Here is a 115,343-nt window from a genome sequence, read left to right on the forward strand (position 1 = left end):
GCGCGCCGGGGTGTTTTCCACTTTCGATCTGTTTATGACCAACCTCGGCGTCTGCACCGCCGACGATATCGCGCTTTCTGTTGTCACCACGGTAATTGGCCACAACGCTGAAAAAGGCTGGCTGTTTGTCGATGCAGGCTGGATGGCGATGTCGCGCGACCGTGGCACCGCCTCGCAAAAAACCGACTATGGCTACGGCCTGGTATGTGACAGCGAAGGGCGATCCACCGGACTCCTGCTGTCGACCACCAATCAGGAACACGGCATTATCGCCATTCCGCCCGACAGCGGTCACCAGGTCACGGATTTCTCGCTCGGGACCCGGCTGCGGATTTTGCCCAATCACGCCTGCGCCACTGCCGGAATGCACACCCGGTATCAGGTAATGGACAGCCAGAGCGGGGAACACGAAGTCTGGCATCGCGTCACCGGCTGGTGATGTCCCGCTCCTTTCTTTTTTCAAGAGGCACGTATGACTGATTTCAATCCCGATGACGTTCACCTGTCCAGCGGACACTTTATCGACGGACAATTTGTATCCGCCAGCGGTCAGGCTATGCGCATTAAACGGCCTTCTGACGGTCAGCATTATGCAGAGATCCATGAGGCGGATGCCCGTACCGTCGACGATGCCGTGACCGTGGCCGAAGCACGGCGCATCAGCAGCGGCTGGTCGGGTTGTTCGCCACGAGAACGGGGTGCAGCCCTCTCGCGCTGGGCAGACTTAATCGAAAAAGACAGTGAATACCTGGCGCAGCTGGAAGCCGTCGGATCGACCCGACCCGTCACCGATGCACGCAATATCGAAGTGCCCTTTACCGCGGCGGCCCTGCGTTTTTATGCCGAATGCGCGGACAAATACAGCGGTGACGTGTTTCCAACGCAGCACAGTAGCCTGGGCATGCTGGTGCCTGAGCCCTATGGGGTGATCGGCGCAATCACGCCGTGGAATTTTCCCCTGTCAATGGCTTCCTGGAAATGCGGCCCGGCTCTGGCGGCAGGTAACGCGGTGGTGCTGAAGCCGTCTGAACTGACGCCGTTTTCAACGGCCCGTCTGGCCGAACTGGCGGTGCAGGCGGGGATCCCATCCGGTGTGCTGAATGTGATCCAGGGCAGCGGCAAGGTCACCGGTAATGCGCTGGTAACGCATCCGCTGGTGCGCAAGGTCTCCTTTACCGGCTCCACTGCCACCGGTGCGGCGATTATGAGCCAGGCGGCCCTGCACGGCACTAAACCGGTCACGCTGGAGCTGGGCGGCAAAAGCCCGCAGCTGGTCTTTGATGACGCCGGCGACGCCGACGAGATTGCCGAACGCCTCTTTCTGGGATTCACAGTGAATGCCGGTCAGGCCTGCGTGTCCGGAACACGCTTGATTATTCAGAAAGGCATTGCTGAACGTGTGACAGAAAAGCTGATTGCACGCTGTCAGAAACCCGTGCCCGGCATGACCTGGCACGCGTCAACACGTTATTGTCCGCTGATTGACGCACGCCAGGGTGAAAAAGTGGCCACGATTATTGCGCAGTCCGTCGCTCAGGGTGCGCGGGTGCTGGTGGGTGGAAAACGCTACGACAATACGAAAGAAGGCTGGTTCTGGCAGCCCACACTGCTGGAGAACGTCGGCCCGGATAACGTGGCGTTGCACGAAGAGATTTTTGGACCGGTGCTGACCATTCAGACCTTTACCGATGAGGAAGAAGCCCTGGCGCTGGCGCAGCATGCGGTCTTTGGCCTGTGCGCGGGCGTCCACACCTTGAACATGCCACGGGCGATGCGCTTAATGCGCGCGCTGGACAGCGGAACGGTGTGGGTTAACCGCTATCGCCGCACCTGGGATTTCATTATCCCTACCGGCGGTTTTCAGGGATCCGGCTTTGGTAAAGATCTGGGCCGCCAGGCCTTTGAGGCCTGTCAGCGCTATAAAAGCGTATTAATCGATTTTTAACCTTTCGCTGGAGAGCAGATATTATGCCCGCACCGCTCAGGCTGGTTCAGGACAGTACGCATTTTCCCGACTCGGTGGATGTAGTGATTATTGGGGCAGGCATTGTCGGCGCGGCAACCTGCTGGGCGCTCACCCAAAAAGGCTATAGGGTGGCGGTGATCGAAAAGGGCCTGGTCGGGGCTGAACAGTCAAGCCGTAACTGGGGCTGGTGCCGCCAGCTTAACCGGGATGAACGGGAGATCCCGCTGATCCTGCATGCGCTGCAACGCTGGCATGAACTGAGCAAGGAAATCGGCATGGACGTAGGATTCCGCGCCACCGGGCTGGTCTATGCAACGTGCACGGAAAAGGACATCCGCAACTGGGATAACTGGGGGAAAATGGCGAAGCAGTACGGCATTCGTAGCCAGATTCTCAATGCCGCAGAGGCAAAAGCCATGACGCCCGGTAGCCGCACAGCGTGGAAAGGCGGCGTGCATTCACCCGATGACGGTTATGCCGATCCCGCGCTTGCCGCGCCAGGCCTGATGGAGGCGGCGGTGAAAAAGGGCGCCTTTCTGTTTCAGCGCTGTGCGGTGCGCGGGCTGGATATTTCGGCAGGTCAGGTGAGCGGGGTGATCACGGAAAGAGGTCTGATTAAAACCTCGCGCGTGGTCTGCGCCGCAGGTGCCTGGACATCGCTGTTTTGTCGCCGGCACGGCATCGATTTACCTGCGGGTAATGTCATCGGCAGTGCGTTTCGTACTTATCCCGTCGAACAGGTGATTACCCGGCCTTTCTATACGGATGCGTTTGCCTGTCGGCCACGATCGGACGGCGGTTATACCATCGCACTGTCCGGCACGGGTCGTCTTGAGCCCGGCATTCAGGGGCTGAAATATGCCCGTCAGTTCTTCCCGTTATACAAAGCACGTCGGCTCAATCTGGAAACCAAAATCCGCCTGACCTCCTTTCTACAGGGACCGGAGTCGCTGGCGCGCTGGTCAATGGAGCGCCCGTCCCCCTTTGAAAAAATCCGCATTCTGGACCCGACGGTGTCGGACGGCGTGGTGGAAAAGGGGCTGATGGCCATCGGCCGTGAGTATCCTGCGCTGGCCGGGCTGCGAGTCACGCAGGCCTGGGGCGGCGTCATCGACTGTATGCCTGACGATATACCGGTCATCTCCACCGTGCCACAGCTTCCCGGTCTGGTTCTGTCGGCGGGCTACAGTGGGCATGGCTTTGGCATCGGTCCCGGTGCCGGCCGCCTGACGGCCGATCTGGTGACCGGTGATGATCCCATCGTGGACCCCACGGCGTTCCGTTACAGCCGTTTCCGCGATGGCAGCGCCCTGAAACAACCCGGCATGATGTAAGGAGAAAATATGCTTCAGCGATTGCAGGCGCGAGATATCAATGACCAGCCGCATCCCGGTCATTACTCCCACTATTGTCTGGGGGCAGGAATGATGTTTATTTCGGGTCTGTTACCGGCCACGCCCGCAGGGGAGATGCTCAGCGCCGCGCCCTTTGCCGATCAGGTCCTGCAGGTCTTTGCCAGTCTGGATACCTGCCTGCGCCAGGAGAATCTTACCCGATCACAACTGGTGATGGTCAGAGTCTATCTGGCTGACATCGCATTATGGGATGATTTTAATGCGCTTTACGCGCAGTGGCTGGGGAGCTGGAAACCCGCCCGCGCTGTGGTGCCGGTTTCCGGACTGCATTATGGTGTCCTGTTAGAGATTGAAGCGACGGCGGTGCAGACGCGTTGAACGGCGCGCTTTGCCCGCGGCGCGTCGCCGTAAGGGATGGTAAAATGCGCATATGCTCGTCAGGAGAAGGCCGCCAGGCATGAAGCTCACCGCTGAATTCTTCAGGATACAACTCTGTTTCGCGGCCTGGGTGGCGTCAGGCACAGGCATGCCGCTGGCCAACGCGATTATGGATTACACGAACATTTTTATTCGTCTGGGGTGCGGGCGGCGGTTCGATCCTCAGCTTCCCGCCTGGTCAGACTATATTCGCGGCCTGCGGCACAACCCCGATAAAGATGCTGAGTATACGCTGGCTGTCTGGCAATCCCGGCCGCCTGTTGCCCCACCCGATATGGTGGGGCGTTCGGGCTGTTTCTCATTCAGTCTGGAAACGGATCGGTCCGCACGCATTCATTTTGAGCCCACTGACGGAACGGTTTCGCCCCTGTGTGACAGCGAGGTCGCCGCGCGTCAGCGCGAATTGTGCGGTTTACTGGCGCAGATAGTGACTCTCACGCCCGCGGTAAAAACCCTTCGTGGGCTGTCGTGGCTCTACCATCATCACCGCTATCGTCGGCTGTTTCCGCCCGCGTACCTGCGTTCGGCCATGCCGGTCACGGACCGCTACCGTAATATGCCGCTCTGGGGACAGTTTTTGCGCTGGGACGGTAGCCTCAGAGCAGAACGTGCGTCGCACTTGTATCAGCATATTCAGGGCGAGTTTCATCCTTCCCGCCTGGCGACCGGTTTTCCGCTTCAGCCGCTGGCGGTCAGCGCACCGGTGACTGTTTTTCAAGCGTTTTACGCGCGTCGGTAAAGAGGCTGAGTCAGCATGTCCGACATGACGCGTTCAGCGCTGAAGAGGGAACCGGTGACGGGCTAGTGTGACAGAAGGAGAAGACGTCGCTTTTTACGTGACAGTGTCACCTTTATAAGCGGCTAGCGCCGTGCCATAAAATCTGGAAAGGCCGGAACAGGCAGCACAGATAACACTTTCAGCCGCTGCAACGTGCGAACCTGCGCGCGCTCCAGATGATCCTTCATGCAGGCGGCCGCCAGTTCCCAGTTCCGTTTCAGCAAAAATTCATAGACCAGGCAGTGTTCATCCAGCATGGCACTGTCGACAGGGATACGCAGCAGGTCATAGAAAATGCGCGTGACGATAAAGGGCGACTGGTGTTGTCGCAGTATCTGCATCATCAGCTTGTTACCGGCAGGCTCCAGGCAGCGAATGTGCAGATCTTCTTCCAGGGTTTCCAGTTCAATGGCCGTTAACTGCTTACCCTGCGATTTTTTCGCGTTATCCAGCCGCGACTTCAGCCAGTCGACGTCCAGCCGTTCGCCTGCTTTACGCAGCGCTGCGGGTTCAAGATTGGCCCGGATTTCAAAATGGTCGCCCAGCTCGCGCGCCGTTAACGGACCGGTAAGCCACTGGGAATAGGGTTCTTTTTCCACCAGGCCTTTATCACGCAGGCGCATTAAGCTCTCACGAATCACGCCCCGGCTGGTGGTGTAATAGTGTGCCGCGTCCTGCTCATCCACCTGATAGCAACCAAAGATCATCGCGGTCGACAGCACACCCTGGAGGTGCTCCAGCACTTTTTCACCCGTACTGCGGGTGTCGACCAGTTCCTCATGATGCGCCAGCCCCAACAGTTCGCGCGTCAGGGCAATGCGCACGGGTTCGACGTCTTCGTCGTCACGGGCCACGATAAAGCCCCGGCCTTCAAAGCGGGCAATCCAGCCTTCTTCATGCAGCATACTTAACGCCCGCCTGACCGGCACGCGGCTGGTGCCGAAGAGCTGTGCTAACGGACCTTCCAGCAACACCAGGCCTTTAGGAACGGCGTTTTGCTGCAGCACGTTAAGCAGCACCTGGCGGATGATTTCATAACGCGCAGAACCGGCGTCATCCATGTCTGCTCCATTCATTATGTTTCGCATTGTCTTTTTCCGCTCCCATCCTGCCCGCCAGATTATCACATCTGAGGAAATAACGACGGCTGCCCACGCACAGCACTGCGTTAGTGCACGGCGCTCTAAAATGGATCATAAATAAATTAGTACATTTAATACAAAGACAGGATTTTACTCCGCCTGAACAAATGTCTGTCACTACTCCCAATTTAAGCTTTTGTTATTGCTGATTTAAATTATTTAATGATCGATAAGATCACAAATATGTAACTTAACAGTCCTTTTCCTGGCATTGTTATTGCTATCTTCAAATGTACATTAAATTGCAATATACATTTAAAGGTAAGCGTGTGCAGCCAGAAACCGTCCGTCAGTTATACATTCAGGGTCAGATCGATGCGCTGGGAATCAGTGCGCTTTATGCACAGCACCGCCTTTCACCCCTGGCGTTTACTGAGGCCTGCCTGACCGCCGCAGAAAATGCCCCTTCGGTGTTTATTTCGCTCACCCCGGCGCGCGCCCGTGAAGAGGCCGAAGCCTCAATGCAGCGCTGGCGGCAGGGCCAGCCGTTGAGTCCACTGGATGGAATTCCGGTGGCCTGGAAAGACCTGTTCGACCTTCAGGACTGCCAGACCACCGCCGGTTCGGCCACCCGGCAACACGTTTCGCCCGCCCTACAGGATGCACCCGTCGTTGCCCGGTGCGCGGCGGCGGGCATGGTCACGATCGGCAAAACCAATCTCAGCGAATTTGCGTTTTCCGGACTCGGCCTGAATCCCGCGTTTGGTACACCGGTTATCCGGTCATCAGCGGGCAGCCTGCACGCGCCGGGCGGATCGTCCAGCGGGGCAGGCAGGGCAGTCGCGGAAGGCCTGGCCTGTATCGCGTTTGGCACCGATACCGGCGGATCCATTCGTATTCCGGCCGCATTCAGCGGCATTACGGGCTACCGCGCCAGCCGTGGCCGTTATGCCATGGACGCCGTTTTTCCGCTGGCCCGCTCGCTGGATACCCTCGGCCCGTTATGCCGCAGCGTCCGGGATGCTATCGCTCTTGATGACATCCTGTGCGGTCCGAATACCACCGCCTTTCCTGAACCCCGTTTCCGGGTTGACGACGCGCTCCTCATGACATGCCAGCCCGCCGTTCGCGATAACGGCCTGAGAATGCTGGATCGCCTCGACGCGGCCGGCTTTGCCATTGACCGCCAGCCGCTTACCGCGTTTACGCAGGCGCTTGACTGGATCGCTGAAAAAGGCTGGCCGGGTGGGCGCGAAGCCTGGTTGCTGCATCGCCTCTTATTAGCCTCACCTGACGCAGAACGCATGGATGCCAGAGTGCGCGAACGTCTGCTTGCCGCCAGCGATCAGGACCCGGCCGTGCTCGATACCTTTCTGGCTCAACGTCAGCAGTGGCAACAGGCCCTGGCGGCGGAGCTGGCGGGCGCAATACTGATCACTCCCACGGTGGCCCATACCGCACCGGAACTGGGTCCGCTGATGCAGGACAGCGCGCTGTTCGCCCAGACCAACGTGGCCACGCTGCGCCTGACCATGCCGGGCAGCCTGCTGGATATGCCGGGCATCGCCCTGCCGAGCGGTACCGATGACCGTGGGTTGCATACCAGTCTGCTTTTCTCTCTACCGGCTGGCGAAGATCGCCGGCTCCTTCATGCTGCCAGCCGACTGGCAGGTCTTTTTACCGCAGACGATTCGGTCTGCGCTTAACGCTCCAGAGGAAGAAAAGATGGCGAAAGAAATCTTATGTGCATTTGGTGTGGATGTGGATGCTGTTGCCGGCTGGCTCGGCTCTTACGGCGGGGAAGATTCCCCTGACGATATCTCGCGCGGGCTGTTCGCCGGAGAAGTGGGCGCACCGCGTTTGCTGAAAATGTTTGCTGAACATAATCTGCGCACCACCTGGTTTATTCCCGGCCACTCAATCGAAACCTTCCCGGCGCAGATGAAAGCGGTGGTTGACGCCGGCCACGAGATTGGCGTGCATGGCTACAGCCATGAAAACCCGATTGCCATGACGCCCGCGCAGGAAGAGGCGGTGCTGGATCGCAGTATTGAACTGGTGACGCAGCTTGCGGGTAAACGTCCAACCGGTTACGTCGCGCCCTGGTGGGAATTCAGCAATGTGACCAATGAGCTGCTGCTAAAAAAAGGCATCAAATACGATCACAGCCTGATGCACAACGACTTTCATCCCTACTACGTTCGCGTAGGCGACAGCTGGACCAAAATTGACTACAGCCAGCATCCGGACACCTGGATGAAGCCGCTGATGCGCGGCGAAGAGACCGACCTGGTGGAGATCCCCGCTAACTGGTATCTGGATGATCTGCCACCCATGATGTTTATCAAGAAGTCACCGAACAGCCACGGTTTTGTCAATCCGCGCCATCTGGAGGAGATCTGGCGCGATCAGTTCGACTGGGTATATCGCGAAAACGACTATGCCGTCTTTACCATGACGATTCATCCCGACGTATCAGGCCGTCCGCAGGTGCTGCTGATGCTGGAGCGCCTGATTAAGTACATCCAGAGTCACCAGGGCGTGCGTTTCGTCACTTTCGACGAAATTGCCGACGACTTCTTAGCGCGCCAACCGCGTTAAGCCTTTTTCTCTTGCAGAGTGATCACGACATGAGCATCTACAAAAAAAAATCCGTTAACGGCTGGCAGCCCCAGCAGTTAACCACCAGGGATGTCAAATTCGCTACATGGATCGCCTTCTTCGCCTGGATCTTCGCCGTCTATGACTTCATCCTTTTCGGCACCTTGCTGCCGGAGATCGGCGGTCATTTTGGCTGGAGCGAAGTCGAACAGTCTGAAATTGCTACCTGGGTCGCGTTTGGTGGGGCAGTGATCGCTCTGGCCATTGGCCCGCTGGTGGATCGCCTGGGACGGCGCATGGGCATCGTTATTACCGTGGGAGGCGCGGCCCTGTGTTCGCTGCTGACCGCAATAGGGGGATTATGGGGCAAGGGCGCATTGACCGCCATTCGCTCCGTTGCCGGTCTGGGTTATGCAGAGCAAACGGTTAACGCCACCTATTTATCAGAACTCTATACTGCGCTGGACGATCCCAAACTCAACAAACGGAAGGGATTTGTCTACAGCCTGGTGCAGGGCGGATGGCCGGTCGGTGCGCTGGTGGCCTCGGCGCTGACCGCGATTCTGCTGCCGATTATCGGCTGGCAGGGCAGCTTTATCTTCGCAGCCTTTCCGTCGCTGGTGATCGCGCTACTGGCGCTGAAGCTGAAAGAAACGCCTCAGTTTGAAGTGCAGAAGAAAATCAAAACGCTGCGGGAGCAGGGTAAAGAGAAGGATGCACGCCAGGTCGCGGCCGACTATCAGGTTCCGTATGAAGATCAGCCGAAGTCAGGTTTTGCCTCGGCATTTCGCGGCACGGCGTTGCGCTCAACCGTGGTACTGGGTGTTGCCATTTTGCTGAACTGGTTCGCCATTCAGATCTTCAGCGTGCTGGGCACCACGGTAATTACCAAAACCCACGCGGTCTCGTTCAATAACTCTTTATTGATCCTGATTCTGTCTAACCTGGTGGGCTATTGCGGCTATCTGGCACACGGCTGGCTCGGTGACCGCATCGGTCGTCGCAACACCATCGCGGCCGGCTGGATGCTGGGCGGTATCGCCTTTGCCGCGATGCTGTTCTGCCCGGACAACTTTGCCATCATCGTGGCCCTGTACAGCGTCGGTCTGTTTTTCCTGATTGGTCCGTATGCGGCCGCACTGTTCTTTATCAGTGAAAGTTTCCCGACCGCCATTCGTGCTACTGCGGGCGCATTAATTATGGCGATGGGGCCGGTGGGCGCAATTGTGGCCGGTGTCGGCACCACCTCAGTGCTGAGTCAGGGTGGACACTGGCAGGAGGCGGCACTGTGGTTTGGTGCGGTTCCGTGCTTTGTCTCGGGCATCATTATTCTGTTCGCCCGGCCGGTCACGCAACTGAATACGCACATCGCCGCCGCCTCCACTCAACCTCAGGCCTAAGGAAACCCTATGCAGAATGCAAACACAGCCCCGGTTGCCGCGATCAGCGGAGCCGCAAGTGGGATTGGACTGGCGCTGGCAACGCTGTATGCCCAGAGAGGCGTGCGGGTGATAGCGGGCTATTATCCGCAGGATCCCCACGATCCGGCCGTCGCGGCCGAGCAGATTGAAGCGGAGGGCGGTGACGCGCTCTGGCTGCCGCTTAACGTCGGATCCACCGACTCGGTGGACGCGTTTATTGCGCAAGGCGTACAGCACTTTGGACGGCTTGACGCGGTCGTCGCCAATGCGGGCATTCTGCGTCGGGCAGAGATTGAGGAGATGAGCGACGCACGCTGGGATGAGATGCTCAATGTCGATCTGACCGGCGTGATGCGCCTGTTCCGTGCCGCTGCCGCCCACCTTCAGTCGGGGGCCAGCCTGGTTGCGGTGTCGTCGATTGCGGGCGGTGTATATGGCTGGCAGGCGCATGCGCACTATGCCGCCGCGAAGGCGGCGGTGCCCGGCATTTGCCGCTCGCTGGCCGTCGAACTCGCGCCGCGCGGGGTGCGATGTAATGCCATCATCCCCGGGCTGATTGAAACGCCGCAGTCGCTGGATAAGGACAATTCGCTTGGCCCGGAAGGGCTGGCGAAGGCGGCGAAGGCGATTCCGCTGGGTCGCGTTGGACGCGCCGAGGAAGTGGCGAAAGTCATCGCGTTTCTCACCAGCGACGAGAGCAGTTACCTCACCGGACAGAGTCTGATTGTCGACGGTGGACTCACCGTTCGCTGGCCGGATTAAGGAGAACCCATGCAACTCAGGATGAAACGTTGTGTAATCAGCGGCGCGGCCAGCGGCATCGGGGCGGCCATCGCGATGCTGTTCGCCCGCGAAGGTGCCCATCTGATACTCACTGACCGCGACAGTACAAAGCTCAAGACTGTGGTTGATCAGTGTCGCCAGTCTGGCGTGCCGTGTTTTGGCATTGTGGCCGATGTCGGCGACGTGGAAGGCGCCACGGCGGGCGTGGATGCCTGCCTGGCGCAGTTCGACGGAATCGATATTCTGGTGAATAACGCCGGAATGCTGACCCAGGCGCGCTGTACCGATATCACGCTGCCCATGTGGGAAGAGATGATGGCTGTGGATTTACGCAGTGTCTTCCTGGCGACGCAACGGGCGTTGCCGTCCATGCTGGCGCAGCGCTGGGGCAGAGTGATCAACATCGCGTCGCAGCTCGGTATCAAAGGCGGTGCCGAACTCAGCCATTATGCGGCGGCCAAAGCCGGCGTATTAGGCTTTACCCGATCGCTGGGGCTGGAGGTGTCCGCAGATAATGTGCTGGTGAACGCCATCGCGCCCGGTCCGATTGAAACGCCGCTTATCGATGGCATCAATCAGGCATGGAAAACGGCTAAGGCAGCCGAACTGCCGCTGGGACGTTTTGGCCGGGCGGAAGAGGTCGCGCCGGTAGCGTTACTGCTGGCAAGTGAGCCCGGCGGTAACCTGTTTGTTGGCCAGACGCTTGGCCCAAATTCCGGCGATGTCATGCCCTGAGGAGAAGCAGATATGTGCGGCGTTTGTGGTTTACTGGACAGCGGTCCGCAATGGAGCGATGCGCTACAAAACGATCTGCCCCAGCGCCAGTTGCGGTTAAAGCAGCTGGCGCTGCTCAACCGAACGCTTAAACCCTGGCGGCTCACGCTGACTGAGTTTCATGCCAGTTGGGTGCTCTCCAGCCCAACCGGTCAGCAGGTGATGGTGAATTCACTGGACCTGTTGTGGAAAGAGGTCGAGAAGATCACCAAACGCCCGCTTGATCCACTGGATGAAGCCTGGCTGGCGGCGCTGTAAGGCATACAAGAGGAGCGGCTATGCTGCACGATCAAAAACTGCCGCTGCATATTCTGAGCGGTTTCCTGGGAAGCGGCAAAACCACGCTGCTGAAAGGCTGGCTGGCGCAGCAAGATCTGAACGACGTTGCATTGCTGGTTAATGAATTTGGTGAGGTGGGCATCGACCATCATCTGCTGAATGAAGTCGCGCCCGATACGGTGCTGCTGCCCAGCGGCTGCGTCTGTTGCCAGATTCGCGGCGAACTGAAAACGGCGTTACTGGATCTCTATGAACGGCGCGTGCGCGGCATGCTGCCGCCGTTCAGCCAGGTCATTCTGGAAACCACCGGCCTTGCCGATCCTGCGCCCATCCTGTCAACATTGCTGCACGATCCCCAGCTTAAACATCACTTCAGTCAGGGCACGCTGGTGACGCTGGTCGATGCCGAGCATGCCCGGCAGCAGTCGATGCATCAACCGGAATGGATAGCCCAGGTCAGCGCGGCGGATAAACTGTTGTTCAGCAAATGCGACCGTATCGGACAGACCGAACGCGTGGCGCTTCAGGCCTGGATTGCCGGGCTGAACCCTATGGCGGAACTGAGTGACACCGTGCAGGCGCTGGCCGATCCGGACCCCTTATTTGGCCTGCGCCTGGCAAAAGGCAGCGGGCAACAGCGGTTTCGCTGGCTTGGCGCAGCCGGTGCGTCCGGTTATCGTCTTGCACCCCATGATGAGAATCCGCATCCGCTTACGCAAACCTGCGTGATCACCTTAGAGAACGCCCTGAACTGGCCCGCGTTTGCTATCTGGTTGTCAATGCTGTTACATAGCCATGGTCAGTCTGTATTGAGAATGAAAGGCATCTTACGTTTCAGCGGCAGCAGTTCACCCGTGGTGATTCATGGCGTACAGCATACGTTACATCCGCCCGTTCACCTGAATGACTGGCCCGGCGATGTCGATACCTCAAAACTGGTGTTTATTCTGCGCGGACTGGATCCCGAGCGACTGAAACAGGGATTCAGCCGTTTTCAGCAGGCGGTAAAGGATAAGTAAAACAATGAACGCTGCGGCGAAAGTCAACGATCAACTGACATTGCGCGTACTGGGCACCTCGGTTACGCTGCTTGAAATATTGCGTGTCCGTGCGGAAAGCGATCTGGGCATTCGCATTGAATATCTGCTGCACAGCGTGGAAGATGCCCAGCGCATTGCGGTCATGCATCCGGAAAGTTATGACCTTTACGATCAGTGGTTTCATAATATCGATTTTGTCTGGCCTGCCCGGGCAATCCAGCCGCTGGAAATCAAGCGACTGACATACTGGGACGAGATAACGCCGCTGGCCAAAACCGGCAGGCTAGGTTCCGATCTGCCGTTAGCCGATGGCAGTGTACCTTCGGAGCGACTGTATGTTCAGCGCGATATGCATTTAGGCAGCCACGCGAGTGACCATATCAGCATGTTGCCGCTTACCCATAACGTGGACAGTTTTGCCTATCATGCCGACCGGCTGCCTGCGGTGCTGCAACAGCAGGAAGAGAGCTGGGGCTGGCTGGTACATCCTTCGCTGACGGGGCAGGTGGCACTACAGGAAGATGCGGCCATGGGCGGTATTGATGCGGCGCTGGCCATGCAGGGGGCCGGGCTGGCACGCTTTGCGAATATCGGTAATCTGACGCTTGATGAGATCGACCTGTTAACACAACAGCTGGCGCGCCTTCACCGTAACGGCCATTTTGCGGCCTTCTGGGCATCGCAGGATGAGGCATGCGATCTGATTGCCAATCAGCAGGTTGAAGTACAAAGTCTCTGGGCACCCATCTATTTTCGTCATCATTTCCATCAGCGCGGCTATAAAATGGCGCGACCACGTGAAGGCTACCGTGCGTGGTACGGCGGCATGTCGCTTTCACGCTGTGCGACCGGCAAAATCAAAGAGGCGGCCTACGACTACCTTAACTGGTGGCAGTCTGGCTGGCCCGGTGCGGTCATGGCGCGGCAGGGTTATTACATTTCTAACGCGGAACGCAGCCGGACGCATCTGTCGGCAGCGGAATGGGATTTCTGGTACGGTGGTCAACCCGCACGCGAAATGCTGCTGGATGCCTGGGGCGCACCGCTGATTCCCCAGGGGGAAGTGCGCGATGGCGGAAGTTACGAGCAACGGATGAGCCACATTGCCGTCTGGAACGCCGTGATGGATGAACATAACTATCTGACGCGCCGCTGGCAGGATTTTTTGCGGCCCCGTTGAGAAATCTTTATCCGTGAGCACGCCACCAATAAAAGGAAGAGAATATGCGCACGCGTCGCTCGGCCCGGTTACTGATCCTGAATGCTTCCCATGAGGTGTTGCTGTTTCGTTTTGTGCATTCGCAGGATGCGCTGGCCGGCAGCGCATACTGGGCAACGCCCGGCGGCGGCGTAGAGCAGGGCGAATCTTTTGAGCAGGCGGCGGTCAGGGAACTGTATGAAGAAACCGGCATTCACCGTGCCGATGTGGGTCCGTCTGTCGGTGAGCGATGCTTTGCCATGACGCTGCCTTCGGGCGAGATCGTGCAGGCACATGAGCGGTTCTTTATTGTTACTGCCGCAGGGAACGAAATTAACACACTGGGCTGGAGTGAAAATGAGAAATCAGTCATTGCCAGTTCGCGCTGGTGGACCGTCAAAGCACTCAGTGAAACAACCGAAACGGTTTATCCCGCCAATATTATGAGCCTGTTGCCTCTGCAATATACCTGAATGCATTCTGACCGACTCTGATTAAATCACCCCGTCGGATTTATGTTAAATAGCAGGCTATTATGTGCGCGTGCTTTTGCATCACGGCATAATCTGTTTAATGCTGGTTCTCTTTACGCCTGACCAAAGAGGTGAAAGTGAACTTACTCAAGATCGACCACGTCCATATTTATGTGCATGACCTGAAGAAAGCAGAACACTGGTATAAACGGGTGCTGGGTTTTTCACGCGATAAATCGTTGCTGTTTTGGTTTACGCAGGGCGGTCCACTGGTGCTGAAAAATAATGCTGCCGTAATATCGCTGTTTTTAAGAACCCATCAGCCGCCGGGTAACACCGTGGCATTTAGCCTGGATGCCAAGTGTTTCTCTCAGTTATTACGCATCCTGGTCGCGCAATCCATACCTTATACAGTCAGCGATCATCAGGTGTCGATGTCCGTTTATTTTTGCGATCCTGACGGAAATCAGATTGAACTGACGTCTTATCAGTACGCGGAAGCGAAGGAAAACCTGGCGATATTTGAGAACAGCGTGTATCGGCCTTAAACAGGCACTTGCTTTGTCAGGTAACGTTAATTGAGACTGACCATCACTCTCTATGCTCATTAAACGCAGAATAAAAAAGAAAAGGGCGGTCTTTTTTCGAGGCACGCCATATTTTGATAACGCTCGTTGTGATTACACCGCGACATCGTTATTTTTTTCAAGAAACGTCTTTAGACGCCGATATTAGTTAATTCACATCAGCTATTGCGTTAAGGAGAACCTAAAATGACGTATTTACATATTAAACAGCCATCAGACGACGAAGGATGTGGTATCGCGGTTATGGCCCGATTACATCAAAAAAGTTATGATGAGATGTTGTCAATTGCTATGGAAAATGGCTTCTGCGACAAGAAGAAACGTGTCAATCTCGCGCAAATGAAAAGATTTCTGGGTTATAAGGGATTAGAGAACGTATCGTATAAAAGACACAACGGGGCCAGCGTACCGACGGATTGTGGTATTTTTCATGGTCGCTGGAATAACGTTAAAACCGGGACACGTCACTGGATTGCTTACCACGATGGTATGTTTTTTGATCCGCTTTTGCCGCAACCCGTCTCGCAATTATCCGCGCAGTTTTATGTGACGCAAATTTTCAAACATCCTTAAATATTCATTGCCTGGAAGGCCAATGGAGATGTTAATAGTCAACGTGAGCACCTTGCAAACTGCTAAATTCGGGGCCAGGCCCTGGGTTGGCTTTTAATATCCTTCATCAGGCATCATAGATCTGTGGGTACCGATATCAAACAGCGTTTCGTATTAATCGATATGTGTGAATGTTGTGGGGATTTCGGTACCTCAGTACGCTAATTTTTACGTAGCCGCGTCAGTTCAGGTTGCAGACGTCAGTTCGTGGCTGATCAGCCTCAGCGATGGAACCAGGCAAAACATCACGTCGCCGCTTTTCGGTATTCACTGCCTGTAAGATGTTTTCTCAACATCAGGTGAGTTGTCATCAAGAACGGCTGATGCGCGTTTAGGGTGATAGACATGAGTTGCAGGGGTGACTCGGTTATCACTGGTAACGCGCACGGCATCAGATTTTGATGTGGCCTGAAGACGAGATATGAGAGCACATAATCAGGCGAAGCGAAGACAAAGCGAAAAAGCAGAGAAAATGGTGCAAAACCGGAAAAGACGCGGAACAACCCATATCGGAGCCTGATGTATAAAAGTACGCATAATGTATATTATGTTAAATAAGATATCCGGTTACGCACTCAGCCAGCCCGTTTACGCCTTTCCTGCCTCACCGCTTCTTTTTGTCCGCTTCTGTACCCACAAATCACAACAACGCTACGTAAAAAACTGGCGCTTATCGCTTATCCCTGTGCTGGATTGGCAGATTTCACGTAGCGTTGCCTGGCATAATTCACGTTTAGCTGGCTCTGTTCAGTGTTACCTGCGCCCCGTATTCTCGCGTCAGACGACGCGCCTGGTAATAAACCGATTTCCAGTATGGGTTGTTCAGTGATGAGCGAATCACGCCCTTGCTGGCCGACGCGTGAATAAACTGATTATCCGTATCGTAGAAGCCAACGTGCATGCCGCCACCAATGCGGAAAAACACCAGATCGCCTGGTTGCAGATGTTCCGGTGTGACACGAACGCCCATATGCAGCAGATCGGCTGTGGTGACGCGGTCCATTGGCAGATTAAAACGATCGTGCAAGGTTCGCCAGACGTAGCCCGAGCAATCCACGCCAGACAGCTGTGTGCCGCCCCATTGGTACGGCGTATCATGCCAGGTGTGCATTTGGTCATGCAACGCCGCGACGATAGGAATCAAATCCGGGTTTTGCGATGCGTCAGCGGCGGTGGTGTCCTTGGGTTCATCTGAATGATGATGACTGCAACCAGAAAGCAGGAGCATAAGGCCGGAAAGAAAAAAGAATGAGGTTTTACGCTTCATCGAATAATCCGCACAGTAAAGATAACAAGGTGAGCAACGCTAAGGGCTTTTATAACCCATTCAATCGCTTATAGAAATATCTACGCTCTGCTTTACTTAACCTTACACTCAAACGGCAGGCTCTCTTTATATAGCGTAAAAAAGCGCACCTGGAAACGGATTTTCGCGAATAAATAACAACGCTACGCGAAATCTGACGCATAACTCCCCTGCTCTTTTATCAGAATTCACGTAGCGGCGCCTGTTTTTTGTGCTATCCGTTTTCGCTCGCATCCAGACCGCATACCTGCCAGCGCACCGAACTGACCCCTTTCTCCAGGCTAATGCGGCTTACCAGACTTTCCAGCTGTCCGGTCATGCTGGGTTGGCCCATCACTTCGGCATTCACTTCCATGCGATGTGGCGGATCCAAATCTTCACTGTGGAGCGATTGCAGGCGCAGGCCGCTGTTGCCCAGGCTGTGCAGCATCAAACTGCGCACCTGAACTTCATCCTGCGCCAGACAAACGATCTGCACTTTGTAATGTTGTACTGCCTCGTCGGCCGACACGATGGACTGGCGATTAATGCCCAGCGCCAGTTCACGCAGCAGAATGTTGGCACAGAGAATTACCATGCAACCTATCGCGGCTTCGAGTAACAACCCCATGCTGCACAGGACGCCGACGGCCGCGGTACACCACAAGGTGGCGGCGGTATTCAGGCCGCGAACGTTCAAACCGTCGCGCATAATCACACCGCCACCCAGGAAGCCGATACCGGAAACCACATAGGCGGCAACGCGAGTGGCGTCGGTGGCAATGCCGGGAACACACTGCGTCATCAGAACGAACAGACAGGCGCCGGTGCTGACCAGCGCGTTAGTACGTAAGCCGGTCATGCGTTGACGCAGCTGACGTTCGCTGCCGATGAGCGCACCCAGAATCAGCGCGGCCGATACGCGCAGTAAAAAGATTTTCCAGTCCATGATAAACCTCTCTCCGCCGCGCGGCAGGCGCAGTACGGAAAAACAAAGATGAATAAAATGGATTACAGCGGGCGTTGATGCAAAGCGCATCACGTCAGGGAAGGATGTTGATACAGCCGCCATCTTAACGTGCAGTTAAGACAGCCAAAACTATCTTACTGCAGAAGCCTGGTGTAATCGTTCGGGACTTGTGTCCAATGTAGGTTGCCTCTTGCGTAAAATTCGCGGCGATTGTATAGCCATCTGAGGGCGGATTTCCACTCAGATGGCGCTTCGTTCAGGATTGGTTTAGCTGGACGGACGTTTAACGGCGCGTTGCGGACGCCTCAACTGGCACGTCGGCGCGGGCCCGCTCCATCCTCACCGGTGTGCTTTTATAGGAGGGAATACCGCTTTTTGTGTCGTAACTGTCTAAGGGAATTAACACGTTAGCTTCAGGGTAATAGGCCGCAACCGATCCTTCGGCCATATCATGCACTGCGATGGTCAGATTATCGAGACGGCGATGAGTGGGATTGCCGTCCGGGTCCAGCGCAATGATGTTAACCTGATCGCCCATGCGAACCCCCTTTTTCTCCGCCTCGTTTTCACTGATAAACAGAATGTCGCGGCGGCCTGAAACGCCGCGATAGCGGTCATCCAGCCCGTAGAGCGTGGTGTTGTACTGATCGTGACTGCGCAGTGTCGTCAGAACGAGATCATGACATTTCAACGAGCGCGGATCTTCATTGATGCCCTCCATCACCAGGAATTGTGCTTTGCCCGATGGCGTATGCCAGACACGTTCAGACGCGCCATTCGGTAAACGGAACCCGCCCGGCTGCTGAATACGTTCGTTGAAGTTGTCAAAACCCGGAATCACCGCTTCGATGGCGTCACGAATCAGGCTGTAGTCGCCTGTCAACGTGTCCCAGTCCACGACCGTGTCCGGCAACGTGGCTTTGGCCAGGCCCGCGATGAGCGCGGGTTCGGATTTCAGATGAGGCGACGCCGGATCGAGCGTGCCGCGTGAGGCGTGTACCATCGACATGGAATCTTCAACCGTCACGCTCTGTGCACCAGACTGTTGCTGGTCAATCTCGGTGCGGCCAAGCACCGGGAACAGATAGCTGTGTTTTGCCAGCAGCAAATGCGAGCGGTTCAGTTTGGTGGCCATGTGCACCACCATATCCAGCTTGCGCATCGCAGCAAAGGTTTGCTGTGGATCCGACATGGCTTCGGCCAGATTACCGCCCAGGCACAGCAGCGCGTTTATCTCACCATCGCGAATGGCCTGAACGGCCTTAACGGCACTGTGTCCGTGTTTTGTCGGTGGTGTGAAACCAAAGACCGCTTCGATGCGCTTCAGCAGGCTTTCGGAGGGAACTTCGGTGATGCCAACGGTACGATCGCCCTGCACATTCGAGTGACCGCGTAACGGACAAATGCCCGCGCCCTTCTTGCCCATATTGCCGCGTAACAGCAGCAGATTCGCAATTTGTTGCACGTTCTGCGTGCCGTACTGATGCTGAGTAATTCCCATGCCATAGCAAATGATCGTGCGTTCAGCATTAGCGTAAAGCTGCGCGATATGCTCAATCTGTTCGCGTGACATACCTGAAACGTTAAGAATATGCGCCCAGTCCGTCGCCTCAAGGTCGGCTTTTAAGGCATCCAGGCCCTGCGTATGTTCAGCGATAAACGCGGCGTCAAACACGCCAGGATTGCCGCGGGTTTTGGCCTCTTCATCCATCGCCATCAGGCACTTCATCACGCCTTTAAGCATGGCCGCATCACCGCCAACCCGGATTTTGTAATAGGTTGACGCCAGTTCCGTTGAACTCAGCGTCACCATCTGTACCGGATTTTGCGGGGCGGTAAAACGCTCAAGTCCCCGTTCGCGCAACGGATTGATCGCGACGATTTTCGCACCGCGTTTCGACACCTCCTGCAACGTGGCCAGCATGCGCGGATGGTTTGTACCAGGATTATGACCGATACAGATCACCAGATCGCAATGGTCAAAATCATCCAGCTCTACCGTGCCTTTGCCGATGCCAATCGATTCAGGTAAGCCGACGCTGGTTGGCTCGTGGCACATATTGGAACAGTCGGGAAAGTTATTGGTGCCAAATTCGCGGGCAAACAGCTGCCACAGAAAGGCGGCCTCGTTGGAAGCACGTCCCGAGGTATAAAATTCCACGCTGTCGGGATTGTGATAACTGCGCAGCCGCTCACCAATTTCATTGAAGGCGGTTTGCCACTCGATGGGCTGATAGGTATCCGTTACCGGATCGTATTTCATTGGATGCGTCAGCCTGCCTTCGCCTTCAAGCTCGTAGGCGCTGCGCTGCCACAATTCGCTGACCGGATGGGCCGCGAAAAACTCAGGTGTTGTGCGTTTACTGGTGGCTTCCCATGACACCGCTTTCGCGCCGTTTTCACAGAACTCAAAGGAGGACGTGTGTTTGGGATCGGGCCAGGCACAGCCGGGACAGTCAAAGCCTTCAGGCTGGTTAACTTTAAATAAGGCAATCACGTCCTGTTTCACGGCCATCTGACCACGAATCGCCCCTGCTACCGCTTTCAGGGCACCCCAGCCGCCCGCTGCGCCATCATAGGGTTTCACACCTTCCGTCCTGTTTTGCTCTTTCATTGCTGCTCCAGACTGACTGTTTTTGTTTTTATTAAGCCTGGTACAGTAATCGCAACGGCGCGTGAGAACAGTCGTGTAAAATTCAGGTTAACTTTTGCTAAATGTTTCACCGAGGCGGCAAAGCCAGGCGAAGCGAGAAAATGTTATTCTCCGTCAGCGGTATTTCGACGCTGTCGCCTGCAACGTTCAGAGCAGTACTGTACCTGATCCCAGCATTTTGCCCACTTTTTACGCCAGGTCATGGGTTTATGGCACTGCCTGCAGTAGCGCACCGGTAGCCCCTGTTTATTTCCTTTAAAAGTGTGCATCGTCTGCCCCCTGTCATCAGGTGATAAGTATAGACAGGCCGGGTTAATTGACTTTACGCCAAATAGGATCAGAATACTGTTCCAGTTAAGGACTACGCGACACGGAGTTTACCATCGCCACTTTTCGCGACGTTTATCGCGCCCGTACGGGACGCCGAGCCGGCCTGTTCGCCGCCTCGGCTTTGTTATTAGCCAGCTGTTCGTCGGAACCGCCAAAATCGCTGGTCACGCCCTTTCCGACCGTCAGTAAACCGCCGGTAACCAGCCAACCGGTGCGGGAGAATGTGCCTGTACGCGGCGTCTGGCTGACGACGGTTTCCCGTCTCGACTGGCCACCGATCGCCTCGGTGAATATCCGCGATGAGGCGCTGCGCGTCAGTCAGCAAAAGCGTGCGCTGACCGATAAACTCGACAAGCTGAAAAGCCTGGGAATCAATACGGTGTTCTTTCAGGTCAAACCGGATGGCACTGCGCTGTGGGCATCGAAGATCCTGCCCTGGTCAGACATGATGACAGGCGAAACAGGTCAGAACCCGGGCTTTGATCCGCTGCAGTTTATGCTGGATGAAGCCCATAAGCGCGGTATGCGCGTGCATGCCTGGTTTAATCCCTACCGCGTTTCCGTGAATACCAAACCCTCAACGGTCGCCGAGCTGAACCGCACCCTGTCACAGCAGCCTGCCAGCGTCTTTGTTCTGCATCGTGACTGGATTCGCACGTCGGGGGATCGTTACGTGCTCGATCCCGGCATTCCGGATGTGCGTGACTGGATAACCAGCATCGTGGCTGAAGTTGTAAAACATTACGATATCGATGGCGTGCAGTTTGATGATTACTTCTACGCCGAGTCGCCCGGCTCGCCCCTGAACGACAGTCAGACGTTTATTCGATACGGTCAGGGCTTTGCCTCGAAGGCAGACTGGCGCAGGCATAATACACAGTTGTTGATCGAGCAGGTTTCTCACACGATCAAGCAGCTCAAGCCGCAGGTGGAGTTTGGCGTCAGCCCGGCGGGCGTCTGGCGTAACCGTTCGCACGATGCTGCCGGCTCGGATACGCGCGGCGCGGCGGCCTACGATGAGTCCTATGCGGATACACGCCGCTGGGTACAGGACGGCTTACTGGATTATATTGCGCCCCAGATTTACTGGCCCTTCTCACGCAGTGCCGCCCGTTACGATGTGCTGGCGAACTGGTGGGCTAACGTTGTTAAGCCGACTAAAACGCGTCTGTATATCGGTATCGCCTTATACAAAGTCGGGGTGCCCGCCAAAAACGAGCCGGAATGGACGATTCAGGGCGGCGTGCCGGAACTGAAACGGCAGCTTGACCTTAACGCTTCCCTGCCGCAGGTCAGCGGCACGATTTTGTTCCGGGAAGACTACCTGAATCAGCCACAAACGCAGCCAGCAGTGAATTACCTGCGCAGCCGCTGGGGGCAACAGCCGTGATAACCGTGGCGGTTGTCGAGGCAGCAACCCCGGCGTTACAGGTCCTGACGGCCCGGCTGTCAGCGGAACTGTCTGCCCTTACTGGCGATGCGGGGACACAGCACTTCAGCGCGCCTGAGGCGGCGACCTGGGTGCTGGCCCGAGACAGCCAGGGCAAGGCAATTGGCTGTGGGGCGCTGGTGCATGTCTCCCCTGAGACAGCCGAACTGAAGCGCATGTTTTCCACCCGCGATATCCCCGGTACGGGCGCGGCCGTGCTGGCCGCGCTTGAGCAGATTGCCCGCGCGCGTGGCTATCGCGCGCTGCGGTGTTCAACGCGCCGGGTGAATACCCGGGCAGTGGCGTTTTATCATCGTTGCCATTTTCAGGAAACCGCACCTTACGGCGCTTATGTCGATAAGCCCGCTTCTGTGTGTCTGATTAAAGCCCTCTGACACAAATCATTAACAAATATTTTACTATTCAGCCCAAAATAGCACTTTTGTCAGCACCGCATTCGCTGCGTGGCGTAATATACGTCAATAAACGTAAAGTCCTCCCACACGGAAATGCGCATGTCTCAATACTCAAGTGAAGTGAAAACCAGTCAGCCCGGACTGGCCGCCAACGTTGATGACAGTCAGAAAATTGTGATGTCGATACTGGGCGCAGTGGCCTTTTCCCACTGCTGTAATGACTTTATCCAGGCCATGCTGCCGTCCATTTATCCGCTGCTGAAAACCAACTTCGCGCTCAGCTACGCCCAGATTGGCTTGATCACGCTGATTTATCAGATGACCGCCTCGCTGCTGCAGCCGTGGATTGGCCTTTATACCGACAAACATCCCAAACCCTGGCTGCTGCCGTCCGGTATGGTTGCGACGCTCATCGGCATCGGGCTGCTGGCCATCGCGCCGCATTTCTCAGTGGTGTTGATGGCATCGGCGCTTATCGGCGTAGGTTCAGCCACGTTTCATCCGGAAGCGTCGCGTGTGGCACGGATGGCTTCGGGCGGGCAATTTGGGACGGCACAATCCACCTTCCAGGTCGGCGGCTATGTCGGTACCGCTTTTGCGCCGCTGGTCGCCGCGATGCTGATCATCCCGCACGGACAGCTGGCGGTGGGCTGGCTGATGCTGATCGCGCTGTTTGCGGTCATCATTCTGTCAGGTATCAGCCGCTGGACGGTGAAGCACGGTCATGCCCACATGAAAAAGCACAACCAGCGGTCACTGCGCGCCCTGTCGTCGCGCGATGTGAAGCTGGCGCTGTCCGTTGTGGGCGTGCTGTTACTGGCTAAATTCACCTATATTGCCTCGATCAGCAACTACTACATTTTTTATCTGGTCGAGCGCTTCCAGTTACCGGTGCCGGAAGCCCAGATTTACCTGTTTACCTTTCTGGCCGCGGTGGCGATTGGGACGCTGGTTGGCGGCCCGGTGGGCGATCGTATCGGACGTAAGGCGGTGGTCTGGATCTCTTTTCTGGGCGTCATTCCCTTCTCGCTCCTGATGCCGCACGCCAACCTGTTCTGGACCGCGATGTTAACCGTTTGCATTGGTTTGGTTTTTTCATCGGCGTTTGCCGCGCTGGTCGTCTATGCCCAGGAGGTGCTGCCGGGCCGCACGGGCATGGTGGCCGGGATCATGTTTGGCACGATGTTTGGGATTGGCGGTATCGCCGCGGCCGCACTGGGGAAATTTGCGGACTGGTACGGTATTACCACGGTATACAACGCCTGTGGCTTTTTACCGCTGCTTGGCTTTGTGACCTTACTGATGCCTGACACGCGAAACAAAAAAGCGTAAAACGCCCAGGCAGCACCCGGCTGCCTGTTGCTTTCCCTACACGTACCCCATCATTTTCAGCATCGACTGCGCATGCGTCATCGCTTCCGCCCGATGGGTGATGCCCAGTTTTTGATACAGGTTGCGGATATGGGTTTTGATGGTGGTGGCGGCCACATCCAGCTCGGCCGCGATCTGCTCGTTGCTGTAGCCGGAATAGATTAATCCCAGCACCTGCCATTCACGTTGCGTCAGTGGGCTGGTGCGGATCAGCTCCGGTACGTCCGGATGGTTCAGCAACCGGCTGACAAAGCCTTCATCAAAATGCGCAAACTTGTGGCGGTGATATTTGTTGATCTCGTTCAGGATGCGCCGCGCCCGATGGTGATCCAGCTCATCAAGTGTATTCAGCTGTAACAGCTGACGGAGCTGCTGCGCCATAGTTTCACCCTGCACAACGAAATGGCTGATAAAGCCGGTGCTGCGTGCCAGATTGAGCGCACTGAGTAAAGCCTGCTGGGCCTTTGCGCGCTGATCCGTTTCCCAGTAGATCTGATTCAGCAACAGCAAATTGCGGTTGAGATCGCTCATTAGCTGCAACGCCCGGGCGTTGTCATTCAGCTCGTCCAGAATCACCTCGGCCTCAGTGTACTGCCCCAGCAGAATCTGCGCCCGCGCCACGTTACGCCACTGTCCCTGTAAAAAATGGTTACTGGCACTGGCCGGTTTTGGCGTCTGACGCAGCCAGTCACGCGCGCTTTGCAAATCGCCGGTCATCTGCCAGTACAGTACCCGCACTTTATCTGCATTGGCCAGCCAGTCATGATGCCAGCGGCCGTTGTTCAGCAGGTTCTCCAGGCGATTTAATAAGGTGCGCGCGTTATCAAGGTTGCCACGGGCGATGGCGCTCTGCACCAGTAAACCCAGGCACTGGATCTGCTGCTGCGGCTGAAAACCCTGTAAGACTTTCATGCCGTCGCGCGCGGCCTGCTCCGCCTCATCCAGCCGTCCCCAGGCCCATAACAGTTGGGCGCGGATGCGCAGCAGAAACTCATGCAACGGGAAGTGAGACAAATGCTGTGCCTTTACCAGCGCGAAGGCCCGATCCTGGGTTTCATACGCGGTTTGCAGAAAGCCCTGGGCAAACAGAATCTCGCTTTGCTGAATCAGGCTCCACAGCACATAGTGCCAGGCATCTTCCCGGCGAGCCATATGCTCCGTCTGGCGCATCAGCGCCAGCGAGTTACTGAGTTCGCCTTTACAATGCAGAATTTCGCCGTGCACCGAGGTCGCGACAATCCGGCTGTAGTGGCGGCTTTCAGGCAGCGCGTCCAGCGCCAGCATCGCCAGACGCTCGGCCTCATCCGCATTACCGTCATTGATCGCCACCTGCGCCAGTAGCGCGTTAAACTCGCCGCGCAGGACCGCATCGATTTCGCAACGGCTCTCCTGCTCAAACCGGGCCAACAGGCTGTTCACCTCTGTGAAGCGGTGCTGGCTCTGCATCAGCCAGGCCTGCAATAACACCAGGTTGGGATGCGCCAGCAGCATACTCCAGGGCAGTGCTTTCAACGACGATTCCAGTAACGGCAGCTCGCTCTGGTTAAACAGAGACCAAGCGTGCTCAATGAGCACGTCCCGCAGCATCTCAGCATCGCCTGAGGCGCGCGCATGATGAATGGCTTCACCCGGAAAGCCCTGCGCCATCCAGCTGGTTGCCGCCGCACGATGCAGGGCGGGAAGCTCTGCAGCCAGCTCCCACAGGCAGCGCTGTTGCAGGAAGCTGCCAAATAACGGGTGATAGCTGAACCACTGACCGGAATCATCCATGCGTTGCAGAAACAGCCCCTGGCGCTCAATCTCCTCCAGCCAGCGTTGGCCGTTCTCCTCACCGGTGACTTCGGCGATCAGCGCCGCATTGAGCGAACGTAGCAGCGCGCTTTTTAACAGGAAATGGCGGGTGGGCAACGTCACGTTATCCAGCACTTCCTCGACCAGATAGTCGTTTAAGTGACTGGCATTAATACCCGACAGACGTCGGGCCGAATGCTGCGCCGCGCCTGCGCCCTGCCGGGCCGACAGGGCGATCAGCTGCAGAGCCGTTGCCCAGCCTGCGACGTCATCGCACAGGCGCCCGGTTTCGTCGGACGCCAGCGGTGCGGGCAGCCGGGCAGCAAAAAACGCCTGCGCTTCCTGATGGGTAAAGGCCAGTTGCTGGCTGCTGAGTTCCAGCAGCTGTTCGCGCACGCGCAGATTGGCAATGCCTAACTGCGGCAGATTACGCGATAGCACGACCAGCGTGACGTTTTCAGGTTGATGGCGTAGAAAGAAGCGCATGGCATCATGAATCGCCGGATTGGTGATGTGATGGTAATCATCAATGATCAGCCACAGCGGCTTATGCCATTCCTGCAAATCGTTAAAGAGTTGGGTAAAGAGTGCGTTAAGGTTGACGTACTGCCGCTTCTGCGCCAGCACTTCACTACGGCGGCAGCATCCCTGCGTGGCCTGCTGCAGGGCCGCTACCAGATAATCCGCAAAGCGCTCCGTCTGGTTGTCGCTTTCATCCAGGGAATACCAGCCCAGCTCGGCTTTATCGGCTGCCCAGTGGGAGATCAAGGTGGTTTTACCGTAGCCAGCGGGGCTCGTCACCAGCACCAGGCGATAGTTACCGGCGGCGGATAATTTTCGCATCAGTCGCTCGCGTTTCACCGTGGTTTCATGCCGGACAGGACGGCTGAGTTTTGAGGGAATTAACATAGACGCACGCTTCTCCATTTGCTTCGGCGCATCATTTTTTTACGCTTCGTAATTATTCTTCACACGTTCAGCTATCCCTTCGGATAAAGCAAGCAGACGCTTAAGTGAATCTTCACAAAAGCGAATCTAATCACACTTAAGTAAAACTTTCGGACTTCCCTCAGGCTCTCCACCCTGCGGCTCCGCCTGCGCGAAATTCTGCCGGGAGGAGGCGCGCGCCGAAACGCAAAAGCACACTGTGGGTTATTTCCTTTTCTCCTTAAAACAGGATTTTCGGCTATGACACAGCATCCCTTTGATCAATCGCTTTTTAACGCTGCGCTGGCGCGCCAGTGGCAACAGTTTGGCTTGCAAGAGGCACACGAGATGACGCCGCATCAGTGGTGGCACGCACTGAGTGGTGCGCTGGCTGAAATGCTGCGCGCGCTCCCTGCCCGGCCCGCTTCCGGCGATCAACGCCATGTCAATTATCTGTCGATGGAGTTTCTGACCGGACGACTGACCGGCAATAACCTCCTCAACCTGGGCTGGTATAACGCTGTCGCTGCCGCCTTATCGCAATGGGATGTGTCACTCAGTGACGTACTGGAAAACGAGCGCGATCCGGCGCTGGGTAATGGCGGCTTAGGGCGTCTGGCAGCCTGCTTTCTGGACGCGATGGCCACTGTCGGTCAGCCCGCTACCGGCTATGGCCTGAATTACCAGTACGGTCTGTTTCGTCAGCGTTTTGTCGACGGCGCGCAGGATGAACAACCCGACGACTGGCAGCGCGAGCGTTATCCCTGGTTTACGTACAATGCCCGGCGGGATGTCCAGGTGGGCTTAGGCGGCAGAGTCAGCAACGAAAACGGCACAATCCGCTGGCAGCCCGCGTTTTACCTCAAGGGCGAAGCCTGGGATCTGCCGGTGGTCGGCTTTGAAAACGGTGTGACGCAGCCGCTGCGGCTGTGGCAGGCCACGCATGCGCAGCCATTTGACCTGCAAACCTTCAACAACGGGGCGTTTATGCGGGCTGAAAAACAGGGCATGGATGCGGCGAAGCTGACGAAAGTCCTTTACCCTAACGACCATCATCAGGCCGGCAAAAAACTCCGCCTGATGCAGCAGTACTTTCAGTGCGCCTGTTCGCTGACTGATATCCTTCGCCGCCACCTGCAGGCGGGCCGTTCGCTCGACAGCCTGGCCGATTACGAAGTGATTCAGCTAAACGACACGCATCCCACGCTGGCGATCCCCGAACTGATGCGGCTGCTGATCGATGAGCACCAATTCAGCTGGGACAGCGCCTGGACCCTCACCCAGCGCACATTTGCCTATACCAACCATACTTTGTTGCCTGAAGCGTTGGAGTGCTGGGATACCGGCATCGTCCGCGCCCTGCTGCCGCGCCATATGCTGATCATCCACCGCCTCAATGCCCAGCTAAAGGCAGAAGTGGATGCACGCTGGCCGGGCGATGACGCGGTCTGGGCCCGACTGGCGATCGTACATCATAAGCAACTCCGCATGGCTAACCTGTGTGTAATGAGTTGCTTTGCCGTAAATGGCGTCGCCGCGCTGCACTCCCGACTCGTCAAAGAAGAGCTGTTCCCGGAATACGTCGCACTATGGCCTGATAAGTTTCATAACGTCACTAACGGCATTACGCCACGCCGCTGGATCAACCAGTGCAATCCCCGCCTTGCCCGCCTGATAAGCCACACGCTGAAGCGGCCGTGGATCAACGATCTGGACGCGCTCGCCTCTCTGGAAAACTGGGTGGATGATGCCGGTTTTTGTGCCGACTATCAGCAGATCAAGCAGCAAAACAAGCAGGATTTGGCCGCGTGGATTGCTGAGCGGACCGACATTGTCGTTAATCCCGCGGCGATGTTTGATGTGCAAATCAAGCGACTGCATGAATACAAACGGCAGCATCTGACGCTGCTGCATATCATCGCCCTCTGGCAGATGCTGTATCGCGATCCACAGGCGAACCTGTGTCCGCGCGTGGTGATCTTCGGGGCCAAAGCGGCACCCGGTTATGCGCTGGCCAAAAACATCATTTACGCCATTAATCAGGTTGCTGAGGTCATAAATCACGACCCGCGCGTGGCCGATCGCCTGAAAGTGGTGTTTATTCCGGACTATAACGTTTCTGTTGCTGAACGGCTGATCCCTGCCGCGGACCTGTCAGAGCAGATATCAACGGCGGGCAAAGAAGCGTCCGGCACCGGCAATATGAAGCTGGCCCTGAACGGTGCGCTTACGATAGGTACGCTCGATGGTGCCAACGTCGAAATTGCCGAACAGGTCGGTGAAGACAATATCTTTATCTTTGGCCACACCGTGGAGCAGGTGCAGGCGCTGAAGGCCGGGCATTACGATCCTGTTCAGTGGCGCACCAACGACGTCCAACTCGATCAGGCCTTACAGGCGCTGGAAAACGGCACCTTTAGCGCGGGCGATACGCACGCGTTTGACCTGCTGTTAAACAGTCTCGGTCCTGAGAACGGCGATCCCTGGCGGGTGCTGGCTGACTTCCGTCACTATCTGAATGCTCAGCAACGTGCCGAAGCCTTATGGGCCGATAAGCAGGCGTGGACGCGCGCAGCCATCCTGAATACCGCCCGCTGCGGAATGTTCAGCGCGGACCGTGCGATTCGCCATTACCAGCAGCGCATCTGGCAGCGTAAAGGATAATTACAATGACGCCTTTTCATCCACCTCAGGAGACGGGCCGCATAGCAACGGAATATGTGGATGCGCATGGAACGGTGCAGACGGTTTCTGCCCTCACGCGTCAGCGTTTGCTGACGGCGATGGCGCGCGAGTCGGCCCCATCCACACCATTGCCCCCCGTATGGGTTATCGCGCAGGGTAAACCGATAGTGTTAACGCCTGTGCTGACCGGTCCCACGCGCTGGCAGTTAACAAGCGAATGCGGGCAGCACTGGTCGGGGCAATGTGAGCCGGATAAACCGTTGTGCTTACCGGAACTGCCTGATGGCTACCATCAATTGCGCCTGACGCAAGGCATGCAACGGGTTATCTGCCAGATAATTGTGACACCGTCACGTTGCTATGCGCCGGAGGCGTTGCTTAAAGGGCGCAGGCGCTGGGGAATCTGTGTGCAGCTCTATTCGTTGCGCTCAGCGGGCAACTGGGGCATGGGCGATTTTGCCGATCTGCGGCAACTGGTGAACGAGACCGGTCAGCGAGGCGGCGCCTTTATCGGTCTGAATCCGTTACATGCGCTGTTCCCCGCGCTGCCCGATCAGGCCAGTCCTTACAGTCCCTCTTCCCGGCGCTGGCTGAATGTGTTGTATATCAGCGTGCCCGATGTGGCTGATTTTACGCTGAGCGCCGCCGCACAGGACTGGTGGCTCGCGGCAGAAACGCAGGACGTTCTCAAGCGCGCCCGCGCGGCACAATGGGTGGATTATCCCGCTGTCGCTTCGCTCAAGCTCACCGCACTGCGGTTTGCGTGGGCGCAGTTTTTGCAGCGTGATAACGAGGACAGTGAGGTCGTCGCATTCGAGGCGTTTATCGTTCAGGGGGGTGAAAGCCTGCTGCATCAGGGCATTTTCGATGCCTTACAGGCCTGGTTTGTGGGTCAGGATCCAACCTGTCACGGCTGGGATACCTGGCCCGCTGCGTATCAACAGCCGGACAGCGCCGCCGTGCACGCCTTTCGCATCGAACACGGTGATGAGATCCGTTTTTATCAGTGGTTACAATGGCTTGCCGCCCGACAATTTGCGGCGTGCTGGCAGGACAGCCAGCGGCTACAGATGACGCTGGGGCTTTATCGCGATCTCGCCGTCGGCGTGGCCGCGAATGGGGCTGAAACCTGGAGCCAGCGTGCCTTGTATTGCCTGGCGGCCAGCGTGGGCGCGCCGCCGGATATTCTCGGACCGCTTGGCCAGAACTGGGGATTACCGCCGCTGCATCCCGGGGAATTGTATGACCGGGCATACGAACCCTGGATAACCCTGCTGCGTGCGAATATGCGTGACTGTGGCGCACTGCGTATTGACCATGTGATGGCGTTACTGCGTCTGTGGTGGATTCCGGCGGGTGAAACGGCAGCGGAAGGTGCCTATGTGACCTATCCTGTCGACGATTTGCTGGCCATTCTGGCGCTGGAAAGCCAGCGTCACCGCTGCATGGTGATCGGAGAAGATCTGGGTACAGTACCGGATACCATCGTGGCGAAACTGCGTGATGCCGGCGTTTACTCCTACAAAGTGCTCTACTTTGAACGAACCGCTGAACGCGCCTTTCGTCCGCCTGCCGCATGGCCTGCGCAGGCCATGGCGGTAGCCACCACCCATGATATGCCAACGCTGCGCGGCTGGTGGCAACACGACGATCTGACGCTCGGCAGCCAGTTGGGACTCTATCCTGACAACGCGGTGCTGGCCGGGCTCCATCGCCAGCGCAGGACAGCCCGCGCGGCGCTGTTGCAGAGCCTGCAGCGCCAGGGTTATCTGAAGAACGGCGCACTGGTGCAGGCCAACAGCCCGCGCATGAGTCTGGTGTTGAATACCGCGCTTCATTGCTATCTGGCTGACTGCAACAGCGCCCTGCTGGGCTTGCAGCCCGAAGACTGGCTGGATATGGCTTCTCCGGTCAATGTACCCGGCACGGTGGAGACCTATCCGAACTGGCGACGTAAGCTCAGCCTGCCGCTGGAGGCGATGTTTGCCGATGCGCGGATTAACGGGCTGCTGGCGACCATGACGCAGAAGCGCGGATAAGAAAATAATGCGGTCCATATCAACCAAAATACAATGCCGATATGGACTGCTAAATGAATTTGGGTGTTGGCTACGCTTCATATGTCATTTCTGTGGCCGGGTTCAATTTACCTTTGGACCGAAACTTGCACACTGGCAAAGATATTAATCAGATTTATTAATATATTGAGAGGGTGCGATGATCGGTTGCTGTGCGTGTTGCGGTATTGCTTTAAACAGGGGGCTTCCCAAAGTCAAAAACAACGTTGAATATAAAAGTTGCCCGAAATGCTCTGTGACACACGGACGGCAGCATATTTACTTTCAGACGCCTAATCACTTTGGAACCACACCCGCGCGTGAAACGATAAATAATCCTCAAGGTCTTCAAAGTTATTGTGAAAGTTGCAGGCCCGCCTCAGAAAAAGACAACCCATCGAGAGTATTTCAGCATGGCTTAACATGTCATCATTTCGAATAGTCGTTCAATTTTCCGGCCGACATTCGTATTTACTTCTCTGACTGACAAAAAAAGGTGCGCCTCAGCGCACCAGGTGGAGCAAATCAGCACTGCGGAGTGATTACTCCTTGCCTTTAACACTGCTGATAAATGTTTTTCGTGCGGAAGGTGAACCGAGCCGCTCTGCTTCGTCGAGCAGTTTAAGCGCTTTATCAATATTGCCCTGGGCCACTGCCTGCCTGATGCTCTGGTTAAAGTAGCTTTCGGTATCGGTGACAAGGGGCTGAGATTTTGTGTCAGGCGCAGCAGTGGGTTGCGCGGCCTGCACGGCAGGTTGTGTTTGTCCGACCGTCACGGGCGTTGAACGGGAAGCGCCAAACAACGGCCCGACCAGTATTGAGGAGGCGGAACTGGTGCTGACGTTGATTTTTAGCCTGCCCGAGAGGCTATGGCATGCAACGGGATCGGGAATATCCGGCACCGCGTGGCCGGTTCCCCTGGCATAGGCTTTTGCCGGATCCAACAGCGTGGTGGTTTGTGTCAGATCCTTTTCTGTGGTGAACACTAACAGATAGATTTTCTGCTGCCCCGGCACGGGCGTCAGTTTCATTACGCCTTCAAGCCGGTCAGCGGCCATTACGCCGGGTTGCTGATAGGTAAACCAGCGGCTCGGAAACCAGGCGGCCGGACGGAGATGTTCATCCAGGACAAGCACATTAGGGGCAAAGACCTGGTTATTCTGCACCTCACTGCTCAGGGTAATGGTCAGCTCTCCCAGCGTCGCAGGCAGGCTGTAAGCCGCGACCGGGCCCGTCATCCCCGGGACATTCCATCGTGAATGGCTGCCATCAAGCACTGTCACCTGAGCGCGTGAAGTATCCAGCGGCTGCCAGGTCAGGCTTTGCAGACTGGTTTGTGAAAAGTGTGGTGCGGCAGAGACATCCTGCGGCATCAGATTGATTTCGGCGCGGACAGTAGCGCTGTGCCCTGCCAGCAGCATTGCGCTCAGGCTCAGCGCTAATCCGACTTTATGCATTTTCATTGTGAACCTCGCAGAACCGGCAGCGGCACCGCCAGGCAATAGCAGCCGCTACCAGAAAAAAAGAATGCGGTGAGAGAACGTTAACCGGGGATCGCCTTACCACCAGATTTCCATCTGGGCGCCAAAGGTCCACTCGTCATTGTTGCCACGACTGTTGGTGAACAAGCCGTTGCCACTGCTGTCACGTGCGGCCAGCGTGGTGAGATCGCCCGCCGCATCTTTGCTGTAGCCCCACTTCTCATCCCATTTGGCATAGGTCGCAAACAGACGCAGCGCCGGGCGCGACCAGATGCTGTCACCTGCCTGCCATTGCTGGGCAAGCGTGATTTTGTACTGGCCATTGCGCTCGCCGACCTCCTGAGACTTCACGTTGTCATAGCCCACTTCCAGCAGGGTGCTCATGATCGGTGTCCACTTGTACATTGGCCGCACGCCCACGGTGTACCACTCGTTGCCCCGGTTGTTATCGAGGTCGGTGTTCTGGTACATCGCGACGTACATCATGTCCCAGCGCTCTGCCAGCGAGATCGCGCCGTGATCCAGGATCCGGTACAGCCGGCCGTTGTTATTGATATTGCTGCCCTGCGCTAACCCTTTGCCCTGTGACGTCAGCGCGTCCGTGGCGTACTGGAGCACAAACTTGTTGTAGCCCTTCAGCATGCTCTGGGTATGTTCTGCGGTGAACAGCCAGCCATCTTTTGAGGCGCCCTCGTCCAGGCGATAACCGTCACGGGCATTGGCACGACCATAGTCCACGCCCAGCTCAAGCACGCCATTAGGGTTGGTTTCCAGTCCGGCCAGCCGTACGTCAAAGACATCGTCAGCTGTGCTGGTGGCGTAATTGCGGATTCGATCGCTGGAGAAGGTATACGAACCGCCCGCTTCTGAAGAACGGGTTGCCGCAAAAGAAAGCTTTCCAAATCCCAGATCGACATCTTCCAGGCCCGCCCCCGGTCCCGAAATATCCCAGTAGTAGAAGTCGATCATGTGTACATCGTGGCGTTGATAAAAACGCTTACCGGCCCAGATCGTAGAACCCGGCAGCGCATCAATCAGGTTCTTGCCTTTGACATTGGCCTCACGAAACGCCGGTGAGGTGGATTCCCAGTCATTTTGCTGAGAAACCGAGTACGCCACGTTGGTGTCAAAATAGAAGCTCTTATCGCCCTCTTTCCACACTTCCTGACCCAGCTTCAGTTCCGCGTAGGTTTCGCATTCGTTGCCGAGGCGGTATTTACTTTGTGCACCGGTTGCCTGAAAGCATTGCTGCTCGCCGCCGCTACCGGTCCAGCCGATGCCGGAGCGCGCATAACCGGAAAAATCCACCGCCATAAGCGGCGCAGACAGCGTGCCTGTCGCCACGGCCACGGCGAGGGAAAGCTTGCGCAGAGTTAACATTTTCGATCTCCTGAGGTTATTGCTTTTTGTATTTGGCGGGCTCAACACCGGGTTCCTGATGCAGCCTGCGGCACGCGCTTCCGTCCTCGCGGAACAGGTGACAACGCTCGGGCGGCAAGCCAATACCCATCGTGGTGCCCTCTTTTACCAACACCACGTCCTCCTGGCGGTACACCAGGTTTTGACGGATGGCGGGGATTTGGATGTGGATCTGCGTTTCATGTCCCAGTTGCTCGACAACCTGGACTTCACCTTCCAGCGTAACGTCGGCGATCTCGCTGGATAGAAGGTGTTCGGGACGGATGCCCAGAGACATGTTGCTGCCGACCTGCACACCGGTGCTGTCGACCGGCAGCCATACAAATTGGTTATTGGGCAGGCGCACCTGTACCTGCTCAATGGCGGTCGCCGTGACCTTGACGGGCAGAAAGTTCATTTTGGGCGAGCCGATAAACCCTGCGACAAAGCGGTTGGCCGGATAGTGATACAGCTCCAGCGGTCGGCCAACCTGTGCGACGCGTCCGGCGTCCAGCACGACGATCTTGTCGGCCAGCGTCATCGCTTCGATTTGATCGTGGGTGACATAAATCATCGTGCGTCCGAGGCGCTTATGCAGACGGGCGATCTCGATGCGCATCTGCACCCGCAGCGCGGCATCCAGATTAGAGAGCGGTTCATCCAGCAAAAAGACGCGCGGCTCTGCCACCAGAGTGCGGCCAATGGCCACACGTTGACGTTGCCCGCCGGAGAGCGCTTTGGGGCGGCGGTCAAGCAGATGTGCCAGTTGCAGCACTTCGGCGACCTGCGTCACGCGCTGTTCAATGTCCGCTTTCTTCACGCCCGCAAGCTTCAGTCCGAAAGACATGTTTTCAGCGACAGAGAGATGGGGATAAAGCGCATAGGACTGAAACACCATCCCGATCCCGCGTTCAGCGGGTGGGACATCATTCATTCGCCGATCGCCGATCAACAATTCTCCGCTGGTGATGGTTTCTAGCCCGGCGATCATGCGTAACAGTGTGGATTTGCCGCATCCCGACGGCCCGACAAAGACCACGAACTCCCCTTCAGCCATCTCCAGGTTAATGTTCTTCGACACCACCGTGTCGCCCCAGGCTTTGGTGACATTGCGTAATACGACGCTTGCCATAGTGCTTTCCTCTCACTCACGAATGCGGCCTGCACGGCAGCGGAAAATTCTGGCGTTTACTATGCGCAGAGCCTCACCCCGTCACATCCTCCGCAAACGCGCTTTTGCTGGGGGAGGAGCCGGGAGGAGGAGAACATGGCGAGGCGGACGAACTGCGTGCCGCCGCGCCGTTTTTTGTGATGGATAACGCAGTCTGGTGGGGGCCATTGTGTGAGCTGTACCGTGATAACGCGCTTATTTTGCTACGGCGATCACGGCCCGGCTGGCGCAGGCGTAGACCGCAGGAGGATGAGAAGCCCGACAGAACACCCACAATGTGGCGCAGGTAACAGATGTGTTTCCGCTAACAGGATGGAGTGTTAAAGATGAAAACCGGCGCAAAGATTTTGGCTCTGTCAGCCCTTGCGGCTGTGCTGTTCTCGGCCTCAGCCATGGCAAAAATTGAAGAAGGCAAACTGGTCATCTGGATCAACGGTGACAAAGGCTATAACGGCCTGGCCGAGGTGGGGAAAAAGTTTGAGCAGGAAACCGGTATCCACGTCACCGTCGAACATCCGGATAAGATGGAAGAAAAATTCCCCCAGGTTGCCGCAACGGGTGATGGCCCGGATATTATTTTCTGGGCGCACGATCGCTTTGGCGGCTATGCCCAGTCGGGTTTATTAGCCGAAGTCACGCCGGACGCGACCTTTCAGCAAACGATCTTCCCCTTCACCTGGGATGCGGTTCGCTACAATGGCAAATTGATCGGCTATCCGGTCTCGGTGGAATCACTGTCGCTGATTTATAACAAAGATCTGTTGCCAACGCCGCCGAAAACATGGGAAGAGATGGCCGCGCTGGATAAGCAACTGCGCGCAAAAGGCAAAAGCGCCATCATGTTTAATCTGCAGGAACCCTATTTCACCTGGCCTCTGCTGGCCGCCGGTGGCGCTTATGCCTATCAAGGAAACGCGGGCCGTTACGATGTCAACAACACGGGCGTCGACAGTGCCGGGGCGAAAGCCGGTTTGCAGTTTCTGGTCGATCAGGTCAAGGCAAAGGTCCTGAATGCGGATACCGACTATTCCATTGCCGAAGCCGCCTTTAATAAAGGCCAGACGGCCATGACGATTAACGGCCCCTGGGCCTGGAGCAATATTGATAAAAGCGGTATTCACTACGGCGTTGCGGCATTGCCGACGTTAAACGGTAAACCGTCTAAACCTTTCGTTGGCGTGCTGAGCGCCGGCATCAATGCGGCCAGCCCTAATAAAGAGCTGGCAAAAGAATTTCTGGAAAACTACCTGCTGACGGATGCGGGTCTGGAAACCGTCAACAAAGACAAACCCTTGGGCGCGGTGGCGCTGAAGTCTTTTCAGCAAAAACTGGAAAAAGACACCCGTATCGCCGCTACCATGAACAATGCGCAAAACGGCGAGATTATGCCCAATATTCCGCAGATGGCGGCCTTCTGGTACGCCATGCGCACCGCCACGCTTAACGCCCTCAGCGGTCGGCAAACCGTCGATGCCGCGCTGAAGGATGCGCAGTCACGTCTGAATAAATAAACCTTATAAAGCGGGCCGGTAAAACGGGTCCGCCTCTTGCCGTTGAGGAAATCGGGTCATGTCAGAAAAACCGCAAGCGGGACGGCATCGTTCGTTGTTGAAAGGTCTGGTGTTGGGCATGTGCTGCCTGCTGGTCGGCTACCTGTTAGTGCTGATGTACGCCCAGGGGGAATACCTGTTCGCCCTGCTCACGCTGGTGATCAGCGGACTGGGGATCGGGATTTACAGCCAGCGCCGGGCTTACGCCTGGCGCTATGTTTATCCGGGACTGGCCGGAATGACACTGTTTGTGTTGTTTCCCCTGGTCTGCACAGTGGGCATTGCTTTCACCAACTACAGCAGCACCCATCAGCTGAGTCAGGAACGGGCGGAGCAGGTCTTACTCAGCCGACACTATCAGGACGGCGCAGGTCTGAATTTTTCGCTGTTTGCGATAAACGATCGCTGGCAGCTGGTCCTGACGAACAGCGCAGATAATCAGTCCTGGGTTTCCTCGCCCTTTTCCTTTGCGGCGGTCGGAAACCTGAAGATGGTCAGTGGGCCGATTCCAGAAGGAACGCGCGCGTCGCTCCGTGTCATTACGACGCATCGCCAGGCCCTGGGGAAGATCCGCGCTGAAATGCCGGATGGTCGTGAACTGGTGATGAGTTCGCTGCGTCAGTTTTCCGGCACACGTCCGCTGTATCAGGTGGTGGATGGTGACACGCTGAAAAATCAGCAAAGCGGCCTTCGCTATCGGGCAAACCCGGAAACGGGGTTCTACCAGGCGATCACTGCGCAGGGGCAATGGGGAAATGAACAGTTAAGTCCCGGCTTCACCGTAAGCGCGGGCTGGAAAAACTTTGTGCGGGTGTTTACCGATGAGGGGATTCAAAAGCCCTTCCTGGCGATTTTCGGCTGGACGATGATCTTTTCCTTACTGACGGTGGTGTTGACGGTCGCTGTCGGCATGGTGCTGGCCTGTCTGGTGCAATGGGAGGCGCTGAAAGGCAAAGCGATTTATCGCGTCCTGCTGATTCTGCCGTATGCCGTGCCCGCGTTTATCTCCATCCTGATTTTCAAAGGGCTGTTTAATCAGAGCTTCGGCGAAATCAATGTGCTGCTCAGTACGCTGTTTGGGATCAAACCGGCATGGTTTAGCGATCCCACGCTGGCCCGCACGATGTTGATCATTGTGAATACCTGGCTGGGTTACCCCTACATGATGATCCTGTGCATGGGGCTGCTGAAAGCGATCCCAGAGGATTTGTATGAAGCCTCTGCGATGGACGGTGCGGGCCCGCTGCAAAATTTCTTTTTAATTACGGTGCCGCTGCTGCTGAAGCCGTTAACGCCGCTGATGATTGCCAGTTTTGCCTTTAACTTTAATAACTTTGTACTGGTTCAGTTGCTGACCAATGGCGCACCTGACCGACTCGGCACGACCACACCGGCCGGTTACACCGACCTGCTGGTGAACTACACATGGCGCATCGCGTTTGAAGGCGGCGGCGGGCAGGATTTTGGTCTGGCGGCCGCGATTGCGACGCTGATTTTCCTGTTGGTTGGCGCTCTGGCGGTGCTGAATCTGAAAGCTGCCCGAATGAAATTTGATTAAGGAGACGTTATGGCTATGGTTCAACCCAAATCGCAACGGTTGCGTCTGCTTCTGACGCATCTGCTGCTGCTGACGTTTATCGCGGCAATCGTCTTTCCGCTGCTGATGGTCGTGGCCATCTCGCTGCGCGCCGGTAACTTTGCCACCGGCAGCCTGATCCCCGATCAGATCTCCTGGGAGCACTGGCGGCTGGCGCTGGGGTTCAGCGTCCAGCACGCCGACGGTTCCGTTACGCCGCCGCCCTTTCCGGTGCTGTTGTGGCTCTGGAACTCCGTGAAAATTGCCGCGATCAGCGCACTGGGCATTGTGGCGCTGTCGACCACCTGCGCCTATGCCTTTGCCCGTATGCGCTTTAAAGGCCGCGCCAGCCTGTTGAAAGGCATGCTGATTTTTCAGATGTTCCCGGCGGTACTGTCCCTTGTGGCGCTCTATGCCCTGTTTGATCGCATTGGACAATACGTGCCGTTTATCGGCCTGAATACTCACAGCGGTGTGATTTTCGCCTATCTGGGCGGTATTGCGCTGCATGTCTGGACAATTAAGGGCTATTTCGAAACGATTGACCGCTCGCTGGAGGAGGCCGCTGCCCTTGACGGTGCCACGCCGTGGCAGGCATTTCGTCTGGTGCTGCTGCCGCTGTCCGTGCCCATTTTAGCCGTCGTGTTTATTCTGGCTTTTATTGCCGCCGTGACGGAAGTGCCGGTAGCGTCTTTACTGCTGCGCGACGTGAACAGCTATACGCTGGCCGTCGGGATGCAGCAGTACCTCAATCCGCAAAATTATCTGTGGGGGGATTTTGCTGCCGCTGCCGTGCTCTCTGCCATTCCGATTACCCTGGTGTTTTTGCTTGCGCAACGCTGGCTGGTTAATGGCCTGACCGCCGGTGGCGTTAAAGGCTGACAGCTTCATCATTTGCCACTGCTGTGTTCGTGTTGGCGGCCACTGGCCGCCTTTTTTAGTTGTCGTCTGTCAGATCGTCATAAACGGCACGCAGGCGCATACGCAGATACAGCACGGCTTTGTGCTTGCGCGACAACAGAGTCTGAACGCTTACGCCGGTAGCGTGAGACAGTGCTTTGTAACTTATGCCCTGCAGCTCTGTTTTATCGAACACCTCAAACTGCGCTGGCGGCAGTTCAGACAGTGCCGCTTCCAGGGCTTCCCAAAGCAGCCCCCTGAGATAATCGTCTTCGGGCGTTTGCGGCGTGCCAAACAGGGTTTCCGCCAGTTCGACGTCTACCGCCTCCTCCTCATCATCATCCTGCACGTAAGGAAAAAGCGGCAGTTCTCGTTTCTTACGCGCCCGGTCGGTCATTTCATTACGCGCCGCCCGAAACAACCACGCCGAGATATTCTCTACAGGTTGTTCCACCCCGATCAACTGACAGGTCACTTCCTGCAAAATATCCTCAGCCTCATCGCGAACGGCGATGCGACCCCGGATAAAAGCGTGGAGTTTTGTTTTGCAGCGTTCAAGCGCTTTTACCAGTGATGCGGCTTGTAATGCGCTGGCCTTCATCGTCATTACTCTGACCGGGTGTCAGAATGAGTGTCCGCAGACGGTGGCTGCTCTTCCCGGCATCTGTCCCGACGATGGTGAGCACGATGGCCAAACCCTTCACGCCGTTGCTTCATAAATTCATCCCGTTCTTCCGGTGTCATCTGCATCCAGCGCTCATGCATGCGCCGCCGCGCCTTGCCAAACATCCCCGGTCTGATGCCCAGGCCGCCAAACAGAATCCGGCACAGCAGCAGCAGTCCGGCGGCCTGCCAGAAACCAATTGTTTTAACGCCTGTGATGGCAGGCAGTATGGCATTCCATAGTGTCATGACCAGCAGACACAGCACGACAATTAACACGCCCCCGACAATGAACGCCTTTGGCAGGCGGTGCCTGCCCATGCCGCGAGAAGGGTGAAACGGGTGATTATCGACATTTCTCATAGTTGTATGACCTCAGCAGTGATGAACATGATGAGGTAGACGAATGAGCCCGCAAAATATTGCTGGCTCGTTAAAAAAAATTTGTTGAGTGTGGAAGGTGGCGGTCCGGTCTGGCATAAAACCGCGCTGCCGATCAGCACAGGCCGACCGGCAACGGGCAAGAGGTAAAAACCACGGGACCGAAAATCCCGCTCATGGTGACAACGTCACATCATGATTTACTTACGTGGTCGGGCATCACTTTTTCGACCGCCCTGCCTTCAAGCACCGCCTTCACAACGGTAAAAACGTCGGTGTTATCAATATAGTCGCCCTGGTTGTAGCCCACATGCTTAGCATAGCCCGCATCGTTGCCACGCACGCGCTCCGCAAAGGCATCGGCCCCAACGCCTTTTGCCCACAGCGGCACAAGCGCGTTGGAATGGTTGCCGGTTGGACGGAATGAGATGCCGGGCATCATGCCTTTCCCTTTATTAATGACGGCCTGGAAAGGGATGTTCTGCGCATCGGGTCCCATTGGCATGCCGTTGTCGTGATCGGTCGTCACGATCAATAGCGTCTCGTTCCAGTTACTGTTTTTCTCTACCCATTCAATCACGGAGGCCACAGCGTTGTTGAAGTCTGCACTTTCTTCAATCAGGCGACCATATTCCACGCCGACGCAGTTGGGGTTGTAGGAATTCCCCAGTCGCCTTTTTCGCTACAGGCATTGCTGGTATGCGCGGACCAGTCAGTCGCACCGCCTTCGACCATCATAAAAAAGCCGTCGGGGTTTTTACTCAGGTGCTGAATGGCTCCCCGGGTCATCGTATTCAGGGTCGGTACCGTGGCAATAAACGCATCCCCGGACGGATTCGCCGCATCTTTGCCAACAATGGCGGCCTGACGGCCCTGCTGCAACGTGCCGTTGGGGGCAACGTTCGGCGATCCCAGTAACGGGCCGCTATGCACCAGCGCGCCACTGGCGAGGCGGGCGAACGCCTCAGTACTGCGCACCACTTTCCACGGCTGACCACCCGCAGGGGCCAGCTTGCCAGCATTGAGCAATGTCCAGTCAGCTTCAGACAGGTAACGGTGCGCATCTTCTCCGCACCCCACGGTGGTTTCGTTTGAAGCCAGATGCTGACAGTCGGTGCCGTTGGCGTTTCCAGTTTCCCTGACGTCAGCATTTGTTTCGCAATCGCGTGATAATCGTTACGCGACGCGTTTTGTGCGCCAAAGGCGGCGGGCGTGGCGTGGGAGAACGGCACGCTGGTGACGACGCCTGTCGCTTTGCCCATGGCTTTCGCCGTTAGTGTGACAAAATCAACCGGTTGTCCGTTGTTATCGACGTTGATGGCGTTGTTATAGGTTTTAATTCCTGACGCCAGCGCTGTGCCGGCGGCGGCGCTGTCCGTAGGATTCACCGCCAGATAGTCGTAACCCCTGAACGGCAGATCCTTGTTATCTGTTCGGGTTGTATCCCAGGCTTTCTGCGGATCGTAATTAACCAGAGAGGCATTATTGTGCGTGGCTTTTTTTGAGGCATTCAGGGGATAGGTTGTCATGGCATATTTTGCCGGAAACGCGGCATACGGCGTACTTTCACGGCTGCCATACTGCCAGTAGGCTGTTGCATCCCAGGTGCCCCAGCCTGCCCCGTCATTAATCATGATAATCACATTTTTGGCTTTCACTTCTGCCGCCAGCACGGCGGAGCTGGCGGTCATACCGCCCATTGCCAGCATAAGCAGACTGAGTTTACCCAGAGAAAACGCGGCAGCGGTACGGTAAAGACGTGGTTTGCGTGACATAAAACTCTCCCTATTATTGCGGCAAGCCCCTGACAGACAAGCCAGGTTTCAACCCATGTCAAACAATGTCTGTTTGTAACATTGATGGCTGCGCAGTATTACGGCGACGTGTGACAGTTTTATGAAGAAAATCCCCCTCCTGCTTCCCCCTGTCTGGCCATCGCTTTCAGCGTAACGGATAAAAAGCTTTTATATCAATGTATTGAGGCATCACTTTAAAAAACCTGCTGCAGAAAGCGTGCTGTGTAAAGCTCTGTAAGTGAGCACACGGATGACCCAACGTTAATGCCAGGGCGTGCCGACTTTGTTTGTTAATTTGACGTTGGGATTTTGTGTCTTAATTTCACAACCTGTAAGCAGACACAAAAATCCTGCCAAATTTCAGCTCAAGTGTGGCGGAAGCTTTCATAAGCCTCTGATTAGCAAGAAAAGCCAAATTCATTTACTTGAAAAGGTATTTGATAACTTCTGCCGACAGTATTTAACACGGCAATAAAACGTAAGCACATCGCAAACCCGTAACGATCACTGTCGCGTCGTTTGCCCGTGATAGCGATACATTCCGATATTCAGGAGCATTAAAATGAAAGCACTTGTTCAGGATCTTTTGTCTATCTTCTCTCCTCAGACAGTCAGCCCTGTGTTTATCCGTAGCGGCTTATCTCAGGAAGAAAAAAATGCCATCACCCCGATGGGCGTAACGACGGTGACCTGGGCGACCTCAATGCAGGAAGTGACTGATGCGCTGCTGCGCAAAGCCACTGAGGCCGGTGCTGTGGGTTACCACATTACCCAGGTTGATTCTCACAAACCCGGTAATGACCAGCAGCATATTCTGGAAGCGACCGCGACCCTGTATGCGCTGGATGAGAAGGCATTGCAGAGAGCACACTAGTGACATCTCCATCTTCGCAACGCATTTTTAGCCCTTCCGAACCCTGCTGATTATCCGGATGATAACAGCAGGGTTTTTTGATCCTTTTCCTGCTGCCAACGCCGGCATAGTCTGCATTTTTAAACATTTCACCGCTGTCTCATCGTGCGGTGTAAATCAGAAACTTAACTGTATGATGTAACTAATATCAGTTAAGGGATAAATTGTTTTGCCGCCTGTCGCCCCTGTTTTGCATTCAGCCACTATAGTTTTTCAACGTATTGATTCTCAGACATGAGGTTTTTATGAGCACGCTGTTTTCCACTTTTTCACTCGGTGAATTAACGCTCGATAACAGAATTGTTATTGCGCCAATGTGTCAGTATTCCGCTGAAGAGGGTTGCGCAACCGCCTGGCATCGTATCCATCTGGGGCAGCTCGCCTTTTCAGGGGCTGGACTGTTAATCATTGAAGCGACCGCGGTAGAAGATATTGGTCGTATCACCTACGGCGACCTGGGGTTATGGAATGATGACACCGAAGCCGCACTGGCGGCGGTATTAGCTGACATCCGTCGCTATTCCGATATGCCGATTGGTATTCAGTTGGGTCATGCCGGGCGCAAAGCATCCTGCGACGTGCCGTGGGAAGGCGGCGAACACATCTCGCCTCAGAACGGTGGCTGGCAAACCGTGGCCCCTTCCGCCCTGCCGTTCAGTGAAGGCGATCATCCGCCCAGCGCAATGGACGCCAGCGCGCTGGCGCGTGTCAAAGAGGCGTTTGTCGCTACGGCAAAGCGGGCCGTTCGTCTTGGCCTTAAACTCATTGAGGTGCATGCCGCGCACGGCTATCTGCTGCACCAGTTTCTGTCGCCGCTTTCCAATACCCGCGATGATGAATACGGCGGCTCACTGGAGAACCGAATGCGTTATCCGCTTGAGGTCTTTAAAGCAGTACGTGAGGCCGTCCCGGCCGCCATTCCAGTGGGCGTGCGTATTTCTGCCAGCGACTGGGTTGGAGGCGGCTGGGATGTAAGCCAGTCCATTGCCTTTTCGCAACAGCTGGAAGCGCTGAACTGCGCCTATATCCACGTTTCCAGTGGGGGCCTGTCAGAACAGCAGCAGATCAGCGTTGGCCCGAACTATCAGGTCCCTTTCGCGCGGGATATTCGTCAGCAAATCGGTATCCCGGTGATTGCGGTAGGCTTAATTACCGAGCCGCAGCAAGCCGAAGATATTTTGCAGCAGGGGGAAGCGGATCTGGTCGCGCTGGCACGCGGTATGCTCTATAACCCACGCTGGCCATGGCACGCCGCTGCCGCATTCGATGCAACGGTGAAAGCGCCGCCGCAGTATTTGCGTTCTGAACCTCACGGCGCAAAAGGAACACTGACGCCGGACGAGTAAACCGTTATGGCCGCACGGCGTGCGGCCTTACTGATAGTGTTGAAGACAACGCTGTAGCGCCAGATGCGGGCCGGTCAGGGGCTGACGTGTTGATGCGAAATGCGCCGCCGCCGGTGCCATTGACGTCTGCGCCAGCACAACCTGCTCTGCGCCCTGCTGCCAGGCCGCTTCAACCGCTTCTGTTACACAGGCAAGATAGCCGGTCTGATCCCCCGCTTTAAACTTCTGCCACGCCCCCGGAATCAGAACGACCTCTGCCCGCCCGTTGGCACCGTGAAACAGTGCCCGCGTGGCGCCCAGCGTGGATTCAGCCGCACAAAGCACGACCGTTTGCCTGGGATTTTCGCGGACCGCCTCTGCCAGCATGCTGTCTGTGCGCCAGACCACGCACGGCGAAGATGCGTTTGTAAAGCTTTCAGCCACCGGTCCGAGCGTGGAACAGGTCATCAGAATGGCGTCAAAATGGGGTTGCAGACTCGCCAGCAACGCGCCGATCCGTGCATGAAGTTCCGGCGTCAGTCCGCCACTGGCTTCGGCCTCCGCCAGCAGCTGCGGCATCACCAGATGACTCAGTTGCAGATCTCCCGACGGCAACTGGCTCGCTGCATCGTCAAAGATGGGAATATTGCTGGCCGCAGTATGTAAACAGGCAATGGCGATCATGTGTGGGCTCGGCGTAAAAACGGGTTTTCATCATGCCATGGGCGACGCCAGATTCAAACGTCTCATCTGTAAGAGAGAGCCGCACGCCATAAACCCACCAGTCCGTGTGGTAGCGCCTGCTTATTACTTATGCCGTCAGGCCTGCCATGCGGCATGCTGGATAACGATCCGATAGCCGTCCCTGTCCTGAAAGGTTGCGCCGTTTTTTGCCCAGTACGGGTTAAAAGACGTCACTTCAGTAAACCCGGCACGCGTCATTACCTGACAACGTTGCTGCCAGCACGCCGCGTCCGGCAGATACAGCACCAGCAGATCGTCAACCGTTGTCGCGGGCTGGACAGGATGGTGCTGACAAAACGTAAACTCCAGATGCCAGGGCAAGGTCTTATCACCCAGCATAATGCCGCTGAATCCGTCATGGTCACTGAACTCCCCCAGTTTATGCAATCCAAGGCCAGTGCAGTACAGGTCTGCGCTCGCGGTCAGGTCACTGACCGGGCGCGCAATGCGCAGTTGTTGTATCACCATTGCTTCTCCTGATTCTGTAAAAAGGCTATTAATAGTGGGCGTGGATAACGGCATAACAGTGAGGTTTATAATGTATCTGCAGTCAGCACGTTTGTTGCTCAGAGCTATGCGCCCTTCCGATGACAAGGATCTGTTCCGCATTTATGGCGATCCCGCGACCAACACGTTTAACCCGGCAGGCCCGTATCCGAGCCTGGCGTTCGCGCAGCAGAAGCTGGCCGAGAGGCTGACCGCTTTTGAACGGTACGGGTTTGAAAGCTGGGCGATATCGACGCGAGATGCGCCCGATACGCTGATTGGCTTTGGTGGGTTGAGCGTACGTAAGTTTGCCGGTGAGTTGACCAATAATCTTGGCTATCGCTTTGATACCCAGGCATGGGGTAAAGGTTATGCTACTGAGCTGTCACGTTTTGCCCTGGATTACGGCTTCAACGAGCTGGGGCTGGCGTCCGTGACCGCATCGGTACGACGTCATCATCAGGCTTCAATTCATGTGCTGGAGAAAAGCGGGTTGCGCTACATCAAAGAGATTTATGACGTCGAAAATGCCCCGCCAAGCCTGTGTTATGCGATGACGCGTGAGCAGTGGCAGGCCTCAGCGGAACGTAAATATTAGCAGGGTGAGCTGTTAATTATCCTGCACGCAGCCGGATGAGAACGCACCAGGATGTGTACTTATCGTAACGGTGATCGCCAGAGGATTTGTCAAGACGACTTGCTGAAAGGCGCCCCGCGATGATTGTCGATTCACACGCAGAACCCGTGTAAATGGGATTCTGCATGAGGGTGCATTTGCTGGTTTCTACGTTTTTACTGGACGGGCCGCCTGAGGTGGTGTCCCTGACACAGTAACAGTCGAAGGCATTTACCACTGTCACCGGTATTGCTTTCAGACCACATTTCCGTCCAGGCATGGCGCTGCATCACACAGCAACCCCCGGGCGCGCTGGTTGGAGCGCAGAATGCTATCGCGCACCGGTACGGTGCCGCTCTCAATGCAGGCTGTCCACTGCTGAGTAGTCAGCACGGCCGCAAAGTTTGACTGCAGCACTACACAGCATACCCGATGAATCTCTTCTGCACTCACGCGCCCTGCCTGATTTTGGTAAGGAACTGAACCTGAAGCATCACTGAGGTATTCCACAGCAATGCCGTTATGCCACGCATGATTAATGGTAGAAAGATTGCAGTTGTGAGTCATATAGCCCACTACCGTCAGCGTGTTAATGGCGTGATCGGCTAACCAGTGCGCCAGTCCCGTTCCGGTAAAAGCGCTGGCCCGATTTTTACTCAAAAGAAGCGCTCGGGGACGTGAAGCGACAACGGGATGCAACTGCCAGCCATCGCTGTTAATCGCAAAAAGCGGTGATTCTGCAGGCGCAGTATGCTGTACCACGATTACCGGTATGTTTGCCGCACTCGCCCTGTCCATGGCAATCGCGATGTTTTCCAGTGAATGTTGCGGATGTGGATATTCAATCGGCAACGCGCCGCTGAAATATTCATTCTGTACATCAATGACAATAAGCGCGCATTGAGGTAAAGCGGAAACGGTCATAGCCAAATTCCTCAGATTAGTGGCTCTACAGAGCGTAAAGCCGTAGACACCATCTTCACCCGACGATAATCTCAGCAACAGCGTCCCGAAAGACAACGCACGAAAGTATTGGGCCATCGTTATGGAGAATGATCATGTCGTGCAAAAATATCGCGGTACTGGCTTTTCATGACATCAGTCCTTTTCATCTTTCAGTGCCCTGTCTGGTTTTTGAAAACCGTACCGAACATGGCCTGCCCGCTTTTAACCTGCGGGTTTGCGCAGCCGAGACCGCCAGCGGTGATTTAATCCGTACCTGTGCGGGTTTTATGCTAAAAAGTGAGTTGACGCTCGAAGATGCAACAGACGCGGATGTCTTAATTGTTCCCTCCTGGCGTAGCCCACAGGAGCGTCCGTCGGACGCTATGCTGCATGCGATACGAATGGCACGACAGCGCGGTGCTACGGTCGTGGGGTTGTGCATGGGTGCGTTTGTGTTAGCAGAGGCTGGCGTACTGGACGGATACAAAGCGACTACACACTGGAGCGCAGCACCGTATTTCGCGCAGCATTTTCCCAAAATCAAGCTGATGCCAGATGTGTTGTATCAGGATGCGGATGACGGCAGGCTGGTTACCTCTGCCGGGACAGCCGCCGGTCTTGATTGCTGCCTGCACCTGGTTCGTCGCTGGCACGGCGCCGATATCGCCAATAAGATTGCACGCCGGTTGGTCACGGCCCCGCATCGCCAGGGAGGACAGGCCCAGTACATTGAACAGCCTCTCCATAGCCAGCCGGGAGGCGATCGTCTGTCAGACCTGCTGAACTGGATGGTGGCCAATCTTGCAGAGCAGCACTCTCTGGATTCACTGGCGCAGCGGGTTGCAATGAGCCGACGTAATTTCACCCGCCGTTTTCGCGACCTGACAGGTATGACGGTCAGTCAGTGGTTACAGGGACAAAGGCTGGCCTATGCGCAACGCTTACTCGAAAGCACGCCCCATTCTGTAGAATATGTGGCGCAGTTATCAGGCTTCGGCAGCGCCGTATCACTACGCCAATATTTTAATAAAGCGTTTAATACCTCACCCTCCGCATGGCGGGCACTGTTTGCTCATCGAGGGTAAACGATATTTATCCTTCACTTTTGCTGAGGCGGCACTGTGAGACAGCCTCGTCGGCTCTCTTATCTGTCGCTAATGTCCGGCGGGCATGGCACATTCCTGCGCCACGGGCATCCGTGATAATCAGCCAAGCACATCCTGCACGCAGGCTTTAAACACTTTCACCCCAAGCGCCAGCGCGTCACGGTCAAAATGCATCTCCGGATGATGCAGACCGGGCGTCAGGTTGGCCCCCAGTCCCCAGAAGCCGCCTTTAATCTGTGGACGAAGACGCAGATAGTGAAAGAAGTCTTCACTGCCGGGTGTCGACTTCGGCGCAGTGAGGCCGGTTTCGCCAAATACGCTGCGAATACCGCGTGCGATCACCTCTGTGGCCTCGTCATGGATAATGGCGGCGGGCATCTCTTTCAGAATGCGGATCTCTGCGCGTGCGCCATAGGCGGCGGCGCTGCTCTCAATCGCGCGTACCACCTGTGGTTTGAGGGTAGCCATCGCTTCGTTCTCTGCCGCACGCAGATCCCAGCACACCTGCGCTTTATCAGGGATTGAGTTAGTTACGCCCGCATCACAGAGAAACCGCGTCGCTTTTGCGCTCCATGTCAGCGACGGAGCAAGATGAATGCCATTCACCGCCTGCACCGCGTGCGCAGCGGCATCCAGTGCATTGACGCCCAAATGTGGCCGCGCGGCGTGCGCCGCTTTGCCGTGGAACATCACTTCCACGGTAGCGGACGCTGAGTAGTACATCGCCGGCACGGCCTGGCCCATCGGGCACTCCTCCAGCGGGCGCAGGTGGAAGCCGAGCAACATGTCGACATCATCAAGCACGCCGCCTTCGGTCAGGGCAATCGCCCCGGTGCCCAGCTCTTCCGCAGGCTGGAAGATGAATTTTAACCGGCCCTTTTTCACCAATCCTTCAGCCATCACCTCCTGGGCGGTGGTCAGTACGACGGTGGAGTGGCCATCGTGCCCACAGGTGTGACGCGCCACATGTTGGCCGTCAATGATATGCCCCAGCGCATCCATATCGGCGCGCAGCGCTAACGTCGGGCCAGGCTTACCGCTGTCCAGGACGGCGACAATACCGGTGGTGTTGTTTACCTGGCGAGTGACCCGGTAGCCCGCCGCCTCCAGTACGCCCGCGATATAGGCGGAGGTTTTAAACTCTTCGAACCCCAGTTCCGGGATTTGGTGCAGGTAATTAAAGTGCTCAAGTGTACGCGACACGTCTTACTCCTTAGTGCTCAGGCAATAACGCGCATAATCAGCATGGCGATTACGGCATTGAGAATGCTGACCGCCATCAGTAACGGCCAGTACTTCTTCGGCACATCGGCCACGCCCAGCAGGCGCCCCATGTACTGGAGTTGCGAGCCCATCAAAAAGATGGCGGGCGCGAGAATGGTAATCTGGGCCATATCAAGCTGGCCTTTACTCAGCAGGCTGACGGCAACGCCGGTGCCCGCAGAGGAAGAGAGCCAGGCGGTTAACAGTACGGTGATCGCCTCGCCCGGCAGGCCAAAAAGCCCCATCAGCGGGGCGCAAATGTGCCCAATAATCTGCATCACGCCCAGCAAATTAAGCATTTCTGCGATGACATAGGCCATTAATACATTTGGCATCAGATTATTAATGGCGATATTAAACCCTTTGCGCGCACCAATAACGAAAATATCAAACGGATTACCGGAGACTTTTGCCTGATTATTCATTGTCGAAATCTCGCTTATAAACAGTATTTAATGCCAGGCGAACCACGGCGGCACCGACGAATTTAAGAACAAACATTAAAATCAGCGGAATAATAATGGGGAGCGTTAATGAAGCGAACATCGCCGAGCCGATAGAGAAATAGTTATTAATCAACCCGGCACCCGAGTATTGCCACGAGCCCATAATCACCACATCTTTACGGGTGATTTTTTTGCTGTCATAGAGCTCTTTGGTTAATGCCGCGCCGGCATCGGTGCTTTGCAGATCGGTAATCAACGCAAGACCGGTATAACCCGGAATCCCGAGCAGTGGTTTTAACAGCGGAGTAAGTAATTTATGTGCCGCGCGGATCGCGCCATAATGAGTGAAGATTTCCAGCAGGCCGAGTGCCAGCATTACCGTGGGCACCAGCGAGAGTGCAAAGAGAAAGCCGGCTTTGGCGCTCAGGCCGCCGCTGCCGATAAAGGTATTGGTTTCCGGCGTTTTCATGGTGCCGAACGCGCCACCTAACGTGGTAAAATCGAATGCACCCAGCCAGGCCATACCGTCAACTTTAAAAAAGAAGCCGGAAAAGACCAGCAGCACAATGATCAGTGAAATCCACGCGCCCGGCCCCACTTTCCACTCCTCTGTCGCTTCTTTATCTGGCTGCTTCAGTGTTTTTGATTCGCTCATATCATCTCTCTTTACATCTGTAATGGAAAAGTCCTGATACTAAGCAGGATCCATGCCTGAATAGCCCAGCCGTGAAATAAACCTCTTTTATTAAGATTTTTAGTGCAGTAAAAACCCTTCCCAAAAAAACATGAGAACGTCATATCCCTTTTCGGAGAAGTGTATTTTTCTCTGCCTGCCTAAAGGCGCAGGCAAATAATTTCTCACCGTTTTTGGGCGCGCTTTTGGTGCAGTACGATGTTGTTCGCTTTTTTTCTTTTCTGACCAGCGAAAATTAACGGTTAATTTGATTATCACTATTTAAAGAGCTTGATAAATAGCCGTGGAGTGATGTTATTGTTGCCTTAAGGTCAACAGTAACGAGGAAATGTGGCAGATGTTCCAGGATAAACAGGTGGGCTATCTGTATGAAGTCGGTAATCAGGGCGGCATTCGCCGCGCGGCAGATATCCTCGGGGTTAATGCGTCGGTCGTCAGCCGTCAAATCGCACAACTTGAGCGTGCGCTACAGCTTCCCTTGCTGGAACGGCGTGGGCGTAACGTGGTGTTGACCGAAGCGGGACGCCTGCTGGCAGAGGACTATTTTGTCAGCCGTATGCGGCGCGAAAAGCTGGAGAGCCAGCTTAAAGATCTGCGCCATATGCGCGGCGGAACGCTTTCGGTGCGCATTGGCGGCGGACTGATCACGGCGTTTATCGAAGGGGTTATGCGCGAATTTGCCCAGTCTTACCCGCAGGTGTTTGTCGATATTGTGGTCGGCAGCATGCAGGAGATGATGAACGATATCGTCAGCGGCGAAGCGGATATGGCGCTGGCGTTTGGTCCGATTGGCACACCGGAACTGAAGCGGCACAGTTTTAAGTGGGGGCCGATTTGTGCCGTCGTCGCGCCGCAGCATCCTGTCGCCAGTCTCGCCAGCATCACCATTGAAGCGTTGACTGCTCACCCGCTTATCGCCCTCACAGAAAACTTTGGCCTGCAGCGGCATATGAACGCGATGTTCAAAAGCCAGGGCCTGCAGTTTCATCCGGCTTACCGGTGTAACCTCTTCTCGACCGCCATGAACCTCAGTCAGGCCGGGCTCGGCGTCTCATTTATGACGGCCCACGCCGCCGCCGACCCGATTCGCCAGGGCACACTTGTCGCCGTGCCAATCGATCATCCGATTGCCAGTAGCGCTCAGTGTCACCTGTTACGGAACTCCGACAGGCGCTTTACCCCGGCAGCCCATCATATGTGGCGACTTCTGCATAATGCGTTTCGCGACAGATAAAGGCAGAGACAGCCGTAAGGGATGGATGTCATGCCAAATACAGAAAGAAATGGACAGCGAAGATGGCTAAAGCCAGCGGTGAGCAAGGAGAAGCGATAAACCGTTTCGTCAGACAGTCTGTACTGAGGCAGTAACAGTCAGAGAGGTATCGCTTAAAAGCCCGGCGTGAATGCAGGAATACCTTCCCCATCATGCCGGGCAGATGACTCAGCGAGACGGCGTGAGCAATTCCCGTTCTATCCGCTCGCGGGTCTCAACGGCCTGATATTTCATTTTTTCCGGGTAACCGAACAGCGAAGCGGCCACGACAGGTTCGCCACCCACTTTGAACGTCTGCTCTGCAAACTTCATTTCCCGCAGGGTGCGGAACAGCGTCTCAAAATCCACCTCGCCTTCTCCGATGCCAACATGCTGATGAATGGTCGCATCGACACCGGGTGGATTGACAATGTAGCGGCAATGTTTGGTGTGATTCATCGTATCGGCAATGAGAACATGAGAGAGATCGTGCCCCGCATGACGAAGCATCCTCTCTACGTCCCCTTTTCCTTTATCGTAAAAAAAGGTATGCGGGACGCTGTAAACGTATTTAACGTTATCACTCCTGAATGACCTGACCATATTGACGGTTTCGTCGCTTTCTTCGCAGAAGTCCCATGGATGCGCCTGTATTTCTACACGGATCCCTTCACGTTCGAACAACGGAAGCAGTGTTTCCATCGAGCGGTAAAACATCTCATCGCAGATTTCAGGTTGATTAGGATCGCCCGCCAGTTCGGTATTAATAACCTGAACCCCCATTTCGACGGCGATTTCAACGAGGCGTGTCCAGTTTTTTACCGCCGCCTGTCGGCGCAGTTCATCCGGGCCAGACCATCGGTAAACACAAATGAAAGAGGAAATTTCAACGCCCGTTTCGCGCAGGGCCTTCTTATACTCCGCAATGATTTCGCGGCTTGCGCGGGGATGCTTATAGAACGGATTAATTTCCGGATGCGGAGACTGCTCGATGTACTTGTAGCCCCATTCCGACACCTGACGGACCATTTTGGTGATACCCAGATCTTTGATTACATCTACGTCGAATGCAATTTTCATTGATGCCACCTTTACGTTATCTCATGCTGCCTGAGTCGGGTTTCAGGCAGAGAAAGTCACTTAATCGCAAATCTCATCCTCAACAGACTGATGCGCTCATCCACTACAGTCGATATCAGCATTCCACCCACGTCGAGCCGGATTCGGCTGAACGGACACAGTTTTCCACCCATTTGACGCCCGCCAGCCCCGCATGCACATCGGGATACCAGAAATCCTTAAGGAAGGCGTCGTCACCCCGATCGGTGGCATCCATAGCCAGCGCGAAACGTCTGTAGAGGTTTGACCAGGCCTCGAAAAGACCTTCCGGATGTCCCCCTCCGATACGGTCATCTGCACGCGCGGCCGGGTGAAGATAGTCCATGCCCCTTTCCAGGATGCGTACCGGCTCGCCCTGAATTTCAAACCGGAGCTGGTTCGGCTGTTCATCCCACCACTCGATACTGGCTTTAGCGCCGACGATGCGCACTTTTTGCCCATGCATGGAGCCGCAGTTAACGGCGGAGGCCCACAGACTGCCGACCGCGCCATTCTCATATTCCATCAGGACAAACGCGTTATCTTCGAGGGGAGCGCGGCTTTTAACAAAGCTCTGACGCGAGCACAGCAGTCGCCTGATTTTTAAGGCGGGAGCCATAGTTTCAGCGATGCACAACGGATGGGTTGCCAGGTCCCCCAGCACGTAACTGGGTCCGACAAAGCGCGGGTTAACGCGCCAGCTGGTACTGGCGTTATTTTGTTCAACGGATTCGTTGTGAAAACCGTGTGCAAACTGCATGTTAACAATGCGGATGTCGCCCAAGAGTCCCTCCGCAATCATTTCTCTGGCCTGGAGAATGAGCTGATGACCGGTATAACCATATGTCAAGCCGATGATCTTGTTTTTCTCCCGGCTCAGTTTCGCCAGATGCTCAGCCTCTTCGACCGTAAAGCACAGCGGCTTCTCACATATCACATGAAGTCCGGCTTCAAGCGCGGCGAAGCAGACAGCAAAATGCGTGTTGTTTGGTGTGGCGATGGAGACGGCCTGAATACCGTCCTCGCGTTGTCCTTCTGTAGCAAACAGGGTTTCGTAATCGGCATAGCACCGGTCTGGTGAAAGGCCCAGTGCCTCACCAAAGGCGCGCCCACGTGCGGCATCAAGATCGAACGCGCCGGCGACTAACGTAAAGGTATGATCACGGAGTGCCGATGAGCGGTGAATGTAGCCAATCTGACTGGTCCGGCCACCGCCAACCATGCCCCACCGAAGTGATTTTTCGAGCGGTTTAATGCCGTTAATCATGATTATTCTCCTCAGAAACCGACGGAATGCAGATAATGCAGACTGGCCGTGACATCACGCAGGCTTGTATCCGCATCACGCGGATCTCTTTCCTGTTCAATGGTTATCCAGCCCTTGTAACGACGCTGGCGCAGAAATGCATGAACGTCCGGATAGTTGATGGCACCGCTGCCAAGAGGACACATGACGCCCTGGGCGCAGGCGGTGAAAAAATCCAGCCCTTCTTTAACTGCCCGGCGCCAGACAGCCTCGTTAACATCCTTGAAGTGCAGGTAATCAATCCTGTCCCAGTAACGTTCCAGCGCGGCCACCGGCGCCATGCCAGCGTAATACAGGTGGCCGGTATCCAGGCAAAGCCCGGCTACGGTATGGGGAATATCGTGGACCAGCTTTTCCAGTTCATCGGCAAACTCAATGCAGCCACCAGCATGGGGATGAATGACCGGCCTGACACCGTACACTTTCCAGGCAATCTCACTCAGAATGGTGATATGTCTTATCATCGTCTGCCAGTCACTGGGATTAAGCCGCGGGGCCTTTTCTGACTGACCGGCTGTGGCGGCACGTTCAGGATCACCAAAGTCGATGATGACAAGATAAGGTGGCGATAACCCCTCATTGACAGCGTCAGCCTGCCGGGTAACGGCGCTCAGGTTGTGGCAGATCTTATGGGTCAGATCGATCATTGCCGGGAAGTTTTCTTCACTGACTAAATCGTCGAAAAGGGTGCCGGCAATAACAGACAGCTGATGTTCCTGAAGTGCAGACGTCAGGGCTTCGGGCTCAACAGGCAAGTATCCCCATGGTCCCAGCTCCAGACTTTTGTATCCGGCGAGCGCGGCCTCTTTTAGCACGCTCTGCCAGGGGGGAAGAAACGGGTTTTTCGGGTCGTCCACTCCCCAGCTACAGGGTGCAGTCGCTATGGAAATGGTCATGGTTTTTCTCCGGATGCGGCAACACAGGTAAGCACTGACATGCAGGCGACAAATGCCTGACTCAGTGCGCGCAGTATTGCGCCGGTTTTTTGATACCAGCAACCCTCCGTCGTGGATTATTTGATAGAGATCATGATTTTTTTAAATCATATTATTGATAGTTTTACATCAAATCCAGACAGCGCAACCCTCTGCGTGATACGTCGTGAGACGTCAGATATTTTCCCGGGTAACCAGATCGAAGGGAACGGTAACAGAGAGAGGATTGCGGTCGGTTTCCTGATATCTGCGGATAAAAACAGAGACGATCGTCTCAGCCACAACATCGATACGGTGGCGTATCATCACATCGACATGCCCCGCGATAAGCGCCATTTCATCGCCGATGAACGGGCCATGGCAGAGAATTTTTATATCATGTCGCGCACTTTCACAGACCGCCTTGATTACGCCCTCTATGCCACCGCACGGCGCATAAATCATGGCCACACTGGGATGGTTTTTGAGCAGTTGGCTGGCAGCCAGATAGCCCCCACTGATGCTTTCCCGCGTCTGTAACGGCTCAAGCACCACCGCATCTTGTCTGTTCTCGCGCAGGTACGAACGAAAACTTATTTCACAGCTTTCCTGGCAGTTGAAACGGTGATCGCCGAGCAGCACACCAATAACACTGTCTTTTTCCATCATGCGCTCAGCAAACCATCCCGCTGTACGCCCTGCTTTGAGATTATCGAGACCGATATAGCCCGCCTGACCACAGGGAGAAAGATCGGAAAACAAAGTGAAAATTTGCACGCCTGATGCGGATATTTGCTTAATGGTGTGCCGTATAAGAGGATGATCGAGCGCAACTACTCCAATGATATCGACGCGTTTTGCCAGAGCTTCAAGAGACGACACAACTTTCTCCACATCATGTATATCAGCCCACACAAAGGCCGGCTCTGTCGCCAGTTTTCCGTCTGCATACCGGCGGATTTCCTCTGACAGCACCTGATAAAACGAATAATCACTGGGCAGCAGAATAAACCCGGTGCGCACCGCGCTCTTAACCGCCGTGGCTTCTGGCGTCATCACCTTACGCAGATCTTCCCGGTAACCGAGCGCTTCCGCTGCGCGCAGAACGCGGTCCCGGGTTTCCTGCTTCACTGACGCTCTGTTATTTAGAACACGATCAACGGTAGCCACCCCGACACCCGCCGCTCTGGCAACCGCTGACATGGATATTTTTTTCATTACACAGCCCGAGATGATAGATTTCTATCATCTTAAACACAAAAAGTGTGCAGCAGCAAAATACTTCTGCTGCTTTACGGTGTTTTTTACAGGATGACGCATTGGCAGAAAGTGACCGCCGCATGACAGTAGGCAGAGAAAACGTGGATGTAGGTTATTCAACAGAATGTGTGATTAACATTCCAGTCCGTGCGGTTTCATACACCAGTCCCGGCAGGCAGCGTGAGAACGCCTTCAGTAAACAAGCCGTCATAAGGTAAGAGCGGCATTTTTCCGCTTCCCTTGCATCAGGCTGGCATATCGGCGGTAAATGACCGCACACGGAATATCCGCACACATAGTCAGGGGCAGAGCCCGCGATAAACGGCGTGTTTACTGCGGTTACGTTACGTAATTGCATATATCGGGGGCCACGATTCGTGCAGCCGCTATCAACAGAAGCGCGATGCGATTATTACCCCAGAAAAACACCCTAAGGTTTCCCCTGTGTATTAGTGGCTGTCCTGTGTTTTAGCCGGGAAATGTGTGAAAAGTTTCAAACACCACAAAGCTCGTGAGCACGTAATTTCCATTCCTCAACCTGAGTGGGGTGGTCAAAAGAGTAATAGACGTTAGCGTTCTCAGGCAGGATATTATGCAGTGCCTGCATGCAGTTGGCCTCACAGGGTCGCAATTCAATATAGGCAGCCGTGATGGGTATGACATCATCGCTGGAAAAGCGCTCAATGCGTTCTATCGCAGCAACGAGTGCAGCCATTTCGCCATGCAGCCTTACCCAGTTATTAGTATAGATTCCTGGTGGCACGCTTACCTGCATCCGACTGTTTCCGAACGCATAACGAATATTACCCCGTAGCCGGTACTCGACTACTGCACAGCAGGACTCAGGACCGAAACCAGGCTGTTTCACTAAATTCTTTTTGTTCTCCAGCGTGCGCCTGACAATCGGATAACCGGATCTAAGGGTGTATTCAGTTTTTATCAGTTGCATCAGCGCTTCCTTTACTTGACCATTGTTAATCAATGATATGGGGTTCCGGCGCAAAACTCCATAAGAACAGGACTCTCAGGGGCTGGAAAATTAAGGTCTGCTTAATCATAACCAGAGGGACTGAGTGATGACAGCCGAGCCCTGCGTTTGCCTTACGGCTTCACCAGCTAGCCGCTGCTCTGCATCTGGTTCATATCTGTGGTTCAGATTCAGCCAGTTCTTTATCGTTCGGCTCTGTAAGTATTACGTCTGTAAGGGAAAACCTAATGATGATTTACCATTATGATCAGGAAAATCCATGGCTGTGTCTGAAGAGGTATGTTTCGGCCTGAAATCCTGCACAGGCCAGTCCAGTTAAATCGTAAGGTCCGGTTTGCGCTGTGAGTTCAACGGGTCGATGAAACGCGCTCCTTTATCAGGGGGGCGTTGTGTAAACATCCGCCTTATAACTGATCGCGCTAAATACCAGGTTCATGAACGACGTAGGGCACAAGGTAAAACTGTTCTATTGCTTTATAAGTCATGCCTGATCTTTGCATCACTCGCTGAGAGGAAGCATTTTCAGGAGCGGCAACAGTCACTAAACACGTTACCTCAGCAGCAAAACACTACCAGTCAGCGTCAACCATTGCCTCAGGAGCGTCCTGTCATACCTGTTTCTGAAAACTGTTCCCTGACCCAGTCCGCAAATAATCGTATACGGGGAGCCAGTTGGCGGTTCTCCGGCCAGGCAATATGAACCGGGAGTTCATCAACCAGCCATTCATCAAACAGCCTGATAAGGTCCCCCTTTCTCAGCGCGTCTGCCACCAGAAACTCATAGGTCGTTACGATGCCCAGGCCCGCGCGCGCCGCACTGAATGCCGCGTAAGCGTCGTTGACGGATATCTGAAACGGACCGCTAAGCGGAAACGATTCGCTGGCTTTCATCAGTTGATGCTCAAAACGTCTGCCGCTCTGTGGGGAACGCACCTGAATATGATGAAAGTGCACTAACTGCGTGGGATGGGAGGGTTTACCCTGTCTTTTAAGGTATGCGGGCGCGGCGCATACCACCATGGGCAGTGCTCCCAGAGAGCGGGCAACAAGCGAGTCATCGTGAAGTCGTCCTATGCGTATCACGCAGTCAAACTGATTTTCAATGAGATCGCTGGTTCGGTTGCCCACGCTTGTGATGATCTGTAAATCCGGATAGCGGTCTATGAAATCCCCCAACCTCGGAATAATCAGGCAGTATGCCAGCGCGCCCGGCATGTCTACCCTGAGCTGGCCACGCCACGTTCCAGCCGCTCCCGAAACGCTGCTGTCCAGTTTTTCCGCCTGGATAAGTAATGCCTGCGCGCCCTTGTGGTAAACCTCACCCTGTTCCGTGAGGCTTAGCCGTCGTGAAGAACGATGTAAGAGTTTTACACCCAGCTCATTTTCGAGGGCCTGAATCTGCCGTGTCACCGTTGACTTGGGTAACCCGAGACTTTCCGCAGCACGGGTGAAGGCTCCGGTTTCAACGACCTGTAGAAAGCTGCGTATCGCAGAAAATTTATCCATGCCCCGCCTTATTGTTGCTGTATCTGCAATTTAAGTTTGCCCGGCGCCCGATTGTTCATTACGCCCACAACCCTGAATATACGGCCATCCAGTCCATTCCCCCAACGGAAAAGCACATGAGCAAGCTGTTAACCTGGCACGTCGCCGGTGCAAAAATCACAAAGATTCCAGAGCAACAGAGCAACGGCATTCCCGTGTTGTCTCTGTTTCCACAGTGGGATCGTCAGTCAGCCTTGCGTTTTGCTGAACACATTCAACGTCATGATCTGGATTTTACAGACGAGACCGTGTCGCTCAGCACACACAGCTGGCTGATTGAAAAAGACGGTAGGGTCATCATCCTTGACACCGCATCGGGTAACGGCAAAAAACGCCCCGGCAATGCAAAGTTTCATGAAATGAACAGCCACTGGCTGCATGCGCTGCGAGCGGCCGGCGTTGAGCCTGAGCAGGTGGATGCGGTCGTTTTAACGCACCTTCATGTCGATCACGTCGGCTGGAATACTGTTTTGAAGAAAGGTCAGTGGCGCACCACGTTTCCGAACGCCCGCTACTACTTCTCCGCAGATGAATACCATTTTTATCAGAACCCACTTAATGTCATGCCGGAAAGCACAGGTGCAATGGATGACAGTGTGTATCCGGTCGTCGCTTCAGGGCAGGCCGTGTTTCTGGACAGCGCCGAGACAGAGGTCGTTGCCGGGCTGCAGATTCACAGAACACCGGGGCACAGCGTTGATCACCTGGCATTCAGTTTCTCAGACGGCGGTGAGACGGCCCTGTTCTGGGGTGACGTCGTGCACAGCCCGCTTCAGATATGCCTCCCCGAGTGGAACAGCCGCTACTGCGAATTTCCCGACACGGCAAAAAAATCCCGGACAGTGATGATGAATTTTGCTGCTCAGACCCGGGCGCTGGTTTTTACCTCTCACTTTCCGGACAGCTCGGCTGGACGGGTTCTCAATACAAACGGCCAGTTAACCTGGCAGCACGCCTGACAGGAGAATATCATGACAAACACACCACCGCTGTTCAGCGAAGCTTTCGCCATACCCTCCGATACCAGAGACATTTCATTGTGGCTGCGTCACAGGCGGCGCGCTGATACTACGGACTTTGATGCGGCACAGACGGTTCTGCTGATGCACGGCGCCACTTTCTCATCGGGAAGTCTGTTTGATACACCGCTTGAGGGGGAATCTTTCCTTGATTACCTTGCCGCAGCCGGTCTGGATGTCTGGGCAGTGGATGTGCGTGGATACGGCCGCGCATCAAGACTACCTTCTTTCTCTTTGCCTGCGCGGGAAAATCCGCCGTCAGCGCGTGCTGAAACCGCAGTAAGGGACTTAGGAAGTGCGGTTGATTACGTTCTTGCACATCATGGACTGACGCAGTTGAACCTCATCGGGATGTCATGGGGAGGAACGGTGGCGTCGCTTTACACCACACGGAATACCGCTAACGTGCGGCGTCTGACGCTTATTGCGCCACAGTGGATTCAGGACGGTAAATACGCGCTGGATCCCGGCGGCGAAATAGGCGCATGGCGCGATATTGACATTGATGCAGTGGAATCACGCTGGCTTCAGGCCGTGCCAGACAATAAAAAGAACAGCCTTATTTGTCCCGGCGGATTTATGCACTGGGCCCGGCAAACAGTGGATGAGGAACCCGATCCGGTTTTGAGAGCCCAGCGCAAAATCCGGGTTAGCACCGGTCCGATTCAGGATACACGGTGTTACTGGGCAAAAAATAAAGGCGTCTACGATCCCGCCGACATCCGCGTCCCCGTATTGCTTTTACATGGTGAATGGGATCGTGATGTACCTGTGAATGCAATCCAGGACTGGTTCCTGCGAGCGACAGGCACCCCCTGGAAGCGCTGGACAGAAATCGGTGAAGCCACACACATGATGGTGCTGGAGAAAAACCGACGTCAGGTGTTTGAGCTTACCCGGTATTTTATCAGTCAGGTTCTGGATATTTAATGAGGCATGTATCACTCAAGCCTCATGTTCAGAAAAGTATCGTGCCAGACAACATCCGCTTCAGGTACAAAGCAACCTCTGAAACAGATTAAGGTCCGTCAGGTGCGAAAAGGAGAATTTCGCCCTGCCCGCTGTTGAACGTCACGCTCAAAATTTTATCAAACCGGGACTGGCGCGCGCCCTCAGTGCATTGAGCAGATGCGCAAAGTCGGCGCGCTTTGTCTTCCCCTTATAGCGCCCATCACTGAGCGCGCCCCCGGGCCTGCGTTTTGCACAGCACCCGCTTTCTCACCTGACCACGACGCGGGTACAAACCCTGACAGAAGCCTTCCGCTGACCAGCCCAGTGAATGTTGGTAAAACACAGGACCAAAGGTTTCATCACGGTGACAACCGGATTCAGTTTGTCATTCAATGCAGTACTGTTGCGCAGCATGTTGCCGATCCAGTGTAAAAACCTGCAATGTCGTTTTCTCGCTTTCCAGCGTGAAAATGGCTGTCGCAAGCGTGTTTTCTTCATCCGGGTCATGCGGCGACAGGCGATAAACAGGCAACACAGGATCATGCTGATCCGAGAGGATAGCTTTAGCCGACGCGCCATCAAGTTGCGTCTGTGTGTCCAGCCAGTCGTTCAGGCGCTGCTGACGTGAAGCGGAGCTCTCGGTAATCACTTGCTCAGTGGTATCAAGTTTCGCATGAATCAGGTGGTTGGCATGGGCGAAGACATGACGCAATGGCGTGACAGAACAACCGGAACCGGTTGCTTCCACGCTAAACAGGCGGCTGTCGCCCCGCTGCCCTAATGTATGGTGGAATGCCCCCGCACGCGGTCCTGTTGTCAGAATCGCGATAGCCTCATCCAGAGTTGTCGCATCCAGCGCTGCACGGGCCAGAACCTGACGAGGAACCCCCGCCGGGCGATCCACTGCGCGGATGTTATTCACCGTGTTGACAATCCCTTTTTCATTCACAGCGAATGTATGGCCGCAAATCGACCCTGGATAGGCGAAGCTGATAAATTTCAGACCCTGTTCCGGCACCACTGAGACGATCGCACAGTCATCCCGTAACTGCGGAAAACCGTCTTCGTTATGCGCAATAATCCGCTCACCGTTCGCATTGCTTCCCGCCACGGTGGTACAACCATCCGACGTAGACCGCACCAGATCGCCACGGCAGTTCCATGCGAAAACCTCATCAAGCGGTGCCTGCAATCCATCAGCAAGTCCCTCTAGTTCCTGCCAGATAAGCGGGAACTGCTGCTGAACACGCTGACGCATAGCCTGGGTGGGTTCAGCCTCTTTCATTGCCGTTACGGTTTGCCACAGCGCCGTTACGGTGAGCTTTTTGTGCCAGGCCTCACGGCCAAATTCACCAAGCTGCTGACCGATTGCAAAAGCGGAACCCGTGATTGTAAGTGCTTTCATTGTGTATTTATTCACTTCTGTTCAGGAGACATGCTGCAAAAATTCTTTAAGACGCGGGTTGCTGCTGGCGTTAAGCAAACTGTCAGGTGAACCATCTTCGGCAATCGTGCCACCATCAATAAAGATCAGGCGCGAGGCCACATCGCGGGCAAAGCCAATCTCATGCGTCACAATGATCATTGTCATCCCTTCTTCAGCCAGCGAGCGCATGACTTTTAATACTTCATGGCGCAGTTCAGGATCCAGTGCCGATGTCGGTTCGTCAAACAGCATCATTTTAGGCTTAACGGCCAGCGCCCGGGCAATGGCTACGCGCTGCTGTTGACCACCTGAGAGTTCAGAAGGATAGTGATCGGCACGTTCGCGTAACCCGACACGCTCCAGTAACGCCATTGCCTGTTCACGGGCGGCCGCTTTGCTCTGCTTGCGTACGCGAATCGGACCGAACATCACATTTTCCAGCGCGGTCAGATGCGGGAACAGATGAAACTGCTGAAACACCATGCCGGCTTCGCGGCGGATGTCACACTCGTTGGCATGCGGATCCGTAATGTGTTTTCCCGCAACCAGCAACGTTCCGCCAGATATCTCTTCAAGTTTATTGATACAGCGCAAAAGTGTGGATTTGCCGGAACCTGACGGGCCAATAATCACCACCACTTCACCGGTTTCAATCTTTAAGTTGATATCGTGAAGGACCTGCGTTGTGCCAAAGTTTTTGGATACCGCGTTAAATTCAACGATGCTCATAGAATATGCATCCTTTTCTCCAGTTGCTTAAGCAGGAAACTCAGGCACAACGTGACGGCCAGATAAATCATCGCCACGGCGGTCCATACCTCAAGTGCCCGAAAATTACCGGCAATAATTTCCTGGCCCTGACGCGTTAATTCGGCCACGCCAATGACAATAAACAGTGAGGTATCTTTGATACTGATAATCCATTGATTGCCTAAGGCAGGGATCATACGGCGCAGCGCTAACGGCATGATGACATGCCACAATGTACTTCGCTGCGATAGTCCCATTGCCAGACTGGCTTCTTTGAAGCCTTTATTAATAGAAAGAATCGCTCCGCGCGTGATTTCCGCGATATAGGCACCCGAGTTAATCACAATCGTTACGATGGCTGCCGTGACCGGCTCAATGCGAATGGGCAGCACCATCGGCAGCGCGAAATAAATAAACATCACCTGTACCATAATCGGTGTGCCACGAATCACTTCGACAAAAATCAGCGAAAGTGTTTTGGCTATTTTGCCACCTAAGGCACGGCAGGTTCCGGCCAGTAATCCAATAATAAAACCGCCTAACAATCCTGACAGTGAAATAATCAGCGTCAGTTGCAATCCCTGTAAAAGAATCGGCAACGATTCCCAAATATATTTACTTTCAAAATTCATAATTCGACCCATGGAGCGAAACGAGGCCAGCTCACGCCGGCCTGGCGGGATTATTTCGGTTCTTTAGCAAACCATTTCACATAGATTTTGTTGTACGTACCGTCAGCACGCAGTGCCTTAAGGGCGGCATTGACTTTGGGTGTCAGAGGGCTGTTTTTCTGCATCGCAAAGCCGTACTGCTGAGGCAGAATGCTGTCGTTTTCACCGACGGCTTTAATCTTGCCATCGCCGGCAGTTTTTACGTAGTAGAGGACGTTCGGCGAGTCGTGCACAACCGCATCCAGGTTTCCGGCCTGTAAATCGAGATAAGCATTATCGATATTGGGAAATTCAACGTAGTCGGCTTTGTATTTGCCTTTCATAAACGTGGCGGCAGCCGTACCCTGTTTCAGGCCGACTTTTTTGCCCACTAAATCGCCGAACTTCGTGATTGACGTGTTGTTGCTTTTGACGGCGATTAATAAATCGGCGTTGTAGTAGCCATCACTGAAATCGACGACCTGCTTGCGAGGTTCAGTGATTGTAATGCCCGCCATGGCAACGTCCAGGTTGCGCGACTGCAGGCCAGGAATTAATCCGCCAAAATCCATCGGCCGTAATTCATAGCTGACATTCATTTTTTTCGCGATGGCATTCCATAAATCAATATCGAAGCCAACATATTTATCGCCTTGTTTAAATTCAAAAGGCACAAAAGCCGTATCAACGCCGACCACTAATTTATCCTGCGCTGCCACAGCAAAGGTGGCGGAACAGGCGACCAGCGCGAATGCAATTTTTAACTTAGTAAATAATCCAGACATAATAACCCTCAGCGTCAGTGAAATAGCGTGCAGTACATGTCACCCGATGGCGTCCATCGGGATATAAAAAAGAGAATATTGATTATTCAGGACAGGTCAGGACGTGCCCTGATTAAACCCAAAGTTTACGCAGGAATAATGTGATCCTGCGTGTCGGGCACCGGCGTCTGTGCGCCGTTCATTACCATCGAAAGAAAACTGTAATAGCCATTAATACCTATCAGATCGACCACGCCTTTTTCGCCCCATAACTCGATGGCCTGCTGCCAGGTGATATCACTGACGTTTTGCTGCTGATATAACTGCTGGCAGAAAGCGTAAATGATCGCTTCATCCGGCTTTAAATCCGTGGGCGGGCGTTTTTCATTGATGGCCTTCACAGCCGCCGCTGAAATCCCCTTTTCACGCGCTATGGGTGCGTGAATAGCCCACTCAACAGGCTGCGACCAGTGCCGTGCCGTGATCAAAATCGCCAGCTCAGATAAGCGCTGACCCAGCGCACTACGATAGCGAAGATATTCCCCCATGCGTTGTGCATGCGCCATCAGCTCGGGGCTGCGTAACAGCGGCTCAAAAGGCGGGAGCAGTGCGCCGCGCGGACCGTTGATAATCTCTTGCGCCAGTACGCGCTGCTCATCGTCCCACTCATCCGCTTTTAGCGGGGGTAAACGGTTCATCATAATTTTGCCGTCTCTTCACGGATGACGATATTCAGTGTGTCCACAACAAAATCCAGCTGGCTGGTCGTCACGATAAACGGCGGCGCAATTAATATATGGTCGCCATACTGACCGTCCAGGGTGCCGCCCATGGGATAGACCATCAGTCCGCGCGCCATACAGTTTGCTTTGACAGCCGCATGGAGCTTAAGGCCCGGATCGAACGGCGTTTTAGCTGCTTTATCAGAGACCAGCTCAACGCCGGCAAACAGACCACGCCCGCGTGTATCACCCACGTGCGGTAATTCGCCCAGCACGTCACGCAGGGCATTGTGCAGATAAGCCCCTTGCTGTTTTACCGCGTCCAGCAGGTTATCGCGCTCAATCACGTGCTGAACCGCCAGTGCGGCCGACGCCGCGGTCGCATGACAGATATAGGTATGGCCGTGCTGGAACAGCCCGCTACCGGCCTGAAGTGCTGACACAATTTTCTCACTCGCCAGCACGGCACCAATGGGTTGATAACCGCCGCCCAGGCCTTTGGCGATGGTCACCAAATCGGGAACCACGTCATCCTGTTCAACGGCATACAGCGTGCCGGTGCGGCCCATTCCACACATCACTTCATCAGCGATATAGAGAATGCCGTATTTATCACACAGGCGACGCACGCCTTTCAGATAGCCGGGCGTTGGCGGTGTGGCGCCGGTGGTGGCACCGACGACCGTTTCCGCACAAAAACCGATAATAGTTTCCGGGCCAGCCTCAATGATCGCCTGCTCAAGCTCGTTAAGCAGGCGATCGGTGTATTGCTGCTGGGTTTCATGTTCAAGGCGATCGCGATACTCATTACAGGCAGAAACCCGGATCACGTCGATGAGCAGCGGCGCGAACTGGCGGCGACGCCATTCATTACCGCCGACAGCCAGCGCCCCCAGCGTGTTGCCATGATAGCTTTGCTTACGGGCAATAAACTTCGTGCGTGACGTCTGACCGATTTCAACAAAATACTGACGGGCCAGCTTGAGGGCGGTTTCCACCGCTTCCGAACCGCCGGAGACAAAATAGGCATAGTTAAGATCGCCCGGCGCGTTACGCGTCAGGTGGTCGGCGAGCTGTTCGACCGTATCGCTGGTGAAAAAACTGGTGTGCGCATAAGCCAGCTGATCGATCTGGCGATGCATCGCGGCCAGAACATCCGGATGGGCGTGTCCTAAACAGGAAACGGCCGCACCCCCGCAGGCGTCGAGATACTGTTTACCCTTCGTATCATAAATGTACGCGCCTTGTGCGCGCGCCGCCACGATGGGTGTGCTACGCAAGCTACGGTGGATGATATGACTCATGCTGGATCCTGCTCCTGAATACGCTGTATAGACTCAGCGCATCTTGCAGGATTCATTTGAATCACGTCAATGGAATTATGATTCAAATGCATTCCGTTTTCTTATGACCGATCCCTTTGCCTCATGCTGTCAGGGTTTACCCTGTACCACATAAGCGCCCGACTCCATCAAATAGCGCTCAGCATTTTCGATTTTACTCACCGCATCGCGGCCATGACGGGCAACCAGCATCGCGAGCAGGCACTCTGCCAGCCCCATGCCAGAAACGACGGAAGGGAAAAAGGACGGACTGTCGATGGAAAACAACATTTTACAGTCGGCGGCCTGGGCTAACGGTGACACCAGCGAATCGGTAATCGCAATGATCTTCGCGCCCGCCCGTTGTGCGGCCTGCAATACCGCCAGAGACTCGCGAGAATACGGAGCAAAGCTGATAAGTAAGACACAATCGTCTGAACTGAATTCTCGTGTAAAGACTTCGATATTACTCGCCAGGCCATCGATCAAGGATACGTTGCGATGAAACAAGCGATAAATGTAGAACAGCGACCAGGCAATAGGGAAACTGGCACGGAAACCGCAGATATAGACATTCTCAGCCGCATCCAGCAGGGACACGGACTGCTCCATCATCGGACGGTTTTCATTATGTGTGAATTCGAGATTACTTTGATGCGCCTGGAACATCTCACTGTAAAGTTGAGACTGCGGACCCGACGCAACGAGCTTTTCAGCCCTGGATACATATGTATCATTACGCAGCCCAATATCATCGATGAACGCGTCTTTTAGCTCACCCCAACCGCTGTACCCCAGCCGTTTTGCCAGACGGAGCAGAGTGGCAGGTTTAACTCCAGCCTGAAAGGCAAAGGTGCGCATCGATTGCACGACCAGTTGGTTGGTATTCTGCAGGGAGTATTCCGCAGCGCGTTGCAGTTCCGCAGACAACGTACTGAACTCACTGAGAATGTTTTCTCTTGGATTCATAGCCACTCTTCACGGGCGTTAAGGTTCAGGTATCTAAACACATTTGCTTAAGAGACTCTATAAACGGCAAACATCCCCTGGTGTTACGGCTTCATTATACTTTTCACAGCAGGGTCAACGTTTGTTTGTCGCTCATCGCTGTCTTGCAAAGCACTTTCTGAATTTTGCTGATTTCCCTTTTCTTATTAATAATTTGAAACTCCGGGGAATACCGGCTGCCTCGTACCGATGACCTGCCGTTCACTCATCTTTTCGTTAAGCCGTAGTTGGTCCAGAACGGACAGGGGAAAGGTAGTGTTTGCTGTGAGTGAGGAACGGCCGTTTGGGGTGTTCACAGCAGGTGGAAATTTTACTTACACAGCCGTGTTGGGTTTAACGGGAACCGATCAAGACATAAAATCGCCCGTTCGTTCCTTACACTACCTGAACAGGTAATCGGTAAGCAGCCCGGTAGCGGTGTCGATTTTAGAGAGAAAAGGCATTGGCTAATTTTTCAGCAAGCAGATATCAGAAGCTGACCGGCATTTTTCCAGCTGATTCTGAATACCGGGGCATGATCTGATGAAGGCATATCGGATAATGTTCTCTCCACAATGGTGCCCCCGAGGCGCTGATAAAAAGCTGTTGCCTGGGTGTTATCTTCAAACACCCACAAATAGAGCGGTGACTCATCATCCCTGCTCTTGACCCATTCGGCTGCGCGCCAGAGAAGTTGTTTTCCTACACCGTGACCACGTAGTGAAGAGCTTACATGCAGGCTGTCTATATAACAGCCCCACTGCGCGTCATAGTGGAGCTTAATACATATGAAGCCTTCAACCTTTCCATCATATTCAGCTACAAACACTGTTTCGCTTTCATTGCTCTGATTCAGTGCTGAGCGCCAGTGTGAAAGACGATCTTCCTGCGCCTGATTTTCAAGGAAATCCGCAGACATCACTTTCGTGTAGGTATCTCTCCATCCGGCGGTGTGCAGATGTGCTATTGCATCGGCATCACTGCGCTGAGCCTGTCTTAAGTGAATCACTGTTACCTCTCACAAACGCAATGGCGTTTCATGCTAGCAAAATCACATTCAGTCGAAAATCAGCTTACCCGGTTCAAACCATACATCACATCTTACGCAAGGATGAAAATGAATCTGGAAAACTCATGGTGACAGAGTGCTTACCTCATACGTAAATGTTCGCTTCTGATACAAAGCGGACATCCACATAAAGCATTGTCAGGAAACGTGGGGCTTCATTAATCAACATTTTCGATGCTGGCCTGTAAAACTGAGCGCGCATCGCAACAGGATTCAACATTACGACTCTTCAGCAAATCTCTTCCGCCTGTCTGGTATCATACATCAACTGAGCCCGTTCCATTTCCGCTCCATGTTTTAGCGCCCATCCATACAGCGCACTGAATGGCTCCTGAAGCGTCTGTGCCAGTGGTGTAAGGCTGTACTCCACGCTCACTGGTGAAGTAGGCAGTACCTTTCGGAGCACCAATCCATTGCGCTCAAGCCGCTTCAGCGCATCAGACAATGCTTTATGCGTAATACCCTCCAGCCGGCGACGGAGTTCGTTGAAGCGCACAGGTTCATTACAAAGCACAGTGAGAATTAAAATTGACCATTTATTGGTTATGTTCTCCAGAACCGGCCGCGTTTTCCCTATTTCTTTCAGGTCATTACAATCAGTTTGAGACATGGCGATATATTCCCCGATACCTGATATAAATAAAGTGCGTAATTGTTATTAAGTTTACAAATTATATCATCTGTTTTCCACCCTTACAGGAGAGAGCAGATGAGTAGATTAGAGAATAAAGTTGCCCTGATACTCGGCGGTGCAAAAGGCATTGGTCTGGCTATCAGCCAGCGATTTGCCAGTGAAGGTGCCACAACCTGGCTGACCTCACGCCGTAATGAGGAGTTAGAAGCAGCCAGTCAGACCATAAAGGGCACTGCCAGGCCAGTCCGTGCTGACGTCAGCCAGATAAGTGAACTGACGCGAATAGTCGATTTAATCAAGACAGAATCCAGCCAGATAGATGTGCTGGTCATCAACGCCGGCATGGCAGAATACTCGACGATTGATGATGTCACGCCGACACATTTTGATTCTGTTTTTGGCCTGAATGTGCGCTCACCGCTTTTTGCTCTGCAGGCAGCCCTTCCTCTGATGAAGGAGGGAGCGAGCGTCGTTTTGATAGGTTCGGTTGCCGATGTGATTGGCACGCCGGGATATGGCGTATATGGTGCCAGTAAAGCAGCACTCCGTTCTTTTGCCCGCACATGGACACGTGAACTCTCCGCCCGTGGCATCCGCGTTAATGTTGTCGCCCCCGGCCCTGTCGATACGGAGATGATGCGTGCAGCCTCTGAAGAGCTACGAAATGAGATAATCCGCACCATTCCCTTATCAAGAATGGGCAAACCTGAAGAAATTGCCAGTGCCGTCCTGTTCCTTGCAAGTGATGAAAGCAGCTATATAGCCGGAGCAGAAATCTGTGTGGATGGTGGCATGACACAGGTATGAGGCATGGCGTTCAGTTTCACTAAGATCAGAGAAAAGCTGTACGAGAAACGAACCGGGCGACGACCCGGTTTTTCTTTAGCCAGAATGGCTGTGCTCAAATTCCCGTTTATTTGTATCGGTGTCCGGCAGGCGGTATGCTGCGGCTTATTGCGGCATTGGCGCGCTCGCCGTTAATGAATCCGACATCATTTCAGCAAGGCCCGCTTCTGGCACAAAGCGGACAGGCTGACTGAGCTGAAGATCCGCTATGCGCGAAAAGTGGTCTTTTGCTAATTTCTCAGAAATAGAATAGGTATGCTTTGACTTTGTTCTGTATGAAAGCCTTAACAGCAGGATTGAAAATATGAAACAGGTCAGAATTTATACACTCAAAGACAAACAGTCAGCAGAAATTTATTTTCACCGACACTGGCCCAGACATATGGCCTCTCTCCCAGCCTTTGGTATATATGTAAATCATGTTTATCTCGGGAAAGAATGTCAGGTCATTGCAACCGTTACCTATCAGGAAAATACCGAAATACAAGCTATAAATCAGAAATATATGGCCAGCAAGGCGTTCATGTCAGACATGGAAGGTTTCGATATGTCTTCAATCCTCCGGGTGGATGAAATCATTTTTAAGGAAACACTTTTCTGACTTGCGACTTTCTCAGCCAGCAGGAACATTCCTGTCGCAGTCACTTAAATTGATACACAGCAATTAACCGGCCGTTAAGGCGGGGTCATACAAAGCGCATTTGGCCTGTCCGCTTCTGGCACAAAGCGGACGCTAAAATCTCTTCCTTTGTCCGCTATAAGCGAGAAGCGGACATTTAAACCCCTGTTACCTGGTGCTACCCAGGTCCCGGTCACTTTCCAGACCTTTAAGCATAAGTGTGGCTTCTTCAATACGAACAAATAGCCCTGAATCATCTGTTTCAGCAAACATATAAACTTCCATCTCAACCTCTTCCCCATTGCGCTTAGTACACAATACACGATGTCTGGTAGCATAGAGATTGCCTTCACGAAGTTCGTCATGCACATCAATTTTGCCGAAAGAAATTATTTCGCGAAGTTTACGAGCATGATGAGCAAAGCTATCTAAACTTCCCCACTCATTATCAGTGCGCTGCCGATAACCGGGACTAAAGTGGCGATTAAGTATCTCTTCCAGGGGGATTTCCTGTTGGTTAATAATCTCATCCAATACGTTAGCAATAGAAATCATTTTCATGGTCAGTCCTCATCATAAGTTATCAGTACTCTACAATCGACCTGATGGCTTCGGTACGGTATAAAAGACAATAAATACCTCAAATAAGCCAATATGACCGACCCGTTAATTCCATTCTCCCGGGCTTTTTCTTCTGATGGACCCACTTTGATTGTCGCGGCCCGCCAGTCGGATGCAATAAGGGAAACACCACGTCACCATCACATTCGTGGACAGTTACTCGGCGCTGAGCATGGGCTGCTTACGATCGATGCGGAAGAGTGTCGCTGGGTCGTACCAGCAACGCATGCCGTGTGGATACCTCCAAATATTCCGCATGGTCTGCGCTCGCACGGCCCATATTCAGGATGGAGTGTTTATATATCTGCTGCGGCCTGTGGCGCATTATCTGATAAGCCTGCTGTGCTCTCAGTTACAAATCTGCTACGCGAAGCGATAACACGAGCAGCCTCCTGGAAGGTTGCAGAGCTTAATGCGCCTCAAAAACGTTTATCTGACGTTATCCTTGATGAAATCGGTTCGCTTCCCAGCGTTAATCTTGGGTTGCCAATGCCGCAGGATATACGGCTCTTAAAAGTTGCTCAGGTGCTGTCTGAGAGTCCAGATGACGGTCGCACACTTGAAGAATGGGCATTCTGGGCGGGAGTATCGTCACGCACACTGACACGGCGTTTCAGATCCGAAACCGGTTTTAGCTTTAATGAATGGCGACAGCGCATACGGTTACTCAAAGCTCTTGAGCTTCTTGCCGCAGGCAAGCAAGTGACGACAGTTGCACTGGAACTTGGATATGACAACGTGAGTGCCTTTATCGCCATGTTTCGCAGGGTATTTGGCACCACTCCTGCACGATTCAGAATTTAAATATGCAGGCCCGCATTAAGCATCGGCTTCTGGCTCAAAGCAGACGGTGCTTCTGATAAAACTCACTAATAAACAGATTCAGGCTTTTATGCTGAAAAAGTTCTCTGCATAAAAAAGTAAAAGGGCCGGTGTCAGCCCTTAATTAAATGAAACGCTGTTAACGTAAAGATCAGAAACTCTGCCAGTTGTTTTCATCTGCTGCTGCAACGGCAGGACCTGAACGAAAAGACGATGGCGCGTGTGAAGAAGGTACCACCTTGCTGCGGACCACCGCAGGGACGTGTGAAACCGGTTTAAGGGTAAAGTTATTGACCAACTGGTTCAGTGATGCGGCCTGCCCCATCAGCGAATTTGAGGCAGCCGAGGCTTCTTCAACCAGCGCGGCGTTCTGCTGAGTGACATCATCCATCTGGTTAACGGCCTGATGCACCTGGCTGATCCCCTGTGACTGCTCACTGGCGGCCACAGAGATTTCATCCACAAGATCGGTAACCTGCCTGACGGCATCATTCATGCGTGACATATTACTGCCAACGCCCTCAGCCTGTTCGGAGCCTGCCTGGACAAAACTTATAGACGATTCGATCAGCTCTTTAATTTCACGGGCTGAAGAGGATGACCGCTGTGCAAGATTACGCACTTCACCTGCCACCACGGCAAATCCACGCCCCTGCTCCCCTGCCCGAGCCGCTTCGACAGCGGCGTTGAGGGCAAGAATATTGGTCTGGAAGGCAATACCTTCAATCAGCGCAATGATGTCAGTAATTTTTGCGGAACTGCCTTTGATATCGCCCATCGTCGACAGCAGTGTGCGGACACGGCCTGCGCTGTCTTCTGAAATGTCCTGTGCATTTTTGGCTAGTTGGCTGGCAAGCCGTGTGTTTTCTGCGGTCTGACGAACGGTTTCACTGAGTTCAGACATGCTTGCTGCTGTCTGCTCAAGCGACGCGGCCTGCTCCTCCGTGCGCGAAGACAGATCTTCGTTGCCGGCCGAAATCTGCGCCGATGCTGAACTGACAGACTGAGCCGACGCTTCAACCTTAGAAAGTGAGTCTGACACATTCTCAATCAGATGGTTAAAGGCGCTGGCGGTCAGGCCAATTTCATCCCGGCGACTCACATCTGCACGCAGCGTCAGGTCAAGGCGTTCACTGGCGGTTTCCATTACATGACGCATGCCGTTCAACTGACGTTTGATGCCAAAAATGGTTCTGAGGGCGAAGAATGCGAGAATGATAATGGCTATGGCAGAACCGCCGATGAGGCTCCACACTGTTACGTTATAAGTGTGATCATTTTGTTTGCGCAGCGCATTACCAATGTCTACGTTGAGTTTCAGCTGTTTCTGAAAACCGGCATTGAGCTGACGCGCAGCGGCACCAATACCGTCGTTACCCTGAAGGGAGCCAAGTGAAGCCGCATCATTTTGTGCACGAGAGGCGGCCAGAAAAGCCGGTAAAGTTTCCTCAACTTTTTTGATAGCGGCAAACGAACTTTCCGTTAACTGACGGTCCTCATCGCTTGAAATATCATTCTTCAGATAATACTGGTTGAGCGACTTAATCTGGCTAATCGCCCCCTCGATTTCCTTTTCCAGCACAGCCTGACGGCGCGGGTCTGTTGCACTCTGGTGGCGGTAAAGTGAGATGACAAGCGCATTACTGCTGTCGACCATTTTGCCGATGTCCAGAATGGACGGAACCGTATTTTCCTGAACATAGTTAAAGCGGGACTGAAAGCCGCCCGCCACCAGCACTGCAACGATAACCATTGTCACCAGGGCAGCAGAAAGGAGTGAAAAGGTAAAGAGTAAACGCTGTGTAATGGTCATGTTATTTCCTGCCATAAAGGGATTCTGATGACTGATGAATATCAGTACTAACTCAAACATTCAGACGATTTATCGGCGGGAGAAAAATATCATTTAATAAAAATGATCAGAGAATGACCTATTACTGTGACAGGTGATGAAAACAAAGTTGGGCCGGGGACATAAACAGCACGTTCAACATGGTTCAGATTCGGTGAGTAAAAGCCTGAGGCAGACATGACAAACGGCACTTTTCACACTACGCGAAGTATAAATTATACGACGCATATGTCTTTATGTTCGCTCCAGTTGTTGCGACAGGTTTAACCTTACATCGGCAGGATGGCGTCCTTATTTACAGTAGAAACTGTTGTATTTGCATCCACTTCTGGCAGGCAGCGGAACAGCGCTGTAAGGCCGCAGTTTTCGGCTGACGCGATCAGCCCTGAGCGCGACGGTCTGATGCGCAGGGACATGTTTACGTTGCCTGTATGCCCATGATCGTCCTGTGACGCACCTGCGGGTCACGGCTGTACGTTCATTTCGACTTTCCTGTACGATGCGAGTGGCCTGGTGGGTTCGACAGGCTCTTCCCCCGCTCGACATCGATGCGGGCCCGGTATGTCAGCGCAACACGGCGTCGTTGAGAGGACAGGAATGAAAAGCCCGCACTGTCGCTTCAGGTTTTCAGTTCACACGCTCTGTAGACAGGCTGTTTTCCGCCCTTTTTACGGATTGTTCACGATGTTCCTCCTTGCGGTTCTTTGCCTGACGTCCGCGTTATCGCGCGCTGCCGATCTGCCGGACGGCTTTGCCAAAGGCGTGACGGGCGGTAGCGGTGGCGCGGTTGTTCATCCCATCCGCACTGATGATCTGGTGAAGGCGTTGTGCGCCACCTATGACCGACACGGAAACTGTACGGATGATCGTCCCCGGATCATCGCTCTGGATCATACCGTCGATTTTCGTGGAACGGTCATGGTCAACGGCAAAGCCACGACCACGGAAAGGGGTTGCATGGCAAATGCCTGCCCAGGAGGCGGTGGCCAATTGGCGCGCAACGGTGCCAACCAGTTTTGTCAGGGCAAAGCGCCGGTTTCGGTGACCTATGATAATGCCGGTTTAGACCGTCTTATGGTGGGATCAAACAAGACGCTGATTGGTGTAGGGGCACATGCGGGGATTCAGGGCATCGGACTTTACGTCGGTGGCGGCGTTCACAACGTGATTATCCGCAATCTGACACTGTCAGATATCAATCCGCAGCTGGTCTGGGGAGGGGATGCCCTTACCGTTGATAATGCGGAGGGTGTGTGGATTGATCACAATACTTTCGCCCGCATTGGCCGACAGATGATTGTCACGGGCTGGGGCTCCGCGTCCCATGTCACGCTTTCCGATAACGAATTTGACGGCAGAACACCCTATTCCGCAACCTGCGACGGTCACCATTACTGGGTCTGGCTGTTTCTGGGGCAGCATGACACATTAACGGTCGCGCGCAATTATGTTCATGATACCTCCGGGCGTGCCCCGCATGCCGGTGGGATGGGCAATGCCAGTGTCCTGGCGCAGCTGGTTAACAATGTCTTTGTCAATCTGACGTATCAGGGCGCGATAATGTCCAGAACACCCTCTTCGCGTCTGCTGGTGGAAGGTAACGCCTTTGAGAATGTGGCTCATCCGCTGTTTAACGACATCCGGCAGCCCGGTAATGCCTTCTCGCTTTTTGATACGAACGCCGCCGCTGGGGAAAACGCCTGTCTGAAAAATCTGGGCAGGCGCTGTGTCAGTAATCTGCAAACCCAGAGCGGCACCGACTATCGCCCACAAGATATCACGGTCCTGGAGGCTTTCAGATACGATCGTGCCTGGCTCATCTCGCCTGTTTCCGCAGAGGTGGCCAGCGTCCAGGTGCCCCGTGAAGCTGGCGTGGGCCATATTCACAGTCCGGTGCGGTAAGTTTTTAATGTGAGGGTTTCCCCGATGGCACGTTTATTGTTGCGCATTTTTGTCTTCTGTCTGTTCAGCAGGCTGGGCGTTGCCAGTGCCTTCGGCATGACACACTCCGGCAACACTCTGGTGGTGGATACCGGTGCCGATCTGGTGTTTAGCATCGATGACCGCAACGGTGATCTGACATCAATGCGGTTTCATGGCAGTGAGCTGGCATCACCAGAGCACAAGGCCTCACAAGTCGCCTCCGGACTGGGGCACGCGCAGGTTGCAGTGAAAACGGCAGGCGATGTCATTGTCATCAGTGCGCAGGCGGGGGAACTTATCCACTACTACCTCGCCAAAAAAGGCCGTAATGCCCTGTATATGGCGACCTACGCGCCCGCGCTTCTGCCGGTCGGGGAACTGCGTTTCGTGACGCGTCTGGATGTCAAAAAATTCCCAAAGGCCGACTGGGGCAACGATTCAAACGTCGGAAAAGCGATTGAAGGCAACGACGTCTTTTTGTTGCCTGACGGACGGACCAGTTCCAAGTTTTACTCTGCCCGTCCCATGATTGATGACGATCTGCACGGCGTCCACGGTCCGGGCGTAGCGGTCTTTATGCTGACGGGCAATCATGAGCTCAGTTCAGGTGGCCCGTTCTTTAAGGACATCGCGACGCAAAAAACGCAGATGACACACGAGCTGTACAACTATATGTATTCCAGTCATACCCAGACAGAACCGTTTCGACCGGGGTTGCATGGTATCTATGGGCTGTTGTTTACGACCGGAGAGAAGCCCTCCGCCACGTTAACCGATGTGGGATTTATTCATGCGTCACTGGGGCTGAAAGGGTTTGTCGATCAGACTGAACGCGGCACGCTGTCAGGTGTGGTGACAGGAATGAGCGATCGCCCTGCCGCCGTTGTCGGCCTGCGAAACGCCAGCGCCGAATACTGGACGCGCGTGGACAGTCAGGGGCGTTTTACACTGACGGGCGTGCGTCAGGGGCACTATCAGATAACGCTGTACGATAAGGAACGGGAAGTCGCGCAACGTACAGCAGAAATCCAGGCCGGCAGACAAACTCAGATTGCATTAGCCGCACAGACCTTACCGGGTCAGGTTATTTGGCAGACGGGTTCACCGGATGGGACTCCGTAGGGGTTTCGTAACGCCCGTTTGCTGATGTCCGCTCACCCGTCCGATCGGCGTATGTCGCCCTGGACAGCCGCTGATTACCTTGTGGGAACCGCATCAGAAAGCGACTTTCCTGCCGCGCAGTGGCGGGATATTAACTCGCCAACCCGCATCCGTTTCATGCTGTCCCGTCACGATGTGCATGATTTAACCTTACGGATTTTTATTACTCTGGCGCAGTCTGGAGGACGCCCTCAGGTCAGCGTCAATCAACGCTGGACCGCGCCGATTCCGCCGGCTTCTGGCCAGCCTGCGAGTCGGGGGATCACCCGCGGCACTTTCCGGGGCAATAATGCGCTTTTTACTTTTGTCCTGCCGGCTTCCGCCCTGCAGGCAGGAATTAACACACTGGATATCAATGTGGCCTCGGGGCAAAAAGGCACAGGATTTCTGAGCCCAGGCTTCGTCTATGACAGTATTCAGTTAGTGCGATGAGCGGCGCGTTATCAGACCTGAAAAGGCGGAGAAAACGCTGTCTCCATCGCGGTCAGGTTCCCCAGTGACGGCGCACAACAGCCTTGATGACAGGATGTGTTTCTGCCTCTTCCAGCGAAGCACAGAAAGCGGGTCTGGTGCGGCTGAGATGCGCACGCGCATTGCTCCAGCGGCTCACGACACAGGCCAGCATTTCAAGCGCGCCGGGGTTAGCAGGCTGCCATGCGCGCGTGTCAAAAAAGAGATCGCTGAACATGTCCCACTGCTCATAGAGTTTTTTGACCGCCCCCTCGGCCAGCTGCTTACGCTGATCCGGCGAGCCTGTGTCCAGCCATCTTTCCGGGTAATCAATGATGCCGATGGCGGCATAACAGTTTGCACTTATATACACCAGCCCTCGTAATTGCTGAGCACGAACGTTGGCGTCAGTTGAAAGGATGCCGGCATCAGGACAGGCCATACCAAGATAAATCATGATGGCTGCACTTTCAGTCAGCACGGCCCCGTCAGGCAGGATGAGCGTGGGGATCTGGACCAGCGGATTCAACCGCTTTAAGGTTTCAAACCCACTGTCTTTGTGCCATGAACTCGCCTCAACCGTTGTGTATTCCGCCCCGGCCAATCTGAGCGCCATCTCAATCGCGGCGGCGCCCGAACGTGCGCTTCCGTAAAGTGTGTACATATAAGATACCCTGTATGCGTTAATCCCGCGCTCTGAGGCGAGCCTGCATACATATTACCAGCAGTGATGACGTTCATCAGGGTGGCACCAGAAGTAGCATGACTCCCTGCTACAGATGAGAATAAAGGCGGTATTGAGTAATCGCGTAATAAGCATCGGACAAAATCAGGCACGTTATCGACGCGAAAAGAATTACATCATGTCTTAAACAGGTTTCTTTTTGAAATAACAGCGCGTGTTTTGATGTTGCTCAGCGTCTTCATATACGCCATTGATGACGAAACACGGTCATATTTATCACTCTTCTCGTGGCGTTATCAGTCACTTCCTTAATAAAAAGAAAGTGACAGCGAATTCCCCGCTCCTCGTTACAGACAGGATCAGGGACTTCCGTAACAGAATTCCCCTTCTGCTTGCGCCAGGACGTTGTATGCAGGAGTCAGCATTAATGGGCATAATGTCCAAAAAACTGAATCAGTGCCCTGGCCGTCGCTTCAGGTTGCTCCTCCGGCTGAAAATGGCCGCAATCCGCCAGCCGCTGGCTGTGAATATCGTCCCCATACGCTTTCAGGGTGGCGGCCATATCCGCAATAGAGCCCTGATCGGCTGACAGCCCCAGTACCGGCATCGTCAGGCGTGTTTGCTGTGCAAGCGCAGCATTCTGTGCCGCTGACTGTGACAGGGCGCGGTAAAACGCCAGTCCTGCGCGCAATCCACCAGGGGCTTTGAGCAAGCGTTCATATTCGTTAATTTCCGTCTCGCCGTAACAACGGTGGTCGGCCGCTTTCTCCCGAAAGAACCATTCCAGATAAATGCGCTCACGCCCCGTCAGTAAGGCTTCGGGAAGATCCGCGACGGCATTGAAGGCGAAGTGCCAGGTCTTCCAGGATTGACGGGAATCAGTAGGCAACGTATCCGGCAGCGATATGCCGGGAATACCGGCGTCCATCAGGGTCAGCGCCCGGATCTCCTCGCCGTAAAGCATCGCATAAGTAAAGGCGACCCAGGCACCGACGTCGTGTCCAGCCAGAAAATACCGGCCTAATGCTAACGATGCGACGAAGGCGTGCAGTCGGCTGGCAACCGTTTGAGTATCGTAGCCCGCAAGCGGTTTATCGGTATCGCCCTGGCCGGGTAAATCGACGGCCACAATGCGAAAGTGCGCCATCAGACTGGGCATAACCTTTCGCAAGGCAAACCAGCTTTCAGGGAAACCGGCCAGCAACACCAGCGGAAAGCCATCTGGTCGGCCACCGGTGACATAATGAAAACGCAACCCTTCCACACGTGCAAAGCAGTGACGAAAACCGTCGGGCGCATCAGGGATCACAGAAGCAGACATAACCTGTTCCTCTTGTCATACGATCACTCGTCGGCAACCGACAGGTGCATGAATGAAAACAAACCCGACGGGCGGACTTGTGCCATTTTTTGGTGAACCAACCTGACCGGCAGTCGCCCGCACAATCGTGATAACCGCCCCGTTTTCGTACGCAGCTTCCTGAGCGGCCAGCATTATCGACCTGTTCATTTCGTGTGACCTGAACACGTTCATTAACCCGGTCAGCAACGGACTCAACGTCGGGAAACGGCTCGGCAGTACGCTGTCAGGTCCGCAGAATACGGGATCGAAGCCGGCTTCCAGTCGGAAGAACACCTCGTCGCGAGCGTTGGATGTACGCCAGTATTTTCAGCGTCCGGCCGATAGATCGGTATCGTGCGTATTGATGCTTTACCTACTCCTCGCATTCCCTGGTGAAGCGCCAGAAAGCTCTCTGCCGCAGCGGTTTCATTCGCCGTTGCCGCCACAGAGCCGTCCTGTTCGCCCGCTTCTGTCAGTGCCTAGAGTTAGGAAATGATCATTTCCTATATAAATCTGTAGCGGTTATCATGTCAAGCTCAATGCTTCACTTCATAACACGCTAGCTGAGATACCTGGCGACAACGCGAGGCGGGCTGAATACGAGCCGTAACAGGGATGTCAGGATGGCGCATTCCGTCGTTCCAAGGCCATCCCGTTATTCTGCCCCCCTTATCTGAGATCTGTTTAGGAACGGTATAACCAGGAAACATACGAAATTGTCAAGGCGAATTATAATTTAATCGCTTTGACAGGCATCATTAAATGTTGCCGGGGAAAGATACACAGCAAAATTCACTTTTATAACGAGAACAAAATGAAAATTTCAACCCGTCTGACTGCAGGTTTCGGCCTGCTTATCCTTCTGTTTATTATCTGCACAGGCACGGCGCTCAATGCCCTTCATAAAGCCCGGGCAAGCATGGATATCGTCGTGAATATCAAGATGAAAAAATATCAGCTTGCGCAGGATATGCTGGGGGAATTAAGGGAGATGGCTATTGATGTCAGAACGCTTGGCCTGCTTAGCGATCCGGTTGCTATGAAACCCGTCGCTGCGCAGATGGAAAAAAATAAAGCTGACTTCATTGCCAATCGTCAGGCGCTGGGCGATCTGTTGCAGATTGACTCGCTTCCGCCGGGTCGCGCGGCCTTTAAAAGACTGACCGACACCGAGAGCGAGTTCTTCAGCATCTTCGCCAAAGCCAGTCAGCTTGGGCTGGCCAACCGTGATAAAGAATTTTTCGAGTGCCTGACAAAAGAGGTACAACCTGTCCAGGATAAAATGCTGAAAGATCTGCTGATCGTCACTAACATTCAGCAGAAAACCAGTCTGGCCGAGGTGCAGCAAAACAGCGCGGCTACCGCCCGTGATACCCTTTTTCTTTTGCTGCTCGCCGGGGCTTCGGTGCTGGTGGGCGTGGGTGCCTGCGTCGTGGTGATCCGCATCCTCATGCGTCAACTGGGCGGTGAGCCCGCCCAGGCCCAGGCACTGGCTGCGACCATTGCGGCTGGCGACCTGACCTCGCCTGTCGTGCTTCGTCGTAATGATACCACCAGCCTGCTGGCCTCGCTCGACAGTATGCAGGCTAACCTGCGCGGGCTGGTCTCGCAGATCAAGGATGCATCGGCTTCCGTTTCTCTGGCGGCTGATGAGATTGACCAGGGTAACACCGAACTCTCATCCCGCACCGAGCAACAGGCCGCCGCCCTGCAGGAAACCGCCGCCAGCATGGAGCAACTCACCGCAACGGTGAAGAGCAACTCGGCGGGTGCGCAGCAGACAGCCGACGCGGCACGGGGGACGGCGAAACTGGCGCGCGAGGGGGAATCTGATATGCAACGCATGACACATACCATGCATGACATTTCGGTCAGCGCCACCAAAGTGCGTGATATTACCTCGGTGATCGAGAGCATCGCCTTTCAAACTAATATCCTGGCCCTCAATGCCGCAGTAGAAGCGGCGCGCGCGGGTGAGGAAGGGCGCGGTTTCGCGGTAGTTGCAGGCGAAGTACGCACGCTGGCACAGCGCAGCGCCACGGCCGCGCGGGATATTAAAATCCTGATTGAACAGGCCGTAACACAGGTAGAAAGCGGCGTGAACGTGGCCTCTTCCACCGGACAAAGCATTTTGAAAATTGTGGGAATGGTCGGCGAACTCGCGGAGGCGATGGATAACATCTCTCTGGCCTCTTCAGAGCAGATGCAGGGTATTTCGCAGATCAGCGTGGCGGTGAGCCAGATGGACGGTGTGACGCAGAGCAACGCCGCGCTGGTTGAAGAGTCTTCTACGGCCTCGCGTTCGCTTTCTGAACAGGCGCATGCCCTGCGCGGCATGGTGGAGGCGTTCCGTGTCTGAGCCCCATCCGCAGCCTGATGCGCCAGAGAACGATCCGCTTAACATCGCGAAGATAAGTGCGCTGAAGGCCGATATTGATGTCATTTTTATTCAGCTCAGGCACGGTGGCTACGCCAGTATGGACACCTTTGCCAATAACTGGGCGCATCTGATACGTCGGGTTCAGGACATAAAGCCCCTGCTGAGTCGGCCCGGCGTCACCGAAACGTTGCTGCGCACGGATGTGCGGCTGACGGCAGATCTGATGGCGATCAGTTATGCCGTAGAAATCATTGAAAATTTCATGGCCTGCGCCGCACAGCAGGCGAAAGACGGGAAAGACCGACAGGGATAAACGATGGCGCGGACGCTCAGGGGTGCCGCGCGATTGCCTTCAGCCTGCATGCAACAGGGCATGGCCCGCCGCGTTTTTCAGGCGGGCTTTTTTTGCCTGAATCAGGTGCTGATTTCGGCTGTGAATCCCCTTTTCAACGGCACTTTCGTGTTGGTCGGGCGAAGAGCCTGTCAACTGAATATTCCTTTACGCCATATGCTGACCCTCCTCCGCCAGGCAGGCATTGTGATGCAGACGAGCCAGCCCGGCTTTTGGGGCTATGCTGCCCTGTTTTTTAAGTCTCCCGACTGAGTTTATTAAGCTCAGACATCGCCTGACGAACCAGCCAGAAGCCAGGGGAATAAAACGCCCGACCGAGTTTTTCAGCCACGGCTGGCGTAACAGTCAGCGTGCCGCGCAGGAGGAACCGGGCCTCATGCATCTGCAGCCCGGAACGGCGGCAGAGCTGTTCTACGCTCATATTGTATTCGGCTAACAAAGACGCCAGAAAGCGTCCGACTGAATGCTCGTCCATAAAGCCTCACTTCTTCCATGGTTTCCCCCGAGCATAAAACACTCATCAGCCCTGTTCAATACGCATGCAATATCTTATTGGGATAAGCGAAACGCTAAACGAGGGCGCGTAAACGGGCAGATTCCCCTGCTCCGCAGGCTTCACACCGCCTGATAAAAAGCGGCAGGATTTAGCCAGATAAAGGCGTGTGCTTTATAAAGACGGGCTCATTGTGGCCCCGCCCCCTCAGCGGCAGAACACAGACCAATACATATGTCGGCGTTATGCTAAATAAAGACGCTGAACGCATCGGCTTCTGTATGGGCCAGCTGCGAAGCCCGACGTTCCGGCCTGGCAGCAAGATAGCTGGCCACCAGATTAAAACCCAGGGTATAGCCCAGCCAGCGCGGCATATCGCCGGCGCCATAAAACCACTTGCTGTGATCGTAATCGGTGCACAGCCAGTCCTGATGCAGTTGTGGCAGATAAGCGTGAATCAGTTCGGCGTTGATGCATTCCCACAGTTCAGGTTCTCCGCCAAAAAGCTCAAGCACGAAATGCCCGGCCAGCCCTTCAGAAACACACGCTTCGCCCAAGGTGGTGCCATAGCCGGGACCTGCCCACCGCGCGGCATGATGAAGTTCATGCGCGAACATCCGTTCAAGCGATTGTGCCGCATTTTGGCAGAATGCAGGATTGTCAGGATCAACCGTCACATACACGATCCCGGGTTCGGGGCAAAATCCGCTATGCCCTTTTTCCGGAACAACTCTGTTTCCCGTTTTAACCACCACATCCAGCGCCGGGAGAGACATAAGGCTATCCGCACGTCTGTGCGTCGCCGTCAGGCAGTCCTTAATCCAGTCACTGTGTGCGGTGAGTGTCTTTTGCGCATCCAGAAAGTGCAGCATCATATAAGACATCGTCTTACCCCCCCAGCCCGTCAGGAAATGACACTATTCTGTCAGATCTTATTGTGCTGAAAAAACTGTCGCCCCGCGCCTGCATCGCGCACAGGGTGGGTTTTCATTTGTGTGCCTGCCGCTGGCTTAATGGGCCCCGCTCACACCGGGTTTACGGTCACAACCAGAGGCGGGATTTGATTCTATTCTCCCCATGCGGGAACGTGTTTTTGACGTTGATAAGCTGCTGACCGGCTTTAAATGCATCCTGAGTCTGGAGGACAGCAGCCTGTGCCCTTCCCGTAGAAAGGTGCTGACTTTATCGCCTCTTTCCTTTACGGGGTCAACGCGAAAACAGGCTGACTCCTGGAGGTTTTATCGTTTCCCGTTAAGAACGGGCAGCACACAATCAGCATCACGTCCCGCTTACCGCGCTGCCGCTTTTAACGCTTTATGGCAAAAATGCAGCCGGCGAGAAAACATCACCGGGGCGTTTCCCAGCTAAAAAAACTTTAATTAAATTTATATTAACCACTTCGCCTTCCAGGTCACCAGGATGTCACCATGCTGTACAAAGGGGGCTTAATCCAACGTCTCGCTTGGCTTAAATACACAACAAAAAGAAAAAAGATATCAGCTCCGCTTCTCTGCAACCGCCTAAAACATAAAAAAAATTGCTGGATAAATCCGAAACTCCACTATACTGACCAGTGCACTTGTTATCTCCCTACATGGCTGTACACAGAAAATTCCCTGTCGTCAGCCTCCCTGTAAGCTTCAGGAGAACGAAATGAAAAAGAGTAAGATGTTAACTGGCCTGCTGGCCGTTTCAGCTGCCGTCGCGATGTTCAGCAGCGTGAGCGTGCAGGCGCAGACGCCAACGAGCGCGGCGCAGAGCACCACAGCTGGACAAACAGGGACAAAGCTTAGTTCCGGTGACGAAAAAGCAATCAAAGACATGGCGCAGGCAAATATCAATGAAATCGCTGCCGCTAAAATCGCGCTGAGTAAGGCTGAAAGCAGCGAAACCAAAGCCTTCGCGCAGAAGATGATCGATGATCACACCAGTGCCTTGACCAAAGTGCAGACCGTCGCTCAGCAAAAAGGGGTTACGCTGCCGACCGCGCCTGATGCTAAACATAAAGCCATGGCAACTAAACTGGAAAAACAGAGCGGCAAGGCTTTTGACAAGATGTATATGGAAAATGCCGGCGTCAAAGACCACAAGATGGTGTTGTCGACGCTGGAAAGTGACGCGAAAAAGATAAAAGATCCCGATGTGAAGGCGCTGGCAGACGCCCATACTCCGGTTGTCGAGCAGCACCTGAAGTCCGCCCAGGACGCGTCAATGTAAGGCTCTGTGCCAGCCATCAACTAAACAGGTTGTCCGGTGAACCTTTGTCATGCCGCCCGGGCAACCTCTTATTCAGCTTTTCAGGACGGTAACGCGTTTACGTCTGGATCCAGTACGGTCCCGGCCTGCCAAAAAGATACCCTTGCATTAAAGGACATTCATATGTCCTGAGCCAGGCCGCCTGAGCCAACGTTTCCACACCCTCTGCAGTGACTTCTACGTTCAGTTGACGGCACAGTGAAAGAACAGCACTGACGATGGCTGCCGCCCCGGCATCCTGGTGCAGATCGCTGATGAATGACCTGTCTATCTTAATTCTGCTGAAAAGCCCGGAACTGAGGTGGCTCAGTGAAGAAAACCCCGTGCCAAAATCATCCAGAACGACATTAATGCCTGTCTCCCGAAACTTCCGTATCACTTCGTAACTGAAATCCGGGTTGTCGAACAAGGCCGATTCGGTAATTTCCAGTTCGAGCCTGTTGGGATGTAGCCCACTATGGATGAGAACGTTTTTCACCCTGTCAGACAGTTGCGGGTCCCTGAACTGTCGGGGGGAAATGTTTACGGCTATCCGCTCCTGTCCTGACCAGCCCGCCATATCCGTACAGGCGCGCGCAAGCGCGAAGGCACCGATATCATGGATAAGTCCGGTTTTTTCAGCAAGAGGAATGAAAATATCTGGCGGCACACTTCCTCTCACAGGATGATGCCAGCGCAGCAGGGCTTCATAAGCCACAATCTCTTCACTGACGCTGCAGACAACAGGCTGATAAAATAGCTGTAGCTCACCGTTTTCCAGTGCCCCACGCAGGTCGTTTTCCAGGCTGAAGCGCTCTGCCGCAGAGCGGGCAAGCTCATCGGTAAAGATGACCCAGCCGTTACGTCCGGCTGACTTGGCCGCATACAGGGCAATATCCGCCGCCGATAACATACTTTCAGCATCCCGTGCATAGCCGGGAAAGAGGCAGACGCCGAAGCTGCAACCCGACGTAACTTTCCGGCCCTTCAGCATGAACGGCTCCTGCAATACGGCCGTAAGGCGTGATGCCGTTTCGCTGGCTTCAGAGGCTGAGTTGATACCTGGCAGGACGGCAACAAACTCGTCGCCGCCTGTACGGGCCAGTATATCTTCAGGGCGCAGGACGGATTGCAGCCGCGCGGAAACCTCAATAAGCAGTGCATCTCCGGTAGGATGTCCCAGCACGTCATTGATACTTTTGAAACGATCGATGTCGGACACCATGACGGCAAAGGGGCTGTCACCGCTAAGAAGCGTCTCCAGCTCGGGCATCAGGCCCCGCCGGTTAAGGAGCCCTGTCAGTGGGTCATGAAGGGCAAGGTGATTCGCCCTTGCCGCAGCCTGAAACTCCGCAGTGACGTCCAGAATGGTATACAGGAGATAGTCTTCTCCCCCGCCCGAATTAAGCCTTTCAGCCGTGATGCGGAGTGAAAAGGCCGGCTCTGTCGCCGTCGACGAGACCGTTTCGCTGAAACCTTCATCGGGAAGAAGCGTAAAGGCTTGCCTGAACACACCCGCCAGATCGTCTGGCAGATCCGCGTGAAGCGAGGTTTGCGTGTTACCGCTCAGCACCAGTTCCTGCAAACAGGGCAAATTTCTGGCAGTCGGGTTGGCGCGTATAATGTCGCCGGATTTTGCGTCACACAGGATAAGCGCACAGGGCGTGTGACAGAAAACCGCGTCAAGCACCTTATTGGCGTCTGACAACTCCGTTTCTCTTTTCAGGATAACCTGTTGAGCGATGCGTAATGCCGCCCTTTCCTGATAATCATGCGTGACGTCGCGCACGATTTTAATAAATGCCGCATGTTCCTGATCGGAGGGATTAAGGAATTCAATTTCTACGGATGCACGAAATGCGCTGCCGTTTTTCCGCAGCCGCCAGCCTTCGCCTGTAAACTTGCCATGCTCGCGGGCCTCTCTCAGGTTTGCCTCAGGTATGTTCCTGGCCTGTTCATCTTCATCATAGAAAACCGAAATATGTTGCCCTCTGATATCACGGCTGTCCCAGCCCTTAATCTCGCGGCACCCCAGATTCCAGCTCATGACTTCTCCGGTTGAAGACAGCAGGTATATTGCGCAAAGAGACGTTCTGGCCACGGCGGCCCCCAGTTGGTCATTGGTTACGGATTTCATGCGGCTGTCCTTGAAAAGTTCACCGACCTGTTCGGAGATGATCCTGCTTTACAGATGAGTATCGGCGCCGGTGGCCTAAAACAGTGACACAATTTTGTAAAAATTTAGTCAGAGAAAAAAGAGCGACAGGTATTTCTACCTGTCACAAAATAATGCATGCAAGACGGTCGCAACGTTATCCGCTTCTGGCTCAAATCAGCCCCCTCAAATCCGGGGGCGGTTTCAGAATGTTGTCCAGTTTTCTTCCGCATCTTTCCCGGCTGGTCGGCTGGAGTGAGGCGTTGTCGTTGAGGCGGAAACCGTGACCGGCGCTTCAACCAGTGCGGTTTGAGCGACGGGCGATAACGGCTCTGACAGCGTAAAAACAGAGACGGACTGCAGCAATATATCGGCCTGTTCGCGCAGACTTGCTGCCGCTGAAGCGGACTCTTCCACCAGGGAAGCATTCTGCTGCGTCACATCATCAATTTCCGTCACGGCAATGCTGACCTGTTCAATTCCGCGAGCCTGTTCTGCGGTGGCGGCGGTGATTTCCTCCACCCTGTCAGTCAGCTGACCGACCGACGAAACCACGGCAGACATGGTGTCAGCAGAACGCGCCACCAGTGAAGTCCCTTCGCTGACGCGCTGTGCGTTGGCTTCGATGAGCTGACGAATCTCCCCTGCCGCTGTTGCACTGCGTTGCGCCAGCGAACGGACCTCACCTGCCACCACGGCAAAGCCACGCCCTTGCTCGCCTGCCCGCGCGGCTTCGACAGCGGCATTAAGCGCCAGAATATTGGTCTGGAAAGCAATGCTGTCAATCACTGACGTGATATCCGCAATGCGTCCTGAGCTCTCACCAATTCCCTTCATGGTACCGGTGATATCTGTGGTGATGTCATTACCCTGGCGGGCAACGTCACGCACCGTTACCGCCAGCATCGCGGCCTGGCTGGCATTGTCTGCGTTATTCCTGACCGTGACGCCCAGTTCACCCATTGTGGCGGCGGTCTGTTCCAGCGCGCTGGCCTGTTCTTCAGTGCGCTGTGACAGATCGGTGTTTCCCTGAGCTATCTGCAGGCTCGCGGCGGCAACACTCTCCGCGTTCGCCCGGACAGCGCTGACGGTTTGCACCAGTGAATGCTGCATCCCACGAATCGCTATAAGGAGTTTTCCGGTTTCGTCACGTCCTTTGACCGGCACTTCTGCGGTCAGGTCGCCGTCAGCAATGCGCTCTGCGGCCTGCAGCGCGATGTTCACGGGCCTGACAATGCTGCGGGTAATAAACCAGGCCAGGGTTGCTGCCAGCACAATAGCCGCCACGCTGAGGGAGACAAGAACAACCTGAGCGCTGCGCTGCTCTGCCGCTGCTTTGGCACCGGCGGTCTTCATCTGCTGGCCCTGAAAGGTCGCAAGGTCTGTGATAGCCTTTGTGTATTCGTCCTGCGCCTCATAAGCGGGTCCGGTGAGCAGCCGCGTTACCTCATCCCGCTTACCTTCCATGCCCAGTTTTACCGCCTGTTCAGAGTAGGCAAGATACTGCGTACCGGCCCGTTTCATCACGGCGATGAGCTCACGGCTTCTGGGCGCATGAAGTATCTGATCGACTTTATTAAACGCCGTTTCAAGCCGGGCGCGGGACTGCTCATAGTTTTGTTTCAGTCTTTCTTTTTGAGCCGGGTCATCGACCAGTGCGATACTGCGGACCATACGACTCATATCCGTAACGTAAAAGCGCAGGTTACTGGCAGCGGTCGCTTTATCAAAACGATCGCCAGCCAGTTTATCCACGGTGTCGCCCAGGGAGTCGATACGAATTAAACCGGCCAGCGCAATACCGATAAGAAGAAGCAGAATAAAGCCAAAAGCGGCACCCAGTCGAATGCCGATGCGTATGTTGTTCATTACCTTTCCTCGGTTAAAATATAAAAATTAAAATTATTCAGAGCCAGGGTTCAGACCTGACGAGCCTAATCCCGCGCGCGCGTTTTACCGCTCTCTTTCAGCAAACAGCGATCAGGATGATTAAGCTGTTCGGGAACAAGCTGCGCACAATTTATAATCAGGTGCCGTTTTAACACCCTGTTTAACGGGACTGGCCGCACAGAGAAATACGTGTTTGTGGCCCCCTCATGACGTAAGCATGTGAGGAACGGCATCAGACGGCATCGCAGGCTGTCCCTCCGCTTTGATTAACGCAGTAGTGACAGCATGGCCTGCGCCAGCACAGAAGACAGGCGCGCAATCGCCCTACGCAGTGAAGACGGTGAAAGCGTGAGGTTAGTCTGGGTAACCCATGACAGCCCGGTTATGTGGCTAACGGTCATGTTAAATCCTTCTGGTAAAAGCGCGTTTATCCCGTTTTAAAGTTATCGTCACTGTAGTTACTTTCTTTAACTGTGACATACATCAATTATTTTAACCCGTTATTACACGCATCTTAATTCGCTCTTAATGTACGGCGATGGAGAGAAACACAGCCAGGCCGGGCGCGTAACGGTTCCGCTACGCGCAAAAAGCGACCGTTCGCGCCAGCCTCCGTCAGGCGCCGAGTTCTGACCATGACGTAAAGCCGGACCGTTAAGACGTTGACGGATAACAAATGCGTGATGACCGGGGGGCGTGATGGAATATCAATGCGGAAGTTTTTGCCGCTTACGCTTGCAGGGAGGTGCCTGCAGAACCAGGCTGATTGAGGCTATCCCTCCAGGGAAAGATCTTGTTGCATGGATGATGACTTAACCGCCTACGGGCGGTTTTTTTTATCCGGATAAAACAGTGAAGAATCAACATTATCTGGGGTGATGAGACGTTCAGGCGCTTTTCGCGTATCCTCACTGAAAATCATAAGTCCGCCCTGAAGAACAGGGCCAACAGCGTATAAGACTTGTTAACAAGACGGCCCGGCAGGCTGACCGGGCCACTGATTTACAACCCTTTCGTCTTGTTAATCCAGTCCTGCTAAGGTCCTCTTTAAAACAGGCGTTGAAAGCCGCAAGCACGCAAGTCGCAAAGGCGGCGACTCAACCAGGCCGGGAAGCGGTTTCCTGTGCGCTGCCCCGGCGACTTGCCTTACCCCCTTTTCGTCCGGCCTCAACCGCTCTTTCCGGGTTATTTTTAAAATTACCGCTACTGGCGGCTCCGCCTTTCCTTCCGGCTTCCGCCGCACGCTGGGGATTTTCCGCGAAATTTCCCGCGCCACCACGTCTGTTGCTCATATCTGTTACCTTTTGATTATGTAAAATGTTGATGAGAATATAAGCATGGCTGTAATTTTGGATAAAAACAGGAATAAACATAGATTTACGTCGGAAGAATAAAGGGTTTTAGATTCACCGCTTCGCTTTCTACAGATTTTTTATCTATTTAAAGCAGCGTTAACAAAATAAAAATTGTACACCATGAGTGGGTCGTGTACAGTTTCCACAGCCGGCTTTTTAAGAAGATTCTGACCACCATCCCGAGCAGGTTTGCTGCTTGTCTCCTTCTTTGCGAGACAGCGCTTGCCGGAGTCAGCCTGCGGGACCTGACGCAGCGTATGCTTATTAACGATCCTGGCCCCCGGGCGGACAAGGCATGTTCTGATTTTACAGTTTCGGGTGGCCGGGACTACACTCAAAAAACATACAAAAATGATGCTTTAGCGCAATACCGCTTGTCTGCCGCAACGGACTTTTACTGCCAGCAACAAGAAGGTTGATATGTTCAGGAGTGAAGAAGAAAAGGTAAACATTGTTATCGGCTAAGCCCTGCTGTCGCTGCTTAAAGATGATGCAGACATGAGTTCTGAGGCGCTGCGCGTGCAGCTGAACAGGATGCTCAAAACGGAAACTGATGATGCCCGGCGTCAGCTTATCGATCATGCTTTGCGCCAGACCCGCAGACTTTTAAGCGGTGCAGTCAGTGAAGAAAGCAATTTTTTCGGAGAAAGACATCTCCAGTTATGGGCGGGAAATGACCACTAACTTCCTGACAGCATCGGCTGATACACGTGGCAGAGCATGTCGCAGATGTCAGTGAACTCTGCGTTTCATTATCAGCACGGCCTTCTCACAGCCTGCCCCAGGCGGTGTAGCGCGCAGATAATCTCTTCTTTCTTTACACTGGCTTTTTCGCTAAGCAACGGCGAGATAACCTTACCCGCCAGTTCAGGCGCTTTTTCTTCGGTATCTTCTCTGGCTCCCATGAAGCCTCCGTGAAGCAAACGTCCTTACAGTATAGCATTCTGACCGAAGCGGCCCGGCAGCGCCTGATGGACCGCTTCCTGCAGGTCGCAAAAAACGGCCCGGTTAACAGGATGATTTCCGTTTTCGATGGCCGTCCGGCCCCTTCCCGCCGGCAACGTATTCATCACCGCAACCGAACCCAGCGGCAAGCAAAACCTCCCCTTGGAGAAGGCGATCTGTCGCGCCTCAACAGGCCTTGAGACGGGGTTCAGATGAAGCAGATGATAAGAAACGTTGAAGTCGTGATTGACGGGAAGCTGCCCAATCACGTTATGGCCTGTCATACAGCATAAAAAATTGTTCACCCTCGCAGTCGCACGTCCTGACCGCAGGCAGCCCCTCTGCCCGGTGCCGCACGTCAACACAGCACTGGGATGGGCCGGGCTTAACGCCCGGCCCATATGGCGAAGTTTGCTGGCGAAAGCGGAAGTGAATGGGTTATTCCCCACCTCCACTGATTCTCCCTGACCTCCCACGCCGTCCTTCAGAGGGATACATCTGAGCCGTTACGCGGCGTCTGATTTACCGGGTGTCATACCTTAAAGGTTTCTACCATAGTGCGCAGGGCATGCGCCTGCTCAGAAAGCGACTGTGAGGCGGAGGAGGATTCCTCCACCAGCGCCGCGTTGTTTTGCGTCACACCGTCCATCTGGCTGACGGCGATACTTACCTGCGAGATGCCCTGCATCTGTTCAGATGATGCCAGGGAAAGCTCGTCCATGGATTCAGCCAGTTCGCCGACCATGCCGACGATTTTCAGGATGCTTTGACCAGTTGAGAAGGCCACCGTGACACCGCTCTCCACCTGCGTAACGGCCTGCTCGATCAGCGTTTTAATGTCTTTTGCGGCCGTGGCACTGCGCTGTGCCAGCGTTCTGACTTCGCCCGCCACCACGGCGAACCCGCGTCCGTCCTCGCCTGCCCGCGCCGCTTCGACAGCGGCGTTTAGGGCAAGGATGTTGGTCTGGAACGCGATGCTCTCAATAACGGAGGTGATGTCACGCACTTTGGTGGCGCTGACGGAGATGTCGTGCATCGTGTCTGACATACGCTTCACATCCGTTTCGCCGCTACGGGCCAGTTGCGCGGTCTCACGGGCGGACTCGGCTGTCTGCCGGGCACCCGCCGCGTTACTTTTCACAGTGGCGGAAAGCTGCTCCATGCTGGCCGCGGTTTCCTGCAGCGCCGCGGCCTGTTGCTCGGTGCGGGATGACAGTTCCGTATTGCCTTGTGAAATCTCATCGGCGGCCAGCGCAACGGAGGCGGACGAATCCTTAATTTTTGACACCAGGCCACGCAGGTTCGCCTGCATCCCATCCAGTGAGGCCAGCAGGCTGGTTGTGTCATTGCGGCGCAGCACGACCGGTCCCGTCAGGTCTCCGGCGGCGATGGCGGCGGCGAGCGCCTGAGCCTGAGCCGGTTCGCCACCCAGCTGGCGCATCAGGCTGCGGCTGACAATCATGCAGCCCGCCACGGCAGTCAGCACTGACAGCAGGGTCAGCACGATCAGCATTGCTCTTGTGCGGGAAACGGTCTCGCTGGTCTCGCCAACCGTAAGAACGGTCTGCGCCTTCTGAATCTCTGTCAGTTGGTTGAGCAGTTTCAGAAGCTTTTGCTGAGCCGGTCGCGCAGTCTTCATCAGGTAGACAGTCGCGTCCTGCTGACGGTTTTCCAGCCCCATTTTGGCCGCGGTCATCAGGGTTTGCATGGCGTCATCTTCAGCTGCCAGTATTTCATCCAGCACGGTTTTACCCTGTGCACTGACGCTGTGTGTCATGCTTTCAACCAGTTGCTCCCGCTCGTGGATATATTTTTCCCGCTGTGTCGTCATACGGTCCCATTCGGGCCTGGATTCCTTCTCATCCGTCAGCAACGCCAGATTGCGTGCGGCGATGGCCATATCACGGATATCACCACGCATATCCAGAACGATCGCAAACCGTTTCATTTTGTTGTTTATCGCGTCATTCATGCCGCGCTGTGCATCGGTCAGCGCATGTAACGCAGTGCCCGTACAGATAATTAAAAGCAGAACAAGTAAACCAAAGCCTGTCGCAAGACGCGTCGAAACCTTCATTATATTTTCCCGAATGTTATGTCACTGTCAGGTTCTATCGGCCGCAGACGCGTCAACTGCACAGACTTTACAAAATAAATTGAACACAACTTAATTGACGTCGATATGATTGCGGTCACGTTCAGTTTGGCCGCGGTTTAAAGCATCCATGACGTGTCCGTGATATCTTGTGTTTCCGGCTTCCTGACGTCTGTCGCCTCACACGATTCACCGAACGCTTGCCGGCCTCCCCCTTATCTGGAGCCCCGGCATGAAAGAGATTAATGACGCCAGCGCGAGTAAAGACACCCAACCTCAGTGCCTGGAGGAGTTTCTCTGCTTTGCGCTTTACTCGGCCTCGCTGGCTATGACAAAGCTTTATCAGCCTCACCTGAAACCGCTGGGGCTGACCTATCCACAGTATCTGGCGCTGCTGGTCTTGTGGGAAAAGGATGGCATCACGGTCTCTGAGGTAGGTCAGCGCGTGCAGCTGGACTCCGGCACGCTCAGCCACCTCCTCAAGCGACTTGAGCAGGCAGGCTTTATCAGTCGCCTGCGCGATACCGGTCATGATGAACGCAGAGTGATTATTCGCCTGACTGAAGCAGGCCGTGAACTTGAAAAACGCGCCACAGGCGTACCTGCAGCGATGATTTGTGAAATGGGCATCCCGTTTGAAACCCTGGCCAGCCTGCGCGACAGGGTAAGACAGGTTCAGGAAAAAATTATCCAGGCATTGCCGGAACAGCGGAACCCTGACGCCTGATGTTTTGTCATTATCTCAGACGAAATGACAGGCTGGGGCTGGCAGCAGAGTGCCCCATCTTATCCACTGAAGCACAATCGCACTGATTATGGCCAACCGGACAGACCGGTTTTAATTTGAGAGCAACTTGCTGACCGATTTCGTTTGAAAGTTTAAGAGGGACGATAATGAAAAACGTTGTACTTAGCATGCTGGCTAAAATATCGCATATCGACGCAGGGATGAAGCAGTTAACAGCCCGTGTTGAGGCGCAGTCTCTGCTCATCAGCGCACTTGTGCTGGCGGTGAGTAAAGAAGGCGGTGTGACTGAAATGATTGAAAGTGCTAACAAGGCCATTAACACCGTCATCGACTCTGCTGAATGTGATGATCTGCTGAAGTCTGACGCCGCGCTCCTGCTCAGTGAATTTCAGAGCCTGCTCACCATTTCGAGGGCTGTCGATGGCGCGGATGACGAAATTAATCATGAAGGAATGACTAAACTTAAAGGATTATCCCCCTCTGTGGAATAAGCCGGCTTGGTTAAGCGCCAGGCCACACCTTACCGCCCGTCATCCTTTACCCAACGGGCCAGCAACCGGACGTTATTTATGTTGCGTGGCCCAGCTGACCGTATTTAAAGGTGGAGAGCCAGCTTTTTAGTGCCTGCGGAAGCAAGGGATGAGAAATGTAAAAACCCTGTGCCTGATCGCATCCCCATGAAGCGAGCATATCCAGAGCCTCTGGTATTTCAACGCCTTCAGCCACAACAACATAGTTCAGAGATTTCAGCATACCTATCACGCTCGATGCGATAATGCGGCTTGCTTCATTCGAGGTCAAATCGGCTATCAGCGCCCTGTCAAGCTTGATAACGTCCACCGGCATCCTGCGCAGATAACCAATATTACTGTAACCGGCACCAAAATCGTCCAGCGAAAGACGATATCCTCGTTGTCTTAACTGCGCCATCATTGCCAGGGCGGCAGGATTTTCCGTGGCCAGCTCCGTTTCAAGACATTCGAACTCCAGCAGAGCGGGTGGCAGTTGGGCCTGCGCCATCTTCGCGTCAAGGTGGTCAATAAAGCCACTTCGTGCAAGGTCGCTGACACTGACGTTAACGGATACCGGCAGACTGATGCCCTCGGATAACCAGACGCGCAGCTGACGGATCACCTCCGTAATCACCCAGTCAGTGATATCGCTCATCAGGCTGGTTAACTGCGCTGCGGGCAGAAATTCGGCGGGCGAAAGCTCGCCCCGCTCGGGATGACACCAGCGTATCAGCGCCTCAAACCCCGCCGGTTGCACATCAGATAAGGAAAGCCGGGGCTGATAAACCAGATAAAGCCCGCCTGTACCGGTTTTAAGGGCTGTCGACAGATCGTTCATCAACATGAAATCGCCATTGCGCCTGCTGTCACTCACCTCACTAAACGAACGAGCGCCACCATTGATGCTGATGGCTTCGTGGAGTGCGCTGACCGCGCGCCGCAGGGCTTCCTGGGCCGGTAGCGCCGCTGGCGTAAAGCAGACATCGCCCGCGTACAATGTCAGGTCCATAGCAAGACCTTCGGGCGCGAGAGGCCGCGCGTCGCGCATTGCTTCAAGAACAGCATCGGCCGAAAACGGCTCATCTGAGCGGGACAGGAAGGCAAAGCGCCCAGTGGCTACCGTGTAAAAAATTTTTTCAGGCCCCAGCGCCAGCTTGTTTTGCAGCAGACGCCCGCTGTCCCGCAGGAGCGCTTCCACTGGCGGCATGCCCAGTGCCCGGGCCAGCTCATAGGCACGGGGCATATCGATGCAGTCGATAACGGTGAGCCTGAGGACGTCGGAATGCCCCGCCTCAGACAGTTGATCCAGATGGCGGATGAGTTGCTGACGGTTAGGCAAGCCTGTTACCGCATCCGTTAATCCTGCGACCTGCCAGGCCTTCAGAAAGACCGTCACCATCGCGGCAAGTCGGCTGAGCAACCTGACCTTTTCAGCCGGAAAAGCGTGTGGCTGACTGTCTGTGACGCATAGCGTCCCCATAACCTTTCCTTGCGTGTTGATCAACGGCACGCCCGCGTAGAAGCGGAGGTAAGGCTCCCCTGTGACAAGCAGATTCGTGGCGAAACGTGCGTCCAGCAAGGTATCTGGCACAATGACCGGAATCGCGCTCTCCACGACGAAGCGGCAGAATGCATCTTTGCGATCAGTCTGACACAGCGTCGTGTTGTACTTTGCGCGAAACGTCTGGTGCTGCTCATCAAGAACGGATATAAAGCTGGTCGGTATGCCCAGCAACGTGCTGGTCAGGGCGGCGAAGTGGTTGAGTACCTCATCACGCTCCTGATCGGGCAATCGCAGAATGTCTGCGGAGCGTGGCGAAGACTGCGCTCCGTGACGAATGTTTATCAACATGGCGTATCCTTTCCCTGAAAGGCAAAAGTTAAAAAAGCAAGGCGCTGCACTGAAGGACATCCCTGTGCTCAGAAAGCAGGATAATGCTGAATGATAAAACGGCTAAAGCGGATTCGTTACTCAGTTTCAACCGTATGCGTAAACTCCCTGACCGCCCCTTCCACGCGTTCCGAGTTTTTCTTAATGATGGCGATGACCTCGCCGGCCTCGCGCATCAGTATGACGCCCTGCTCCGTATTTTTCTGGTTGAGTTCCATACCTTTCAGCACTTCCCGGGCCAGCTGATTATTATTTGATACCACCTGTTCTATTTCTTCTGTGGCCCCGCTGACGCTTGCCGCCAGCGCGCGCACTTCGGCGGCCACAACCGCAAAGCTCCTGCCGGACGCCCCTGCTCTGGCAGCTTCAATCGCGGCGTTAAGGGCAATAAGCCGTGTTTGTGTCGCAAACCGTCTGATGGTCTCTACCATGCCGTCAATGCTTCCTGACTGGCTGTTGAGGCGCGCGATGTCAGCGGAGATCGCGTTCATGTCCTGCGCGATCCGGTCCACAACTTCAATACTACTCTCAATTACATTCGCCCCATTCTGCGCATTACCCAGCGTCTGTACAGCCATTTCCCAGGCCTGTACGGCGGCATCGTGCTCTTTTTGGTTATTCAAAACCTGTTCGGTCACATCCGTGGCAAACTTGACGATTTTATATAACTCGCCATTGCTGTTAAAAACAGGATTATACGTCGCGCGCAGCCAGAGTGGCTTCCCGTGATGATTGAGTCTGGGAAACTGCCCCGAAAAAAATTCGCCCTGATTAAGCCTTTTCCAGAACTGCCGGTACGCGTCGCTTGCAGAAAGCTGTTCTGAACAGAACATCCGATGATGTTGACCCACAACCTGCTCACGTTTGTAACCGGTCGTTTTCAGGAAATTGTCATTAGCATCCAGGACACGACCGTCAGGACTGAACTCAATCACAGCCATTGACCGGTTGATGGCGTTGATCACAGATTCCTGTTCCAGCCCTGCCTCTATGCGTTCTGAGATGTCCGCCGCTATCTTAATGATTTTGCACACCCTGCCACGGCGGTTCCTGACCGGGATATAACTGGCTTCCAGCCAGACAGGACGGTTTCCTTTAGCCAGCCGCAGATGTTTACCACTGCGAACGTCACCGGCGGCAAGGCGCTGCCAGAAATGGCGGTATTCAGGTGAATCCGTCAGGGAAGTCGGGCAGAACAAGCTATGATGTTGGCCAATTATTTCGTGCGCCTCGTAGCCCATTGCGGCCAGGAAAAGCGGGCTGGCTTTCTGAATCGTTCCGTCAGGGCTGAATTCAATAACCGGCATCGCGCTGTTCAGCGCCCTGAACGGCGCCGATCTACGCCCGCTGCGAAGATCGTTAAGAAAGGAAAACACATTTTTCAATACATTAGAGCGCATAACCACGACCGTAATCTGAGTTGACTAATCTGGTTATCGGCTGTTAACACCCTGGCATTATGTATTGTTGTGATAGTTTCCGTTGATTATTACCGAATGAAATTAACTGGCTGATGAAAAATAAATTTTTTGTATGACCTTCATCAGGATGCGCAAACGACTCCGCTGCAAAAGGCATGCTGCTGCGCAAACTGCGTCATGCAGGCAACCTCGGCAGCCTGACTGACCGCTCGGGCCTGCTCGTCTGAGGATAATGACGGGACACGGCATTAAGACCGCTGTAAGAACAATCCCCTATTTGCTCAGCGCCCAGGCGGCTGGAACCGGCTTTCCTCCTGCCCGCACTGGCCCGACCGATCCCCGCACCACCATCCAGCTGTCGAATGCCGGTAACGCGCCGGCGGGCTGCTGCCGGATATGGCAGATTAACCGGCGTGCGGCTTCGCGGCCCATCTCATAAACCGGCTGGGCCACGACCGTAAGCGCGGGCGTCATCAGTTCGGTCCAGGGAAAATCATCGTACATAACAAACGAAATATCCTCGGGCACACGCAACCCACGTCTGGCCAGTCCACGTAGAATTCCCATTGCAATCAAATTGTCGGACGCAATCAGCGCACTGGGCGGTTCGGGAAGCGAGAGAAGCTCCGTCAGAATCTGTTCGATGCACGCTTCGTTAAGGGCATTCAGGCGCACCAGATTCGGGTCGAGTGCCATACCGGCATCGTGGTGGGCATCAATCATTCCTTTCACCCGCTGCGCCACCGGCGTGGGTCCTAAGCTCATCGCGTGAGTGTAAGGCGCGGCAATGCGCATACTGGAAAGGTATGCGATACGGTGATGACCGGCGTTAAGCAACAGCTGCGTCGCATCCCTCGCCACGTTAAGAAAGTCAGCCTGAATGGTTTCCACGTCCAGCCCTTCGACGGAACGGTCAAAGGTCATCAGCGCGCGGCCTTCCGTCAGCACCTGTTTAAGATGGTCGTTATCACACGCCAGCGAGCTGCAGGGGGCCACGATGATGCCATCAACGCGCTTGTCCAGCATGACGCGCACGGCTTCCCGTTCCTCTTCCACGGTTTCATCGCTGTTGCTGAGCAGCAAATGAAACCCCGCCTGGCGCGCCACATCCGCCATGCCACGCAGCGCAAGGCCGAAATGCGGGTTTTCAATATCGCCAACGATCACGCCAATCGTGTTCGAACGCCCCGTATTCATGCTGCGCGCCAGCTCATTGGGCCGGTAACCCAGGGTTTCTGCCGCCTGGGTGACGCGGATTTGTACCTCTTCACTTACGGCGCCATAGCCGCCCAATGCTCTGGCCGCCTGGGCTTTTGACACGCCCGCCTGACGTGCCACATCGGCTACTGTGGGTCCGCGTACTTGCTGTTTTTTGCTGGTCATAATTATTTTGAATCACAAGTTGATAACATCGTAATTGACGCTGCTGAAAGCGTGTGCTTAATATCATTGTATCCACTTGAGACCGGTCTCACAACAACTACCGGTTTCATTTTGACCCGCATTGAGACCGGTCTCAATCAGACAGTACTGGCTCAGTGACCTTCGACGTTTCACCTGCAAAATGGAAGAGCTTTATGACATCGCATAAACGTTTAACCAAAATAACCGCCGTTGTCTTCGGCCTCGCGGTAATGCTCTCAACCAGCGTCAGTGCACGGGCAGCCAGCGACAACAATCCCTATGGGCTGATTGAACCGGGCCATCTGCGTGTCGCCAGCCTGGGCGACGCGAAACCCTATACCTTTACGGACAAAGACGGAAATTTCACCGGCTTTGACGTCGAATTTTTCAAAAATGTCGCCCATCGTATGGGCATTGATAAGGTGGATTTTGTCGGACAGGATTTTTCCGCCATCCTGCCCGCCGTCGCCAACGGACAATATGATGCAGGCGTGGCCGCGATCGGAATCACACCGGCCCGTGAAAAAACCGTTGATTTCTCCACGGGCTATCTGGCGGGTTACCTGACGGTGCTCACCCGCAGCGATTCCGGCGTGAAAAACGTGGCAACGCTGGCGCACAAGCGACTGGGCGTCATTCAGGGCACGCTGCAGGAAAGCTATGCGCTGGCCAACTTCAAACAGACCGATCTGGTGCGCTTTCCCGATAACAACGCGGCCGTTTCTGCGCTGAACAACGGCACTATTGATGCCATGTTCCTCGATTACGAAGCCGCCAAAGATTATGCCACCCGCTTCAAACTGGTGACGGCAGCCAACATCCCCTCTTTCGACGCCCCGGCGGGCGTGGCGATAGCGAAAAACAAACCGGCCTTTAAAGCGGCGCTGGACAAAGCCATCAAAGCGGCGATGCAGGATGGGACGTGGAAACAGCTTTATGAGAAGTGGTTTCCGGGCTCGCCTATGCCTGAACAGTATCTGCCTCAGCACAATTAGTCCCCGCGCAACCGGTGTGCGAGTGAATACATTCGGTGACGGGCGTTGTCCGTCACCCGCAACAGAGAATCGGCTATGGATCTGATCACTATTCTTTCCCGTACCTTCTTTGATTTTTCTGCAATGAAGGACGTCCTGCCGCAGCTGCTGGCAACGGGCCTGGTCAACACGTTGATCATCTCGTTGGCCGCCACGCTGCTGGGCACCTTTTTCGGCCTGATTCTGGCGCTGATGGGGATTTCGCCTTCCCGCTGGCTGCGTGTACCGGCCCGGCTGTATACCGATCTGTTTCGCGGCCTGCCCTCTATCCTGACCATTTTGCTGATTGGTCAGGGGCTGGCGCGCTTCAGCTATCAGCTGTTTGGCCCCTCACCTTATCCGCTGGGCATTTTTGCCCTGAGTCTGATTGCCAGCGCCTATATGGGCGAAATCTTTCGCTCAGGGATCCAGAGCATTGAGCAAGGCCAGATGGAAGCCTGCCGGGCGCTGGGCATGAGCTATGGTCGGGCGATGCGGCTGGTGATCATTCCTCAGGGCATCCGCCGCGTCTTGCCTGCCATCGTGAATCAGTTCATCGCGATTATTAAAGACTCTTCGCTGGTTTATCTGCTGGGGCTGATGTCCAGCCAGCGCGAACTGTTCCGGGTTGGCCAGGATGCCGCGGTGCTGAGCGGCAATCTGTCACCGCTGATGCTGGCGGGGCTGTTCTACCTGATGATTACCGTGCCCTTAACCCATGCGGTGAACCATATTGACGTCCGTTACCGCACCGGACGCCGCCGGGCAACGGCGCCGCAGAGCGGACTGAAAGAAATTGATGAGGTGGCGGTAAAACGCGCCGTCACGCCCACGGCCTCCCTGACCAGCGAACGAGGACACTGAGATGGCAACGTCCACTGCATTTCACGGCGCAAGCCTGGAGCTGCGTAATCTGACCCTGGCGTACGGCCCGATTGAGGTGCTGCGCAATGTGTCACTGACCATCGCGCCCGGCACCACTACCTGCATCATCGGCCCTTCCGGATCGGGAAAATCGACCCTGCTGCGCGGTATCAATCGCCTGCATGAACCCAAAAGCGGCGACGTTTTGCTGGCCGGGCGTTCGGTACTGAAGGACAAACCCGATGCGCTGCGGTTGCGCATTGGCATGGTCTTTCAGCACTTCAATCTGTTCCCCGATCACAGTGCGCTGGAAAACGTCGCGCTGGCCCCCTGGAAAGTCAAAGGCCGCTCGAAAACGGAGGCAGAGACAATTGCCCGGCAACGTCTGGCTGAGGTCGGCTTAGCACAGCGCGCCGACCATCGTCCGCGCGATCTCTCCGGCGGGCAGCAACAACGTGTCGCGATCGCCCGGGCGCTGGCGATGGAGCCCGAGGTGATGCTGTTTGACGAGGCCACGTCGGCGCTCGATCCCGAACTGGTGAAAGGCGTGCTGACGCTGATGGCTGAACTCTGTCAGCGCGGCATGACGATGGTGGTGGTCACGCATGAGATGGGATTTGCCCGCCGCGTGGCCGACCAGGTGGTGTTTATGGATGAAGGCGAGATTGTCGAAGCAGGGCCACCCGATCAGTTATTTGAACGTCCACAGTCTGCCCGTTTACAACGTTTTTTATCGGAGGTGCTCTGATGGCACAGCATAAGGTGACAGGTCCCATCCGCACGGCGCTGGTGGGATTTGGCATTGCCGGCAAGGTCTTTCATGCCCCACTCATTTCACACGATGCCGCTTACCGTCTTGAGGTGATCGTGACCGGTAATGCGCAACGCGTCGCCGCGGCAAAAACGCATTATCCCCAGGCGCGAATTGTGCCGGACTGGCCGTCACTGCTGCAGTTGATCGACAACGGCGACATCGCGGTGGATCTTATTGTGCTGGCGACGCCGCCCGCTCAGCACCGTGAGCAGGCTGTCCAGGCCAGCCTGCGCGGTATTCATCTGGTGGTGGATAAACCTTTTGCGCCTGACGTCAACGCGGCGGAAGCGATGATTGACGCCGCCCGAGAGGCTGGCACCCTGTTAACGGTCTTTCACAATCGCCGCTGGGACGGCGATTTTCTGACGCTGCAACGTCTGGTGCAGGACGAGGCATTTGGCACCGTCAGAAGCTTTGAGTCGCGCTTTGAGTGGTGGCGACCTGACGGATTTGGTAACTGGCGCGACAGCGTTTCGCTTGCGCAAGGGGGCGGCCTGCTGCTGGATCTGGGCAGCCACCTGATCGATCAGGCGATACAGCTGTTTGGTCCGGTGCAGGAGGCCAGCGCCGAGCTGGCACGCTATTCCGGCAGTCAGTCCGACAGCGATGAGGATTGCTTCGTTTCTTTACTGCATACCTGTGGCGTGCGTTCGCGGCTGTGGATGAATGGCCAGGCCGCGCTTAATGCTCCCCGCTTCCATCTGCTGGGCAGCCAGCGAGCTTTTACGCACTGGGGCCTGGATAACCAGGAGCCGCAACTGGCCGCGGGCATGTCCCCGACTGACAGCGCCTACGGCGTAACGCCGCCTGAACGCGCAGCCCGGCTGGGCACCGTGGAGCAAAGTGAGGCGGTGGCGCTGCAGCGCGGCAATTACCCTGAATTTTATCACCGTCTTGCCCGTGCTCTGGTACACGGCGGTCCGCCGCCAGTGGACGCCAGCGAGGCGCTGGGCGTGCTGAAACTTATTGAGCAACTCCATCGGCAAAGTCGCGTACGCCTTGCCTGAATGGGGTATTTTCTGACAGAAGGAATCCATGATGACTGACAACTCTGTGGCCAAAACCGTTGTTGTACTGGGTGGCGGCATTTTAGGCGTTTCCACGGCATGCCAGCTGGCACAGGCTGGCGCGAAAGTGACGCTGGTCACCGAAGCCGAACTCTGTTCTGGCGCATCAGGACGTTCACTTTCCTGGCTTAACTCTGCCGGGGAGCGTTCTGCGCCTTACCATGCGCTGAGAATGGCGGGCATTGACCGCTACCGCACCCTGTTTGCCCGCCATCCCGATCTCAGCTGGCTGCGCTTTGACGGCGCGCTGTTCTGGGCGGCGGATGACGAGGCGGGCACCAAAGCGCGTCATGATTATGAAAACGCCCTTGGCTATGCTTCCCGGCTGGTTAATCCGCGCACGGTGCATGAGGTGGATCCGCAGGTTAACCCCAGCGCGCTGGCCAGCGTCGCTATTGCCAACCCTGGTGAGGGCTGGGTAAGCCTGCCGCATCTGGCCGCAAAACTGGTTGAGGATTTCAAAGCCGCAGGCGGCGAAGTGATTGAACAGGCAGGCAAAGCCAGTGTGCTGACCGCAGGTGGACGGGCCACAGGCATTCGCAGCGCGAAACGGGGCGACATCATGGCCGATCGGGTGCTTGTCGCCTGTGGTCCCTGGACGCCCGATGTCGTTGCGCCGCTTGGTGTACGCATTCCCAACGGGTCGCCGGTGTCCATGCTGGTTACCACTACCGCACAGGAACGCGATCTTAACGTGGTATTAAATACGCCCCGCGCGGCGATACGTCCCAACCCTGGCCGTACGCTGGCGGTCGATCATGACTGGTATGAAGAGGATATCGTTGCGCATGCTGATGGTCAGTACAGCATCGATCATGCCGTTATTCGCCAGTTAATGGCGGATGCGGGTCACCTGCTTGGCGACGGCGCACCACTGGAAGCAGACAGCTGGAAAATTGGCCTGAAACCCGTGCCGGGGGATGGTGAACCGGTTGTCGGGGAGCTGAAAAAAGTCCCCGGTTGCTTTGTGGCCTTTACCCATTCGGGCGCGACGCTGGCACTGATTCTGGGCGAATTGCTGACGGAGGAGATCCTCAACGATATCCGGCATCCCATGCTCGCGACCTTCCGGCCGGAACGATTTAACTAAGCCCGCCCCCGCGCCGTCGCCCGACGGCGCGGGAACCGTCTGCGACATGGTTATGCGCTGGGGCATCTTTGCCCCCTTTCTCCCGCCACCTGACGCGGCTTTCAGCGTCACCACACCCTTCAGACGCCGTGACGACCGGTATAACGTTGTTCCCCGTGTGACACCGTCACGACGCGCTGGATTCGGAGCAATCTGAACGGGCCACGTGGCGCGCGCTGTGCGTAGCGGTACGCCGGGCGAGTCCTGTTTGCCCTGCCCGTTGACCGCCAGCACGGTTAAGCATGCTTTGTTCTGTCATCTACACTTAGCCATTCATTCCCGGCAACCCTGAGCGGTTTGCCCATGCAAAGGACGACTTTATGACTGAACAATCGACAACAAATCACGCCTGGCTTTTGGCTTCACGCCCCAAGGGTGAACCAACGGAAGACAACTTCCGTTATGTTGCGCAGCCGACACCTGAAATCAAAGATGGCGAGATCTTACTGCGTACGATTTATCTGTCACTCGACCCTTATATGCGCGGACGTATGGATGAAGGGAAATCTTACGCGCCACCGGCAGAGCTGGATAAGCCGATGGTTGGCGGCACGGTTTGTCAGGTCGCCGAATCCAAAAACAGTGAATTTAAAGCGGGTGACTGGGTGCTTTGCCAGAGCGGCTGGCAGGAATATGCCGTGTCTGATGGTAAAGACGTTGCCCGTCTGAATAGCGACCTCCCGCATCCCTCCTGGGCGCTGGGAATTCTCGGCATGCCCGGATTTACGGCCTATATGGGATTAATGGATATCGGTCAGCCGAAAGAAGGCGAAACCCTGGTTGTCGCGGCGGCAACCGGTCCGGTGGGCGCGACCGTGGGCCAGTTAGGAAAAATGAAAGGCTGTCGCGTGGTAGGTGTCGCGGGTGGTGAAGAAAAATGCCGTCATGCGGTGGAAAATCTGGGCTTTGATGCCTGTATCGATCACCACAGCCAGGACTTTGAAGAGCAGCTCAAAAATGCCTGCCCGGATGGCATTGATATCTATTTTGAAAACGTGGGCGGTAAGGTGTTCGATGCGGTCTTCCCGCTGCTGAACCCGGCGGCGCGGGTGCCGGTTTGCGGACTGGTTTCTGCCTACAGCCAAAAAGAGCTGCCGCCAGGCCCTGACCGTACCTCACGCATCATGGCCGGTATTCTGACCCGGCGCATTCGCATGCAGGGCTTTATCATTTTCCAGGATTATGACCACCGCTATCCTGAGTTTTTGAAAGCCATGACGCCGCTGGTGGAAAGCAAGAAAATTCAGTATCGCGAGCACGTGATTGACGGGCTGGAAAATGCGCCTAAGGCATTTATTGATATGCTGAACGGTAAAAACTTCGGTAAGACTGTGGTGAAAGTAGCCTCGTAATCCCACGCATCACGTAATAATGCAACGTCACTGACGTTGCATTTTTTTTAGCGGATGGGCTGCGAAACATGCGTAGCGGCTGCATCATTGGCCTTCGCGACGGCCAGCGCCAGCGCCTCACCGTCTGCCAGCGCCTGACACAATACGCCCATGAAACAGTCACCCGCGCCATGCGTACTGACCAGCGTCACCTTTCGGGCTGGCAACGTTTGCGTATTCCCGGCTTCGCTGAACGCCACACCGTGTTCACCGGCGGTCACCACTACGCACGGAAAGCGAGCAGCCAGTTGGGTTGCCGCCTGCTGTGCCGACGACAGATCGGTGACCACAATGCCACTCATGTCTCGCGCTTCAACCGCATTGACCACCAGCACATCAATGCTGCGTTCAAATTCAGCAGAGAGCGGGCGCGCCGGTGCCGCATTGATGCAGACCGGAATATGCTGCTGCCGTGCTGCCTGCGCCGCCGCCAGATTCACCGCTTCCGGCACCTCATTTTGCAGTACCAGCATCGAAACGCCCTGCCAGAAATCTGCCTGCGCAAACGGCAGGCAGGAAATATGCTGGTTGGCATTGGAGACGACCACTGCGCCGTAATCCCCTTCCGCATCGGTAATCGCCACGCTCATACCAGAGGGCATGTCGTTAAGAACCGCAACGTGTTGTGTTTCTACACCCGCCTGTTGCAGGCGATTCAGTAAGAACCGGCCCTGTTCATCCGCGCCTACGGCCCCGATAAAACACACCGCCGCGCCCGCACTGGCCGCTGCGATTGCCTGGTTGCCGCCTTTGCCACCAAACTTATAGCGGCACGCGGTACCCATGACCGTTTCGCCTTTTTCAGGGCGATGGTGGGCATCCAGCATAATGTCGTAATGAAGACTGCCGGTGACTGCAATTTTGCTCATGCTCAGAATTCCCGCAGATCCTGAACCGCATGCTGGGTTTTCATCAGGTTTTTCTCCGCCCGCTTCAAATCCTTTTTCGCGATAGCCACAAAAAGCGCATCCAGTATATTCAGTTGGGCGATTCGTGACGCGGCGTTTTCCCCTAACAGATGCGATCCCTGAGAAGTTGAATTAAGAACCACATGCGCATGACGCGCAATAGGCGACTCCGCGTAATTAGTAATGACAATCACTCTGGCGCCGTTGCGACCGGCTAATTTCACCGGATCGTTCACGGCACGCGTTGCGCCTGAGTGACTAATGGCAATCACCACATCGTCATCAGATAATACGGCGGCAGACATTAGCATAATATGGGCATCATCATAGGCGCTGGATTTAATCCCTATTTTTAGCATCTTGTGGGATAAATCACGGGCGACCGTTGCCGAACCGCCGACAGCATAAAGATCAATATGACGTGCTTTAAAAATAATATCTGCCGCGCGATTAAATTCGGACACATCTAAAACCGACAGGGTTTCTTCAATAGCCTGAATAGACGTGCGGAAAACTTTTGCCAGTAATTGTTCCGAAGAATCATCAGGCTCAATTTCTGCATGCAAACCGGCCACTTCAGACGCGTTATAATAAATTAAACTGCTCCTGAAATTTCTGAATCCCGTGAAGTTAAGCTTTTTTGTTATCTTCACTATCATCGCTTCCGATACACCGTTCTCCTGCGCAATCTCTTTTAATGAGGTTTGTTCAGTGATGTCGGTTCGGGCCGTGATCGCCTCAACCACGCGCCGTTCTAACGGGGTCAGTTGGGGTAATCGCATACGAATTTGAGCGCCAATGGCTCGCGGATCTTGCTTCATTACTTGCCTCGGGTCGCTCGGTCAATCAACATCGCTATGATAATAATAAGACCGGTAGCGAGCAATTGATAAAACGCCTGAATATTAAGCAGTGTCAATCCATTACGCAGCGCCCCCAGAATAATGACGCCGATCAGGGTGCCAAAAATACTGCCTTTCCCTCCCATCAGTGACGCCCCGCCGATGGCGGCGGCGGCAATCGCATCCAGCTCCCACAGATTGCCAATGGTGGGTTCCGCCGCGCCCAGGCGACCAATCAGAATCAACGAGGCCAGTGACGCCAGCATGCCGGAGATCACGTACACCGTCACCTTGGTGCGCTTCACCGGCACACCCGCTACCCGGGCAGCCTCTTCATTACCGCCAATCGCCAGAATGTATTCGCCCAGCGGCGTCTTATTCATAACGACCCATAAGCACAAAGCAATGACCGCCACCACCACGATGGGCGTGGGCACGCCAAATAGCGTGCTGTTAATCAGGCTACGGAACGACATCGGAATGCCAAAGACCGGATTGCCACCGGTATAAATCAGGGCAACGGCGCGAAACAGCGACAGACCGCCCAGCGTCACAATAAACGGTTGTAGCCCGGCATAAGCAATCAGTGAACCGCTAAACATGCCGCTAATGACCCCGATGCCCAGCGTCGCCATGATTGCCAGGGGGACCGGTACGCCAGAAACCATCAGCGTAGCCCCTAATACGGCGGACAGCGCCGCCGTGGGCCCGACCGATAAGTCAATGCCGCCCGAAATGATTACCAGGGTCATGCCCAGCGCAATTAAGGCATTTATTGACGACTGCTGCATAATATTCAGCAGATTGGGAACGGTTAAAAAGACCGGTGACAAAAATGAGAATGTCACCACAATAATGACCAAACCGATTAAGGTTCCGGCATCGCGCAGGTTGAATTTAAGCAGCGACGAAGAACGCCCTGGCTGCTGCATATTAGTTTGCGTTGTCATGTTTATCGCCTTTATCTTTAAAGGTGTTCGATCAGGCCATTTCTGTTTCTTTAATGGCAAAGCGGGCTATATTCTCTTCGGTAATCGCATCACCGGTTAATGTCTGGGTAATCTTCCCTTCCCGCATGACCAGAACACGATCGCAAATACGAATAATTTCTGTCATCTCTGACGAGACAACAATAATCGCTTTACCTGCCTGTGCCAGGCGCTCAATAAGATTGTAAATTTCGGACTTGGCACCAATATCAATTCCCCGGGTTGGCTCATCAAATAAGAAAACTTTGGTATCAGCTGCTACCCAGCGACCAATAATCACTTTCTGTTGATTACCGCCGCTAAGCGTGCCGATGGTTTTTTCGATATCCAGCGGGCGAAGTTTCAGGTCGCTCATCACATCGTGCGCCACGCGATTTAACCGGAGTTTATTGATTACCCCGGCCAGGGTGAACTGGCGCATAGACGACAGCGCCATATTCATCTTCACGGCGCGCGCTTTGATGATGCCCTCTTTTTTACGATCTTCCGGTACCAGGCCGATGCCTGCCCGGATCGCCGCGCTGATATTGTGGTTGGGGACCAACCGGCCATTGACCTGCACCGTGCCGCTGGTGCGCCTGTCAATACCGGCGATCAGTTTGAGAAGTTCGGTACGTCCTGCACCCACCAGTCCTGCAATGCCCAACACTTCCCCGGCGTTGACGCTAAAATTTGCAGGCGATATGACGTTGCTCCGTCCCAGGTTCTCTACCCGTAATACTTCCTGCGACGTCACGAAGGCATTGTGGTCGAGCTTTTCGATCTTGCGGCCCACCATTTTGGCCACAATGCTCTCTTCAGTTTCATCACAGATATTAACGACCCCGACCTGTTTGCCATCACGCATGATGGTTGCCCGGTCGCACACGCTGAAGATCTCGTTCATCTTATGTGACACGTAGATCAGTGAAACGCCCAGAGACTTCAGGTCGGCAATCAGTTCAGCCAGACGGTCAAACTCTTGCGGTGTCAGGCTGGACGTCGGCTCATCCATGGCGATGATTTTTGCGTCATCCAGTAAGGCACGCGCAATTTCCACCACCTGCTGTTGCGAAACCTTTAGCGCCTTAATCGGCATATCAGGATCGATCGTCGGATCCAGGCGCTTCAGGATTAACGTGGCACGCGCTAACTGTGCCGCTTTATCGACCCACAACCCCTTCGCTTTGGTTAACGGGCGGCCCAGAAACATGTTCTGCGCAACGGAGAGTTCGGGAACATGCTGCAGCTCCTGATGGATCATCGCAATGCCTGCATGACGCGCACTGAGCGGGTTTTTCATGTGTACCGTCTGGCCGTTCACGCTGATTTCACCGCTGTCCGCATCGCGCACGCCGGAAAGAATGTTTAACAGGGTGGATTTTCCCGCACCATTCTCGCCAATCAGGGCATGCACTTCACCCGGCTTCACAAAAAAGTCGACATTTTGTAAAGCTGCAGCGCTGCCGTAGGTTTTGCTGATGCCGCGCATCATTAAGCGATACTGTTCCATACACTCTCCGCCTGGCTTACTGCTGCGCTAACAGCTGACGCAGCTTATCCATGTCTTTGGTAGAAAAGGCATCGGCATTCTCTTTGGTGATGAGCGCCTGCGGTGTTGAGACGACACGTGAAATTTTCTGGCCGTCGATGAGACGCAGCATCACATCCATCGCCACTTCGCCAGTCAGCATCGGGAAGCTGTCTACTGTGCCGGTCAACTCACCGCGCTTGATCGAGGCATAGGCATCTGAAATACCGTCAGTCCCAAATACCGCAACCTGTTTTGCCTTGTCCATTGCGCGCACCGCTTCCACCACGCCAAGGGCCATGGTGTCATTGTTGGCGTAGAAACCAATCAGATCGGGATGCTGTTGCAGAATGGTGCTGGCCGCATTGTAAGCCTGCTCACGGCTCCAGTTCGCTGGCACGCTGGCCACCACATTGAACTTGCCGTTCGCTTTCAGCGTTTCTTTAAAACCACTGGTGCGCTGGCCAGCCGCGTAAACGCCAGGTTGCCCTTCAATGACCGCAACCTTGCCGCCCTGGGGATGGTGCTCAATAAACCACTTCGCCACCCGAACCCCGTTGTCTTTCTGGACGTTGCCAACGTAGTGTTCCGCGTTTGGCATGACGGCATCGTTGACGTTCACGACCGGAATTTTTTTGCTGTTGGCGCTTTCCAGTGCGGGTTCGAGGTTGATATCGGTTTGAGGTGAAACCAACAGGCCGTTAAACCCTTGAGAGATTAGCGTTTCGGCAATCGAGAGTTGTCCCAGCTGGTCGTCTTCATTTGCCGCGGCCTGATAAGCCACGGTGATACCATATTTTTTGGCCGCGTTCTGGTAGCCTTCACCAAGTAAACGCCAGTATTCGTTGGTCAGCGTTTTGGATACGCCGCCAATTTTCAGCGACTTATCGACCTTGGGCATCGCACCGTATTGACTGTCAAGCTGTGACCAGTCAGTACGGTCCGTTTCGGTATCGGATTTGAGGGGTGCCAGATCGGCTGCGTAAACGCTGGAACCGAGCAGCAACGAGGCCAGCACAGCGAGGAGACGTTTTTTCATATTGTTAGCCTTCTAATTATGCATTTGTAAGGTACATCTGGATGGTTTCACACCGACGCGATGACTAACGCGCCAGCATAATGTCGTTGACGATCTGCTGCGACGCCACGGCATCCTGATGACGGATAGCCTCGGCCAGCGCCGCGTTATCATTAAATTGCTCGCACAGTTTCAGGAGGCGTTTCACGGTGGCGATGTTGGTTTCGGCTTCACGCACTGGATCCAGCCCGCTGGCGTCCGGGAACGTGTCGAAGTAATATGCGCCCTGATAGCCATCGCGCTGCATCTGCCACAGGAATTCCAGCGTGGCACGCGGATTCACCGCTCCGACCATTAACCCGTCATCACGTTTACCCCAGCCATCATTCAGATCCAGCCCCAGCAGCCGGGAGCGGCGTGCGACCATGGCGGCAGCCCAGGCCGGAATTTCATTGGCGAACAGGACGTGAGCGAAATCCAGGGTGATCCCCAGGTTCGGGCAGCCCGCTTCTTCCACCGCCAGCAGGCAGGTTGTGACGTTAGGAAAGATGCTGTAGGCGCGGGGTTCGTTAGGTTTGTACTCAATACTCACGTCGACATCCGGGGCATATTCTGCAATTTCGCGCACTGCGCTGACCGCGTCTTCCCAGATTTTTTTGTAATTGACCTGAAAACAGTAATCAAAGCCATCCTGCCCCATCCACAACGTCATCAGTGTTGAGCCGAATTCCCGTCCGGCATCAATGCCGCGCTTGGTGAGCTCGATAGCTTCGCGACGAATGTTGGCATCAGGATGGGTAAAGGCGCCAATCTTGAACTGCGGTGCATCCCAACGCATCTGCATGCCGTTCACTGCCAGTCCCGCGTCCTCAATGGCCTGACGCAGCGTTTTGATATCTGCCGTAAGGTGTTGGGGATAGTTGAGATCCAGGTGGGTCAGGCCATTAACGGTACCCGCACGCGCCACCATTTGCATAACGGAGGGCTTCCCCTGTAACGCTGGCCAGTAGCGATGTGCCCCCGATGCAAACGAGTTAAGACGTGTGGCAAATTTTAAATCAGACATGTGGCGCAATCCTTCATCACAGGGTTGTAATGTACTTTTCTTTTTCACACTTAATTGTGAAGTTATAAGACAATTTACGCCTTGCCGCGCCACACGCAAGCACCAAAACAGACAGGATCGTTGAAATGCGATAACCGTCACGGATAGCTCGTCAGTGGAAAGCCGGGTTCAGAGTGCGAAAAGTCCCAACGGGATGGGCCTGGCGCGATAAAGGTCACGTGTGTGTGAGAGAAAACGGCTATTGGGATGCAATCTGCCGTTGCGCTTCTGCGTTTTACGCTACGCTTATTCCATGCAATACCCGTATAAACATGGAGACTAATTGAATGAGTCACGATGCGCGTAAACCCACCACCACCGACGCAGGCATTCCGGTTGCCAGCTATGAGCACTCGTTGTCGGTAGGACCGGACGGCCCGCTGGTACTGCACGATCACTATCTGATTGAGCAGATGGCGAACTTTAACCGTGAACGTATTCCTGAACGGCAGCCACATGCAAAAGGGAGCGGTGCCTTTGGCTTTTTTGAGGTGACTGAAGATGTCAGTCGCTACACCAAAGCCAACGTTTTTCAGCCCGGCACGAAAACGGATGTGCTGATGCGCTTCTCAACCGTAGCCGGTGAGCGCGGCAGCCCGGATACATGGCGCGATCCACGCGGTTTTTCCATCAAGTTTTATACCCGCGAAGGCAATTACGACCTGGTGGGCAACAATACGCCGGTGTTTTTTATTCGCGACCCGATGAAGTTTCAGCATTTTATTCGCTCGCAAAAACGCCGTGCGGACAACAATCTGCGTGACAACGATATGCAGTGGGATTTCTGGACGCTGTCACCGGAATCGTCGCACCAGGTCACGTGGCTGATGGGCGATCGCGGTATTCCCAAAAGCTGGCGTCATATGAACGGCTACTCCAGTCACACCTATATGTGGGTAAACGCACAGGGCGAGAAGTTCTGGGTGAAATACCACTTCCATACCGATCAGGGCATTGAAAACCTGACGCAGCAGGAAGCCGATAAGCTGGCAGGTGAGGACGGCGATTACCATACGCGCGATCTGTTTATGTCTATTAAAAACGGCCACTTTCCGAGCTGGACGCTCTATATGCAGATCATGCCCTTTGCGGAGGCAGATGAATACCGCTACAACCCGTTCGATCTCACCAAGGTCTGGCCGCACAGCGATTACCCGTTGATCAAGGTTGGAAAACTTACGCTGAACCGCAATCCTACCGACAACCATGCGCAGATTGAACAGGCTGCCTTTGAGCCTAACAATCTGGTGCCCGGTATTGGTCTGAGCCCGGATAAGATGCTGCTCGGGCGCGTCTTTGCCTATGCGGATGCCCACCGCGCCCGACTCGGGGTAAATTACAAGCAGATTCCGGTTAACGCCCCGCAGTCGCCGGTCAACAGCTACAGCAAAGACGGCGCGATGCGTATTAACCCGGTATCCGACCCGGTTTATGCGCCCAACAGCAAAGGCGGCCCGGTTGCCGATGGTGAACGTTATCCAACCGACTCGGTCTGGTCTGTCAGCGGCGATATGGTACGGGCACCCTATTCTCTGCGCCGTGACGACGACGACGTAGGCCAGGCGAATACGTTGATCAATAAGGTGATGGATGACGCCGCGCGTGACCGGCTGGTCAACAACGTTACGGGTCATCTGTTAAACGGCGTGGAAGAGCCAGTGCTGTCGCGGGCTTTTGCGTACTGGCGCAATATCGACAAAACCATTGGCGACCGCATCGCCACGGCCGTGCTGGACGCGCGGGCTAAACGCTAAACCGCCCTGCCAAACGGTGGCATCCGCCACCGTTTTATCCCCGTCGCATTCAGCCATGCTTTGCACAAAACTGCTCAATATCCTCTGACTGAAAATCGGCAAGGTTTGCCATGATCTTTTCCCGTGGCCAGTTCCACCAGGCGATGTGTTGTAAGCGCGTGGCAATCGCCGGATGGAAGCGAACCCGAATCGGTTTGGCGGGCACGCCACCGACCACGGTATAGGCTGCAACGTCTTTCGTCACCACCGCGCCCGCCGCCAGCACCGCCCCGTCGCCCACCGTGACGCCGGGCAATACGATCACGCCATGACCGATCCAGACGTCATTGCCAATGATCACTCTGTCTTCTCGCCGGGCGGTGAAAAAACCGTGGTCGCGCGTGGCGGTCGCGTCGTAATACTCCGGACAATAGGTAAAGCGGTGTTGTGACGCGCGATTCATCGGGTGATTCGGCGCGCCAATCCGGACCTGATTAGCGATCGCGGTGAAACGGCCAATCTCACTGTCGGCAATGCAACAATGTTCACCTACATAGGAGAAATCGCCCAGGGTGCTGTATTCCAGATAGCTGTGAGCCAGAATTTCACACTGCGCGCCAATCTGCGTTTCACGCATGCGTACGCTGGCATCGATTTCGGTTTGTTGAAGTTTGGCGGGTTTTACCGCGGCAAGTGACATGGAAACGCTCCCGGCTCTGGTCTGAGGTCTGGATAAGTGATGCCCGTAAGGCGCCTGACTGCCGCGCCACTGTAGCCGGATAACATGACAGACAATTGACAACGAAAAAGGCGGAGTGGTTAGCTCCGCCTTGGTCAAAGTTCCGGTTATTTTGCATGACCGGTCAGTTGCAAAAGGGCAACGATGATCTGCAAGATGACCCGGATAATCTCCAGAATCAGCTTAGTCAGTTCCATCACTTTCCTTCTCCTGCTTAGGGAGCGCGCTGTTCAGCAGCCAGGACTCTGACATTACCCGCCGACTGCCTGAGCACAACGTTGTGGAGAGGGCTGAGCGGCACTCATGGTTTAAGTCACAGGCCAGCACCACCTGGGACCTGCCGGGATTTACATAACCGTGCTCCCCTGGAAGCAATCAGTTAACCACGGTGCGATGCCCGACGCTCAACACATGTATAAATATACAGTATTTTGGCCAAACTTGAAGTCTTCGCTGTCACTCTTTACACTCAACCTGTGGAGAGTGCTGAGCACCTCGTTTGTCCTCCGGTTACCCGCCGCAGGACGAACAAAAGAAAAAAGGATTTGGCATTATGCCAAATCCTTTTTTTATGCCTGCGCAGTCGCAATTACTTCGCTGAACTGACGCGCC

The 115,343-nt window shown here is 54.8% G+C and carries 109 protein-coding genes and 2 pseudogenes (2 of these 111 cut by a window edge); 51 read left to right on the forward strand and 60 right to left on the reverse strand.

From position 1 onward, the window contains the following. The 5 genes from C1N59_RS10140 to C1N59_RS10160 all read left to right on the forward strand — a co-directional run. Window positions 1-439: the 3' portion of an alanine racemase gene (locus tag C1N59_RS10140; protein ID WP_394550817.1), read on the forward strand. It extends 692 nt beyond the left edge of the window; only the last 439 of its 1,131 coding nucleotides appear in the window; the start codon falls outside the window, past its left edge; its stop codon occupies window positions 437-439. Between the two features lie 33 nt (window positions 440-472). Continuing rightward, the gene (locus C1N59_RS10145; protein WP_394550754.1) at window positions 473-1,945 is read left to right on the forward strand and encodes an aldehyde dehydrogenase family protein; all 1,473 of its coding nucleotides are present in this window, start codon (window positions 473-475) and stop codon (window positions 1,943-1,945) included. 23 nt (window positions 1,946-1,968) lie between these two features. Then, complete coding sequence (locus C1N59_RS10150; protein ID WP_054633748.1) at window positions 1,969-3,300, forward strand: NAD(P)/FAD-dependent oxidoreductase; 1,332 nt, start codon at window positions 1,969-1,971, stop codon at window positions 3,298-3,300. 9 nt (window positions 3,301-3,309) lie between these two features. Further along, window positions 3,310-3,699 carry a RidA family protein gene (locus C1N59_RS10155; protein WP_006119165.1) on the forward strand — a complete coding sequence of 130 codons (390 nt, stop codon included), beginning with the start codon at window positions 3,310-3,312 and terminating at the stop codon, window positions 3,697-3,699. Window positions 3,700-3,778: 79 nt separating this feature from the next. Continuing rightward, window positions 3,779-4,498 (forward strand): hypothetical protein, encoded by a 720-nt coding sequence (locus C1N59_RS10160; protein WP_394549401.1) that lies wholly within the window; start codon window positions 3,779-3,781, stop codon window positions 4,496-4,498. Window positions 4,499-4,620: 122 nt separating this feature from the next. Here C1N59_RS10160 and C1N59_RS10165 read toward each other — a convergent pair whose 3' ends face one another. Beyond that, window positions 4,621-5,664, reverse strand: a complete 1,044-nt coding sequence (locus C1N59_RS10165; protein WP_039340319.1) for a GntR family transcriptional regulator — start codon at window positions 5,662-5,664, stop codon at window positions 4,621-4,623. A 284-nt stretch (window positions 5,665-5,948) separates the two neighbouring features. Here C1N59_RS10165 and C1N59_RS10170 point away from each other — a divergent pair, with 284 nt between their 5' ends. The 11 genes from C1N59_RS10170 to C1N59_RS10220 all read left to right on the forward strand — a co-directional run bounded on the left by C1N59_RS10170 (window position 5,949) and on the right by C1N59_RS10220 (window position 15,348). Then, a complete protein-coding gene (locus C1N59_RS10170; RefSeq protein ID WP_394549402.1) occupies window positions 5,949-7,325 on the forward strand; it encodes an amidase family protein in 1,377 nt (458 codons plus the stop codon). 19 nt (window positions 7,326-7,344) lie between these two features. Further along, window positions 7,345-8,220 carry a polysaccharide deacetylase family protein gene (locus C1N59_RS10175; protein WP_033741691.1) on the forward strand — a complete coding sequence of 292 codons (876 nt, stop codon included), beginning with the start codon at window positions 7,345-7,347 and terminating at the stop codon, window positions 8,218-8,220. A gap of 29 nt (window positions 8,221-8,249) precedes the next feature. Continuing rightward, entirely contained in the window at window positions 8,250-9,620 is a 1,371-nt protein-coding gene (locus tag C1N59_RS10180; RefSeq protein ID WP_162285735.1) for an MFS transporter, read from the forward strand. Between the two features lie 9 nt (window positions 9,621-9,629). Continuing rightward, window positions 9,630-10,403, forward strand: a complete 774-nt coding sequence (locus C1N59_RS10185) for an SDR family NAD(P)-dependent oxidoreductase (RefSeq protein WP_394549404.1) — start codon at window positions 9,630-9,632, stop codon at window positions 10,401-10,403. A 9-nt stretch (window positions 10,404-10,412) separates the two neighbouring features. Further along, window positions 10,413-11,159, forward strand: a complete 747-nt coding sequence (locus C1N59_RS10190) for an SDR family NAD(P)-dependent oxidoreductase (protein WP_054633751.1) — start codon at window positions 10,413-10,415, stop codon at window positions 11,157-11,159. Between the two features lie 12 nt (window positions 11,160-11,171). Beyond that, entirely contained in the window at window positions 11,172-11,456 is a 285-nt protein-coding gene (locus tag C1N59_RS10195; protein ID WP_006119159.1) for a hypothetical protein, read from the forward strand. Between the two features lie 20 nt (window positions 11,457-11,476). Then, a complete protein-coding gene (locus C1N59_RS10200) occupies window positions 11,477-12,496 on the forward strand; it encodes a CobW family GTP-binding protein (protein ID WP_283786659.1) in 1,020 nt (339 codons plus the stop codon). A gap of 4 nt (window positions 12,497-12,500) precedes the next feature. Next, on the forward strand, window positions 12,501-13,697 hold the full coding sequence (locus tag C1N59_RS10205) for an ABC transporter substrate-binding protein (RefSeq protein WP_394549405.1): 1,197 nt from the start codon (window positions 12,501-12,503) through the stop codon (window positions 13,695-13,697). 44 nt (window positions 13,698-13,741) lie between these two features. Continuing rightward, entirely contained in the window at window positions 13,742-14,188 is a 447-nt protein-coding gene (locus tag C1N59_RS10210) for an NUDIX hydrolase (protein WP_033741683.1), read from the forward strand. A gap of 137 nt (window positions 14,189-14,325) precedes the next feature. Further along, a complete protein-coding gene (locus tag C1N59_RS10215; protein WP_054633754.1) occupies window positions 14,326-14,736 on the forward strand; it encodes a VOC family protein in 411 nt (136 codons plus the stop codon). A 225-nt stretch (window positions 14,737-14,961) separates the two neighbouring features. Next, the gene (locus C1N59_RS10220) at window positions 14,962-15,348 is read left to right on the forward strand and encodes a hypothetical protein (RefSeq protein ID WP_054687732.1); all 387 of its coding nucleotides are present in this window, start codon (window positions 14,962-14,964) and stop codon (window positions 15,346-15,348) included. A 772-nt stretch (window positions 15,349-16,120) separates the two neighbouring features. Here C1N59_RS10220 and C1N59_RS10225 read toward each other — a convergent pair. The 4 genes from C1N59_RS10225 to C1N59_RS10240 form a co-directional block, all read right to left on the reverse strand. After that, window positions 16,121-16,654 (reverse strand): C40 family peptidase, encoded by a 534-nt coding sequence (locus C1N59_RS10225; RefSeq protein WP_058708142.1) that lies wholly within the window; start codon window positions 16,652-16,654, stop codon window positions 16,121-16,123. A gap of 253 nt (window positions 16,655-16,907) precedes the next feature. Beyond that, the gene (locus C1N59_RS10230) at window positions 16,908-17,621 is read right to left on the reverse strand and encodes an MgtC/SapB family protein (protein ID WP_033741675.1); all 714 of its coding nucleotides are present in this window, start codon (window positions 17,619-17,621) and stop codon (window positions 16,908-16,910) included. A 304-nt stretch (window positions 17,622-17,925) separates the two neighbouring features. Further along, window positions 17,926-20,256: an FdhF/YdeP family oxidoreductase gene (locus C1N59_RS10235; protein ID WP_394549407.1), complete on the reverse strand. Its 2,331-nt coding sequence runs from the start codon at window positions 20,254-20,256 to the stop codon at window positions 17,926-17,928. A gap of 143 nt (window positions 20,257-20,399) precedes the next feature. After that, complete coding sequence (locus tag C1N59_RS10240) at window positions 20,400-20,564, reverse strand: DUF2256 domain-containing protein (protein ID WP_172912509.1); 165 nt, start codon at window positions 20,562-20,564, stop codon at window positions 20,400-20,402. Between the two features lie 113 nt (window positions 20,565-20,677). On the opposite strand from C1N59_RS10240, the gene C1N59_RS10245 reads away from it, so the two are divergent. The 3 genes from C1N59_RS10245 (at window position 20,678) to C1N59_RS10255 (ending at window position 23,802) form a co-directional block, all read left to right on the forward strand. Further along, window positions 20,678-22,015: a glycoside hydrolase family 10 protein gene (locus C1N59_RS10245; protein WP_110267494.1), complete on the forward strand. Its 1,338-nt coding sequence runs from the start codon at window positions 20,678-20,680 to the stop codon at window positions 22,013-22,015. Beyond that, window positions 22,012-22,449, forward strand: coding sequence for a GNAT family N-acetyltransferase (locus tag C1N59_RS10250; protein ID WP_033741672.1), 438 nt, complete (start codon window positions 22,012-22,014; stop codon window positions 22,447-22,449). Before C1N59_RS10245 ends, C1N59_RS10250 begins: the two co-directional genes overlap by 4 nt. Before the next feature lie 120 nt (window positions 22,450-22,569). Next, window positions 22,570-23,802: an MFS transporter gene (locus C1N59_RS10255; protein WP_394549408.1), complete on the forward strand. Its 1,233-nt coding sequence runs from the start codon at window positions 22,570-22,572 to the stop codon at window positions 23,800-23,802. 36 nt (window positions 23,803-23,838) lie between these two features. Here the strand turns inward: C1N59_RS10255 and malT are convergent, their stop codons facing one another. Then, on the reverse strand, window positions 23,839-26,541 hold the full coding sequence (gene malT / locus C1N59_RS10260) for an HTH-type transcriptional regulator MalT (RefSeq protein WP_394549409.1): 2,703 nt from the start codon (window positions 26,539-26,541) through the stop codon (window positions 23,839-23,841). 279 nt (window positions 26,542-26,820) lie between these two features. On the opposite strand from malT, the gene malP reads away from it, so the two are divergent. Then, on the forward strand, window positions 26,821-29,223 hold the full coding sequence (gene malP / locus C1N59_RS10265; protein WP_054633760.1) for a maltodextrin phosphorylase: 2,403 nt from the start codon (window positions 26,821-26,823) through the stop codon (window positions 29,221-29,223). A gap of 5 nt (window positions 29,224-29,228) precedes the next feature. Beyond that, window positions 29,229-31,283, forward strand: coding sequence for a 4-alpha-glucanotransferase (gene malQ / locus C1N59_RS10270; RefSeq protein WP_054633761.1), 2,055 nt, complete (start codon window positions 29,229-29,231; stop codon window positions 31,281-31,283). Between the two features lie 560 nt (window positions 31,284-31,843). On the opposite strand, the gene malM is transcribed toward malQ, so the two are convergent. The 3 genes from malM to malK form a co-directional block, all read right to left on the reverse strand. After that, window positions 31,844-32,764, reverse strand: a complete 921-nt coding sequence (gene malM, locus C1N59_RS10275) for a maltose operon protein MalM (protein ID WP_394549411.1) — start codon at window positions 32,762-32,764, stop codon at window positions 31,844-31,846. A gap of 96 nt (window positions 32,765-32,860) precedes the next feature. Then, window positions 32,861-34,162, reverse strand: a complete 1,302-nt coding sequence (locus tag C1N59_RS10280) for a maltoporin (protein WP_039340341.1) — start codon at window positions 34,160-34,162, stop codon at window positions 32,861-32,863. Window positions 34,163-34,178: 16 nt separating this feature from the next. Further along, window positions 34,179-35,312, reverse strand: coding sequence for a maltose/maltodextrin ABC transporter ATP-binding protein MalK (gene malK / locus C1N59_RS10285; RefSeq protein WP_039340343.1), 1,134 nt, complete (start codon window positions 35,310-35,312; stop codon window positions 34,179-34,181). Window positions 35,313-35,677: 365 nt separating this feature from the next. Here malK and malE point away from each other — a divergent pair, with 365 nt between their 5' ends. Genes malE through malG form a run of 3 tightly spaced genes read left to right on the forward strand, consistent with a single transcriptional unit; the run spans window position 35,678 to window position 39,359 of the window. Next, entirely contained in the window at window positions 35,678-36,862 is a 1,185-nt protein-coding gene (gene malE / locus C1N59_RS10290) for a maltose/maltodextrin ABC transporter substrate-binding protein MalE (RefSeq protein ID WP_394549413.1), read from the forward strand. Between the two features lie 58 nt (window positions 36,863-36,920). Next, entirely contained in the window at window positions 36,921-38,459 is a 1,539-nt protein-coding gene (malF, locus tag C1N59_RS10295; protein ID WP_394549415.1) for a maltose ABC transporter permease MalF, read from the forward strand. A gap of 9 nt (window positions 38,460-38,468) precedes the next feature. Then, window positions 38,469-39,359, forward strand: coding sequence for a maltose ABC transporter permease MalG (malG, locus tag C1N59_RS10300; RefSeq protein WP_394549416.1), 891 nt, complete (start codon window positions 38,469-38,471; stop codon window positions 39,357-39,359). A 55-nt stretch (window positions 39,360-39,414) separates the two neighbouring features. Here the strand turns inward: malG and C1N59_RS10305 are convergent, their stop codons facing one another. From C1N59_RS10305 to C1N59_RS10325, 5 genes and pseudogenes are all read right to left on the reverse strand, one after another. After that, a complete protein-coding gene (locus tag C1N59_RS10305) occupies window positions 39,415-39,978 on the reverse strand; it encodes an RNA polymerase sigma factor (RefSeq protein WP_277284232.1) in 564 nt (187 codons plus the stop codon). Between the two features lie 5 nt (window positions 39,979-39,983). Then, window positions 39,984-40,403, reverse strand: coding sequence for a hypothetical protein (locus C1N59_RS10310; RefSeq protein WP_394549418.1), 420 nt, complete (start codon window positions 40,401-40,403; stop codon window positions 39,984-39,986). A gap of 211 nt (window positions 40,404-40,614) precedes the next feature. After that, window positions 40,615-41,058 (reverse strand): hypothetical protein, encoded by a 444-nt coding sequence (locus C1N59_RS10315; protein WP_394549419.1) that lies wholly within the window; start codon window positions 41,056-41,058, stop codon window positions 40,615-40,617. 104 nt (window positions 41,059-41,162) lie between these two features. Next, window positions 41,163-41,210: pseudogene (locus tag C1N59_RS10320) on the reverse strand (hypothetical protein); the annotation flags it as partial. Between the two features lie 5 nt (window positions 41,211-41,215). Beyond that, entirely contained in the window at window positions 41,216-42,196 is a 981-nt protein-coding gene (locus C1N59_RS10325; protein ID WP_394549420.1) for an alkaline phosphatase, read from the reverse strand. A 583-nt stretch (window positions 42,197-42,779) separates the two neighbouring features. On the opposite strand from C1N59_RS10325, the gene C1N59_RS10330 reads away from it, so the two are divergent. After that, window positions 42,780-43,091, forward strand: a complete 312-nt coding sequence (locus C1N59_RS10330) for a YdgH/BhsA/McbA family protein (protein WP_033741649.1) — start codon at window positions 42,780-42,782, stop codon at window positions 43,089-43,091. 284 nt (window positions 43,092-43,375) lie between these two features. Next, window positions 43,376-44,476, forward strand: coding sequence for an NADH:flavin oxidoreductase/NADH oxidase (locus tag C1N59_RS10335; RefSeq protein WP_394549421.1), 1,101 nt, complete (start codon window positions 43,376-43,378; stop codon window positions 44,474-44,476). Window positions 44,477-44,503: 27 nt separating this feature from the next. Here the strand turns inward: C1N59_RS10335 and C1N59_RS10340 are convergent, their stop codons facing one another. Beyond that, complete coding sequence (locus C1N59_RS10340) at window positions 44,504-45,139, reverse strand: aspartate/glutamate racemase family protein (protein ID WP_394549423.1); 636 nt, start codon at window positions 45,137-45,139, stop codon at window positions 44,504-44,506. Window positions 45,140-45,274: 135 nt separating this feature from the next. After that, window positions 45,275-45,667 carry a VOC family protein gene (locus C1N59_RS10345; RefSeq protein WP_394549425.1) on the reverse strand — a complete coding sequence of 131 codons (393 nt, stop codon included), beginning with the start codon at window positions 45,665-45,667 and terminating at the stop codon, window positions 45,275-45,277. 70 nt (window positions 45,668-45,737) lie between these two features. On the opposite strand from C1N59_RS10345, the gene C1N59_RS10350 reads away from it, so the two are divergent. Further along, window positions 45,738-46,283 carry a GNAT family N-acetyltransferase gene (locus C1N59_RS10350; protein WP_058701909.1) on the forward strand — a complete coding sequence of 182 codons (546 nt, stop codon included), beginning with the start codon at window positions 45,738-45,740 and terminating at the stop codon, window positions 46,281-46,283. Between the two features lie 273 nt (window positions 46,284-46,556). On the opposite strand, the gene C1N59_RS10355 is transcribed toward C1N59_RS10350, so the two are convergent. After that, window positions 46,557-47,225: a cysteine hydrolase family protein gene (locus C1N59_RS10355; protein WP_394549426.1), complete on the reverse strand. Its 669-nt coding sequence runs from the start codon at window positions 47,223-47,225 to the stop codon at window positions 46,557-46,559. Between the two features lie 134 nt (window positions 47,226-47,359). On the opposite strand from C1N59_RS10355, the gene C1N59_RS10360 reads away from it, so the two are divergent. After that, complete coding sequence (locus tag C1N59_RS10360; RefSeq protein WP_394549427.1) at window positions 47,360-48,331, forward strand: GlxA family transcriptional regulator; 972 nt, start codon at window positions 47,360-47,362, stop codon at window positions 48,329-48,331. Window positions 48,332-48,451: 120 nt separating this feature from the next. Here C1N59_RS10360 and C1N59_RS10365 read toward each other — a convergent pair whose 3' ends face one another. The 3 genes from C1N59_RS10365 to C1N59_RS10375 are packed head-to-tail and all read right to left on the reverse strand — an operon-like array spanning window position 48,452 to window position 50,716. Next, window positions 48,452-49,555 carry a M20 peptidase aminoacylase family protein gene (locus tag C1N59_RS10365; protein ID WP_054633774.1) on the reverse strand — a complete coding sequence of 368 codons (1,104 nt, stop codon included), beginning with the start codon at window positions 49,553-49,555 and terminating at the stop codon, window positions 48,452-48,454. Between the two features lie 17 nt (window positions 49,556-49,572). Then, window positions 49,573-50,040, reverse strand: coding sequence for a YjiG family protein (locus C1N59_RS10370; protein WP_033741638.1), 468 nt, complete (start codon window positions 50,038-50,040; stop codon window positions 49,573-49,575). Continuing rightward, complete coding sequence (locus C1N59_RS10375; protein WP_033741636.1) at window positions 50,033-50,716, reverse strand: nucleoside recognition domain-containing protein; 684 nt, start codon at window positions 50,714-50,716, stop codon at window positions 50,033-50,035. Before C1N59_RS10375 ends, C1N59_RS10370 begins: the two co-directional genes overlap by 8 nt. 376 nt (window positions 50,717-51,092) lie before the next feature. Here C1N59_RS10375 and C1N59_RS10380 point away from each other — a divergent pair, with 376 nt between their 5' ends. Further along, the gene (locus tag C1N59_RS10380) at window positions 51,093-51,989 is read left to right on the forward strand and encodes a LysR family transcriptional regulator (protein WP_033742190.1); all 897 of its coding nucleotides are present in this window, start codon (window positions 51,093-51,095) and stop codon (window positions 51,987-51,989) included. Window positions 51,990-52,196: 207 nt separating this feature from the next. Here the strand turns inward: C1N59_RS10380 and C1N59_RS10385 are convergent, their stop codons facing one another. The 6 genes from C1N59_RS10385 to C1N59_RS10410 all read right to left on the reverse strand — a co-directional run bounded on the left by C1N59_RS10385 (window position 52,197) and on the right by C1N59_RS10410 (window position 59,079). After that, window positions 52,197-53,087 carry a sugar phosphate isomerase/epimerase family protein gene (locus C1N59_RS10385; RefSeq protein ID WP_058701914.1) on the reverse strand — a complete coding sequence of 297 codons (891 nt, stop codon included), beginning with the start codon at window positions 53,085-53,087 and terminating at the stop codon, window positions 52,197-52,199. 115 nt (window positions 53,088-53,202) lie between these two features. After that, a complete protein-coding gene (locus C1N59_RS10390) occupies window positions 53,203-54,372 on the reverse strand; it encodes a Gfo/Idh/MocA family protein (protein WP_394549428.1) in 1,170 nt (389 codons plus the stop codon). An 11-nt stretch (window positions 54,373-54,383) separates the two neighbouring features. Further along, window positions 54,384-55,307 carry a TIM barrel protein gene (locus C1N59_RS10395; protein WP_394549430.1) on the reverse strand — a complete coding sequence of 308 codons (924 nt, stop codon included), beginning with the start codon at window positions 55,305-55,307 and terminating at the stop codon, window positions 54,384-54,386. Window positions 55,308-55,520: 213 nt separating this feature from the next. Beyond that, window positions 55,521-56,543 carry a LacI family DNA-binding transcriptional regulator gene (locus tag C1N59_RS10400; RefSeq protein WP_054633779.1) on the reverse strand — a complete coding sequence of 341 codons (1,023 nt, stop codon included), beginning with the start codon at window positions 56,541-56,543 and terminating at the stop codon, window positions 55,521-55,523. Between the two features lie 535 nt (window positions 56,544-57,078). Further along, window positions 57,079-57,534, reverse strand: a complete 456-nt coding sequence (locus C1N59_RS10405) for a hypothetical protein (RefSeq protein WP_039340368.1) — start codon at window positions 57,532-57,534, stop codon at window positions 57,079-57,081. Window positions 57,535-58,167: 633 nt separating this feature from the next. Then, window positions 58,168-59,079, reverse strand: a complete 912-nt coding sequence (locus tag C1N59_RS10410; protein ID WP_054633780.1) for a LysR family transcriptional regulator — start codon at window positions 59,077-59,079, stop codon at window positions 58,168-58,170. A gap of 116 nt (window positions 59,080-59,195) precedes the next feature. Between C1N59_RS10410 and C1N59_RS10415 the strand changes: the two genes are divergently transcribed. Beyond that, the gene (locus C1N59_RS10415; protein ID WP_394549431.1) at window positions 59,196-60,077 is read left to right on the forward strand and encodes an MBL fold metallo-hydrolase; all 882 of its coding nucleotides are present in this window, start codon (window positions 59,196-59,198) and stop codon (window positions 60,075-60,077) included. 12 nt (window positions 60,078-60,089) lie between these two features. Beyond that, complete coding sequence (locus C1N59_RS10420) at window positions 60,090-61,067, forward strand: alpha/beta hydrolase (protein ID WP_394549432.1); 978 nt, start codon at window positions 60,090-60,092, stop codon at window positions 61,065-61,067. Between the two features lie 406 nt (window positions 61,068-61,473). Here C1N59_RS10420 and C1N59_RS10425 read toward each other — a convergent pair whose 3' ends face one another. The 9 genes from C1N59_RS10425 to C1N59_RS10465 form a co-directional block, all read right to left on the reverse strand. Further along, window positions 61,474-62,493 (reverse strand): C45 family autoproteolytic acyltransferase/hydolase, encoded by a 1,020-nt coding sequence (locus C1N59_RS10425; protein WP_394549434.1) that lies wholly within the window; start codon window positions 62,491-62,493, stop codon window positions 61,474-61,476. A gap of 21 nt (window positions 62,494-62,514) precedes the next feature. Continuing rightward, the gene (glnQ, locus tag C1N59_RS10430) at window positions 62,515-63,237 is read right to left on the reverse strand and encodes a glutamine ABC transporter ATP-binding protein GlnQ (protein ID WP_394550819.1); all 723 of its coding nucleotides are present in this window, start codon (window positions 63,235-63,237) and stop codon (window positions 62,515-62,517) included. Between the two features lie 2 nt (window positions 63,238-63,239). After that, on the reverse strand, window positions 63,240-63,896 hold the full coding sequence (gene glnP, locus C1N59_RS10435) for a glutamine ABC transporter permease GlnP (RefSeq protein WP_039340375.1): 657 nt from the start codon (window positions 63,894-63,896) through the stop codon (window positions 63,240-63,242). Between the two features lie 50 nt (window positions 63,897-63,946). Then, window positions 63,947-64,699, reverse strand: coding sequence for a glutamine ABC transporter substrate-binding protein GlnH (gene glnH, locus C1N59_RS10440; protein ID WP_394549436.1), 753 nt, complete (start codon window positions 64,697-64,699; stop codon window positions 63,947-63,949). Window positions 64,700-64,824: 125 nt separating this feature from the next. Next, a complete protein-coding gene (locus C1N59_RS10445; RefSeq protein WP_394550821.1) occupies window positions 64,825-65,376 on the reverse strand; it encodes a carboxymuconolactone decarboxylase family protein in 552 nt (183 codons plus the stop codon). After that, entirely contained in the window at window positions 65,376-66,704 is a 1,329-nt protein-coding gene (locus tag C1N59_RS10450; protein ID WP_394549438.1) for an aspartate aminotransferase family protein, read from the reverse strand. The genes C1N59_RS10445 and C1N59_RS10450 overlap by 1 nt, the downstream gene beginning before the upstream one ends. Before the next feature lie 129 nt (window positions 66,705-66,833). After that, window positions 66,834-67,691, reverse strand: coding sequence for a MurR/RpiR family transcriptional regulator (locus C1N59_RS10455; protein ID WP_039340377.1), 858 nt, complete (start codon window positions 67,689-67,691; stop codon window positions 66,834-66,836). Window positions 67,692-68,184: 493 nt separating this feature from the next. Continuing rightward, entirely contained in the window at window positions 68,185-68,718 is a 534-nt protein-coding gene (locus C1N59_RS10460) for a GNAT family N-acetyltransferase (protein WP_054633783.1), read from the reverse strand. A gap of 289 nt (window positions 68,719-69,007) precedes the next feature. After that, entirely contained in the window at window positions 69,008-69,388 is a 381-nt protein-coding gene (locus tag C1N59_RS10465) for a winged helix-turn-helix transcriptional regulator (protein ID WP_033741436.1), read from the reverse strand. 99 nt (window positions 69,389-69,487) lie between these two features. Between C1N59_RS10465 and C1N59_RS10470 the strand changes: the two genes are divergently transcribed. Together C1N59_RS10470 and C1N59_RS10475 are read left to right on the forward strand one after the other, a co-directional pair. Continuing rightward, on the forward strand, window positions 69,488-70,219 hold the full coding sequence (locus C1N59_RS10470) for an SDR family NAD(P)-dependent oxidoreductase (RefSeq protein ID WP_058708155.1): 732 nt from the start codon (window positions 69,488-69,490) through the stop codon (window positions 70,217-70,219). A 343-nt stretch (window positions 70,220-70,562) separates the two neighbouring features. Continuing rightward, entirely contained in the window at window positions 70,563-70,859 is a 297-nt protein-coding gene (locus C1N59_RS10475) for a hypothetical protein (RefSeq protein ID WP_394549440.1), read from the forward strand. Window positions 70,860-71,045: 186 nt separating this feature from the next. Here C1N59_RS10475 and C1N59_RS10480 read toward each other — a convergent pair whose 3' ends face one another. Next, window positions 71,046-71,432: a hypothetical protein gene (locus C1N59_RS10480; protein WP_033741484.1), complete on the reverse strand. Its 387-nt coding sequence runs from the start codon at window positions 71,430-71,432 to the stop codon at window positions 71,046-71,048. A gap of 99 nt (window positions 71,433-71,531) precedes the next feature. On the opposite strand from C1N59_RS10480, the pseudogene C1N59_RS10485 reads away from it, so the two are divergent. Next, window positions 71,532-71,765 (forward strand): annotated as a pseudogene (locus tag C1N59_RS10485) (AraC family transcriptional regulator); the annotation flags it as partial. A gap of 75 nt (window positions 71,766-71,840) precedes the next feature. After that, window positions 71,841-72,302 carry a helix-turn-helix domain-containing protein gene (locus C1N59_RS10490; RefSeq protein ID WP_233255757.1) on the forward strand — a complete coding sequence of 154 codons (462 nt, stop codon included), beginning with the start codon at window positions 71,841-71,843 and terminating at the stop codon, window positions 72,300-72,302. A 169-nt stretch (window positions 72,303-72,471) separates the two neighbouring features. Here the strand turns inward: C1N59_RS10490 and C1N59_RS10495 are convergent, their stop codons facing one another. Next, the gene (locus tag C1N59_RS10495) at window positions 72,472-74,133 is read right to left on the reverse strand and encodes a methyl-accepting chemotaxis protein (RefSeq protein ID WP_394549442.1); all 1,662 of its coding nucleotides are present in this window, start codon (window positions 74,131-74,133) and stop codon (window positions 72,472-72,474) included. Between the two features lie 723 nt (window positions 74,134-74,856). Here C1N59_RS10495 and C1N59_RS10500 point away from each other — a divergent pair. From C1N59_RS10500 to C1N59_RS10510, 3 genes are read left to right on the forward strand one after another with little or no spacing between them, the layout of a single operon-like run. Beyond that, complete coding sequence (locus C1N59_RS10500) at window positions 74,857-76,074, forward strand: pectate lyase family protein (protein WP_394549443.1); 1,218 nt, start codon at window positions 74,857-74,859, stop codon at window positions 76,072-76,074. A 24-nt stretch (window positions 76,075-76,098) separates the two neighbouring features. Then, window positions 76,099-77,217 carry a rhamnogalacturonan lyase B N-terminal domain-containing protein gene (locus C1N59_RS10505; RefSeq protein WP_394549444.1) on the forward strand — a complete coding sequence of 373 codons (1,119 nt, stop codon included), beginning with the start codon at window positions 76,099-76,101 and terminating at the stop codon, window positions 77,215-77,217. Between the two features lie 51 nt (window positions 77,218-77,268). Then, window positions 77,269-77,688, forward strand: coding sequence for a polysaccharide lyase family protein (locus tag C1N59_RS10510; RefSeq protein ID WP_394549445.1), 420 nt, complete (start codon window positions 77,269-77,271; stop codon window positions 77,686-77,688). Between the two features lie 52 nt (window positions 77,689-77,740). On the opposite strand, the gene C1N59_RS10515 is transcribed toward C1N59_RS10510, so the two are convergent. After that, window positions 77,741-78,370: a glutathione S-transferase family protein gene (locus tag C1N59_RS10515; protein WP_394549446.1), complete on the reverse strand. Its 630-nt coding sequence runs from the start codon at window positions 78,368-78,370 to the stop codon at window positions 77,741-77,743. Between the two features lie 445 nt (window positions 78,371-78,815). Beyond that, window positions 78,816-79,712, reverse strand: a complete 897-nt coding sequence (locus C1N59_RS10520; protein ID WP_394549448.1) for an alpha/beta fold hydrolase — start codon at window positions 79,710-79,712, stop codon at window positions 78,816-78,818. A gap of 835 nt (window positions 79,713-80,547) precedes the next feature. Between C1N59_RS10520 and C1N59_RS10525 the strand changes: the two genes are divergently transcribed. Genes C1N59_RS10525 through C1N59_RS10535 form a run of 3 tightly spaced genes read left to right on the forward strand, consistent with a single transcriptional unit; the run spans window position 80,548 to window position 82,717 of the window. Further along, the gene (locus tag C1N59_RS10525) at window positions 80,548-82,092 is read left to right on the forward strand and encodes a methyl-accepting chemotaxis protein (protein ID WP_394549449.1); all 1,545 of its coding nucleotides are present in this window, start codon (window positions 80,548-80,550) and stop codon (window positions 82,090-82,092) included. Further along, a complete protein-coding gene (locus C1N59_RS10530; protein ID WP_235318765.1) occupies window positions 82,085-82,426 on the forward strand; it encodes a hypothetical protein in 342 nt (113 codons plus the stop codon). The genes C1N59_RS10525 and C1N59_RS10530 overlap by 8 nt, the downstream gene beginning before the upstream one ends. A gap of 3 nt (window positions 82,427-82,429) precedes the next feature. Continuing rightward, window positions 82,430-82,717, forward strand: coding sequence for a hypothetical protein (locus tag C1N59_RS10535; protein WP_394549451.1), 288 nt, complete (start codon window positions 82,430-82,432; stop codon window positions 82,715-82,717). Here the strand turns inward: C1N59_RS10535 and C1N59_RS10540 are convergent. Both C1N59_RS10540 and C1N59_RS10545 read right to left on the reverse strand, forming a co-directional pair. Beyond that, the gene (locus tag C1N59_RS10540) at window positions 82,701-82,940 is read right to left on the reverse strand and encodes an XRE family transcriptional regulator (protein WP_033741417.1); all 240 of its coding nucleotides are present in this window, start codon (window positions 82,938-82,940) and stop codon (window positions 82,701-82,703) included. The two genes, C1N59_RS10535 and C1N59_RS10540, sit on opposite strands and share 17 nt — an antisense overlap. A 266-nt stretch (window positions 82,941-83,206) precedes the next feature. After that, window positions 83,207-83,842: a DUF2268 domain-containing putative Zn-dependent protease gene (locus C1N59_RS10545; protein WP_054633792.1), complete on the reverse strand. Its 636-nt coding sequence runs from the start codon at window positions 83,840-83,842 to the stop codon at window positions 83,207-83,209. A 769-nt stretch (window positions 83,843-84,611) separates the two neighbouring features. Here C1N59_RS10545 and C1N59_RS10550 point away from each other — a divergent pair. Then, window positions 84,612-85,175 carry a DUF4142 domain-containing protein gene (locus C1N59_RS10550; RefSeq protein ID WP_033741414.1) on the forward strand — a complete coding sequence of 188 codons (564 nt, stop codon included), beginning with the start codon at window positions 84,612-84,614 and terminating at the stop codon, window positions 85,173-85,175. A gap of 97 nt (window positions 85,176-85,272) precedes the next feature. Here the strand turns inward: C1N59_RS10550 and C1N59_RS10555 are convergent, their stop codons facing one another. The 8 genes from C1N59_RS10555 to C1N59_RS10590 all read right to left on the reverse strand — a co-directional run bounded on the left by C1N59_RS10555 (window position 85,273) and on the right by C1N59_RS10590 (window position 93,615). After that, window positions 85,273-87,330 carry a putative bifunctional diguanylate cyclase/phosphodiesterase gene (locus C1N59_RS10555; RefSeq protein ID WP_394549453.1) on the reverse strand — a complete coding sequence of 686 codons (2,058 nt, stop codon included), beginning with the start codon at window positions 87,328-87,330 and terminating at the stop codon, window positions 85,273-85,275. Window positions 87,331-87,552: 222 nt separating this feature from the next. Then, window positions 87,553-89,217: a methyl-accepting chemotaxis protein gene (locus tag C1N59_RS10560; RefSeq protein ID WP_033741411.1), complete on the reverse strand. Its 1,665-nt coding sequence runs from the start codon at window positions 89,215-89,217 to the stop codon at window positions 87,553-87,555. A 287-nt stretch (window positions 89,218-89,504) separates the two neighbouring features. Next, entirely contained in the window at window positions 89,505-89,639 is a 135-nt protein-coding gene (locus C1N59_RS10565) for a hypothetical protein (protein ID WP_283786736.1), read from the reverse strand. A 696-nt stretch (window positions 89,640-90,335) separates the two neighbouring features. Continuing rightward, window positions 90,336-90,530, reverse strand: a complete 195-nt coding sequence (locus C1N59_RS10570) for a con-10 family general stress protein (RefSeq protein ID WP_033741481.1) — start codon at window positions 90,528-90,530, stop codon at window positions 90,336-90,338. A 369-nt stretch (window positions 90,531-90,899) separates the two neighbouring features. Then, window positions 90,900-91,175: a hypothetical protein gene (locus C1N59_RS10575; protein WP_283786738.1), complete on the reverse strand. Its 276-nt coding sequence runs from the start codon at window positions 91,173-91,175 to the stop codon at window positions 90,900-90,902. A gap of 173 nt (window positions 91,176-91,348) precedes the next feature. Beyond that, entirely contained in the window at window positions 91,349-91,498 is a 150-nt protein-coding gene (locus C1N59_RS10580) for a hypothetical protein (protein ID WP_283786740.1), read from the reverse strand. A 24-nt stretch (window positions 91,499-91,522) separates the two neighbouring features. Further along, window positions 91,523-91,807, reverse strand: a complete 285-nt coding sequence (locus C1N59_RS10585; protein ID WP_394549455.1) for a hypothetical protein — start codon at window positions 91,805-91,807, stop codon at window positions 91,523-91,525. A 263-nt stretch (window positions 91,808-92,070) separates the two neighbouring features. Beyond that, window positions 92,071-93,615: a methyl-accepting chemotaxis protein gene (locus C1N59_RS10590; RefSeq protein WP_054633797.1), complete on the reverse strand. Its 1,545-nt coding sequence runs from the start codon at window positions 93,613-93,615 to the stop codon at window positions 92,071-92,073. Window positions 93,616-93,865: 250 nt separating this feature from the next. Here C1N59_RS10590 and C1N59_RS10595 point away from each other — a divergent pair, with 250 nt between their 5' ends. Beyond that, on the forward strand, window positions 93,866-94,360 hold the full coding sequence (locus C1N59_RS10595; RefSeq protein ID WP_394549456.1) for a MarR family winged helix-turn-helix transcriptional regulator: 495 nt from the start codon (window positions 93,866-93,868) through the stop codon (window positions 94,358-94,360). Window positions 94,361-94,527: 167 nt separating this feature from the next. Further along, window positions 94,528-94,872 (forward strand): anti-adapter protein IraP, encoded by a 345-nt coding sequence (gene iraP, locus C1N59_RS10600; protein WP_033741400.1) that lies wholly within the window; start codon window positions 94,528-94,530, stop codon window positions 94,870-94,872. 76 nt (window positions 94,873-94,948) lie between these two features. Here the strand turns inward: iraP and C1N59_RS10605 are convergent, their stop codons facing one another. From C1N59_RS10605 to C1N59_RS10615, 3 genes are all read right to left on the reverse strand, one after another. Then, a complete protein-coding gene (locus C1N59_RS10605; RefSeq protein WP_054633799.1) occupies window positions 94,949-96,745 on the reverse strand; it encodes a sensor domain-containing diguanylate cyclase in 1,797 nt (598 codons plus the stop codon). A 116-nt stretch (window positions 96,746-96,861) separates the two neighbouring features. Further along, a complete protein-coding gene (locus tag C1N59_RS10610; RefSeq protein ID WP_394549457.1) occupies window positions 96,862-98,184 on the reverse strand; it encodes a methyl-accepting chemotaxis protein in 1,323 nt (440 codons plus the stop codon). Between the two features lie 294 nt (window positions 98,185-98,478). Beyond that, entirely contained in the window at window positions 98,479-99,588 is a 1,110-nt protein-coding gene (locus C1N59_RS10615) for a LacI family DNA-binding transcriptional regulator (protein ID WP_050504965.1), read from the reverse strand. A gap of 194 nt (window positions 99,589-99,782) precedes the next feature. Here C1N59_RS10615 and C1N59_RS10620 point away from each other — a divergent pair, with 194 nt between their 5' ends. The 6 genes from C1N59_RS10620 (at window position 99,783) to C1N59_RS10645 (ending at window position 105,848) form a co-directional block, all read left to right on the forward strand. After that, window positions 99,783-100,604, forward strand: a complete 822-nt coding sequence (locus C1N59_RS10620; RefSeq protein WP_039340405.1) for an ABC transporter substrate-binding protein — start codon at window positions 99,783-99,785, stop codon at window positions 100,602-100,604. A 75-nt stretch (window positions 100,605-100,679) separates the two neighbouring features. Then, window positions 100,680-101,486, forward strand: coding sequence for an amino acid ABC transporter permease (locus tag C1N59_RS10625; RefSeq protein WP_033741390.1), 807 nt, complete (start codon window positions 100,680-100,682; stop codon window positions 101,484-101,486). A gap of 1 nt (window position 101,487) precedes the next feature. Further along, window positions 101,488-102,234 (forward strand): amino acid ABC transporter ATP-binding protein, encoded by a 747-nt coding sequence (locus C1N59_RS10630; RefSeq protein WP_394549459.1) that lies wholly within the window; start codon window positions 101,488-101,490, stop codon window positions 102,232-102,234. Continuing rightward, the gene (locus C1N59_RS10635) at window positions 102,234-103,307 is read left to right on the forward strand and encodes a Gfo/Idh/MocA family protein (RefSeq protein WP_033741388.1); all 1,074 of its coding nucleotides are present in this window, start codon (window positions 102,234-102,236) and stop codon (window positions 103,305-103,307) included. Before C1N59_RS10630 ends, C1N59_RS10635 begins: the two co-directional genes overlap by 1 nt. A 28-nt stretch (window positions 103,308-103,335) precedes the next feature. Further along, window positions 103,336-104,457, forward strand: a complete 1,122-nt coding sequence (locus C1N59_RS10640; RefSeq protein ID WP_394549461.1) for an NAD(P)/FAD-dependent oxidoreductase — start codon at window positions 103,336-103,338, stop codon at window positions 104,455-104,457. 359 nt (window positions 104,458-104,816) lie between these two features. Next, window positions 104,817-105,848, forward strand: a complete 1,032-nt coding sequence (locus tag C1N59_RS10645; protein ID WP_283786753.1) for an NADP-dependent oxidoreductase — start codon at window positions 104,817-104,819, stop codon at window positions 105,846-105,848. Between the two features lie 47 nt (window positions 105,849-105,895). Here the strand turns inward: C1N59_RS10645 and C1N59_RS10650 are convergent, their stop codons facing one another. From C1N59_RS10650 to C1N59_RS10675, 6 genes are all read right to left on the reverse strand, one after another. Further along, window positions 105,896-106,756 (reverse strand): PfkB family carbohydrate kinase, encoded by an 861-nt coding sequence (locus C1N59_RS10650; RefSeq protein WP_058708172.1) that lies wholly within the window; start codon window positions 106,754-106,756, stop codon window positions 105,896-105,898. Window positions 106,757-106,758: 2 nt separating this feature from the next. Further along, on the reverse strand, window positions 106,759-107,616 hold the full coding sequence (locus C1N59_RS10655) for a MurR/RpiR family transcriptional regulator (RefSeq protein ID WP_054633805.1): 858 nt from the start codon (window positions 107,614-107,616) through the stop codon (window positions 106,759-106,761). Next, window positions 107,616-108,587, reverse strand: a complete 972-nt coding sequence (locus tag C1N59_RS10660) for an ABC transporter permease (RefSeq protein ID WP_054633806.1) — start codon at window positions 108,585-108,587, stop codon at window positions 107,616-107,618. The genes C1N59_RS10655 and C1N59_RS10660 overlap by 1 nt, the downstream gene beginning before the upstream one ends. A gap of 31 nt (window positions 108,588-108,618) precedes the next feature. Then, a complete protein-coding gene (locus C1N59_RS10665; protein ID WP_054633807.1) occupies window positions 108,619-110,118 on the reverse strand; it encodes a sugar ABC transporter ATP-binding protein in 1,500 nt (499 codons plus the stop codon). A gap of 16 nt (window positions 110,119-110,134) precedes the next feature. Further along, window positions 110,135-111,175, reverse strand: a complete 1,041-nt coding sequence (locus C1N59_RS10670; RefSeq protein ID WP_054633808.1) for a sugar ABC transporter substrate-binding protein — start codon at window positions 111,173-111,175, stop codon at window positions 110,135-110,137. A gap of 64 nt (window positions 111,176-111,239) precedes the next feature. Further along, complete coding sequence (locus tag C1N59_RS10675) at window positions 111,240-112,220, reverse strand: TIM barrel protein (protein WP_054633809.1); 981 nt, start codon at window positions 112,218-112,220, stop codon at window positions 111,240-111,242. Window positions 112,221-112,546: 326 nt separating this feature from the next. Between C1N59_RS10675 and C1N59_RS10680 the strand changes: the two genes are divergently transcribed. Beyond that, window positions 112,547-114,013, forward strand: coding sequence for a catalase (locus C1N59_RS10680; protein ID WP_394549463.1), 1,467 nt, complete (start codon window positions 112,547-112,549; stop codon window positions 114,011-114,013). Window positions 114,014-114,062: 49 nt separating this feature from the next. On the opposite strand, the gene C1N59_RS10685 is transcribed toward C1N59_RS10680, so the two are convergent. Beyond that, complete coding sequence (locus C1N59_RS10685; protein ID WP_033741380.1) at window positions 114,063-114,692, reverse strand: DapH/DapD/GlmU-related protein; 630 nt, start codon at window positions 114,690-114,692, stop codon at window positions 114,063-114,065. Window positions 114,693-115,320: 628 nt separating this feature from the next. Further along, on the reverse strand, window positions 115,321-115,343 hold the final stretch of the coding sequence (locus tag C1N59_RS10690; protein ID WP_054633811.1) for a PQQ-dependent sugar dehydrogenase. 1,279 nt of this gene lie beyond the right edge of the window; only the last 23 of its 1,302 coding nucleotides appear in the window; the start codon falls outside the window, past its right edge; the stop codon is at window positions 115,321-115,323.

The organism is Pantoea sp. SGAir0183 (assembly GCF_043545505.1).

Coding starts and splice junctions, on each gene's coding strand:
- C1N59_RS10660 (WP_054633806.1), bottom strand. CDS start 108,587: ATGACAACGCAAACTAATATGCAGCAGCCAGGGCGTTCTTCGTCGCTG.
- C1N59_RS10220 (WP_054687732.1), top strand. CDS start 14,962: ATGACGTATTTACATATTAAACAGCCATCAGACGACGAAGGATGTGGT.
- C1N59_RS10685 (WP_033741380.1), bottom strand. CDS start 114,692: ATGTCACTTGCCGCGGTAAAACCCGCCAAACTTCAACAAACCGAAATC.
- malK (WP_039340343.1), bottom strand. CDS start 35,312: ATGGCAAGCGTCGTATTACGCAATGTCACCAAAGCCTGGGGCGACACG.
- C1N59_RS10570 (WP_033741481.1), bottom strand. CDS start 90,530: ATGAGCAACAGACGTGGTGGCGCGGGAAATTTCGCGGAAAATCCCCAG.
- C1N59_RS10425 (WP_394549434.1), bottom strand. CDS start 62,493: ATGAAAGCACTTACAATCACGGGTTCCGCTTTTGCAATCGGTCAGCAG.
- C1N59_RS10305 (WP_277284232.1), bottom strand. CDS start 39,978: ATGAAGGCCAGCGCATTACAAGCCGCATCACTGGTAAAAGCGCTTGAA.
- C1N59_RS10625 (WP_033741390.1), top strand. CDS start 100,680: ATGGATCTGATCACTATTCTTTCCCGTACCTTCTTTGATTTTTCTGCA.
- C1N59_RS10230 (WP_033741675.1), bottom strand. CDS start 17,621: ATGGACTGGAAAATCTTTTTACTGCGCGTATCGGCCGCGCTGATTCTG.
- C1N59_RS10225 (WP_058708142.1), bottom strand. CDS start 16,654: ATGAAGCGTAAAACCTCATTCTTTTTTCTTTCCGGCCTTATGCTCCTG.
- C1N59_RS10340 (WP_394549423.1), bottom strand. CDS start 45,139: ATGATCGCCATTGCCTGTTTACATACTGCGGCCAGCAATATTCCCATC.
- C1N59_RS10535 (WP_394549451.1), top strand. CDS start 82,430: ATGGCGCGGACGCTCAGGGGTGCCGCGCGATTGCCTTCAGCCTGCATG.
- C1N59_RS10150 (WP_054633748.1), top strand. CDS start 1,969: ATGCCCGCACCGCTCAGGCTGGTTCAGGACAGTACGCATTTTCCCGAC.
- C1N59_RS10595 (WP_394549456.1), top strand. CDS start 93,866: ATGAAAGAGATTAATGACGCCAGCGCGAGTAAAGACACCCAACCTCAG.
- C1N59_RS10580 (WP_283786740.1), bottom strand. CDS start 91,498: ATGGGAGCCAGAGAAGATACCGAAGAAAAAGCGCCTGAACTGGCGGGT.
- C1N59_RS10160 (WP_394549401.1), top strand. CDS start 3,779: ATGAAGCTCACCGCTGAATTCTTCAGGATACAACTCTGTTTCGCGGCC.
- C1N59_RS10550 (WP_033741414.1), top strand. CDS start 84,612: ATGAAAAAGAGTAAGATGTTAACTGGCCTGCTGGCCGTTTCAGCTGCC.
- C1N59_RS10655 (WP_054633805.1), bottom strand. CDS start 107,616: ATGAAGCAAGATCCGCGAGCCATTGGCGCTCAAATTCGTATGCGATTA.
- C1N59_RS10545 (WP_054633792.1), bottom strand. CDS start 83,842: ATGTCTTATATGATGCTGCACTTTCTGGATGCGCAAAAGACACTCACC.
- C1N59_RS10195 (WP_006119159.1), top strand. CDS start 11,172: ATGTGCGGCGTTTGTGGTTTACTGGACAGCGGTCCGCAATGGAGCGAT.
- C1N59_RS10210 (WP_033741683.1), top strand. CDS start 13,742: ATGCGCACGCGTCGCTCGGCCCGGTTACTGATCCTGAATGCTTCCCAT.
- C1N59_RS10145 (WP_394550754.1), top strand. CDS start 473: ATGACTGATTTCAATCCCGATGACGTTCACCTGTCCAGCGGACACTTT.
- C1N59_RS10610 (WP_394549457.1), bottom strand. CDS start 98,184: ATGCGCTCTAATGTATTGAAAAATGTGTTTTCCTTTCTTAACGATCTT.
- C1N59_RS10185 (WP_394549404.1), top strand. CDS start 9,630: ATGCAGAATGCAAACACAGCCCCGGTTGCCGCGATCAGCGGAGCCGCA.
- C1N59_RS10510 (WP_394549445.1), top strand. CDS start 77,269: ATGTCGCCCTGGACAGCCGCTGATTACCTTGTGGGAACCGCATCAGAA.
- C1N59_RS10670 (WP_054633808.1), bottom strand. CDS start 111,175: ATGAAAAAACGTCTCCTCGCTGTGCTGGCCTCGTTGCTGCTCGGTTCC.
- C1N59_RS10175 (WP_033741691.1), top strand. CDS start 7,345: ATGGCGAAAGAAATCTTATGTGCATTTGGTGTGGATGTGGATGCTGTT.
- C1N59_RS10405 (WP_039340368.1), bottom strand. CDS start 57,534: ATGCAACTGATAAAAACTGAATACACCCTTAGATCCGGTTATCCGATT.
- C1N59_RS10395 (WP_394549430.1), bottom strand. CDS start 55,307: ATGACCATTTCCATAGCGACTGCACCCTGTAGCTGGGGAGTGGACGAC.
- C1N59_RS10480 (WP_033741484.1), bottom strand. CDS start 71,432: ATGATTTCTATTGCTAACGTATTGGATGAGATTATTAACCAACAGGAA.
- C1N59_RS10615 (WP_050504965.1), bottom strand. CDS start 99,588: ATGACCAGCAAAAAACAGCAAGTACGCGGACCCACAGTAGCCGATGTG.
- C1N59_RS10240 (WP_172912509.1), bottom strand. CDS start 20,564: ATGCACACTTTTAAAGGAAATAAACAGGGGCTACCGGTGCGCTACTGC.
- C1N59_RS10560 (WP_033741411.1), bottom strand. CDS start 89,217: ATGAACAACATACGCATCGGCATTCGACTGGGTGCCGCTTTTGGCTTT.
- C1N59_RS10350 (WP_058701909.1), top strand. CDS start 45,738: ATGTATCTGCAGTCAGCACGTTTGTTGCTCAGAGCTATGCGCCCTTCC.
- C1N59_RS10410 (WP_054633780.1), bottom strand. CDS start 59,079: ATGGATAAATTTTCTGCGATACGCAGCTTTCTACAGGTCGTTGAAACC.
- C1N59_RS10590 (WP_054633797.1), bottom strand. CDS start 93,615: ATGAAGGTTTCGACGCGTCTTGCGACAGGCTTTGGTTTACTTGTTCTG.
- C1N59_RS10360 (WP_394549427.1), top strand. CDS start 47,360: ATGTCGTGCAAAAATATCGCGGTACTGGCTTTTCATGACATCAGTCCT.
- C1N59_RS10330 (WP_033741649.1), top strand. CDS start 42,780: ATGAAAGCACTTGTTCAGGATCTTTTGTCTATCTTCTCTCCTCAGACA.
- C1N59_RS10355 (WP_394549426.1), bottom strand. CDS start 47,225: ATGACCGTTTCCGCTTTACCTCAATGCGCGCTTATTGTCATTGATGTA.
- C1N59_RS10420 (WP_394549432.1), top strand. CDS start 60,090: ATGACAAACACACCACCGCTGTTCAGCGAAGCTTTCGCCATACCCTCC.
- malQ (WP_054633761.1), top strand. CDS start 29,229: ATGACGCCTTTTCATCCACCTCAGGAGACGGGCCGCATAGCAACGGAA.
- C1N59_RS10675 (WP_054633809.1), bottom strand. CDS start 112,220: ATGTCTGATTTAAAATTTGCCACACGTCTTAACTCGTTTGCATCGGGG.
- C1N59_RS10235 (WP_394549407.1), bottom strand. CDS start 20,256: ATGAAAGAGCAAAACAGGACGGAAGGTGTGAAACCCTATGATGGCGCA.
- malT (WP_394549409.1), bottom strand. CDS start 26,541: ATGTTAATTCCCTCAAAACTCAGCCGTCCTGTCCGGCATGAAACCACG.
- glnP (WP_039340375.1), bottom strand. CDS start 63,896: ATGAATTTTGAAAGTAAATATATTTGGGAATCGTTGCCGATTCTTTTA.
- C1N59_RS10565 (WP_283786736.1), bottom strand. CDS start 89,639: ATGACCGTTAGCCACATAACCGGGCTGTCATGGGTTACCCAGACTAAC.
- malF (WP_394549415.1), top strand. CDS start 36,921: ATGTCAGAAAAACCGCAAGCGGGACGGCATCGTTCGTTGTTGAAAGGT.
- C1N59_RS10665 (WP_054633807.1), bottom strand. CDS start 110,118: ATGGAACAGTATCGCTTAATGATGCGCGGCATCAGCAAAACCTACGGC.
- C1N59_RS10640 (WP_394549461.1), top strand. CDS start 103,336: ATGATGACTGACAACTCTGTGGCCAAAACCGTTGTTGTACTGGGTGGC.
- malP (WP_054633760.1), top strand. CDS start 26,821: ATGACACAGCATCCCTTTGATCAATCGCTTTTTAACGCTGCGCTGGCG.
- malG (WP_394549416.1), top strand. CDS start 38,469: ATGGCTATGGTTCAACCCAAATCGCAACGGTTGCGTCTGCTTCTGACG.
- C1N59_RS10465 (WP_033741436.1), bottom strand. CDS start 69,388: ATGTCTCAAACTGATTGTAATGACCTGAAAGAAATAGGGAAAACGCGG.
- C1N59_RS10495 (WP_394549442.1), bottom strand. CDS start 74,133: ATGACCATTACACAGCGTTTACTCTTTACCTTTTCACTCCTTTCTGCT.
- C1N59_RS10620 (WP_039340405.1), top strand. CDS start 99,783: ATGACATCGCATAAACGTTTAACCAAAATAACCGCCGTTGTCTTCGGC.
- C1N59_RS10325 (WP_394549420.1), bottom strand. CDS start 42,196: ATGTCACGCAAACCACGTCTTTACCGTACCGCTGCCGCGTTTTCTCTG.
- malE (WP_394549413.1), top strand. CDS start 35,678: ATGAAAACCGGCGCAAAGATTTTGGCTCTGTCAGCCCTTGCGGCTGTG.
- C1N59_RS10470 (WP_058708155.1), top strand. CDS start 69,488: ATGAGTAGATTAGAGAATAAAGTTGCCCTGATACTCGGCGGTGCAAAA.
- C1N59_RS10380 (WP_033742190.1), top strand. CDS start 51,093: ATGTTCCAGGATAAACAGGTGGGCTATCTGTATGAAGTCGGTAATCAG.
- C1N59_RS10450 (WP_394549438.1), bottom strand. CDS start 66,704: ATGAGTCATATCATCCACCGTAGCTTGCGTAGCACACCCATCGTGGCG.
- C1N59_RS10525 (WP_394549449.1), top strand. CDS start 80,548: ATGAAAATTTCAACCCGTCTGACTGCAGGTTTCGGCCTGCTTATCCTT.
- C1N59_RS10370 (WP_033741638.1), bottom strand. CDS start 50,040: ATGAATAATCAGGCAAAAGTCTCCGGTAATCCGTTTGATATTTTCGTT.
- C1N59_RS10375 (WP_033741636.1), bottom strand. CDS start 50,716: ATGAGCGAATCAAAAACACTGAAGCAGCCAGATAAAGAAGCGACAGAG.
- C1N59_RS10475 (WP_394549440.1), top strand. CDS start 70,563: ATGAAACAGGTCAGAATTTATACACTCAAAGACAAACAGTCAGCAGAA.
- C1N59_RS10645 (WP_283786753.1), top strand. CDS start 104,817: ATGACTGAACAATCGACAACAAATCACGCCTGGCTTTTGGCTTCACGC.
- C1N59_RS10205 (WP_394549405.1), top strand. CDS start 12,501: ATGAACGCTGCGGCGAAAGTCAACGATCAACTGACATTGCGCGTACTG.
- iraP (WP_033741400.1), top strand. CDS start 94,528: ATGAAAAACGTTGTACTTAGCATGCTGGCTAAAATATCGCATATCGAC.
- malM (WP_394549411.1), bottom strand. CDS start 32,764: ATGAAAATGCATAAAGTCGGATTAGCGCTGAGCCTGAGCGCAATGCTG.
- C1N59_RS10680 (WP_394549463.1), top strand. CDS start 112,547: ATGAGTCACGATGCGCGTAAACCCACCACCACCGACGCAGGCATTCCG.
- C1N59_RS10255 (WP_394549408.1), top strand. CDS start 22,570: ATGTCTCAATACTCAAGTGAAGTGAAAACCAGTCAGCCCGGACTGGCC.
- C1N59_RS10520 (WP_394549448.1), bottom strand. CDS start 79,712: ATGTCTGCTTCTGTGATCCCTGATGCGCCCGACGGTTTTCGTCACTGC.
- C1N59_RS10540 (WP_033741417.1), bottom strand. CDS start 82,940: ATGGACGAGCATTCAGTCGGACGCTTTCTGGCGTCTTTGTTAGCCGAA.
- C1N59_RS10400 (WP_054633779.1), bottom strand. CDS start 56,543: ATGAAAAAAATATCCATGTCAGCGGTTGCCAGAGCGGCGGGTGTCGGG.
- C1N59_RS10445 (WP_394550821.1), bottom strand. CDS start 65,376: ATGAACCGTTTACCCCCGCTAAAAGCGGATGAGTGGGACGATGAGCAG.
- C1N59_RS10575 (WP_283786738.1), bottom strand. CDS start 91,175: ATGATCGATAAGCTGACGCCGGGCATCATCAGTTTCCGTTTTGAGCAT.
- C1N59_RS10415 (WP_394549431.1), top strand. CDS start 59,196: ATGAGCAAGCTGTTAACCTGGCACGTCGCCGGTGCAAAAATCACAAAG.
- C1N59_RS10200 (WP_283786659.1), top strand. CDS start 11,477: ATGCTGCACGATCAAAAACTGCCGCTGCATATTCTGAGCGGTTTCCTG.
- C1N59_RS10515 (WP_394549446.1), bottom strand. CDS start 78,370: ATGTACACACTTTACGGAAGCGCACGTTCGGGCGCCGCCGCGATTGAG.
- C1N59_RS10390 (WP_394549428.1), bottom strand. CDS start 54,372: ATGATTAACGGCATTAAACCGCTCGAAAAATCACTTCGGTGGGGCATG.
- C1N59_RS10630 (WP_394549459.1), top strand. CDS start 101,488: ATGGCAACGTCCACTGCATTTCACGGCGCAAGCCTGGAGCTGCGTAAT.
- C1N59_RS10385 (WP_058701914.1), bottom strand. CDS start 53,087: ATGAAAATTGCATTCGACGTAGATGTAATCAAAGATCTGGGTATCACC.
- C1N59_RS10455 (WP_039340377.1), bottom strand. CDS start 67,691: ATGAATCCAAGAGAAAACATTCTCAGTGAGTTCAGTACGTTGTCTGCG.
- C1N59_RS10310 (WP_394549418.1), bottom strand. CDS start 40,403: ATGAGAAATGTCGATAATCACCCGTTTCACCCTTCTCGCGGCATGGGC.
- C1N59_RS10500 (WP_394549443.1), top strand. CDS start 74,857: ATGTTCCTCCTTGCGGTTCTTTGCCTGACGTCCGCGTTATCGCGCGCT.
- C1N59_RS10555 (WP_394549453.1), bottom strand. CDS start 87,330: ATGAAATCCGTAACCAATGACCAACTGGGGGCCGCCGTGGCCAGAACG.
- C1N59_RS10280 (WP_039340341.1), bottom strand. CDS start 34,162: ATGTTAACTCTGCGCAAGCTTTCCCTCGCCGTGGCCGTGGCGACAGGC.
- glnH (WP_394549436.1), bottom strand. CDS start 64,699: ATGTCTGGATTATTTACTAAGTTAAAAATTGCATTCGCGCTGGTCGCC.
- C1N59_RS10180 (WP_162285735.1), top strand. CDS start 8,250: ATGAGCATCTACAAAAAAAAATCCGTTAACGGCTGGCAGCCCCAGCAG.
- C1N59_RS10650 (WP_058708172.1), bottom strand. CDS start 106,756: ATGAGCAAAATTGCAGTCACCGGCAGTCTTCATTACGACATTATGCTG.
- C1N59_RS10335 (WP_394549421.1), top strand. CDS start 43,376: ATGAGCACGCTGTTTTCCACTTTTTCACTCGGTGAATTAACGCTCGAT.
- C1N59_RS10505 (WP_394549444.1), top strand. CDS start 76,099: ATGGCACGTTTATTGTTGCGCATTTTTGTCTTCTGTCTGTTCAGCAGG.
- C1N59_RS10605 (WP_054633799.1), bottom strand. CDS start 96,745: ATGTTGATAAACATTCGTCACGGAGCGCAGTCTTCGCCACGCTCCGCA.
- C1N59_RS10155 (WP_006119165.1), top strand. CDS start 3,310: ATGCTTCAGCGATTGCAGGCGCGAGATATCAATGACCAGCCGCATCCC.
- C1N59_RS10190 (WP_054633751.1), top strand. CDS start 10,413: ATGCAACTCAGGATGAAACGTTGTGTAATCAGCGGCGCGGCCAGCGGC.
- C1N59_RS10345 (WP_394549425.1), bottom strand. CDS start 45,667: ATGGTGATACAACAACTGCGCATTGCGCGCCCGGTCAGTGACCTGACC.
- C1N59_RS10635 (WP_033741388.1), top strand. CDS start 102,234: ATGGCACAGCATAAGGTGACAGGTCCCATCCGCACGGCGCTGGTGGGA.